Annotated in this window: 121 protein-coding genes, 2 tRNA genes, 2 pseudogenes and 1 riboswitch (2 of these 126 only partly in view); of the genes and pseudogenes, 58 read left to right on the top strand and 67 right to left on the bottom strand. The window is 64.1% G+C overall.

What is annotated here, in order from left to right:
* From MJ8_RS12100 to MJ8_RS12090, 3 genes are all read left to right on the top strand, one after another.
* Positions 1-328, top strand: the 3' portion of a protein-coding gene (locus MJ8_RS12100) for a hypothetical protein (protein ID WP_201414578.1). 107 nt of this gene lie to the left of the window's left edge; 328 of the gene's 435 nt are visible here — the last part of the coding sequence; the start codon falls outside the window, past its left edge; its stop codon occupies positions 326-328.
* Positions 329-854: 526 nt separating this feature from the next.
* Positions 855-2,780 (top strand): hypothetical protein, encoded by a 1,926-nt coding sequence (locus MJ8_RS12095; protein ID WP_201414577.1) that lies wholly within the window; start codon positions 855-857, stop codon positions 2,778-2,780.
* Between the two features lie 115 nt (positions 2,781-2,895).
* Positions 2,896-4,266 carry an FAD-binding oxidoreductase gene (locus MJ8_RS12090; protein ID WP_201414576.1) on the top strand — a complete coding sequence of 457 codons (1,371 nt, stop codon included), beginning with the start codon at positions 2,896-2,898 and terminating at the stop codon, positions 4,264-4,266.
* A 48-nt stretch (positions 4,267-4,314) separates the two neighbouring features.
* Here the strand turns inward: MJ8_RS12090 and MJ8_RS12085 are convergent, their stop codons facing one another.
* Positions 4,315-4,740, bottom strand: a complete 426-nt coding sequence (locus tag MJ8_RS12085) for a globin family protein (RefSeq protein WP_201414575.1) — start codon at positions 4,738-4,740, stop codon at positions 4,315-4,317.
* 166 nt (positions 4,741-4,906) lie between these two features.
* Positions 4,907-5,494: a TetR/AcrR family transcriptional regulator gene (locus tag MJ8_RS32670; protein ID WP_201414574.1), complete on the bottom strand. Its 588-nt coding sequence runs from the start codon at positions 5,492-5,494 to the stop codon at positions 4,907-4,909.
* A 193-nt stretch (positions 5,495-5,687) separates the two neighbouring features.
* Between MJ8_RS32670 and MJ8_RS12075 the strand changes: the two genes are divergently transcribed.
* Positions 5,688-6,821 carry an alpha-hydroxy acid oxidase gene (locus tag MJ8_RS12075; protein ID WP_201415401.1) on the top strand — a complete coding sequence of 378 codons (1,134 nt, stop codon included), beginning with the start codon at positions 5,688-5,690 and terminating at the stop codon, positions 6,819-6,821.
* Between the two features lie 119 nt (positions 6,822-6,940).
* On the opposite strand, the gene MJ8_RS12070 is transcribed toward MJ8_RS12075, so the two are convergent.
* The 3 genes from MJ8_RS12070 to MJ8_RS12060 all read right to left on the bottom strand — a co-directional run bounded on the left by MJ8_RS12070 (position 6,941) and on the right by MJ8_RS12060 (position 9,799).
* Positions 6,941-7,774 carry a BA14K family protein gene (locus MJ8_RS12070; RefSeq protein ID WP_225248229.1) on the bottom strand — a complete coding sequence of 278 codons (834 nt, stop codon included), beginning with the start codon at positions 7,772-7,774 and terminating at the stop codon, positions 6,941-6,943.
* Between the two features lie 411 nt (positions 7,775-8,185).
* Positions 8,186-9,280, bottom strand: coding sequence for a KamA family radical SAM protein (locus MJ8_RS12065; protein WP_201414572.1), 1,095 nt, complete (start codon positions 9,278-9,280; stop codon positions 8,186-8,188).
* A gap of 114 nt (positions 9,281-9,394) precedes the next feature.
* Complete coding sequence (locus MJ8_RS12060) at positions 9,395-9,799, bottom strand: VOC family protein (RefSeq protein ID WP_201414571.1); 405 nt, start codon at positions 9,797-9,799, stop codon at positions 9,395-9,397.
* A 118-nt stretch (positions 9,800-9,917) separates the two neighbouring features.
* Here MJ8_RS12060 and MJ8_RS12055 point away from each other — a divergent pair, with 118 nt between their 5' ends.
* The gene (locus MJ8_RS12055) at positions 9,918-10,622 is read left to right on the top strand and encodes a helix-turn-helix transcriptional regulator (protein ID WP_201414570.1); all 705 of its coding nucleotides are present in this window, start codon (positions 9,918-9,920) and stop codon (positions 10,620-10,622) included.
* Here MJ8_RS12055 and MJ8_RS12050 read toward each other — a convergent pair.
* On the bottom strand, positions 10,619-11,008 hold the full coding sequence (locus MJ8_RS12050; RefSeq protein ID WP_201414569.1) for a VOC family protein: 390 nt from the start codon (positions 11,006-11,008) through the stop codon (positions 10,619-10,621). The two genes, MJ8_RS12055 and MJ8_RS12050, sit on opposite strands and share 4 nt — an antisense overlap.
* A gap of 142 nt (positions 11,009-11,150) precedes the next feature.
* On the opposite strand from MJ8_RS12050, the gene MJ8_RS12045 reads away from it, so the two are divergent.
* From MJ8_RS12045 to MJ8_RS12035, 3 genes are all read left to right on the top strand, one after another.
* Complete coding sequence (locus MJ8_RS12045; RefSeq protein ID WP_201414568.1) at positions 11,151-11,957, top strand: helix-turn-helix transcriptional regulator; 807 nt, start codon at positions 11,151-11,153, stop codon at positions 11,955-11,957.
* A 201-nt stretch (positions 11,958-12,158) separates the two neighbouring features.
* Positions 12,159-13,820 (top strand): acyl-CoA synthetase, encoded by a 1,662-nt coding sequence (locus tag MJ8_RS12040; RefSeq protein ID WP_201414567.1) that lies wholly within the window; start codon positions 12,159-12,161, stop codon positions 13,818-13,820.
* A gap of 92 nt (positions 13,821-13,912) precedes the next feature.
* Entirely contained in the window at positions 13,913-14,806 is an 894-nt protein-coding gene (locus MJ8_RS12035) for a hypothetical protein (RefSeq protein ID WP_201414566.1), read from the top strand.
* Between the two features lie 32 nt (positions 14,807-14,838).
* On the opposite strand, the gene MJ8_RS12030 is transcribed toward MJ8_RS12035, so the two are convergent.
* From MJ8_RS12030 to MJ8_RS12010, 5 genes are all read right to left on the bottom strand, one after another.
* Positions 14,839-16,260 (bottom strand): hypothetical protein, encoded by a 1,422-nt coding sequence (locus tag MJ8_RS12030; RefSeq protein ID WP_201414565.1) that lies wholly within the window; start codon positions 16,258-16,260, stop codon positions 14,839-14,841.
* A 421-nt stretch (positions 16,261-16,681) separates the two neighbouring features.
* Positions 16,682-17,191, bottom strand: a complete 510-nt coding sequence (locus MJ8_RS12025; RefSeq protein WP_201414564.1) for an Hsp20/alpha crystallin family protein — start codon at positions 17,189-17,191, stop codon at positions 16,682-16,684.
* A 92-nt stretch (positions 17,192-17,283) separates the two neighbouring features.
* A complete protein-coding gene (locus MJ8_RS12020) occupies positions 17,284-17,760 on the bottom strand; it encodes an Hsp20 family protein (protein ID WP_201414563.1) in 477 nt (158 codons plus the stop codon).
* 238 nt (positions 17,761-17,998) lie between these two features.
* A complete protein-coding gene (locus MJ8_RS12015) occupies positions 17,999-18,277 on the bottom strand; it encodes an usg protein (protein ID WP_201414562.1) in 279 nt (92 codons plus the stop codon).
* 13 nt (positions 18,278-18,290) lie between these two features.
* Complete coding sequence (locus MJ8_RS12010; protein WP_201414561.1) at positions 18,291-18,638, bottom strand: hypothetical protein; 348 nt, start codon at positions 18,636-18,638, stop codon at positions 18,291-18,293.
* A 328-nt stretch (positions 18,639-18,966) separates the two neighbouring features.
* Here MJ8_RS12010 and groES point away from each other — a divergent pair, with 328 nt between their 5' ends.
* The 7 genes from groES to MJ8_RS11975 all read left to right on the top strand — a co-directional run bounded on the left by groES (position 18,967) and on the right by MJ8_RS11975 (position 24,765).
* The gene (groES, locus tag MJ8_RS12005) at positions 18,967-19,281 is read left to right on the top strand and encodes a co-chaperone GroES (RefSeq protein WP_040988406.1); all 315 of its coding nucleotides are present in this window, start codon (positions 18,967-18,969) and stop codon (positions 19,279-19,281) included.
* Positions 19,282-19,340: 59 nt separating this feature from the next.
* On the top strand, positions 19,341-20,969 hold the full coding sequence (gene groL, locus MJ8_RS12000; RefSeq protein WP_201414560.1) for a chaperonin GroEL: 1,629 nt from the start codon (positions 19,341-19,343) through the stop codon (positions 20,967-20,969).
* Between the two features lie 66 nt (positions 20,970-21,035).
* Positions 21,036-21,257 carry a hypothetical protein gene (locus MJ8_RS11995; RefSeq protein WP_201414559.1) on the top strand — a complete coding sequence of 74 codons (222 nt, stop codon included), beginning with the start codon at positions 21,036-21,038 and terminating at the stop codon, positions 21,255-21,257.
* Between the two features lie 84 nt (positions 21,258-21,341).
* Positions 21,342-21,734 (top strand): helix-turn-helix domain-containing protein, encoded by a 393-nt coding sequence (locus tag MJ8_RS11990; protein ID WP_201414558.1) that lies wholly within the window; start codon positions 21,342-21,344, stop codon positions 21,732-21,734.
* Entirely contained in the window at positions 21,715-22,017 is a 303-nt protein-coding gene (locus MJ8_RS11985; protein WP_201414557.1) for a DUF982 domain-containing protein, read from the top strand. The genes MJ8_RS11990 and MJ8_RS11985 overlap by 20 nt, the downstream gene beginning before the upstream one ends.
* 52 nt (positions 22,018-22,069) lie before the next feature.
* Positions 22,070-23,962 carry a molecular chaperone HtpG gene (gene htpG / locus MJ8_RS11980; RefSeq protein WP_201414556.1) on the top strand — a complete coding sequence of 631 codons (1,893 nt, stop codon included), beginning with the start codon at positions 22,070-22,072 and terminating at the stop codon, positions 23,960-23,962.
* Between the two features lie 122 nt (positions 23,963-24,084).
* On the top strand, positions 24,085-24,765 hold the full coding sequence (locus tag MJ8_RS11975) for a type 1 glutamine amidotransferase (protein ID WP_201414555.1): 681 nt from the start codon (positions 24,085-24,087) through the stop codon (positions 24,763-24,765).
* 10 nt (positions 24,766-24,775) lie between these two features.
* On the opposite strand, the gene MJ8_RS11970 is transcribed toward MJ8_RS11975, so the two are convergent.
* The 5 genes from MJ8_RS11970 to MJ8_RS11950 form a co-directional block, all read right to left on the bottom strand.
* On the bottom strand, positions 24,776-26,398 hold the full coding sequence (locus MJ8_RS11970) for an ABC-F family ATP-binding cassette domain-containing protein (protein ID WP_201414554.1): 1,623 nt from the start codon (positions 26,396-26,398) through the stop codon (positions 24,776-24,778).
* A 124-nt stretch (positions 26,399-26,522) separates the two neighbouring features.
* Complete coding sequence (locus MJ8_RS11965) at positions 26,523-27,266, bottom strand: 2OG-Fe(II) oxygenase (protein WP_201414553.1); 744 nt, start codon at positions 27,264-27,266, stop codon at positions 26,523-26,525.
* 273 nt (positions 27,267-27,539) lie between these two features.
* Positions 27,540-28,067, bottom strand: a complete 528-nt coding sequence (locus MJ8_RS11960; RefSeq protein WP_201414552.1) for a hypothetical protein — start codon at positions 28,065-28,067, stop codon at positions 27,540-27,542.
* 5 nt (positions 28,068-28,072) lie between these two features.
* Positions 28,073-28,495, bottom strand: a complete 423-nt coding sequence (locus MJ8_RS11955; RefSeq protein ID WP_201414551.1) for an OsmC family protein — start codon at positions 28,493-28,495, stop codon at positions 28,073-28,075.
* A 225-nt stretch (positions 28,496-28,720) separates the two neighbouring features.
* On the bottom strand, positions 28,721-30,253 hold the full coding sequence (locus MJ8_RS11950) for an acid phosphatase (protein WP_201414550.1): 1,533 nt from the start codon (positions 30,251-30,253) through the stop codon (positions 28,721-28,723).
* A gap of 226 nt (positions 30,254-30,479) precedes the next feature.
* Here MJ8_RS11950 and MJ8_RS11945 point away from each other — a divergent pair, with 226 nt between their 5' ends.
* The gene (locus tag MJ8_RS11945) at positions 30,480-31,745 is read left to right on the top strand and encodes a cytochrome-c peroxidase (RefSeq protein WP_201414549.1); all 1,266 of its coding nucleotides are present in this window, start codon (positions 30,480-30,482) and stop codon (positions 31,743-31,745) included.
* 440 nt (positions 31,746-32,185) lie between these two features.
* On the opposite strand, the gene MJ8_RS11940 is transcribed toward MJ8_RS11945, so the two are convergent.
* Both MJ8_RS11940 and MJ8_RS11935 read right to left on the bottom strand, forming a co-directional pair.
* Positions 32,186-32,773 (bottom strand): dihydrofolate reductase family protein, encoded by a 588-nt coding sequence (locus tag MJ8_RS11940; protein WP_201414548.1) that lies wholly within the window; start codon positions 32,771-32,773, stop codon positions 32,186-32,188.
* Positions 32,774-32,813: 40 nt separating this feature from the next.
* Positions 32,814-33,677: an NmrA family NAD(P)-binding protein gene (locus MJ8_RS11935; RefSeq protein ID WP_201414547.1), complete on the bottom strand. Its 864-nt coding sequence runs from the start codon at positions 33,675-33,677 to the stop codon at positions 32,814-32,816.
* A 95-nt stretch (positions 33,678-33,772) separates the two neighbouring features.
* Here MJ8_RS11935 and MJ8_RS11930 point away from each other — a divergent pair, with 95 nt between their 5' ends.
* A complete protein-coding gene (locus tag MJ8_RS11930; RefSeq protein ID WP_201414546.1) occupies positions 33,773-34,189 on the top strand; it encodes a winged helix-turn-helix transcriptional regulator in 417 nt (138 codons plus the stop codon).
* Between the two features lie 36 nt (positions 34,190-34,225).
* Here MJ8_RS11930 and MJ8_RS11925 read toward each other — a convergent pair whose 3' ends face one another.
* The 3 genes from MJ8_RS11925 to MJ8_RS11915 all read right to left on the bottom strand — a co-directional run bounded on the left by MJ8_RS11925 (position 34,226) and on the right by MJ8_RS11915 (position 35,510).
* Positions 34,226-34,441 carry a hypothetical protein gene (locus MJ8_RS11925; RefSeq protein WP_201414545.1) on the bottom strand — a complete coding sequence of 72 codons (216 nt, stop codon included), beginning with the start codon at positions 34,439-34,441 and terminating at the stop codon, positions 34,226-34,228.
* Between the two features lie 512 nt (positions 34,442-34,953).
* On the bottom strand, positions 34,954-35,100 hold the full coding sequence (locus MJ8_RS11920) for a hypothetical protein (protein ID WP_201414544.1): 147 nt from the start codon (positions 35,098-35,100) through the stop codon (positions 34,954-34,956).
* 98 nt (positions 35,101-35,198) lie between these two features.
* Complete coding sequence (locus MJ8_RS11915) at positions 35,199-35,510, bottom strand: hypothetical protein (RefSeq protein ID WP_318528210.1); 312 nt, start codon at positions 35,508-35,510, stop codon at positions 35,199-35,201.
* 293 nt (positions 35,511-35,803) lie between these two features.
* Here MJ8_RS11915 and MJ8_RS11910 point away from each other — a divergent pair, with 293 nt between their 5' ends.
* The 8 genes from MJ8_RS11910 (at position 35,804) to MJ8_RS11875 (ending at position 45,062) form a co-directional block, all read left to right on the top strand.
* Entirely contained in the window at positions 35,804-35,962 is a 159-nt protein-coding gene (locus tag MJ8_RS11910; protein WP_201414543.1) for a hypothetical protein, read from the top strand.
* A 217-nt stretch (positions 35,963-36,179) separates the two neighbouring features.
* On the top strand, positions 36,180-37,247 hold the full coding sequence (locus tag MJ8_RS11905) for a type III polyketide synthase (protein WP_201414542.1): 1,068 nt from the start codon (positions 36,180-36,182) through the stop codon (positions 37,245-37,247).
* Positions 37,244-37,981, top strand: coding sequence for a methyltransferase domain-containing protein (locus MJ8_RS11900; protein WP_201414541.1), 738 nt, complete (start codon positions 37,244-37,246; stop codon positions 37,979-37,981). The genes MJ8_RS11905 and MJ8_RS11900 overlap by 4 nt, the downstream gene beginning before the upstream one ends.
* Entirely contained in the window at positions 37,879-39,237 is a 1,359-nt protein-coding gene (locus tag MJ8_RS11895) for an NAD(P)/FAD-dependent oxidoreductase (RefSeq protein ID WP_225248228.1), read from the top strand. Before MJ8_RS11900 ends, MJ8_RS11895 begins: the two co-directional genes overlap by 103 nt.
* Positions 39,238-39,948: 711 nt before the next feature.
* Complete coding sequence (locus MJ8_RS11890; RefSeq protein WP_225248227.1) at positions 39,949-41,469, top strand: tlde1 domain-containing protein; 1,521 nt, start codon at positions 39,949-39,951, stop codon at positions 41,467-41,469.
* Between the two features lie 250 nt (positions 41,470-41,719).
* Positions 41,720-42,964, top strand: a complete 1,245-nt coding sequence (locus MJ8_RS11885; protein WP_201414539.1) for a glycosyltransferase — start codon at positions 41,720-41,722, stop codon at positions 42,962-42,964.
* A 150-nt stretch (positions 42,965-43,114) separates the two neighbouring features.
* Positions 43,115-43,900 carry a ThuA domain-containing protein gene (locus MJ8_RS11880; protein ID WP_201414538.1) on the top strand — a complete coding sequence of 262 codons (786 nt, stop codon included), beginning with the start codon at positions 43,115-43,117 and terminating at the stop codon, positions 43,898-43,900.
* A 103-nt stretch (positions 43,901-44,003) separates the two neighbouring features.
* Positions 44,004-45,062, top strand: a complete 1,059-nt coding sequence (locus tag MJ8_RS11875) for a Gfo/Idh/MocA family protein (RefSeq protein ID WP_201414537.1) — start codon at positions 44,004-44,006, stop codon at positions 45,060-45,062.
* 46 nt (positions 45,063-45,108) lie between these two features.
* On the opposite strand, the gene MJ8_RS11870 is transcribed toward MJ8_RS11875, so the two are convergent.
* The 3 genes from MJ8_RS11870 to MJ8_RS11860 all read right to left on the bottom strand — a co-directional run bounded on the left by MJ8_RS11870 (position 45,109) and on the right by MJ8_RS11860 (position 48,564).
* On the bottom strand, positions 45,109-45,831 hold the full coding sequence (locus tag MJ8_RS11870; protein WP_201414536.1) for a 3-keto-5-aminohexanoate cleavage protein: 723 nt from the start codon (positions 45,829-45,831) through the stop codon (positions 45,109-45,111).
* Positions 45,832-46,003: 172 nt separating this feature from the next.
* Positions 46,004-46,936 (bottom strand): dimethylarginine dimethylaminohydrolase family protein, encoded by a 933-nt coding sequence (locus MJ8_RS11865; RefSeq protein ID WP_126061695.1) that lies wholly within the window; start codon positions 46,934-46,936, stop codon positions 46,004-46,006.
* A 32-nt stretch (positions 46,937-46,968) separates the two neighbouring features.
* Positions 46,969-48,564, bottom strand: a complete 1,596-nt coding sequence (locus MJ8_RS11860) for an amidohydrolase (protein WP_201414535.1) — start codon at positions 48,562-48,564, stop codon at positions 46,969-46,971.
* A gap of 82 nt (positions 48,565-48,646) precedes the next feature.
* Here MJ8_RS11860 and MJ8_RS11855 point away from each other — a divergent pair, with 82 nt between their 5' ends.
* The 5 genes from MJ8_RS11855 (at position 48,647) to MJ8_RS11835 (ending at position 53,625) form a co-directional block, all read left to right on the top strand.
* Entirely contained in the window at positions 48,647-49,543 is an 897-nt protein-coding gene (locus MJ8_RS11855) for a LysR substrate-binding domain-containing protein (protein WP_095767109.1), read from the top strand.
* 130 nt (positions 49,544-49,673) lie between these two features.
* The gene (locus MJ8_RS11850; protein WP_201414534.1) at positions 49,674-50,768 is read left to right on the top strand and encodes an ABC transporter ATP-binding protein; all 1,095 of its coding nucleotides are present in this window, start codon (positions 49,674-49,676) and stop codon (positions 50,766-50,768) included.
* Between the two features lie 71 nt (positions 50,769-50,839).
* Entirely contained in the window at positions 50,840-51,955 is a 1,116-nt protein-coding gene (locus MJ8_RS11845; protein ID WP_201414533.1) for an ABC transporter substrate-binding protein, read from the top strand.
* Positions 51,956-51,977: 22 nt separating this feature from the next.
* Entirely contained in the window at positions 51,978-52,811 is an 834-nt protein-coding gene (locus tag MJ8_RS11840; RefSeq protein WP_201414532.1) for an ABC transporter permease, read from the top strand.
* Between the two features lie 4 nt (positions 52,812-52,815).
* Positions 52,816-53,625 carry an ABC transporter permease gene (locus MJ8_RS11835; protein ID WP_201414531.1) on the top strand — a complete coding sequence of 270 codons (810 nt, stop codon included), beginning with the start codon at positions 52,816-52,818 and terminating at the stop codon, positions 53,623-53,625.
* Here MJ8_RS11835 and MJ8_RS11830 read toward each other — a convergent pair whose 3' ends face one another.
* Entirely contained in the window at positions 53,626-54,414 is a 789-nt protein-coding gene (locus MJ8_RS11830; RefSeq protein ID WP_201414530.1) for a 2-keto-4-pentenoate hydratase, read from the bottom strand.
* A 577-nt stretch (positions 54,415-54,991) separates the two neighbouring features.
* On the bottom strand, positions 54,992-55,351 hold the full coding sequence (locus MJ8_RS11825) for an ArsR/SmtB family transcription factor (protein WP_201414529.1): 360 nt from the start codon (positions 55,349-55,351) through the stop codon (positions 54,992-54,994).
* A gap of 429 nt (positions 55,352-55,780) precedes the next feature.
* Here MJ8_RS11825 and MJ8_RS11820 point away from each other — a divergent pair, with 429 nt between their 5' ends.
* Both MJ8_RS11820 and MJ8_RS11815 read left to right on the top strand, forming a co-directional pair.
* The gene (locus MJ8_RS11820; RefSeq protein WP_040988333.1) at positions 55,781-55,975 is read left to right on the top strand and encodes a hypothetical protein; all 195 of its coding nucleotides are present in this window, start codon (positions 55,781-55,783) and stop codon (positions 55,973-55,975) included.
* Positions 55,976-56,083: 108 nt separating this feature from the next.
* The gene (locus MJ8_RS11815; RefSeq protein ID WP_201414528.1) at positions 56,084-56,329 is read left to right on the top strand and encodes a DUF982 domain-containing protein; all 246 of its coding nucleotides are present in this window, start codon (positions 56,084-56,086) and stop codon (positions 56,327-56,329) included.
* Between the two features lie 252 nt (positions 56,330-56,581).
* Here the strand turns inward: MJ8_RS11815 and MJ8_RS11810 are convergent, their stop codons facing one another.
* Positions 56,582-56,746 (bottom strand): hypothetical protein, encoded by a 165-nt coding sequence (locus MJ8_RS11810; RefSeq protein WP_201414527.1) that lies wholly within the window; start codon positions 56,744-56,746, stop codon positions 56,582-56,584.
* Positions 56,747-57,111: 365 nt separating this feature from the next.
* On the opposite strand from MJ8_RS11810, the gene MJ8_RS11805 reads away from it, so the two are divergent.
* A complete protein-coding gene (locus MJ8_RS11805; RefSeq protein ID WP_201414526.1) occupies positions 57,112-57,381 on the top strand; it encodes a DUF982 domain-containing protein in 270 nt (89 codons plus the stop codon).
* A gap of 263 nt (positions 57,382-57,644) precedes the next feature.
* Here the strand turns inward: MJ8_RS11805 and MJ8_RS11800 are convergent, their stop codons facing one another.
* Both MJ8_RS11800 and MJ8_RS32790 read right to left on the bottom strand, forming a co-directional pair.
* Positions 57,645-58,628, bottom strand: coding sequence for a glycosyltransferase family 8 protein (locus MJ8_RS11800; protein ID WP_201414525.1), 984 nt, complete (start codon positions 58,626-58,628; stop codon positions 57,645-57,647).
* A gap of 73 nt (positions 58,629-58,701) precedes the next feature.
* A pseudogene (locus MJ8_RS32790) lies at positions 58,702-58,923 on the bottom strand (DapH/DapD/GlmU-related protein); the annotation flags it as partial.
* Positions 58,924-59,389: 466 nt separating this feature from the next.
* Here MJ8_RS32790 and MJ8_RS11790 point away from each other — a divergent pair.
* The gene (locus MJ8_RS11790) at positions 59,390-60,175 is read left to right on the top strand and encodes a hypothetical protein (protein ID WP_201414523.1); all 786 of its coding nucleotides are present in this window, start codon (positions 59,390-59,392) and stop codon (positions 60,173-60,175) included.
* Between the two features lie 289 nt (positions 60,176-60,464).
* On the opposite strand, the gene MJ8_RS11785 is transcribed toward MJ8_RS11790, so the two are convergent.
* Both MJ8_RS11785 and MJ8_RS11780 read right to left on the bottom strand, forming a co-directional pair.
* Positions 60,465-60,541: transfer RNA gene (locus tag MJ8_RS11785), tRNA-Arg, on the bottom strand.
* A 53-nt stretch (positions 60,542-60,594) separates the two neighbouring features.
* Positions 60,595-60,900: an ETC complex I subunit gene (locus tag MJ8_RS11780; protein ID WP_041001802.1), complete on the bottom strand. Its 306-nt coding sequence runs from the start codon at positions 60,898-60,900 to the stop codon at positions 60,595-60,597.
* Positions 60,901-61,144: 244 nt separating this feature from the next.
* On the opposite strand from MJ8_RS11780, the pseudogene MJ8_RS32785 reads away from it, so the two are divergent.
* From MJ8_RS32785 to MJ8_RS11760, 5 genes and pseudogenes are all read left to right on the top strand, one after another.
* A pseudogene (locus MJ8_RS32785) lies at positions 61,145-61,705 on the top strand (NADPH-dependent FMN reductase); the annotation flags it as partial.
* Entirely contained in the window at positions 61,679-62,113 is a 435-nt protein-coding gene (locus MJ8_RS32780; protein WP_412177115.1) for a YybH family protein, read from the top strand. The pseudogene MJ8_RS32785 and the gene MJ8_RS32780, both read left to right, overlap by 27 nt.
* 135 nt (positions 62,114-62,248) lie before the next feature.
* Positions 62,249-63,424 carry a flavin-containing monooxygenase gene (locus MJ8_RS11770; protein WP_201415398.1) on the top strand — a complete coding sequence of 392 codons (1,176 nt, stop codon included), beginning with the start codon at positions 62,249-62,251 and terminating at the stop codon, positions 63,422-63,424.
* A gap of 72 nt (positions 63,425-63,496) precedes the next feature.
* A tRNA-Pro gene (locus MJ8_RS11765) sits at positions 63,497-63,573 on the top strand.
* Positions 63,574-63,639: 66 nt separating this feature from the next.
* The gene (locus MJ8_RS11760; RefSeq protein WP_201414521.1) at positions 63,640-64,362 is read left to right on the top strand and encodes a hypothetical protein; all 723 of its coding nucleotides are present in this window, start codon (positions 63,640-63,642) and stop codon (positions 64,360-64,362) included.
* A 162-nt stretch (positions 64,363-64,524) separates the two neighbouring features.
* On the opposite strand, the gene MJ8_RS11755 is transcribed toward MJ8_RS11760, so the two are convergent.
* Positions 64,525-64,947: a type II toxin-antitoxin system VapC family toxin gene (locus MJ8_RS11755; protein ID WP_201414520.1), complete on the bottom strand. Its 423-nt coding sequence runs from the start codon at positions 64,945-64,947 to the stop codon at positions 64,525-64,527.
* The gene (locus MJ8_RS11750) at positions 64,944-65,198 is read right to left on the bottom strand and encodes a FitA-like ribbon-helix-helix domain-containing protein (protein ID WP_201415397.1); all 255 of its coding nucleotides are present in this window, start codon (positions 65,196-65,198) and stop codon (positions 64,944-64,946) included. Before MJ8_RS11750 ends, MJ8_RS11755 begins: the two co-directional genes overlap by 4 nt.
* A 188-nt stretch (positions 65,199-65,386) precedes the next feature.
* On the opposite strand from MJ8_RS11750, the gene MJ8_RS11745 reads away from it, so the two are divergent.
* Positions 65,387-65,650 carry a hypothetical protein gene (locus MJ8_RS11745; RefSeq protein WP_201414519.1) on the top strand — a complete coding sequence of 88 codons (264 nt, stop codon included), beginning with the start codon at positions 65,387-65,389 and terminating at the stop codon, positions 65,648-65,650.
* A 103-nt stretch (positions 65,651-65,753) separates the two neighbouring features.
* Here MJ8_RS11745 and hdaA read toward each other — a convergent pair whose 3' ends face one another.
* From hdaA to MJ8_RS11730, 3 genes are read right to left on the bottom strand one after another with little or no spacing between them, the layout of a single operon-like run.
* Complete coding sequence (gene hdaA / locus MJ8_RS11740; protein WP_201414518.1) at positions 65,754-66,458, bottom strand: DnaA regulatory inactivator HdaA; 705 nt, start codon at positions 66,456-66,458, stop codon at positions 65,754-65,756.
* Position 66,459: 1 nt separating this feature from the next.
* Complete coding sequence (locus MJ8_RS11735; RefSeq protein WP_412177099.1) at positions 66,460-67,722, bottom strand: AI-2E family transporter; 1,263 nt, start codon at positions 67,720-67,722, stop codon at positions 66,460-66,462.
* The gene (locus tag MJ8_RS11730) at positions 67,619-68,251 is read right to left on the bottom strand and encodes a CDP-alcohol phosphatidyltransferase family protein (protein WP_201414516.1); all 633 of its coding nucleotides are present in this window, start codon (positions 68,249-68,251) and stop codon (positions 67,619-67,621) included. Before MJ8_RS11730 ends, MJ8_RS11735 begins: the two co-directional genes overlap by 104 nt.
* Before the next feature lie 184 nt (positions 68,252-68,435).
* Between MJ8_RS11730 and purM the strand changes: the two genes are divergently transcribed.
* Genes purM through MJ8_RS11710 form a run of 4 tightly spaced genes read left to right on the top strand, consistent with a single transcriptional unit; the run spans position 68,436 to position 71,097 of the window.
* Positions 68,436-69,515 (top strand): phosphoribosylformylglycinamidine cyclo-ligase, encoded by a 1,080-nt coding sequence (gene purM, locus MJ8_RS11725; RefSeq protein WP_201415396.1) that lies wholly within the window; start codon positions 68,436-68,438, stop codon positions 69,513-69,515.
* Positions 69,512-70,219 (top strand): phosphoribosylglycinamide formyltransferase, encoded by a 708-nt coding sequence (gene purN / locus MJ8_RS11720; protein ID WP_201414515.1) that lies wholly within the window; start codon positions 69,512-69,514, stop codon positions 70,217-70,219. Before purM ends, purN begins: the two co-directional genes overlap by 4 nt.
* A gap of 26 nt (positions 70,220-70,245) precedes the next feature.
* Positions 70,246-70,578 carry a hypothetical protein gene (locus MJ8_RS11715; RefSeq protein WP_201414514.1) on the top strand — a complete coding sequence of 111 codons (333 nt, stop codon included), beginning with the start codon at positions 70,246-70,248 and terminating at the stop codon, positions 70,576-70,578.
* A 3-nt stretch (positions 70,579-70,581) separates the two neighbouring features.
* Positions 70,582-71,097, top strand: coding sequence for a SixA phosphatase family protein (locus MJ8_RS11710; protein WP_201414513.1), 516 nt, complete (start codon positions 70,582-70,584; stop codon positions 71,095-71,097).
* A gap of 111 nt (positions 71,098-71,208) precedes the next feature.
* Here the strand turns inward: MJ8_RS11710 and MJ8_RS11705 are convergent, their stop codons facing one another.
* The 4 genes from MJ8_RS11705 to MJ8_RS11690 form a co-directional block, all read right to left on the bottom strand.
* Positions 71,209-71,451 carry a DUF680 domain-containing protein gene (locus MJ8_RS11705; protein ID WP_201414512.1) on the bottom strand — a complete coding sequence of 81 codons (243 nt, stop codon included), beginning with the start codon at positions 71,449-71,451 and terminating at the stop codon, positions 71,209-71,211.
* A 291-nt stretch (positions 71,452-71,742) separates the two neighbouring features.
* On the bottom strand, positions 71,743-71,949 hold the full coding sequence (locus MJ8_RS11700) for a DUF680 domain-containing protein (RefSeq protein WP_201414511.1): 207 nt from the start codon (positions 71,947-71,949) through the stop codon (positions 71,743-71,745).
* A 322-nt stretch (positions 71,950-72,271) separates the two neighbouring features.
* Positions 72,272-72,478 (bottom strand): DUF680 domain-containing protein, encoded by a 207-nt coding sequence (locus MJ8_RS11695; protein WP_041010800.1) that lies wholly within the window; start codon positions 72,476-72,478, stop codon positions 72,272-72,274.
* Positions 72,479-72,541: 63 nt separating this feature from the next.
* A complete protein-coding gene (locus tag MJ8_RS11690) occupies positions 72,542-72,775 on the bottom strand; it encodes a DUF680 domain-containing protein (RefSeq protein WP_201414510.1) in 234 nt (77 codons plus the stop codon).
* Between the two features lie 482 nt (positions 72,776-73,257).
* On the opposite strand from MJ8_RS11690, the gene MJ8_RS11685 reads away from it, so the two are divergent.
* Positions 73,258-73,935, top strand: a complete 678-nt coding sequence (locus tag MJ8_RS11685) for a response regulator (RefSeq protein ID WP_201414509.1) — start codon at positions 73,258-73,260, stop codon at positions 73,933-73,935.
* Positions 73,932-75,320 carry a sensor histidine kinase gene (locus MJ8_RS11680; RefSeq protein WP_201414508.1) on the top strand — a complete coding sequence of 463 codons (1,389 nt, stop codon included), beginning with the start codon at positions 73,932-73,934 and terminating at the stop codon, positions 75,318-75,320. The genes MJ8_RS11685 and MJ8_RS11680 overlap by 4 nt, the downstream gene beginning before the upstream one ends.
* On the opposite strand, the gene MJ8_RS11675 is transcribed toward MJ8_RS11680, so the two are convergent.
* The 4 genes from MJ8_RS11675 to dapB all read right to left on the bottom strand — a co-directional run bounded on the left by MJ8_RS11675 (position 75,321) and on the right by dapB (position 79,181).
* Positions 75,321-76,193, bottom strand: coding sequence for an ABC transporter permease (locus tag MJ8_RS11675; RefSeq protein ID WP_201414507.1), 873 nt, complete (start codon positions 76,191-76,193; stop codon positions 75,321-75,323).
* Positions 76,194-76,206: 13 nt separating this feature from the next.
* The gene (locus MJ8_RS11670) at positions 76,207-77,061 is read right to left on the bottom strand and encodes an ABC transporter ATP-binding protein (RefSeq protein WP_140753649.1); all 855 of its coding nucleotides are present in this window, start codon (positions 77,059-77,061) and stop codon (positions 76,207-76,209) included.
* Positions 77,062-77,225: 164 nt separating this feature from the next.
* Positions 77,226-78,185, bottom strand: a complete 960-nt coding sequence (locus tag MJ8_RS11665) for an ABC transporter substrate-binding protein (protein WP_225248304.1) — start codon at positions 78,183-78,185, stop codon at positions 77,226-77,228.
* 219 nt (positions 78,186-78,404) lie between these two features.
* Positions 78,405-79,181, bottom strand: a complete 777-nt coding sequence (gene dapB, locus MJ8_RS11660; RefSeq protein ID WP_201414505.1) for a 4-hydroxy-tetrahydrodipicolinate reductase — start codon at positions 79,179-79,181, stop codon at positions 78,405-78,407.
* A gap of 213 nt (positions 79,182-79,394) precedes the next feature.
* Between dapB and MJ8_RS11655 the strand changes: the two genes are divergently transcribed.
* Positions 79,395-82,178 carry a tetratricopeptide repeat protein gene (locus MJ8_RS11655; RefSeq protein WP_201414504.1) on the top strand — a complete coding sequence of 928 codons (2,784 nt, stop codon included), beginning with the start codon at positions 79,395-79,397 and terminating at the stop codon, positions 82,176-82,178.
* Between the two features lie 9 nt (positions 82,179-82,187).
* Here MJ8_RS11655 and MJ8_RS11650 read toward each other — a convergent pair whose 3' ends face one another.
* Both MJ8_RS11650 and MJ8_RS11645 read right to left on the bottom strand, forming a co-directional pair.
* Positions 82,188-84,293: a molybdopterin oxidoreductase family protein gene (locus MJ8_RS11650; RefSeq protein ID WP_201414503.1), complete on the bottom strand. Its 2,106-nt coding sequence runs from the start codon at positions 84,291-84,293 to the stop codon at positions 82,188-82,190.
* A gap of 85 nt (positions 84,294-84,378) precedes the next feature.
* Positions 84,379-86,256 (bottom strand): ABC-F family ATP-binding cassette domain-containing protein, encoded by a 1,878-nt coding sequence (locus MJ8_RS11645; protein WP_201414502.1) that lies wholly within the window; start codon positions 86,254-86,256, stop codon positions 84,379-84,381.
* A 135-nt stretch (positions 86,257-86,391) separates the two neighbouring features.
* Between MJ8_RS11645 and MJ8_RS11640 the strand changes: the two genes are divergently transcribed.
* From MJ8_RS11640 to MJ8_RS11630, 3 genes are all read left to right on the top strand, one after another.
* Positions 86,392-86,616 carry a hypothetical protein gene (locus MJ8_RS11640; RefSeq protein ID WP_201414501.1) on the top strand — a complete coding sequence of 75 codons (225 nt, stop codon included), beginning with the start codon at positions 86,392-86,394 and terminating at the stop codon, positions 86,614-86,616.
* A 195-nt stretch (positions 86,617-86,811) separates the two neighbouring features.
* Complete coding sequence (locus tag MJ8_RS11635) at positions 86,812-87,558, top strand: lysozyme inhibitor LprI family protein (RefSeq protein WP_201414500.1); 747 nt, start codon at positions 86,812-86,814, stop codon at positions 87,556-87,558.
* A 301-nt stretch (positions 87,559-87,859) separates the two neighbouring features.
* Positions 87,860-88,060: a hypothetical protein gene (locus MJ8_RS11630; RefSeq protein WP_201414499.1), complete on the top strand. Its 201-nt coding sequence runs from the start codon at positions 87,860-87,862 to the stop codon at positions 88,058-88,060.
* Positions 88,061-88,142: 82 nt separating this feature from the next.
* Here the strand turns inward: MJ8_RS11630 and MJ8_RS11625 are convergent, their stop codons facing one another.
* The 5 genes from MJ8_RS11625 to MJ8_RS11600 all read right to left on the bottom strand — a co-directional run bounded on the left by MJ8_RS11625 (position 88,143) and on the right by MJ8_RS11600 (position 91,426).
* Positions 88,143-88,451: a hypothetical protein gene (locus MJ8_RS11625; protein ID WP_201414498.1), complete on the bottom strand. Its 309-nt coding sequence runs from the start codon at positions 88,449-88,451 to the stop codon at positions 88,143-88,145.
* A gap of 3 nt (positions 88,452-88,454) precedes the next feature.
* Positions 88,455-88,898, bottom strand: coding sequence for a MucR family transcriptional regulator (locus tag MJ8_RS11620; protein WP_201414497.1), 444 nt, complete (start codon positions 88,896-88,898; stop codon positions 88,455-88,457).
* A 353-nt stretch (positions 88,899-89,251) separates the two neighbouring features.
* Positions 89,252-89,464, bottom strand: a complete 213-nt coding sequence (locus MJ8_RS11615; RefSeq protein WP_201414496.1) for a hypothetical protein — start codon at positions 89,462-89,464, stop codon at positions 89,252-89,254.
* On the bottom strand, positions 89,454-90,551 hold the full coding sequence (locus MJ8_RS32280; protein WP_225248303.1) for a DMT family transporter: 1,098 nt from the start codon (positions 90,549-90,551) through the stop codon (positions 89,454-89,456). Before MJ8_RS32280 ends, MJ8_RS11615 begins: the two co-directional genes overlap by 11 nt.
* Before the next feature lie 41 nt (positions 90,552-90,592).
* The gene (locus MJ8_RS11600; RefSeq protein WP_201414495.1) at positions 90,593-91,426 is read right to left on the bottom strand and encodes a hypothetical protein; all 834 of its coding nucleotides are present in this window, start codon (positions 91,424-91,426) and stop codon (positions 90,593-90,595) included.
* A gap of 112 nt (positions 91,427-91,538) precedes the next feature.
* On the opposite strand from MJ8_RS11600, the gene MJ8_RS11595 reads away from it, so the two are divergent.
* Positions 91,539-92,507, top strand: a complete 969-nt coding sequence (locus MJ8_RS11595) for a LysR substrate-binding domain-containing protein (RefSeq protein ID WP_201414494.1) — start codon at positions 91,539-91,541, stop codon at positions 92,505-92,507.
* A 414-nt stretch (positions 92,508-92,921) separates the two neighbouring features.
* Here MJ8_RS11595 and MJ8_RS11590 read toward each other — a convergent pair whose 3' ends face one another.
* Positions 92,922-93,104, bottom strand: coding sequence for a hypothetical protein (locus tag MJ8_RS11590; protein WP_140753661.1), 183 nt, complete (start codon positions 93,102-93,104; stop codon positions 92,922-92,924).
* Between the two features lie 133 nt (positions 93,105-93,237).
* Here MJ8_RS11590 and MJ8_RS11585 point away from each other — a divergent pair, with 133 nt between their 5' ends.
* From MJ8_RS11585 to MJ8_RS11575, 3 genes are all read left to right on the top strand, one after another.
* Positions 93,238-93,405, top strand: coding sequence for a hypothetical protein (locus MJ8_RS11585; protein ID WP_095767064.1), 168 nt, complete (start codon positions 93,238-93,240; stop codon positions 93,403-93,405).
* A gap of 90 nt (positions 93,406-93,495) precedes the next feature.
* Positions 93,496-95,577, top strand: a complete 2,082-nt coding sequence (locus MJ8_RS11580) for an ATP-dependent helicase (RefSeq protein WP_201414493.1) — start codon at positions 93,496-93,498, stop codon at positions 95,575-95,577.
* A gap of 570 nt (positions 95,578-96,147) precedes the next feature.
* Positions 96,148-96,450 carry a DUF982 domain-containing protein gene (locus tag MJ8_RS11575; protein ID WP_201414492.1) on the top strand — a complete coding sequence of 101 codons (303 nt, stop codon included), beginning with the start codon at positions 96,148-96,150 and terminating at the stop codon, positions 96,448-96,450.
* Positions 96,451-96,497: 47 nt separating this feature from the next.
* Here the strand turns inward: MJ8_RS11575 and MJ8_RS32540 are convergent, their stop codons facing one another.
* The 5 genes from MJ8_RS32540 to MJ8_RS11555 form a co-directional block, all read right to left on the bottom strand.
* Entirely contained in the window at positions 96,498-96,830 is a 333-nt protein-coding gene (locus MJ8_RS32540; protein WP_263649662.1) for a sterol desaturase family protein, read from the bottom strand.
* Entirely contained in the window at positions 96,824-97,309 is a 486-nt protein-coding gene (locus MJ8_RS32535) for a sterol desaturase family protein (protein WP_263649661.1), read from the bottom strand. Before MJ8_RS32535 ends, MJ8_RS32540 begins: the two co-directional genes overlap by 7 nt.
* A 99-nt stretch (positions 97,310-97,408) precedes the next feature.
* Entirely contained in the window at positions 97,409-98,194 is a 786-nt protein-coding gene (locus MJ8_RS11565; protein ID WP_201414491.1) for a GGDEF domain-containing protein, read from the bottom strand.
* A gap of 142 nt (positions 98,195-98,336) precedes the next feature.
* Entirely contained in the window at positions 98,337-99,188 is an 852-nt protein-coding gene (locus MJ8_RS11560) for a hypothetical protein (protein ID WP_201414490.1), read from the bottom strand.
* Between the two features lie 221 nt (positions 99,189-99,409).
* On the bottom strand, positions 99,410-99,919 hold the full coding sequence (locus MJ8_RS11555; protein ID WP_201414489.1) for a DinB family protein: 510 nt from the start codon (positions 99,917-99,919) through the stop codon (positions 99,410-99,412).
* 54 nt (positions 99,920-99,973) lie between these two features.
* On the opposite strand from MJ8_RS11555, the gene MJ8_RS11550 reads away from it, so the two are divergent.
* Together MJ8_RS11550 and MJ8_RS11545 are read left to right on the top strand one after the other, a co-directional pair.
* Complete coding sequence (locus MJ8_RS11550) at positions 99,974-100,666, top strand: glutathione S-transferase family protein (RefSeq protein WP_201414488.1); 693 nt, start codon at positions 99,974-99,976, stop codon at positions 100,664-100,666.
* A gap of 20 nt (positions 100,667-100,686) precedes the next feature.
* Positions 100,687-100,983, top strand: coding sequence for a DUF1905 domain-containing protein (locus MJ8_RS11545; RefSeq protein WP_201414487.1), 297 nt, complete (start codon positions 100,687-100,689; stop codon positions 100,981-100,983).
* Positions 100,984-100,986: 3 nt separating this feature from the next.
* Here MJ8_RS11545 and MJ8_RS11540 read toward each other — a convergent pair whose 3' ends face one another.
* Entirely contained in the window at positions 100,987-101,205 is a 219-nt protein-coding gene (locus tag MJ8_RS11540; protein WP_201414486.1) for a hypothetical protein, read from the bottom strand.
* Positions 101,206-101,381: 176 nt separating this feature from the next.
* Between MJ8_RS11540 and ndk the strand changes: the two genes are divergently transcribed.
* Positions 101,382-101,804, top strand: a complete 423-nt coding sequence (ndk, locus tag MJ8_RS11535; protein ID WP_140753671.1) for a nucleoside-diphosphate kinase — start codon at positions 101,382-101,384, stop codon at positions 101,802-101,804.
* Positions 101,805-101,978: 174 nt separating this feature from the next.
* Positions 101,979-102,185: a hypothetical protein gene (locus MJ8_RS11530; protein ID WP_201414485.1), complete on the top strand. Its 207-nt coding sequence runs from the start codon at positions 101,979-101,981 to the stop codon at positions 102,183-102,185.
* Positions 102,186-102,200: 15 nt separating this feature from the next.
* Here MJ8_RS11530 and MJ8_RS11525 read toward each other — a convergent pair whose 3' ends face one another.
* The 9 genes from MJ8_RS11525 to MJ8_RS11485 all read right to left on the bottom strand — a co-directional run.
* Entirely contained in the window at positions 102,201-102,545 is a 345-nt protein-coding gene (locus MJ8_RS11525; protein ID WP_201414484.1) for a DUF190 domain-containing protein, read from the bottom strand.
* Between the two features lie 23 nt (positions 102,546-102,568).
* On the bottom strand, positions 102,569-103,000 hold the full coding sequence (gene crcB / locus MJ8_RS11520) for a fluoride efflux transporter CrcB (protein WP_201414483.1): 432 nt from the start codon (positions 102,998-103,000) through the stop codon (positions 102,569-102,571).
* Between the two features lie 3 nt (positions 103,001-103,003).
* Positions 103,004-103,459, bottom strand: a complete 456-nt coding sequence (crcB, locus tag MJ8_RS11515; protein WP_201414482.1) for a fluoride efflux transporter CrcB — start codon at positions 103,457-103,459, stop codon at positions 103,004-103,006.
* A gap of 97 nt (positions 103,460-103,556) precedes the next feature.
* A riboswitch (Fluoride riboswitch) is annotated at positions 103,557-103,619 on the bottom strand.
* Between the two features lie 27 nt (positions 103,620-103,646).
* Positions 103,647-104,060 carry a YbaY family lipoprotein gene (locus MJ8_RS11510; protein ID WP_201414481.1) on the bottom strand — a complete coding sequence of 138 codons (414 nt, stop codon included), beginning with the start codon at positions 104,058-104,060 and terminating at the stop codon, positions 103,647-103,649.
* Between the two features lie 133 nt (positions 104,061-104,193).
* The gene (locus MJ8_RS11505; protein WP_201414480.1) at positions 104,194-104,673 is read right to left on the bottom strand and encodes a molybdenum cofactor biosynthesis protein MoaE; all 480 of its coding nucleotides are present in this window, start codon (positions 104,671-104,673) and stop codon (positions 104,194-104,196) included.
* A gap of 1 nt (position 104,674) precedes the next feature.
* On the bottom strand, positions 104,675-104,932 hold the full coding sequence (moaD, locus tag MJ8_RS11500) for a molybdopterin converting factor subunit 1 (protein WP_041001878.1): 258 nt from the start codon (positions 104,930-104,932) through the stop codon (positions 104,675-104,677).
* A gap of 5 nt (positions 104,933-104,937) precedes the next feature.
* Positions 104,938-105,534, bottom strand: coding sequence for a CDP-diacylglycerol--glycerol-3-phosphate 3-phosphatidyltransferase (gene pgsA / locus MJ8_RS11495; RefSeq protein WP_201414479.1), 597 nt, complete (start codon positions 105,532-105,534; stop codon positions 104,938-104,940).
* 146 nt (positions 105,535-105,680) lie between these two features.
* Entirely contained in the window at positions 105,681-107,777 is a 2,097-nt protein-coding gene (uvrC, locus tag MJ8_RS11490) for an excinuclease ABC subunit UvrC (RefSeq protein WP_201414478.1), read from the bottom strand.
* Positions 107,774-107,989, bottom strand: the 3' end of a protein-coding gene (locus MJ8_RS11485; RefSeq protein WP_201414477.1) for an SDR family oxidoreductase. The gene runs 549 nt beyond the window's last position; 216 of the gene's 765 nt are visible here — the last part of the coding sequence; its start codon lies off the right edge, out of view; the stop codon is at positions 107,774-107,776. The genes uvrC and MJ8_RS11485 overlap by 4 nt, the downstream gene beginning before the upstream one ends.

The raw sequence follows: 107,989 nt of genomic DNA, 5'->3' as shown, positions 1-107,989 counted from the left end.
CGCATACCGGACGAGCAGCATCGACCAATGGCTGACGACGGCCGACGCCGACAAGGTGGTCAGCGCCATGAGCGCGAAGGGCATGATGCCGGCGACAATCGACTGCCGCTTTGCCGACACTACACCGGGCCAAGTGGCCTACCTATCAAAATTCACCTGGAAGCGGGCGCCTGCCAACACACGCTACCACTGGGAAGTGGGCGACCCGGCCTATCTCGCGAGTAGGGAGGTGAGGGCCAACCAGGTTGGGTTGAAGCGGGTGGATGCGAAACTGGTGCGGGATGCGGCGACCGGGCAGAAGGTTGGGTGCTCGGTTTGGGCGGGTTGAGGGATGCGAGGGGCGGAACAGATGGTCTGTGACGGCCAAAGGCGCAGCCCGTGAAATGTGTCGGGCTAGTTGCCGACTCAATTATCAATTCCCTCCAGATACAGATACAGTCGCCTTATCAAAATAATCAAGCATACAGCCGATTTCTGCCCTCGACTCGAACCTGTGGCTGTGAATGAATATTCCATTCATTTTTTGGGGGGACCGGCAATGGCTTGGTACAAATATGAACAGTTCCTAAGCAAGAATACGCATGACAATTTCGACAAAGAATGGAAACCGGGCGAAACACCACCCGATGCGGGTATCTATCGCTGCAAGGGGTGTGGCGATGAGATTGCTTCAAACAAAGGCGTTCAACTCCCATCACAGAACCATAGCCAACATACCCCCGCTCAGGGGTCGATACGGTGGCAGATGATTGTCTGCACGGCATACAAATAGAAGAACTCAATGAGCCGCCCTAGCAGCTGGCAAATTGGGTATCCTTCCTGTTGCAGACTAGCTGAGCGAGATGCGGTAAGAGATGGTAAGACCATTTGATCTCGGGAATCTAATTAAGGTCATTTTTGGGTTGGATTCAGAGCACACCAAAGCTGCGCCGGCCACGAACGAGGCGTTGCCGAAGGCGGCTGAGCAGCCAACGAAGCATCCATCACATTTGGCGGATTATCTTAACTACTACCGCTCCCTGAGTGAGCCGCACTATGCGGTCCTCGTCACAGGCGACTGGGGAACTGGGAAGACATTTCAAGTTCGAGAGTCGATTCCGAACGACCAAGCATTCTATGTCAGCCTCTTTGGCCTGAATAGCACTGAAGATGTCGTTGCTGCGGTATATGCTGCAATGTTCCCAGGAAAGGCTTTCGTTAAGCGAATTGCAAGCAGTATCGGAGAGACAACCGCCGAAATATCCGGAATTGGTTCGCTTGCTCTTAATGGTATAACATCTGGCTTAGTAGGAGCTTTATTGCGCCAGCAAGTCAGCAAAGAGAAACCGATTATATTTGATGACCTTGAACGCTGCGGCTTAGATGTGAAGCAGGCGCTCGGCGTTATCAACCTGTATGTTGAGCATCATGGCTGCAGAGTTATCGTGATAGCGCATGATAATAAATTGACGGATGAATTCTCAGAAGCAAAGGAAAAGATATTCGGCCAGACAATTCGTGTCGACCCACGAGTTGAGGACGCCTTCGATAAGTTTCATTCTTCGCTGTTGGCCGGCCCTGAGAAAAACTTCATCGCTGTCCAGCGGGGAAATATTATCGGCGTATTCTCCGAATCAGGTATTCAATCACTTCGAATTTTGCGACATGTCGTTGAAGACCTTGCTCGCCTAGGCAAGACGCTAAGCGAGCAGCATCTTGCGAATGATCCCGCAATGGTTGAACTCGTTCGACTCTTTTGCGCTCTTAATATCGAATTGAGAGCTGGCCACCTCAAAGCCGCCGACCTCTACAAACGCAAGGAGAAGGAATTTAGCTACGAGTTAGGGCGCAATAGCGAGAATGAAAGAGCTAACGAGCAACCTCGCATCGTGTCAGCCAACAATAAGTATACCTCCGTAGATATTACTAGCACACTACTCCAAGATCACGCTCTAAACGAAATGTTAGTTGAAGGCAGATTTGATAAAGAAACAATTCAGGCATCTTTAAACGCTAGCTCTTACTTTATCAAATCCCAGAGCGCCCCGTGGCAGATCGTAGGCAGCTTTGATAAGCTTGATGATGAAATTGTTGCGTCCGGCTTGGCCAAAATGGAGCAACAATTCGACAAACGAGAGGTTTCAGATTCCGGAGAAATACTCCATATTTTCTCTCTGCGCATGATGATGGCCAACAAAGGCATTTCAAGCAAGGACATCGAAACAGTTACGCAAGAATGCATAGAATACATTGATGACCTTCTAAGTTCTGGTCGACTGCCTCCGAGAGGACCGGATTGGGACTGGTACGATGATTTCGGTGATTCAGCCTACGGCGTAAGCTATTGGGTTACCGATGACTATCGGGATAAATTCCAAAGTGTTTTTGATCATCTTCTGCGCGCGCGGGGAAAAGCGCTTGAGGCAGAGTTTCCGAAACGGATACCGGAACTGCTGAAAATTTTGGAGACGGATGGCCAACTTTTCCTCGAAAAGATTTGTTATACTCACAAGGGTAACCCTGAATACGGCTCCATTCCAATTCTTGCTGCCGTTGATCCAAAGACCTTCGTTGCGGCGTGGATGCGCTCGCCAAAGCAAAACTGGTATTGGGTATCAAGAGCATTGCAGGAGCGTTACAAAGGCTCTCGCGTCGAGGACGTATTGAAACCGGAAGCAGCATGGATCAATGCTGTGGTGAAACTCCTCGATGAAGAAGCCGCTAAAGCAACAGGGTTAGCAAAATTGCGGATTCACCGCACCATTCCGAAAATCCGTCAACGACAAGCAGAATCAGCATAGGAAATCGATACTGAACTTGCCAGTGTCCCGATATCCGTAGGTGCGAAACGCGAAGGAGGCTGACGAGAGGGTCGATGTTTGTCGAGTTCGTATCGGGGAGTATAGAGTCATCCCCATGCCCCTCCTCCCCGCCCTCCTCCCCACCGCGACCATCTGGGATGCCGCCGAACTCGCCTCCCGCGATCCCGGTTTCGATGCGCGCAATTTCGGCGCTTCGGCGCTGGTGCGGCCGCGTGATGTCGAGGGCGTCGCGACGCTGGTGAAGTTCTGCGCGGAGCATGGCATCAGCCTTATCCCTCAGGGCGGGCGCACGGGGCTGGCAGGCGGGGCGGCGACGTCCGCCGGTCAGGTGATCTGCGATCTCGGCGGGCTCAACCAGATCGAGGAGATCGATCCGTTCGCGCGGGTGGCGATCGTGCAGGCAGGCGTGACGCTGGGCGCGCTGCAGGAGGCTGCGGCGGTGCATGGGCTCGACCCCGGCATCGACCTTGCCGCGCGCGGCAGCGCCACCATCGGCGGCATGGTTTCCACCAATGCCGGCGGCATCATGGCCTTCCGCAACGGCACGATGCGCCACCGCGTGCTGGGCCTGGAGGCCGTGCTGCCGGACGGGCGGGTGTTTTCCGATCTTACCCGGGTGCTGAAGACCAGCGCCGGCTACGACCTGAAACATCTCTTCATCGGCGCGGAGGGCACGCTCGGCATCGTCACCCGCGTGGCTGTGCGGCTCGACCCGGTGGCAGGCGCCAGCGCCACGGCGCTGGTCGGCGTGCCGGATGCGGCAAGCGCGCAGCGCATCGTGCGGCATTTCCTGGGCTCGACCAGCGCGCGGCTTTCCGCCGCCGAGATCCTGTGGCGCAATTTCGCGTCGCTCATGCAGCGGGCGCTGAACTATGCGCCGGGCAGCCTGCCGCTCGATGCGCCTTGCCTTCTGGTGCTGGGGCTCGGCGCCGACAGTGTCGAGGCGGCGAGAGGCGCGCTGGAGGATGGGCTGGCGGCGATCTGGGACGAGGTCGGCATCATCGACGGGCTGGTCGCGAGCTCCGAGGCGCAAGCCGCAGCGATGTGGCGGCTGCGCGAGGAGACCGCCGCAATCGAGAGCGCGCACCCGATGGTGCCCTCCTTCGACGTGTCGGTGCCGGGCGGCGCGCTGGACGCCTATGTGGCGCGCATCGAGGCGGGGCTGAAGGCGCTCGACGCTTCCTACGCCCCTTACGTCTACGGCCATCTCGCCGACGGCAATCCGCACATCTCGATCAATTGCGACGGGCCGGTCCCGCATGAGCGGCACGCGGCGATCGAGGATGTGCTTTATGACGGCCTGCGCGAAGCCGGCGGCTCGTTCTCGGCCGAGCATGGGGTGGGGCTGGAGAAGCGCGACGCCTATGAGCGGCATGCGGATTCGGTGAAGCGGGATTTGGCGAAGGCGATCAAGGCGTTGATCGATCCGGGTAACGTGATGAATCCGGGGAAGGTCGTGGGGTGAAGGCTCTTTTCCTCGCCCCGTGAAATGGGGGAGAGGAACTGCGCTCCTTCAAGCAGCCAGTTGCACGTCCCGCGCCGCGGCGATCATCACACTCGCCAGCAGGCCGTAGGCGGCGGTCCAGGCCTGGCGCACCTCCGACGTGAAAGCCTCGCCCAAGCCCGCATCGAGCGTCTCGATCAGCGCCTGGCCGACGGTCGCATAGTGATGCTCCTCGACGCCGTAGCCGACATGGCGCCGGGCGAGGTCCTGGACGGTAGGCAGGATGGTCTCGGCGCGCGACAGCCCATGCGTGACGAAGCCCAGCGCGGCCATCAGCTTGGCGCCCTGCTTCTTCATGTCGGTCTCGCGAAACAGCGTCTTGAGGCTGCCGTCGAGGGCGAACAGCTTCTCGTAGAACAAAGCCGCGGCGGCCTCCTTGATCGGGACGACTTCGCGAAAACTCTCCTGCACAAGCTTGATCTGATCGGGTGTCATCGCAGCATGCTCCTGAGTTCCGGGATGCAAGACCATCCAGCTCGAGCGTTTCGCGGGCATGCCGGTTGTAGGGAGGGTGTGTTTCAGCTTGGTCTCTGGAACGTATCGAACCTTATGAAGGAAATCAGCATGCGTCGGCGGGACAGCGCGCCTCATCATGCACCTCTCAAGGGCCAGAGGGCGGGGAACCAACTGCCATCAACCTCTTCGCCGCGTCCGCCGCCGCCGTACAGTAGCTCTGGTCGCCGTGGATCAGGATCATCACCATGGTTCCCTCGATCAGCACGAACAGCTCGCGCGCCCTCTCCTTCGGCGACGGTATCCTGGCTCCGGCAAGCAGCATTTCCAGCTGCTTTTCCATCAACGCCTTGTGCTGGCGCGCGATCGAGCGTGCAGGATGGCCGGAGAGGTCGGCGAGCTCGATCGCCAGCCGGGTGAAGCCGGAGCCGGCCCAGTGCGGCTTGGACGACCATTTAACCAATCCCTCGAACAGCTTGTCGATCAGCGCGTCGGCACCGCCCGACAGCTCGATGCCGTAGTTCTGGAAATCGGCGAAGGTGCGCTCGTGCTGCGAAGCGAGCACGGCAGTCAACAGCGCGTCCTTGCTGTCGAAATGGTAGTAGAGCGTGCGCTTGGTGACGCCGGCGGCCTCAGCGATCTCCTCCATGCCGACGCGGAAGAAGCCTCGGCGGCGAAACAGCCTGTACGCCGCCTGCAGGATCACGGGCCTGGTCGCGTCGGATGCTCTGGGCATGAGCGCTACCGTCGATAAGTATACTCACAAGTGAATTTACATCAGGGACGGCGCAGCCTTCAATGATCAGCATTTGCTAATATTCGAAGGGAGGATGGCGATGGAACGAGTGGTCCCGACAGTGCTCGATGTCCCGACAGGCATCGTGACCTTGCCCGACGAATTCAGGGCGGTGTCGGCCGCGCCGGAGCTGATGACCGGGATGGCCTGCATCGAAGACCTGCGCCAGGCGGCGCGGCGACGGGTGCCGCGCGTCTTCAGCGACTATCTCGAAGCCGGCTCCTACGCCGAGCAGACGCTGCGCGCCAACCGCGCCGACCTCGAGCGCATCATGCTGAAGCAGCGCGTGCTGGTCGATGTCGAGCAGCGCGACACGGCAACCACGATCCTCGGCGAGAAGGTCGCGCTGCCGGTGGCGCTGGCGCCGATCGGTCTCGGCGGCATGCAATGGGCCGATGGCGAAATCCTCGCCTGCCGCGCCGCCAAGGCCGCCGGCGTTCCCTACACGATGAGCACGATGTCGATCTGCTCCATCGAGGACGTGGCTGATGCCGTCGGCTACCCATTCTGGTTTCAGCTCTATGTGATGAAGGATCGCGGTTTCGTGCGCTCACTGGTCGAGCGGGCGATCGCCAGCCGCTGCGGCGCGCTGGTGCTCACCGTCGACCTGCAGGTGCTTGGCCAGCGCCATGCGGATATCCGGAACGGGCTTTCGGTGCCGCCTGCCCTGAAACTTCGCACCATCCTCGACATAGCGAGCCATCCGGCCTGGGCGGCCCGCATGCTCACCGCAAAGCGCTGGGGCTTCGGCAACCTCGCCGGCCACCTCAGGGGCGAGGACGACGTCCGGGCGGTGGCGGACTGGGTGGCGAACCAGTTCGACGCGACGCTGAACTGGAGCGACGTCGAATGGATCCGGAGCGTCTGGCCGGGCAAGCTCATCCTCAAGGGCATCCTCAACACCGACGATGCGCGCAGTGCCTGTGAGGCCGGCGCCGACGCCATCGTGGTTTCCAACCATGGCGGTCGGCAACTCGACGGCGCGCCCTCGACGATCTCGATGCTGCCCAGGATAGCAGAGGCCGTCGGCTCGCAGGTGGAAGTGCTGTTCGATGGCGGCGTGCGCTCGGGCCAGGATGTGATGCGGGCGCTGGCTCTGGGTGCCCGCGCCTGCCTCGTCGGCCGCGCCTATGTCTATGGCCTCGGCGCCGGCGGCGAGGCCGGTGTGGCGACAGCAATAGAGATCCTGCGCAAGGAACTGTCGGTCACCATGGCGCTGACCGGGACACGGAGTGTCGCCGAGATCGACGGCAGGGTGCTGAATTAGCAAAGCCTTCTCGTACAGCGGGGCGAAGGAGCCCGAAGGGCTGATGAGGGCAAAGCAGCCCTTGGCGGCCGGGCGCTGCCTCGCGGCCGCGAGAGTGTGGAGCGCCTCAAAGAGGCGCGCTACTCGCACTGGCGGCGGGGGCCGCCGTCGAAGGGCTGGTAGGTGTTGTCGCGCGGATCGTAGGAGCGGTAGCGACTGAAGCAGTAGTCGACGTGGTCGGCCGACACCGGGCGACCAGATGTCTGGGGCGAAATCTCTTCCGGCGGGCCGCCATAGGTGGTGGCGTAGCCACCGGAGGACGGAGCATAGCCCTCCATCTCGGCCTGGTCGTCACTCATCTGGTCGGCGATGGCGTCCGGCCGATCGTTCGCTGCCGCCTGTTCATTCTGGCCGGCTTCGGTCGAGGCGGTGCGGCCGCCACCGGGCTCGTAATAAGGTGAAATGCAGGGGCGCAGCTCGCCGCTGTAGGAGCGGTAGCTGTTTTCCGCCGGGCGGTAGCTGCGATAGCGAGCGGCGCACCATTGCAAATGGGCGACGGGCAGTTGCTGTTGCTGCGCGCCCTGATCGACCGCGGCCGGCTGCTGGGGCCCGCCGGTGGCGGGCGGCGCGGGCTGGCCCGGGCCAGAGACGCCGGGCAATGGCTGCAGTGGCGGCGCTGGCGTAGCGAGCGCCGTCGTCTGCGTTCCGCCATCCGCCTTGGTCGACTCGCTCAGGCCCGGTTCGCCGGCCTTGGCCGGCGTGGCCGCCGCCTGCTGGGCGGGAATGCGTTCAAGGTTCTGTTTCTGCGGATCGACCGGCTGCGCATCCTTCGTCCAGAGCTCGGAAACGCCGATCGCCGGCGTTGCCTGGCGCACCGGCTTGGCGGCGAGCAGCCACGTGGCGAAGGCGAGCCCGCTGGCGAACACGGCCAAGGTCAGCACGAAGCCGCCAGCAATTCCCAACAAAGCCTTCACGCAATGCTCCTTCAGTCCCCGCTCATAGAATGCGGAGTGCCGGCTCCAGTTCCCACGGGAAGAGGGCAATGTTGCGACCCGCGGCATAAAGGGGAGAGCCCCGCATGCCCCGGGGAGAGGCAGGCGAGGCTCAAGGATCGCTAGAAGGGACCTAGCTGGGGACTTCTCAGTTGCAGACTTTGATGATCCAACAGGATCAACTGCAGTGTCGCGCCGTTTCCATCCCGCCGCATCGTGCAAACGGAGGAATAAAAGCACGCGATCCTTCATTCACATGGTGCAGTTTTGACAGCCTCGGCCCACGCTGATCGCAGCCGGCGGGTGGCCACCCACCCGTCGGTTAGGCCCGGCGGTCGGCAAGTTTGCCCCCAACAGGCTGCCGGGCCGCCTTGAGCAGAGGGAACCCCACTCTCAGACCAGCACCTCGCGATATTCCCTCAGCTTGCCGTCCTGGCCAAGAATCAGCCAGGGGCCGCCCGCGCGGCCCTCGATATGGCTCGCCGCCAGCGGAACCTTGCCGCCGCCGTCCGGCAGGTCGATGACATAGGTCGGATTGCAGATGCCGGAGAGCCGACGGCGCAGTTCGGCGACCAACGCCTGGCCTTCGGCGATCGAGGTGCGGCGGTGCGCCATGCCGCGCGCGAGGTCGCCGTGGTGCAGGTAATAGGGCTTTACACCAAGCCTATACATCAGCTCGCGGCAGAGCTCCTCCAGCACCTCGACCTTGTCGTTGATGCCTTTCAGCAAAACGCTCTGGTTGAGCAGCACGAAACCCGCCTGCCGCATGACACGGCAAGCCGCCTCGGCCGCCTGCGTAAGCTCACGCGGATGGTTGAAGTGGGTGACGACCGTCACCATCAGCCGGCCCTGCAGCGCCTCTACCAGGCCGGACGTGATGCGCGACGGCAACGCCACGGGCACACGGGTGTGGATACGCAGCAGCCTGAGATGCGGGATCGCCTCCAGGCGGGCACGGATTTCTGCAAGCGCCTTGTCGGGCAGCGACAGCGGATCGCCGCCGGTCAGGATCACCTCGCGGATTTCCGGATGGCTTGCGATATAGGCCAGTGCCGGCTCCAGCGCCTCGCGCGTGTAGCCGCGACCGATGGAGGTCAGCGACTCTTTCCTGAAGCAGAAGCGGCAATAGACGGCACACTGATAGGTCGGGAACAGCAGCACGCGGTCGGCATGGCGGTGCGTCAGCCTGGGCACCGGGCTGAAGGCATGGTCGCCGATCGGATCGTCGAGCTCGCCCTCCGTGGCGACCAGCTCATCCGGCGACGGGATCACCTGGGCGCGGATCGGGTCCTCGGGATCGCTCCAGTCGATCAGGTCGAGATAGGGCTTTGGCACGCGCACCTTGTGGGCGGCCGCGGCCTCTTGGGCGGCGGCGCGCTCGGCCGGCGAGAGCGGCAGCGGGGCGAGGTCGCGGACATGGCGCACGCCGGCGCGGACGTCGTCCTGCCAGGCGGTGTCGGCGGCCGGTTGTTCAAGATCGGTGGTCATCGAGGTCCCGGGACAGATTTGCGCGCGATATCGGCTGTATGGGCGGCGAGGTCAACCACTGCCGCCGCCCGGATTGTCACACGCCGCCTTCTGTCGCGTCGGGTGCCGGCTAACTCACCGCTCGAATTTCCTGATCGCCTCCGCCGTCACCGGCGTGAAGAAATTCACCAGATTGCCGTCGGGATCGCGAAACAGCAGCGAGCGGTTGCCCCAGGGCATCGTCGTCGGCGCCTGCACCAGCGCGCCTTCAATGAGACCGCCCAGGCGGCGATATTCTGCATCCACATCGGCGACGCGGAACTCGATGATGGCGGTGCGATTTGCCGCCGGGCTTGCGACATCGTCGCCGCCGAAGAGCTGCAAGGTGCGGGTGCTGCCGATCGCCAGTGTGCCGGCCTCCGTGACGAGCTCGGCGAAATCCTCAGTGTAGCGCGTGAGCTTGATACCCGTCGCCGCCTCGTAGAAGGCGACGAGCCGCTTCACGTCGCCGGTGATGATGCGGGTCGAAACGAAATTCATTCTGGTCTTCTCCGTTGGCTGGCCGCGAAGACTTTCTTCCTCGGCCGCCCGTTCAGGCGCCCCTGCCCGGCTTGTGGACCAGGCCTGCTGCCAGCATAGTGGCAACAGGAGACATGCCTTGCGCCGCGCCGACAGACTGTTCCAGATCATCCAGATCCTGCGGCGCTCGAGCCGGCCGATCACCGCCAGCCGGATCGCCGAAGAGCTCGAAACCTCGCGCCGCTCGGTCTATCGCGACATCGCCGATCTCGTCGGACAGCGCGTGCCGATCCGGGGCGAGGCCGGCCTCGGCTATGTACTCGACCGTGACTACGACATGCCGCCGCTGATGCTGACCCCGGACGAGCTGGAGGCGGCGGTGCTCGGCGCGCAATGGGTGGCCGACAAGGGCGATGCCGTGCTGGCCGGCGCGGCGCGCGACCTGATCGCCAAGATCGCCACCGTCGTGCCCGAACGGCTGCGCCCCTTCATCAGCAATCCAACCGTCGGCGCGCCGCTCGGCCGCGCGAGCCTGCCAGACGGGCTCGACATCGCGAAGGTACGGGCCTCGACCCGCAAGGGCCACAAGATCCGGATCCGCTACCGCAACGAACAGGGCGACGAGAGCGAGCGCGTGATTTGGCCGACCATGATCGGCTATGCCGAGACTGTGCGGTTGCTCGCGGCCTGGTGCGAGCTGCGCCAGGATTTCCGCCATTTCCGCACCGACCGGATCTCGGCCGCGACCTTTCTCGACGAGCGCATCGGCTGCCGGCCGGGAGAGCTGCGCAACCGCTGGAAGCGGCATATGGCGGCGCAGGGGATTCAACTGCCGCCAGGCTAGATGTCCGCATAGATCTCCAGCACATTGCCATCGGGATCGCGAAAGAACAGCGTTCGGTGGCCCCAAGGGTGGTCAGTCGGTTCGCTTACGATCGCCACCCCCTTATCGCGCAACGTGTCGGCGCATTGGTCAACCTGGCCCGGCGTCACACGGAAGGCGAGCTGCACCGAGAGAGCACCCGCCGGCGTCGGCGCGTCATTGAACATCAGTCCGCGCTCGGTGAGCGCCAGCATGCACGAGCCGACCTGGTAGGCAGTCCAGCCCTCGCCCAGGCTGGAATGAACCGCGAAGCCCATCACGTCCTCGTAGAAGCGGCGCATCTTGTTCATGTCGCGGGCGAAGAGGACGGTGTAGTCGATGTTCCTGATGTTCTTCAGTGCATTCATCTGCGGAATCCTCCGTCTGGCGCCGCGTTCCGGCGCGGCGCGGCGCGGTTGTGGGATGCGCCACCTCATCTATACTGGTAGCAAGGTGGTACAAGATGAGCGGCACTGCTGGTAGCGGTGCTACCCCTTTCGAGGCACGACCATGCTGGAACGGACCGCCGAGATGGACAGGCGCAAGGAACTTGGCCGCTTCCTGCGCGCCATGCGCGAGCGCGTCGAGCCGTCCCTGCACGGCATCCGCACCGGCACGCGGCGACGCGCAAGCGGACTGCTGCGCGAGGAAGTCGCGCTGCTCGCCGGGATCAGCGCCACCTGGTACACATGGCTGGAACAGGGCCGCGAGGCCAACCCTTCCGCTCCAGTGCTCAATGCGCTGGCCGACGTGCTGGACCTCTTGCCGGTGGAGCGTCAGCATCTGTTCAAGCTCGCAAAGCCGGAATGGCTGCCCGCGGCGATTGCGCCCGAAGGCCCCTCGCCCGATCCGCGCATTGCCGCATTGCTCGCCACGCTCTCGCCCAATCCGGCCTATGCGCTCAACCGCGCCTGGGACTTCATTGCCTGGAACGACGAGGCGGCAGATCTGTTCGGCGGCTTCGATCCCGACGAGCCAACGAAGAGCAATCTGCTCAAGCGGCTCTTCCTCGACCCGGCCTGGCGTGCGCTGTTTGCCGACTGGGAGGTTGTGGCTCGCTCAGCTATCGGTCAGTTCCGCGCCGCGACCGTCGGCTATGCGTCGGCGGCCGACATCCGCGCCGTGCTAGACCCGCTCAAGGCGCTAAGCCCGGACTTCGCGCGCCAATGGGCGGAGATGCGGGTGGAGGAAGCCTCGATCTGGTCGAAGGGGCTGGTCGGGCCAAGCGGCAAGGTGGCGACCTATGACTACTTCATGCTGGCGCCCGCGGGCGTCGGCAAGGACATAACGCTCAGCCTTTATCGGAAGCGCGGTTAGGCGGTTCAGGTCCTGATTCCGATATCGGGTCCAGCTTGTTGATCGGAAACGTTTAACGCCGCGGAAGCCAGCCGTCTGTCGTGGAGCCCGGCCTTGCTTGACTGCCACGACTTTCGCCGCAATCGACCAGCGCCATCTTTTCGGGCAATCTCCCTCGGCGGCGATCATGGGGAGATGACCGCCGCCAAAGGGAGGATTGCCATGACCGATACGCCGGCGGCGTTGCCGCGCTATGAGGATGCCGTAGAGCGCTTCCGCATAGAGGACGAGATCGCGCGCCTCCACGGCGATCCGGCCACCGGCATCAACGCCTATGTCGAGTGTTGCGGCCGCTATACCGGCCAAAACCGGCTGGCGCTGCGCGCGATCTCGGCGGCCGGCGATTTGCGCGAATATTCCTTCGACGATCTTGCCGATATGTCGGGCCGAGTCGGCAGCCTGCTCAAAAGTCTCGGCGTCGGCCCCGGCGATGTCGTGGCCGGCATGCTGCCGCGCATTCCCGAGCTTGTGGCGCTGATCCTCGGTACGTGGCGGATCGGCGCAATCTACCAGCCGCTGTTCACCGCGTTCGGACCGAAGGCGGTCGAGCATCGCCTGAGCTACAGCAAGGCGAAGCTGGTGGTGACCAATCCCGCCAACCGCGGCAAGCTGGACGAGGTGGACAACCATCCGCGCATCGCCACCATTCTCGCCCCCGGCGAGACGCTGCCCGAAGGCGACATCGATTTCCGCGCGGCGCTCGCCGCCGCCTCCCCCGACTGCGAGCCGATGATGCGCCAGGGCTCAGACCTGTTCATGATGATGTCCACCTCGGGCACGACAGGACATCCGAAAGGCGTGCCGGTGCCGCTCAGCGCGTTGCTTGCCTTCGGCACCTATATGCGCGACGCGATCGGGCTTCGTCCCGACGACATCTTCTGGAACATCGCCGATCCCGGCTGGGCCTATGGGCTCTATTACGCCATCACAGGACCCTTGCTGCTCGGCATCGCCACCACCTTCTACGAGGGCGCGTTCAACGCCAAATCGACCTATGACATCATCGAGCGCCTCGGCGTCACCAGCCTTGCCGGCTCGCCAACGGCCTACCGCCTGCTGATGGCGGAGGGACCGGAAGCGGCCGCGCGCGTCAAAGGGAAGCTGCGCGTGGTGAGCAGCGCCGGCGAACCGCTCAACCCGGAAGTGATCCGCTGGTTCGACGCGCATCTTGCCGCGCCGATCCACGATCATTACGGCCAGACTGAGAACGGCATGATGGTCAACAACCATCACGGGCTTAAGCACCTTGTCCGAGCGGGCTCCGCCGGCTTCGCCATGCCAGGCTACCGCATGGTGGTGCTGGATGACGAAGGCAACGAGCTCGGCCCCAACCAGCCGGGCGTGCTTGCCGTCGATATCGCCAACTCACCGCTGCGCTGGTTCGGCGGCTACCATGAGGCGGAGACGCCGGCGATCGAGGGCGGCTACTACCGCACCGGCGACACGGTGGAATATGAGCCGGACGGCTCGGTCTCCTTCATCGGCCGCGCAGATGACGTCATCACCTCGTCCGGCTATCGCATCGGGCCGTTCGACGTGGAGAGCGCGCTGATCGAGCATCCGGCGGTCAACGAGGCGGCTGTCGTCGGCGTGCCCGACGCCCAGCGCACCGAGATCGTCAAGGCCTTTGTGGTGCTGGCGTCCGCCTTCCAGGGCAGCGAAGCGCTGGCCGAGGAACTCGCCCAGCATGTGAAGAGGCGGCTGTCCGCGCATTCCTATCCGCGCGAGGTCGAGTTCGTCAGCGAGCTGCCGAAGACGCCGAGCGGCAAGATCCAGCGGTTTCTGCTGCGCAAGGCCGAGGTGGAGAAGCGCAAGGCGGAATAAAGATTTGCCCCGCCTTGATTTCCGCCACGCAAAAGCCGCCAAGTCGGGCGATGGCTGCCAAGGGCATTTGATCGCTAATTTGGGGTTGCAGCATGCGGTTGGTCTTAACGCTTCTCTTTGCACTGGCGGGCAGCGCGGCATATGCCGCCTCGCCGGAGGACGATTATGTCGCGGCCCGCGACAAGGCGATTGCCGACATCGCGGCGCAGGCAAACGCCAACGCTGACATCGAAACCATCGATGCCCAGAACGAGAAGGCGCTGGCCGACCTGAAGCAGCGTCTCGACGCCATTCTCGGGCCGCTTACGGTCAAGGATTTTCCGACGACCGGCACCATGAACATTCAAAGCCTCAACGCTTCCGATATCGGCTACGGCATGCTCGACGGGTTGCGCTATGCCCAGAGCGATGAGGGCCCGAGCATCGTCGTCTCGACGCGCGGGCTGACCGAGCGCTGGCTCAAATCCAAATCGGCCGAGACGGAAGCGGATTTCAAGCTCCCTGCCGACATCGGCGCGGCGCTGAAGCTCGACGGCTTCTACACCCAGGCCATCGGCAGCGATGCGGCGTTCTCCGGCACGCTCGACTTTCCGCTGAAGAAGCCCGACGGCGCCGACATGGCGATCGCCCGGCTCGGCGGCTGGACACAGGATGTCGGACCGATCTACGACCAGCATGTCGTGGTGGCGATCGTCAAAGGCGACCGCGTGATGATCGCCGAGGCGCCAGCCTCGCCGGCCGTGCCGAAGATCGCGGCCTGCGATTCGATCTGGGCGGCCGCCGACGCCACCGCGCAGAAAGCCCAGCAGGCCGATCAGGGCTCGGATCAGGATGATCCGCAGGCTTCCGATCCTGCCAATGCCGCCTGGGAAAAGGGCGACGCAGACTACCGTGCCTGCATGGCTCAGCACCTGCCCAGCGATCCATCCTTCCCGGCGCTGCTCAAGCAGGCGCAGGACCTTGCCGACGGCATGGCAGGCAAATAGCCCGTCGAAGCATTCCGGGCTGCGGGGGTTCCTCAGCCCGCGTTGGCCCGCATGTTGCGCCGTGGGACACGCCGCGGCGCGGGGCGCACCGTTTCCGCGATGATCCCGTTGGCCTGAGGCGCGGCATCCTTGCGCGACCTTGCATCGGTCACCCGATGCAGGCGCTCGTAAGGCAGCAACTCCCGGATACGGGCATTGAGCGCTTCGACCTCGGCGCGCAGATCCTCGCATTCCTGCTTCTGGATATCGAGCTGGATCTGCTCGGACGCCTGCTGCAGCGAAAGCTGTGAGAGGTTGGTGGTGACCACCGACAGGTTCTTCTTGTCGGCGTCGCTCTCCTCCTTGAGAACGGCGAGCCTTTCCTCCGCGATCTGGCGTTCGGTCACGGCATCGTTCAGCTGCGTCCTCAGCCTGGTGATCTCGGCCGTGGCCTCGCCATTGTCCGTCGAGACCTTGTCGAGACGCGACTGCAACTCCTGGATTTCGGCACGCAGACCGCGCATTTCCGCCTGGCTGCGCGCCAATTCGGCGGCGCTGTCGCTTTCGGCGATCCGCGCCGCCTCGGCTGTTTCAGCAAGCTTGGCCTGCGTTGCCTCCAGCGCCTTCTGCAGCCGGGTTTCTTCCTTTTCGTGGTTGCCGAGTTGCGCCATCAGCTCGGCGATATGGGCGGTTTCGCTGGCGTGAGTCGCCGCGAACTCATCGAATTTGTGGCGGGCCTCCGCCTCGCGCTTTTGCGCCTGCTCCAGGTCAACCGAGAGGCCGACCTGCTTTTCGCGCAGCAACTTGTTCTCGGCGCCGCGCCTGTCGACTTCGACAGTCTTGGCCGTCAAGGCCTTGACGATCTCGCCGAACTCCGTCTCGCGCCTGGCGTTCTCATTGCTCATCTCCACCAGTTCCAGGCGCACGGCCGCCAGCGCCGAGCGCAGGTGCTCGCGGTCCTGGACGAGGCTCGCCTCGCGCTGCTGCCAGGCCTCGGCCGCGCCGTCACGCTCGCGCTGCTTGCGGGCGGCGTCCAGCAACTGTTCCGAGAGCGCCTTGTGCTCGGCGGTGAGAGCGAGGTTTGCAAGCTCCAACTCGTTGGAGCGCAACACGTCTCGATGGAAGACGTTGAGGACCTCACGCGTCATATGATGCGTGGTGGCGATCTCCGCCAGCTTCGCCTCTATCTCCTGCAGATGCCCCTGCCCGTCGCGGAAAAGCCCGGCGACCGCCTCCAGCGCGGCGAGCCGCGTCTGGGTATGGGGCGTCAACCGCGATGAAGCCGGCTGGGGCTGCTCTTCGGGCGGATTCTCGTCGCTTGCCACCAGTTCCTGGCCGGCAACGGCGTCGTCTTCCGACGGCGGCCGTTCGTCGTCTTTCAGAACGTCCTCAAACGCTTCCGCCAGATCCGACTGGAGGTCCTGAAATTCCTTATCGACGTCCTCGGCCCGCTTGATCAGAGACTTGAAATTCATCACGGCACATCCCTTACTCACGCCCCACGCGTACTTAATAAATTGCTAATCTATCTCTTTACCTTCCGTTCGGGAAGCCTGTGCCAAGGAAACCAAAATTAAGGTTATCGCCGGGCCCAATCTTATGCGGATCCGCTGCCAGGTGATTGCTGTTCCGCTCCTAACCTATGTTAATCTTCTCCCTCTGGCCTGACGCTGAATGCGCGCACCGCAACAGGGAAAGACAGCGCACTGCTTGTCATCATTCACATGACCGATGCGAAGACTTTCGGACGGAAGATTGAAGCTCCCGTCGCATGAATTTCTATATCCCCGGCCGCCCCGAGCGACCGCGAAGAGTTGCGCCGCGCGGGCAGTCAATAGCCGTGGCTTTCATGGATTGCGACGCGGGAGGCGCTCGGCCGCCCCCCGCGTCGGTGCATCAACTCTTGATGTCGATGCGCCTGACCTGCGACTGCGCCTTCTCGCTCTTCGGCAAGGTGACGGTCAGCACACCATTCCTGAAGCGGGCATCCACCTCGTCTTCTTTGATCTCATAGCCGACCGGGATGCGGCGCTCGAAGCGGCCGTAATAGCGCTCGGAGAACTGCCTATCCTTGTCCTCAGTTTCGGAGCGTTTCTCGCCCCGCAGCGTCAGCACGCCGTCGTCGAGCAGGACCTCGATGTCTTTCTGCTCGAGGCCCGGCACCTCGGCCGTCACCTTGACCTCCTTCTCGCCATTGGAGATCTCGACGCTCGGCCAACCGGCGCCGAGAGCGGAGGCACCGCCAAAAGTCGGCAACCGGCTGTCGAAGCCGCGGAAGACATCGTCGAAAAGGCGATTGACCTCGCGATGCAGCGACAGGAACGGATCGCGTTCGCTATCGCGGAACAGGCTCGGAAGCTGGTTGCTGTTGCTCCGGCCCCAGGGAATCAGATCACGGACACTCATGGCTCTGCTCCTTTCTGTTCATCGACTCGAAAAGCTCCCGGGCGCTGGGCAAGTGCCCAGCGCCTAGCGCGGATGCGCTCACAGGAAGGCCCTCAGGCGGCCTGCTTCTCGGCTTCGATCTTCTTTGTGGTGCCTTTGAGCGTTGCCTTGTCGGCTGCGATCTCGATCCGGCGCGGTTTCATCTCTTCCGGAATTTCACGCTTCAGATCGATCGTCAGCAAGCCATTGACGAGGCTGGCGCCGACGACCTTGACATGGTCGGCCAGTTCGAAGCGGCGCTGGAATGCGCGGCCGGCGATGCCGCGATGCAGGTACTCGCCCTTGTCCTCGCCGGCTTTTTGGCCCGAGACCACGAGCATGTTGTGCTCTTGGGTAATGGCCAGCTCTTCCTGCGAGAATCCGGCCACCGCCATGCTGATGCGATAGTCGTCTTCCGAGGTCTTGGCGATGTCATAAGGTGGCCAGTTGTCGACCGTCTCGAGCCGACTTGCCGTTTCGAGCGCATTCAGCATTCGATCGAAGCCGATGCTCGACCGGAACAGGGGACTGAAGTCAAAGGTGGTTCTCATAGCTACATCCTCCATTGAGCAACATAGATACGAGGAGCGCCAAGGAAGCAGCGCTCCTTGACCTCGCCGGTCTCTCAAGCACCGGCAAAATCGATCTGGGAATTCAAAGCCGGGACGTCAAGGGCCAGCCCCCAAGCCGCCCTGAAGGTCGTGAAAAGTCACCCCTTCGACTGCATGCAGGCAGGCAAGTGATGAATGAAGACGGCCGTGTAACACGGCCGCCTTGGGGAGCTGATCTTCAGTGGATCGCGATGATCCCGTCAACGGCCCGCCATTCCGACGGCCTGATGAGCCGATGGTGAGCGACGCGAACAGAATGCAAAGCGCCCGCCAGCTCGCGTTCCCAAAAGCCCAGAAAGCCCCTCAGCGCGGGGAAATCCGGGGCCAGATCATAGTCCTGCCAGACATAGAGCTGGAGCAGGCTGGGATGGTCAGGCAGATGATAATGGATCTCGGCGGTGGTTAAGCCGTAGCCATTCATCTGCAGGCGGAATTCCCTGCTGACCGCATTCGCCATCGTCTTCTGCGCCTCACGCGCTCAGCCGGTCGATCAACTGCCGGTGGTCGTCATCGGCAGCGTAGCTGGGCGACGGGGCGAGCGCATCGAGCCGGCGCAGCGCATCCATGATGTCGTCGAAGGAGACCGGCCGCTCGGTGCCCGGTGGCTGGCGCAGCGCCGGCATAGATTCCACGGCGCAGGCGTCGGATGCCCAGGACGAAAGGATCGCCCGCTTTTCCCAAATGTCGAGCGAGCCGTCCTCCAGCACTTCCTGCGGGTGCTGAAAATGGCTGGCCGGCGACAGCAGCCGGTCGAGCGAAAGGTCTGATATTTCGGGAGCTAGGGAAGGAATGATCGGCGAAAGCGTCTGTCGGTCCATTTCTGTCCTCCGTCTCCAAAAAACTCCTTGTTTCGGTTTCGAATTCCCAGCGGTCCGGGCACCGCCAGGCGCCGATAATTTTGTTCAGCTCACGCGCGAATTCAAGCCTCTCCTTTGTCTACGCGATCCAATTTACCGCATGTTTTCAGTACGCTAGCACTCAGCGATCGAGAGTGCTAAAAATTTTTCGGCACCCCCTTGAAAGTAGAAGAAGGCAAAATTAGCTCGTCATGCGCGCGACGCCGAAAGGGTCGCGTGCCCCGCTCCGGTCCTGCCGGTCCGGAGCGGAGGAACCTCTCGCAATCTGTTTGTCCTGAAGGAGAACGATATGACGTTCCGTCCACTGCATGACCGCGTGCTCGTCCGCCGCATCGAGGCCGAAGAGAAGACGGCCGGCGGTATCATCATCCCCGACACCGCCAAGGAGAAGCCGCAGGAAGGCGAGGTCATCGCCGTCGGCCCGGGCGCCCGCGACGAGAGCGGCAAGCTCGTACCCCTCGACGTGAAGGTTGGCGACCGCATCCTGTTCGGCAAGTGGTCCGGCACAGAGATCAAGCTCAACGGCGAGGACCTGCTCATCATGAAGGAAAGCGATGTGATGGGCGTGATCGAGCAGGCCGCGACGCTGAAGAAAGCTGCCTGACCGGGGCTTCCACCGAACCACAACCCAGTCAATGAAAACTGCCTAAAAGGAGTGATCCAATGGCTGCCAAGGAAGTCAAATTCCATTCCGACGCCCGCGAGCGCATGCTGCGCGGCGTCAACATCCTCGCCGACGCGGTGAAGGTGACCCTCGGCCCCAAGGGCCGCAACGTCGTCATCGACAAGTCTTTCGGCGCCCCGCGCATCACCAAGGATGGCGTCACCGTCGCCAAGGAGATCGAGCTCGAGGACAAGTTTGAGAACATGGGCGCCCAGATGGTCCGCGAAGTCGCTTCGAAGACCAACGATCTCGCGGGCGACGGCACCACGACGGCCACCGTGCTTGCCCAGGCGATCGTTCGCGAAGGCGCCAAGGCCGTCGCCTCCGGCATGAACCCGATGGATCTGAAGCGCGGCATCGACAAGGCGGTGGATGCGGTCGTGGCCGAACTCAAGACCAACGCCCGCAAGATCACCAGAAACGACGAGATCGCGCAGGTCGGCACCATCTCGGCCAATGGCGATGCCGAGATCGGCCGTTTCCTGGCCGAGGCCATGGAAAAGGTCGGCAACGAAGGCGTCATCACCGTCGAGGAAGCCAAGACCGCCGAGACCGAGCTGGAAGTCGTCGAAGGCATGCAGTTCGACCGCGGCTATCTCTCACCCTACTTCATCACCAACCAGGACAAGATGCGCGTCGAGCTCGACGAGCCCTATGTGCTGATCCATGAGAAGAAGCTCGGCAACCTGCAGGCGCTGCTTCCCGTGCTCGAGGCCGTGGTCCAGTCGGGCAAGCCGCTGCTGATCATCGCCGAGGATGTCGAGGGCGAGGCGCTGGCCACGCTGGTGGTCAACAAGCTGCGCGGCGGCCTGAAGGTCGCCGCCGTCAAGGCTCCGGGCTTCGGCGACCGTCGCAAGGCCATGCTGGAGGATATCGCCATCCTCACCGGCGGCACGGCCATCAGCGAGGATCTCGGCATCAAGCTGGAGAACGTCACGCTGGAGATGCTCGGCCGCGCCAAGAAGGTCGCGATCGAGAAGGAGAACACCACCATCGTCGACGGCGCCGGCAAGAAGGCCGAGATCCAGGGCCGCGTCGCGCAGATCAAGGCGCAGATCGAGGAGACCACCTCCGACTATGATCGCGAGAAGCTGCAGGAGCGGCTGGCCAAGCTCGCCGGCGGCGTCGCGGTGATCCGGGTCGGCGGCGCGACGGAGGTCGAGGTCAAGGAGAAGAAGGACCGCGTCGACGATGCGCTGCACGCCACGCGCGCCGCGGTCGAGGAAGGCATCCTGCCGGGCGGCGGCGTTGCCCTGCTCAGGGCGGCCAAGGCGCTCGACGCGGTTGCAGTCGACAATCCCGATCAGAGATACGGCGTCGATATCGTGCGGCGCGCGATCGAGGCGCCGGCGCGCCAGATCGCCGAGAATGCCGGATCGGAAGGCTCGATCATCGTCGGCAAGCTCCGCGAGAAGACCGACTTCGCCTTTGGCTGGAACGCCCAGACCGGCGAGTTCGGCGATCTCTACAAGCAGGGCGTCATCGACCCCGCCAAGGTGGTGCGCACCGCGCTGCAGGATGCGGCTTCGGTCGCAGGACTGCTTGTCACCACCGAGGCCATGGTGGCCGAAAAGCCGAAGAAGGAAGCCGCCCCGGCCATGCCGGCCGGCGCCGGGATGGACTTCTGAGGCGCTGACGGAAAGCCCGCTCCCAAATGGGAGCGGGCACCTCACCAGGAACAATGGGAGGCCCTCATGAACATGATGAGCGGCAATGGTTCGATTCCGGCGCCGACGCATCCGGCAAGCGAATTCCTTGCCTATGAAGCCGAATGCCGAAGCGCGCTGAAGCCGCTGTTAGCCGGCCTGCTCGACGCGGCCGAAGCCGCCGGATGGAGCCGGCGGACCGTCGCCTCGACGCTGATGTTCCTTGCCGCACAGCAGGTGTCGGCCACCGAAACATCCGCGCGAAGCTGAGCGAGATCGGCCCCGCCTTCGCGGGCGGGGTCCACCAATTGCACAGAGACGGGATGAGACGCTTGCACGGGGAACACGATCGCCATGATTGCGGGACGCTTGCGGGAATGCCTGAGAACCTTGCGATGGGAAGCTGCCGACCTTGCGCAGGAGCTTGGCTGTTCCAGGACCGATGCGACGCGCTGGATCGAGGGGCGCGCGCCGGTGCCGCTGGCGGTCGCCGCCTGGATTGAGGCCCTCGCCAAGGCGCATAGCGTGCTGCCGCCGCCGCGCCTGAACCAGCAAAGTTCAGTGGCGCACTTCGCGCCGGCGGGCGTGGTTGGGCACGCTCTCCCCGGCACAAGCCAGCCGCGGCCGAATGGCGTCGTCCTGCAACCGCCCTACCCGCGCCGGCATGCGCTGTCCGGGGCGCTTCGCCCTGGCGCCATGGTCATACATGCGAAAGAGGGTTCGGACGATGAACCACGACCGTTTTGAAGAGCCTGTCACGGTGCTCGTCGGCATCGGCTTGCCGGTGCGGCTGGAGACCGTGGCGGAGGCCTATGCCTTGCTGCAGGATTGGCCGGCCACGAGCCGGAGCAGCGCGCATGCGATCGCGCTCAACGCCTGCAAAGCCGGCATTGCCGGCGAAATCGACGCGGAGACGGTGCGGGCCACCCTTGTTGCCTTCGCCCGCCGCAACGATATTCTGGCGCCGGATATGATCTCGCTGGCGCCCGCAGCGCTGGGACGGCGCGCATCCACAAGCAACAATGGCTGAAATTGAAGCCGCCCGTTCAGGCAGCGCACAACCGAACAACGCAGGAATTTGAATGACGACTGACACGAAGACGACGGAAACCAGGACATTCGAGGCGGATGTCTCGCGGCTGCTGCACATGATGGTGCATTCGGTCTATTCGGACCGCGATGTGTTCCTGCGCGAGCTGATCTCCAACGCGGCAGACGCCTGCGAGAAGCTGCGCTTCGAGGCCGTGAGCCGGCCCGAGCTCCTGGGCGACGATCCGAAGCCGCGCATCACGATCGCCGCCGACCCTGACAATAAGCAGCTTTCCGTCGAGGACAACGGCATCGGCATGAGCCGCGACGAGATGGCGGAGGCGCTGGGCACGATCGCGCGCTCCGGCACGCGCGCCTTCATGGAACGCGTCGAGGCCGGCAAGGCGGCGGAAGACACGCAGCTTATCGGGCAGTTCGGCGTCGGCTTCTACTCTGCCTTCATGGTCGCCGACCGGGTCGACGTCATCAGCCGCCAGGCCGGGTCCGACGAGGCCTTCCGCTGGTCGTCCGACGGCAAGGGCACCTATGAGATCGCGCCGGCGCCGCTCGAGGCCGCGCCCAAGCGCGGCACGCGCGTCGTGCTGCACCTGATGGAGGACGCCTCCTCCTACACGGCGCCCTACAGGCTCGAAGGGCTGGCGAAGTCGCAGTCGGGCCATGTGCCCGTGCCGATCACGCTGGTCGAAAAACCCGGCGCCGAGCCGCGGGACATTGCCGACGGCACGGCGCTCTGGGTCCGGCCGAAGAGCGAGATCAAGCCGGAGGAATATACCGACTTCTACCGCAGCGTCGCCGGCCAGTATGACGAGCCGGCCTCGACCATCCACTTCCGCGCGGAGGGCCGGCAGGAATACAGCGTGCTCGCCTTCGTGCCCGGGTCGCGGCCGTTCGACCTGTTCGACCCGGACCGCCAGGGCCGCATGAAGCTCTATGTGCGGCGCGTCTTCATCACCGACGATGCCGATCTCCTGCCGCGCTATCTCCGCTTCGTGCGCGGCCTGGTCGATTCCGCCGACCTGCCGCTCAACGTCTCGCGCGAGATGATCCAGGAAAGCCCCCTGCTCGCCGCGATACGCAAGGGCGTGACCAACCGCGTGCTCAGCGACCTTGCCAAAACCGCCGAGAACGATGCCGAAGCCTACGCGAAGATCTGGGAGAATTTCGGCGTGGTGCTCAAGGAAGGACTTTACGAGGATTACGAGCGGCGCGAGCAGTTGCTGAAGCTTGCCCGCTTCCGCTCGACCGCTTCGGGCGAAGGCTGGCGTAGCCTGGCCGACTATGTGGCGGCGATGAAGGAAGGTCAGAAAGCGATCTTCTTCATGGCCGGCGACGACCGCGCCCGGCTGGAGGCTTCGCCGCAGCTCGAAGGGTTTCGCGCGCGCGGCATCGAGGTGCTGCTGCTCACCGACCCGGTCGACAGTTTCTGGGTGACGATGACGCCGGAATTCGACGGCAAGCCGTTCAAATCGGTGACACAGGGCGCGGCCGAGCTTGCCGACATCCCGCTGCTCGACGATGCGAGGAAGCCGGACACCGAGACCTCATCGGACATTGCCGCCTTCCTGGCTTTCGTGAAGACGACGCTCGGCGAGGAGGTGTCGGACGTGAAGGCCTCCGACCGGCTGACCGAAAGCGCCGTCTGTCTCGTCGCGCCGGAGCATGGCCCGGACCGCCAGTTCGAGCGGCTGCTCAACGCTGCCGGCCGGCTCGACAAGGCGGCCAGGCCGATCCTCGAGATCAACCCGCGCCACGAGCGCGTGGCGGCGCTGGCAAAGCTCGGTGACGACGACAAGGCGTTCAAGGAAGACGCCGCGCATCTGCTTTACGACGAAGCGCGGGTGCTGGACGGCGACAAGCCGGCCGACGCCAAGGCCTTCTCGGCGCGTCTTGCGCGACTGATCGATCGCGGCTTGGCGAAGGGTTAAGCGCGCCAGCGGCGCGCTTGTGCAGCCTACCAGCGTCCAGTCGGAACTGGACGCTGGTACATTTCCAGCACCCCGCTAAGCTTTATCGTGGTTCCCGCTTAAATGAGCGGCAGGAGCCTCCGATGAAACGCATCGTTCTGATCCGGCACTCGGAAGAACCGGGCGACGATCATGTCCAGACGACTCTGGAGGCGAACGGCCACGCGGTCACGACGGCGTTGCCGTTCAAGGGCGAGGCGATCGATCTCGAAAATGTCGACGGAGCCGTGATCTATGGCGGCCCGTTCAACGTCTTCGACACCGACAAGCATCCGTTCCTCGATCACGAAGCCGCGCTGATCGAGCATTGCCTGGACAACGACCTGCCGCTGCTCGGCATCTGCCAGGGTGCGCAGCAGATCGCCTGGCATCTCGGCGCCGATGTCGGGCCGGTGGCAAGCGGCATCAGGGAGTTCGGCTATTTCGAGATCACGCCGACGGCCGAGGCCGGCGACTTTCTCGATCGGCCGCTCTTCTTGCCGCAGAACCATTTCCATACTTTCGCCCTGCCGGCTGGCGCGGTGCACCTCGCCTCAAGCGAGACCTTCCCCAACCAGGCATTCCGGATCGGTGACAAGACCTACGCGCTGCAGTTCCATGCCGAGCAAGGTCCGGCCGGCTTCCGGCGCTGGCAGGAACGGCATGGCGCGCCCTATGGAACGCTCGGCGCGCAGGACCGGGACGAGCAGGACCGGCTGATGGAAGCCCACCATGCAGCGCAGCACGCCTGGTTCAGTGGCTTTGTGACGAAACTTTTCGGCTGAGAAGCGGTCGTTACCCTCTCAGCCCCGGCGCTTCCTGGCCGGTGCGTGCGACATATTCGGTGTAGCCGCCGCCATAGGTGTGGATGCCATCCGGCGTGAGCTCCAGAACACGGTTCGACAGCGCCGCCAGGAAATGGCGGTCGTGCGAGACGAAGAGCATCGTGCCTTCGTATTGAGACAGCGCCTCGATCAGCATCTGCTTGGTGGTGATGTCGAGGTGGTTGGTCGGCTCGTCGAGCACCAGAAGGTTGGGCGGATCGAACAGCATCAGCGCCATCACCAGCCGCGCCTTCTCGCCGCCCGAAAGCACGCGGCACTTCTTCTCGATCTCGTCGCCGGAAAAGCCGAAGCAGCCGGCCAACGCCCTTAGCGGCGCCTGGCCGGCCTGCGGGAAATTGTCCTCCAGGGTCTGGAAGACGGTGCGCTCGCCGTCGAGCAGTTCCATGGCGTGCTGGGCGAAATAACCCATCTTGACGCTCGGACCCCGCGCGACGGAGCCCTCATCGGGTTCGGAGGCGCCGGCGACCAACTTCAAAAGCGTCGACTTGCCGGCGCCGTTGACGCCCATCACGCACCAGCGCTCGCGCCGGCGGATCTGGAAGTCGAGGCCCGAATAGATGGTGCGGCTGCCATAGGCCTTGTGGATGCCTTTCAGCGTCGCCACGTCCTCGCCGCAGCGCGGCGCAGGCTGGAACTCGAAGGCCACCGTCTGGCGGCGTTTAGGCGGCTCGACGCGGTCGATCTTGTCGAGCTTCTTCACCCGGCTCTGCACCTGCGCTGCATGCGAAGCGCGCGCCTTGAAGCGCTCGATGAAGGCGATCTCCTTGGCCAGCATCGCCTGCTGGCGCTCGAACTGCGCCTGCAACTGCTTGTCGGCCAGCGCGCGCTGCTCCTGGTAGAATTCGTAATTGCCGGAATAGGAGGTGAGCGCGCCGGCGTCGATCTCGATGATTTTCGAGACGATGCGGTTCATGAACTCGCGGTCGTGCGAGGTCATCAGCAGCGCGCCGTCATAGTCTTTCAGGAATTTCTCCAGCCAGATCAGGCTTTCCAGGTCGAGATGGTTCGACGGCTCGTCGAGGAGCATGACGTCGGGCCGCATCAACAGGATGCGGGCGAGCGCGACGCGCATCTTCCAGCCACCGGACAGTTTTGCGACGTCGCCGTCCATCATCTCCTGCGAAAAGCCGAGGCCGTCCAGCACCTCGCGCGCGCGGCCGTCCAGCGCATAGCCGTCGAGTTCCTCGAAACGATGCTGCAACTCGCCGTAGCGCTCGATGATGGCGTCCATCTCGTCGGCGCGCTCGGGATCGCCCATCGCGTGCTCGAGCTCACGCATCTCGGCGGCGACCGCGCTAACCGGCCCGGCCCCTTCCATGACTTCGGCGACGGCGCTCAAGCCGCCCATATCGCCGACATCCTGGCTGAAATAGCCGATGGTAACGCCGCGATCGACCGAGACCTGGCCTTCGTCGGGTTGCTCCTGACCAATGATCATGCGGAATAAGGTCGTCTTGCCGGCGCCGTTCGGGCCAACCAGCCCGACCTTCTCGCCCTTCTGCAAGGCGGCCGAAGCTTCGATGAAGACGATCTGTCGGCCGTTCTGCTTGCCGATATTTTCGAGACGGATCATGTTTTTAGGGGAGTAAGTCAGTAAGGGAGTAGGGCAATAGGGGAATACGGAGGATAAGGGAACCCCTGATCGCACCGTAGCCGCAAATCCTATTGCCTTACTGCCCTACTCCCCTACTGCCTACTCACTGCGCATCATGGAAGATGATGCCCACCGTATGCCGCCGCCCCGACCGCAGCCGGCTAACGCCATGGCGTAGGTTGACGCGATAGTACCCCTTGCTGCCTTGCACCGGCCGGTTATGCACGGCAAAAATCACCGCGTCGCCGCGCTTGAGCGGCACCACTTCGGCGCGGCTTTGCATGCGCGGGCGCTGCTCGGTGAGCACGAACTCGCCGCCGGTGAAATCCTCGCCGGGCTCGGACAGCAGGATCGCCACCTGCAGCGGAAAGGCGAGCGCGCCGTAGAGGTCCTGGTGCAGGCAGTTGAAGTCGCCGGGAGCGTATTGGAGAAGCAACGGCGTCGGCCTCGTCTGGCCTTCGTCATGACAGCGCTTCAGGAAGGCGGCGTGATCGGCGGGATAGCGAAGCGCCACGCCCATCTTCTCGTTCCAATCATTGGCGACGGTGGCAAGGCGCGGATAGAGGGCTGAGCGCAGACCCTCGATCAGGTCAGGCAACGGGTATTTGAAATAGCGATATTCGCCTTTGCCGAAGCCATGGCGGGCCATCACCACATGGCTGCGGAAATGCTCCTCATGCGGATAGAGGCCGGCGATGTCGGCGCATTCTCCCGCTGACAGCAGGCCGGGCATGACGGCTGAGCCATGGGCGTTGAGGTCAGAGACGAGGTTGCGCCAGTCTTGCGCGGCGACGCGGGCTTCAGCGGAGCGGCTGGCGCGTTTGGTGTCGAGGGAATGGATGGTCATGGGTGCGCCTCCTTGCTTGCCATCAAAGTGGGGCGAAGGATGTGCATCTGCCACCCGATTCCTGCGGAGGTGAGTGAGATCCATTGGAGAAGCTGGAGGGACAGCGCCCCCCTCTGTCCTGCCGGACATCTCCCCCACTTGGGGGGAGATTGGCAGCTTGGGCGGCGGCGCTCTTTCTTGCGACGCTGGCGATTGGCGAAAGCGGCAACGACAGCCAATCTCCCCCCTTGTGGATGTCCGGCAGGACAGAGGGGGGCGCGAAGGATTTCGGCCTCAACCCTTTCTGCGATACCTCTCCAGCTCCGGATCAAGGTCCACCTTCACCGCATTGGTGAACACGCAGGTCGCCGCCATGATGCCGGCGAAGGCGGTGAGGTTGACCAGCAGCGTCTCGTCATAGCGCGCCTTGAGCGCGGCCCAGGTCTCGTCGGGGACGGCGTTGGCGTTCGCCGCGACGACCTTCCCGAACTTGATCAACAGCGCTTCGTCGACCGTCGGCTCGATCGCATCGGGATCGAGCCCGCTCTGGATCAATGCGCGACGAAAGAAGGTCACGGGGATCTCGGCGCGCATCGTCTCGGCGATCGCCTTCGAGAACAGCCAGATGGCGCGGTCGTCGAGCGTGGGCTTGAGAAGGTCACGCAGCGTGAACCATTCGGCGTAGATGCGATGCGCGGCCGGCGAGTGGAGCAGGATGCGCTTCATGTTGGTCATGCGGCCGCGGAGCGCCAGCTCGCGGTCGTGCTCCGCGCGGATGTCGTCCGAGGCGGTCGCGTAGTCGATCGGCGAAAGATGCGCCATCGCCCTCACCCCAACGTCGCGTGAAGCGCGGGCGCGCCGCGCAGCGTGTTGGAGACGGTGCAGATGTCCTCGGCGTCGGCGATTATCCGCTGCTTCGTTGCTGTATCGAGGTCGCCGGTGATTTCCAGTTTGACGTGGAAGGTTTCGACCCGCGAGGGCTCGTCCTTCGCCTTGTCGCCGGTGACCCCCGCCTTCACCTCGCCGAGCCGGTCGGCGAGACCCAGGCGGGTGGCGGCGATGCGGGCGCTGAGCACCATGCAGGCGGCCGAGGAGGCATAGAGCAGGTCGAGTGGGCTGAAGCCCGGAGCACTCACCTGGGTGACGACATCGACCATGCCGCCGGTGGGCGTCGTCACCGTGGGCAGGCCGCCCGGCGGCAAGACGGCAAGCGCGCCGGCGTTGCGGGTTCTGACCTTCAGTTCCGCCATCGTATAATCTCCGTCCGATCGGGATGAGCATCAATAGCGGACGTGAATTCACTGAGGCAATCGCCGACGCAGGCCGTAGGCGAATGGCGTTTCCTCGCCCCATGCAATGGGGAAAGGTGGTTCGACGAAGCCGAGACGGGGAGCGCCTCTACGAAGGCGCCCTCTCCGCCCGCTTCGCGGACCCCTCTCCCCATTTCATGAGCGAGGAGTCCAAGTCCTGAAACGCTACTTCGTCAGATCCAGCGCCGCCGTCAGATCGCCCATCGGCGGCTGGTCGTTGTTGCGCAGCGCCTTGTCGCGGGCGACGATGCCGGGCAGCACCGGCAGGTCATAACGGTTGGTGATGAAGCGCAGGATCGAGGTGGTGTCGTACTGCGTGTGGTCGACCATGCCCATCTTCGCATAGGGCGAGATGATGAAGGCCGGGATCCGGTTGCCTGGGCCCCAGCGGTCGGCCTTGGGCGGCGCGACATGGTCCCAGAAGCCGCCATTCTCGTCATAGGTGATGACCACCAGCATATGCGCCCATTGCGGGCTCTTCTCCAGATGCGCGACGAGGTCGGCCAGGTGCTGGTCGCCCGAGGTCACATCGGCATAGCCGGCATGTTCGTTGAGGTTGCCCTGTGGCTTGTAGAAGGTGACGGCCGGCAGCTTGCCGTCGTCGATCGCCTTGATGAACTCGACGCCGTCGAGGCCGCCATCCTTGAGATGCTCGGCCCGCGCGGCGGTGCCCGGCGCATAGGCGGCGAAATAGTTGAAGGGCTGGTGGTGGAACTGGAAGTTCGGCACCGGCGTCGCGTTCTTGCCGTCGAGCGCCGCCTGCCAGGCGCCCGCATACCAGGCCCAGGAAATGCCCTTCAGCGACAATAGATCGCCGATGGTGATCTCGTGCTGCGGCGGCAGCGTGGTGGGTGCAGCCGGGTCGGCCAGCGCCTTGTCGCCGCCCTCGGCCGGTTTGTTGGCGCTCGGCTGGTAAGGCGGCTGCATGGTGTTGACAGCATAGAAGTCGGGCGTGATGGCGCCGTCACTGGCGAATTTCGGCACGCCGCTCAGCGCAGAGGCCGGCGAATTGTCGGCCGGCTTCAGCGTCACGCCATCCGCTTCGACGGCGGCGATCTGGCCCTTTACCGGGCTGGTATCGGCATTCGGATAATAAGGTGCGCAGGCGCAAGCCAGCATGAAGTGGTTGAGGAAGGAGCCGCCGAAGGCGCCTTGGAAGAAATTGTCGGCCAGCACATATTTCTTGGCGACGTTCCACATCGGCAGGTTGGAGCCGTCGTAATGGCCCATGACCAGCGCGCCGGAATCGGCCCAGGCGACGAACTTGTCGTTCCGGCCACCGTCGATCTGCATCTGTTCCTGGTAGAAGCGGTGCCAGAGATCGTGCGTGACGACGCTGGTACCCTCGTTGAATCCCTTGGGATCGTCGATGGCGAAGGTCGCGTTGGCGAGATGCGCGCTCTGCGCTTCCGTCACCGCCGGCGTCACACCCTTTCCGGTCAAGCCGCCCCAGACCGGCGGCAGCTCGGAAAGCGGCTTGCCGTCGCGGTCGAGCTGGCGCGCCTGCTCGGGCGAAACGTTAGCCAGGCCATTGGCGCCGGGGAAGCCTCCATAGAGGTTATCGAAGCTGCGGTTCTCGGCGTAGATGACGACGACGGTGTCGATCTTGTCATAGCCGGGAGGAGCCGCCTGGGCAGCAGCGGAGAACGATGCCAGCGCCGTGGAGGCGAGGCAAAGTGAGAGAAAGGTTCGGGTCATCGGGAAATGCCTCGTGGCTTGGGAATGGCTGGAGGACGGCAATGCAGGAATGCAGCTGCATTGATGCCCAGCTACTTCGGCGCCTTGTCACCTATGTGACAGTTCTGTCGCGTCCGAACACGGTTTCGTGAGCGAGACGGCCAGTCATCAATCCGTTGCACTTGATCCCTACGTCGCGAAAATCGGGCCTTACGTCGTGAACGAAACCGGGCGAGGGAAATCAACGATGTCGCCGCAGACGTTGGGACGGAAAAAAAACCGCGCGATCGCCCTTCTGGCAGCTTCGATCGTCGGCCTGACCGCACCTGCCAACACCGCGGAACCTTCCGGCGTCCATCCCGGCCCGATGTCGCGCCAGGAAGCCTATGCCCGCGCCGACGCGCTGACGGCGCTGGGGCGGCAGATGTTCTTCGATCCGTCTCTCTCGGCCTCGGGCAAGCAGGCCTGCTCGTCCTGCCATGATCCCAACCACGCCTTCGGGCCGGCCTCGGCTTCGCCGGTCGAGATGGGCGGAGCCAATCTCGACCGACCCGGCGTTCGCGCCGTGCCGTCGCTGCGCTACCTGCAGGCGCCAGCCTTCACCGAACATTTCTACGACTCCGAGGACGAAGGCGACGAGAGCGTCGACAACGGCCCGACCGGAGGCCTGACCTGGGACGGCCGCGCCGACCACGGCAAGGACCAGGCGAGGATTCCACTGCTGTCGCCCTTCGAGATGGGCAACAAGGATGAGGGCGCCGTGGTCGCCAGCCTGCGCAAGGCGCCCTATGCCGACGCTTTCAAGGCAGCGTTCGGCGCCGATGTCTTCGATCATCCGCAGGACGCCTTCGACGCCGCGTTGGAAGCGCTCGGCACCTTCGAGCAAAGCAGCGCCGATTTCTATCCCTATTCCAGCCGCTACGACGCCTTCCTCGCCGGCAAGGCACAGCTTTCCGCGCAGGAATTGCGCGGCCGCATGCTGTTCGAGGATGAGGCGAAGGGCAATTGCGCGAGCTGCCATTTGAGCGAACCGGCCAATGACGGCGAGCCGCCGCAATTCACCGACTACGGCCTGATCGCGATCGCCGTGCCGCGCAATCCGGCAATCCCCGCCAATGCCGATCCGAATTATGTCGACCTCGGCTTGTGCGGTCCGCTGCGCACCGACTTCAAGGGCCGCGCCGACTATTGCGGCCTGTTCAAGACGTCCACTCTGCGCAACGTGGCGCTGCGCAAGAGCTTCTTCCACAATGGTTATTTCCACACGCTGCGGGAGGCGGTCGCCTTCTACGCCAGCCGCGACAGCGATCCCGCGCGCTGGTATCCGAAAAAGGCCGACGGCACGGTCGACAAATTCGACGACCTGCCAAAAGCCTACTGGCCGAATCTCAACACCGATCCGCCGTTCAACGGCAGAAAACCCGGCGACAAGCCGGCGCTGACCGACGCCGAGATCGACGACATCGTCGCCTTCCTCGGCACGCTGACCGACGCCGATCAGGCGGGGCAGTGAACGACCGCCAAGGCGGCATAAAAGTCTGCTCCCGCCCGGAACTCTGCTATCCACCGCAAATGTGTGCCAATGTGAGCCACGTCATAGGGACGCCAAGCCGCGCCTGCTATCTTGCCCGTCTCTTCACGGATGGAGTCTCCGATGAGGTTCGTCGCGGTGCAGGAGCCTCCCGGGAGCAGCTGGGCGATGTTCGATGCGGGCAATGGGGCGCCGGCGGAATATGCCGGCCGGGTGCTTATCGGCCTGACATCGCGTGAGGCCCGCTGGTTCGTCGCCGCGGGCAACGATCATGCAGCCTGGCCGCGGTCGGCCAGCCGGCCACCTGCGGCTGGTCACCGGAAGAGGCTCCCAGCCGATCCGAGAAAGCCCGGGCCAAACAGGCAGTTAGCAGGGCGCGCTGCCGGATTGAATCAGCGTAGCACGGTCTCGATTGCCGCCTCTCATCGCTCCGGCGCGTAGCGGCTCACCACCATGCCGCAAGCATAGGGCTTCGAGCCGAGGAGCTTCAACCTGCCAAAGCCGCCCTTGCCGAAGACGCGGCGGCCGCTGCCCAGCACCGCCGGATTGATGAAGAGCTGGAACTCGTCGACGAGGCCGGCGGCGATCAGCGCAGAGGCAAAGCCGGCCCCGCCGAACACGGCGATGTCGCCGCCCTCGCCCTGTTTCAGCCTTTGCACCTCGCGCGGCAGGTCGCCGCTCACGACCCGCGTGCGCTCCCAGCGCGAAGCCTCGAGCTTGTCGCTCGCCACCACCTTCTCGACCTCGACGATGCGTCGTGCGAAGGCATAGAAGGGATCCTGCGGATATTTCTTCGCCGCATTGCCCCAATGGGTCAGATAGCCCTCCTCAGCCATCTTGCGGCTCAAGAGGATAGTGTCGACGGTCGTGAAGACGGCGTTGAAGTCCTGCTTAAGCCCCTCGTCCCAGGCGCTGTCGTCGCCCCACTCCCAGAGCTGCCAGCGATGGCCCTCGTCGGAGCCGACAAAACCGTCGACCGACATCTGCATCTGCAGGATGAGCTTTTTCATGTCCGGTCTCCCTCGTTAGGAATTGGCTGCCTGTGAAGGCTCAGGCCGCGGCGCGCGAACGGGCGAAAGCCTGCGCCCAGGCTTCGAAGCTTGTCGGCGTGGCATTTTCGGCAGAGGGGGCTTCCAGCGCCCAGCGCTCGCCTCGATTGAAGCTTGCCGCTGTTTCGCCCAGCGCATCGGCAAAACTCGCCGATATGCCATTGGCGACCATGCCGGCCCGCGCATCGGCGAACGGCGCTTGATGATAGGTGACAACCTTGCCGATCGCCCGGCCCAGGATCGTGGTGGCCCGTTCGAGCGTGTAGCGGCCGCCGCCGTGCAATTCGACAACGCGCCGGACCGGGAAATGCTCGGCGATCAATAGCTCGGCGGCGCGCTCGCCAACGTCCTTGGCGGCGATCAGCGGCATCGGCAGGTCGCCACGGAAGGGCGAGGCGAAGACGCCGGACGCCGCCTGCTCGACGAAGCCCATGCCCTTGACGAAATTCTCCATGAAGAAGGAGGCGCGCAGATAGACGAGTTCCTCCAGGTCCAGCGCTGCGAGCCGCTCTTCCATCAGCGCAGCGCCAAGCGAGGTGCCCATCTTGAGATGCGCGTTGAGGCCGCTGAGGAGCACGACCCGGCGCAGGCCTGCCTTGGCGATGGAGGTGGCCAGCCGTGCGCCGACATCGTCCTCAAAGCGATGCAGATCGGGCGCGGTGACATCGAAGGGGATCATCACGTAAGCGCTGTCGGCGCCCGAGAAGGCGGCATCGAGCGCCGCCTGATCGTCGAGGGCAAAGCCCAGGCTGCGGGCGACACCGCGCACCGTGTGCCCTGCCCCGGTTAGCCTGACCGAGACCTCGACGCCGACTTCGCTGGTTGCGCCGACGACCACGATCGTGCGGATGGCATGCCGATTCATACCGGTCCCCTCGCTAGTGATTTACTTTTGAAATCATTTGACGCAAGACAAGAACGGTGTCAATGGTAAAGTGATTTAAAAATGGAACCGTACCAATGTCGACCAAGGGAAGGTCCGGCTGCCCGATCAACCTCTCGCTCGAATTGCTCGGCGACCGCTGGACGCTGCTCATCATCCGCGACCTTGCTTTCGCCGGGAAACGGCATTTTCGCGAGTTCCTGCAATCCGATGAAGGCATCTCGTCGCGCACGCTCGCCGAACGGCTGCAGACACTGCAGGACGAAGGCATCCTCACGCGCAGCAGCGACCCGACGCACGCACTGAAGGCGATCTACCGGCTGACCGAAGCCGGCATCGACCTTCTACCGGTGCTGGCGACGCTGGGCGCCTGGGGCAGCAAACATCGCAGAGCCGACGACAAGCTCGCGCGGATCGCGGATGAACTCGCGGCCGGCGGCGAGCCGGCGCTTGAGCGGATGAGAGAGCGGCTCAGGGCGGAGCATCTGGGGTAACGGGCGCCGCAGCTAGCAATCCCGCGTGGGCAGGTGTCAGCCAGTCCGCCCGCTTGGCAATGGCTCGGTCGGCTCCTCGGCTGGCGGCTCCCCAGGCAATCCCAATCGCAGCCGTTCCTCCTCGGCAAAAATCTCGGCCTGCGCGTGAATATCGAACACTTGCTGCGTCAGCCTACCGCCATCGACGACGCGCACGATCCATTGGCCATTGACGGCTTTTACGCGGACACTGTCTGGTTCGCTGGTTACCATATACAGCTCCTGATCTTCGCTCGAAGAAATTGCCTAATTCCTTCCCAATATGATCTAGCGCGCCTGGTGTTGCCGAAAAGTACGGCTTATCGGCGTTTAGTACAAAGCAGCTCGCCTTTATTCAGCACAATTGAAAGGCCCGCGAATAAAGCGAGCATAGCGGAGCAGACATTCCGTGGCATCTTTGAGCAGCGGAATTCCACTTCGCTGTGACGTTCGGTCTGATTTCGAAAGCGTCCGGATGAACTGCGGATGGCGCGATCCGGCAGTTGGGCCTGATGAGTGCGGACGAATTCGGAAAGTTGGCGGCCCGGCAGCCTTGGGGGGTGATACTGGGTTCGGCGGCCGGGCCTGACCGGAGTTTGCGAGGCCGCCGGCTGTGATAAGCATGCGCTCGGGCCCAGCCAAGGACAAGAACGACCTAGGCCCTAGGACCAAAGCTGCAAGGGCATGGCCCACACGACCAGTGTGCTTCGACCTACCGGCAAGGAACACGCCGAACGCCGGCCGCGTCAAAAGCCGAAGAAATGCCGGCCGACGAGATAGCCGAGCGCCGCGACAACCAGCGGAAACAGCGCCGGCGCGGCCTTGCTGAACAGCGAGGGGTTTATCTCCTTGGCGGGAGCGCTGGGTTTGGCATTGCCGAGGTTTTTGGTCATGGGCTCATTACCGGTTGGGGCTAGCTGCCGGCTGAGCCATTAAATTAGAAATCGCTTATTAACGTTCTGGCAAGCCCGACACTACAATTCGCGACAATTTATTCGGATTGCTGGGTACGCTCGGCAAGCGCGAAGGCCTGGAGGTTGCGCGACTTGCCGAGATCCTGGTCGGCGTTGGCGATGATGGCGTGGAAGGCCGCCCGGGCGATATCCTTCTTCTTGGCATCCGGATGCAGCTTTCGCACCGCCTTGAGCAGGTCTTTCGGTTTCATATCGGGGGTGACGACGCGCATCAGCGTATCACCTATGGCCTGCAATTCCCTGGCATCCATAACGATGAACCCTGTTTTGGCGGTATCTAGCCTAGCATATAGCGGGTCGAGCGCGTCACTTTTGTGATGCGCGCCCATCGAGCCGGAGGCGGTGTCCTACAGGACCTTCGTGTCGAAAGCTCGCTGGTCGCGCTCGGCGCCTTCATGGCCTACCAGATCTATCGCTACTCCTACGCGCATTCCCGGCCTGCTCGTCCTGACCGTCTTCGACGCCATCGTCATGCGGCTGATCTGGCATGAGTGGAAACAGTGCGCCGCCACATCAGACTGCGATGGCGTCTCGCTGAATCGCCAACACGCGTGTCCGACGACCCGCTCGGAGTCCGGAACCCTCGCCGCTCTCGCGGGGTTAATATGCGAGGCGAACCGCCATGGAAGAGAAACCGCCTGCCGAAAACCCTGGAAGGATCCTCGCCACGGTGCTGGCGATCTGCCTCGTCATTGTCGCCTTGTTCTTTATCGGCTTCAGATATTCGGAGCGCGACCAGGGTGCCTTGATCGTGCCCGGAGCGGTACAGGGCAGCAAATGATCGGCCCGCAGTCCATGGGTTTGGAAAAGGCTGTAACACTTCGATTTGCCTGCCATCCCTTGCAAACCTTTGAGTTCGGGATCGCCTCTGTGGAAGAAGCAGGTCTTCCGAAACGTTTATCGAACAGGCAACGCTCAGAGCCTGGCGCCCGGGCGCTTATGAGCAAGGAACCCCTCCGGCAACAGCGCGAGCGCGCCCGAAGCCCAGGGAGCAGTACATGTCCGCCAACGCTTACATCAACCGGATCGCGACAGCGGTTCCGGAGCACGAGGTCCACCAGTTCTATCTAGCCTACGCGGCCTCGATGCTGACCGCCGATCGCAGGAGGATATTCGAACGCATGGCCGGTCTCGCCGGTATCGAGCATCGCTTTTCATGCTTTGCGCCTGCTCTCGACCCCGAAGGACCGTCGGCCGACCTTGCCCGAGCCTTCAAGCGGGGCGCGTTTCCCGGAACGGCCGCGAGAATGGCGATGTTCGGCAAAGCTGCGCCCGTCCTGGCGCAAAACGGTGTCGATGGTCTCCATCTCGGCGACGAGGCATCGCGTGTCACCCATCTCATCGTCACCTCCTGCACCGGTTTTTCCGCGCCTGGCATCGACCTCGACCTGGTTCGGCGCTGCGGCCTGCCGGACGGCGTCGAGCGCACGATGATCGGCTTCATGGGCTGCTACGCAGCGGTCAACGGCCTCAAGCTTGCCCGCCACATCGTCCGTTCCGCCCCCCAGGCCAGGGTCCTTCTGGTCAATATCGAGCTCTGCACGCTGCACCTGAGGGAAACCACCGAGTTGGAGAAGCTCTTGTCCTTCTGCTTGTGGGGCGACGGCTGCGCGGCGACGCTCGTCACCGCCGAGCCGCCCGGCATCGAGCTCGACTCCTTCTGCTGCGCCGTAGCGGACGAGCAGCGCGACCTGATGACCTGGGATATCCGCGACCACGGCTTCGACATGGTGCTTTCCGGCCAGGTGCCGGCGGCAGTCCAGCAGGCGTTGCGGAACCGGCAGGACGACATCCTCGGCGGCCGGTCGCCGGAGGCGATCGACCTCTGGGCCATTCATCCCGGCGGCCGTACCATCCTCGACGCTGTCGAAAGGGCGCTCGATCTCGAGCCCGCCGCGCTCAAGCCGTCGCGCGAGGTGCTGCGCCGATACGGCAACATGTCGTCGCCGACCGTCATGTTCGTGATGGAAGAGATGCTGAAGAAGCCGGGCGGCCTGCTTGGCTGCGGCATGTCGTTCGGACCGGGGCTGACGGCCGAGACCATGCTGTTCAGGACCGTCTCATGAGTGCGCTCGCCCAGCGCAGCCTCGTTCCGGAAATCCTGGACGGGCTCTCGGCCGACGATGCGCGGGCGCGCCGCTCGCGCCGTGATCTCGCCCGCATCAACGCGCTGATGTTCCAGGCGCCCATCATGGCCGCGCTTATGCGGAAGTTTTTACCTGAGCCGCCCTGCCGCATCCTGGAGATCGGCGCCGGCGACGGCACCTTCATGCTGAAGGTGGCGCGGCGCGTGGCGAAGGACTGGCGCGATGTTGAACTGACGATGCTCGACCGCGTCGGTCTCGCCACGCCGAGGCTCGCGGCGGAATTCGCCGCGCTGGGATGGAGACTCGAAACCGTCACCGCCGATGTCTTCGACTGGGCGGAGAAGGAGGCGGCGAGGAACACGGGCGGCTGGCCCTTCGACGCGATCACCGTCAACCTGTTCCTGCATCATTTCGACGACGACGAACTGCTGCGCCTGTTTTCGCTGCTGCAACGCAAGGCGCCGCTCATCCTGGCCACCGAGCCGCTGAGGACAGGTTTCGCGCTGACCGCCGCCCGGCTTCTGCCGGCAATCGGCGTCAACGACGTGACCAGGCATGATGCCGTCCAAAGCGTGCGCGCCGGCTTTCGCGACGGCGAGATTTCCGACCTTTGGAGCGCCGCCGGCGGCAGTCCGATCGAGGAGCGGCACGCTGGGCCTTTCTCGCACGTCTTCGTTGGCGAAGCGCGAATGCCCGCCGGGGATGCGGCATGAGGCGGCCGCCCACCCACGATGCGATCGTCATCGGCGGCGGTCCGGCGGGCGCGTCTGCGGCGCTGGCGCTCACCCGGCGCGGATGGGCCGTCGCGATCGTGGAAAAGCGTGCCTTTCCGCGCCGCAAGGTTTGCGGCGAATACATCTCTGCAAGCAACCTCGAGTTGCTCGACAGACTGGGGATCGGCGATGCCTGGCGCGCTGAGGCCGGTCCTGAAATACGCCGGGTCGGCCTTTTTGCCGGCGACACCTGTGTCGAGGCGCCGATGCCGGGCGCGCGATCCGGACCGGCAGCAAGGGACGCCTTCGGCCGCGCGCTCGGCCGCGACATACTGGACACGCTGCTGCTCGACGCGGCCCGGTCGGCCGGGGTTGAAATGTTCCAGCCTTGCAGCGCCGTCGCCATCGAACGCGACGGCGCGCGGCAGGCAGTGCGGATTCAGGCTCAAGGCGGCGTTTCCAGCGACGAGGCGACGACGCTGCGCGCACCGGTGGTCGTCGCCGCACATGGCTCGTGGGAACCGGGGCCGTTACCGAGCCAGCTTGGAAAGGTCAATCGCCCGGCGGACCTGCTCGGCTTCAAGGCGCATTTCGCCGGATCGTCTCTGCCACCCGACCTGATGCCGCTGCTGACATTCCCCGGCGGCTATGGCGGCATGGTGCTCGCAGACGATGGCCGTATGTCTCTCTCCTGCTGCATTAGGCGTGATGTGCTCGCCCGGTTGCGCAGCGATTGCGCCGGTAAACGAGGCGGCCATGTCTCCGCTGCCGAGGCCGTCGAGCATCATATCGCAGCGACATGCCGGGGCGCGCGGGAAGCCTTGGCGCAAGCGCGTCTCGATGGTCCATGGCTTGCCGCCGGCCCTATTCGTCCAGGCATCCGGCGTGGCTACGCAAAGGACATCTTCCGTGTTGGCAATGCGGCCGGCGAGTCACATCCGATCATCGCCGAAGGCATATCGATGGCGCTTCAGTCCGGCTGGCTCCTGGCCATGGAATTGAGCGAGGCGGCAAACGGGCAGAGAGGACGCGAGGCGGCCGGCAGACGCTATGAGGCGGCCTGGAGAAGCCTGTTCTCGACGCGCATTCATGCCGCTGACGCCCTCGCCCGGTTGGCCCTTGGGCCCGGCGGCGCAGCATTGATGGAGGCGGTCGCCCGCAATTTTCCGCGGGCGCTCACCTTGGGAGCGCGGCTGAGCGGCAAGACGAAAACCGTCCCTCGCTTGGCCGATGCACACCTGGCGCGGAGCAACTGAGCCTGCGCCACCAACTCGCGATGGATCAGTTCCGTGTCGTGGTAGCATGCGGCGTGCGCGCCGGTGTCGCCGATGGACCGGACAAAACGCGCTGAAGGCACCAGCGCGGTCGCGGCCGCCTGCCAGAAGCAATTTCACACCTCGGCGACAAAGCTCCGCAATGCATGAATTCCCCTCGTTCCGTCGCTTCTGCCCTCCGGTGCAGATGACTTTTTTTGGGGTGATCGCTGAGGCGCAAGGCCCACTGCCGGGTCTGCCGGCTGGCCCACTGCATTGTTGGTTGGCTTGTTCCACTGCCTGGCGTCCGGTCGCATTTTGACCCAAATCCGCCTCTAGGCGGCTGAAGATGTTGCGGTTCCGGTGTTCACGGTTTCTTGACAGATGCCGGAAAAACGGGCAGCAAAGCGGGTGAGGGAGAGCATTTTTACCGTGGCGAAGACCATGGAGGGCTCTTTTTTCGTATGGACCGTCGCCAAATCGGCGATTGGTGGAGGGATTGGTTAACCATCTTTGTCCATCTTTTGAATCAATCGGCAACAGACGCGTGAAGGTGCAGGGGGCACCGGCGAACTGTGATCGTGACGGGTGCCAGGTCCGCAAACCGGCATGCCGATTGAGAGTGGTCGTATGGCGTTTTTGCGTTTGAAAAACCGGGGTGACACTCCTCGTGGGGGGGTAACTTCGAAAAAGTCTGGTCATCGTTGGGTCGTGGTGCCTGCTGTCGGCGCCGCCCTCGCCCTGTGGTCCTTCGCCACGCTGGCCGGGCTCTATTCGGTGAGCACCTCGCTGACCGCCGCTTCCAATGGGTTGCCGCAAGGCCTGCTTTCGCCGCGCAACATCGCGCTTGGCGACCAGCGCCGGCAGATTGCCAATGCCTGGGCGCCGCGCCTTGTCGGCAAGGGCGGCTACAAGGCAGGCTCGCTCATCGGCGGCTGCGACACCGGCTGCTTCAGCCTCGCGACAAGCTTCAGGCATAACGGCCAAGCTCTTGAAAAGCTGAAGAATGAAGGCCGCGACGGCAAAATGGCGCGCCTCAAGCTGCCGGCGCCCGACAGCGTCGCGCAGGAAAAGGTCGTGCTGGCTTCGGCCGCCGGAGCCGCCGATCGTTTCGACGGCGTGGTGAAGCGCGCGGCGCTTTCGCCGCAAAAGCTTGCCGAGGCCTTTGCACGTGCCGAGAAGGCGCCGTTCATGCTCGCCAGCCTGCCTTCCGCGAGCCGCTTCGGCGGCGCGTTGCCGGGCGCCCCCGCGGAAGAGCGGTTCGGTTCGCAGCCAGCCCAAATCGCCGGCGCTTCCGAGCTGGCGCTCGCACTCGCCAACATATCGCCGGCGGAGACGGCTGACGTTCCGACCGCCGTCGCGCTGCAAAACAGCGACGCCCCGGCGGGCAAGCCGGACAACGGCCAGGACGGCACGTATCAGGTTGCCTCGCTGCCGCCGCAAGACGATCTGCCCGACACGATCGCCGTGCCCGGCCTTCGCCCGCGCACCACGCTCCAGCGCGCCACCGAGGCGCCCGAACAGAGCGCGGCCAAGCCGCAGAAACCCGAGACCGCCAAGCCGCAGGCCGCCAAGGCCAAGCCGCAGCCAACGGCCGCCGACACCGCTCAAGGCTGGCCGACGGCGACCTCCCCGAGAAGCGGCGACCAGGCTCTGCCAGGTGTGGCGGGCTCGAAGCCTATGGTTGCCGAGTCCAAGCCGGGCAGGCGCAAGGCGCAGGCATCCGAGATGCTCGCCTATGCCAAGCCCGATACGCCGGAGAGCGGCGGCCTGGGCAGCGCCTTCCGCAATCTTTTCAACGGTCCCTCCACGGGGAATGGCGTCGCCGTATACGATATCTCGGCGAGAACCGTCTACATGCCCGACGGCTCGAGGCTGGAGGCCCATTCGGGCCTGGGTTCGATGGTTGACCAGCCGCGTTTCGTCGACCGCAAGAATGTCGGCCCGACGCCGCCCGACACCTACAATCTGTCGATCCGAGAATCGCGCTTTCACGGCGTCGAGGCGATACGCCTGACGCCGACCAGCGGCCGGAACAAATATGGCCGCAACGGCCTGCTTGCGCACACCTATATGCTGCGCGGCGGTCGGGCCGAGTCGAATGGCTGCGTCGTCTTCAAGGACTATCACCGCTTCCTTGCCGCCTACAAAAAGGGCAAGATCAAGCGCCTTGTCGTCGTCCCGCGGCTTACAAGGTCCCCCACCCAGGTCGCCCAGGAAGGCCGCCAAGGTTAAACCCTCACCGGCCGGCGAACGGGTCGCCGGCTTTTATCGATCCCCACTTGCTGATCGGAAGGCCTGGTAGCCAAGAGGCGCTCGGGCGTTTGCCGTCGCCGTTTCAAACCATGGCAACCGTCGCGACCTCTCACCCGAGGAAGCGATAACGACCTTTCCCAGGATGTAGATATGGCGCAGCCCGGGCTTGCGGCAAGCCCCAGGCCGTGGCGTATCAACGCCGCTCCGAAAAACGACGACGGAGCATGGAATGCGGATCTTGTTATCGACTTACGGCTCGCGCGGCGACGTGGAGCCGCTGGCGGCGCTTGGCGCGGCTTTGCAGGCGCATGGCGTCGAGGCCAGAGTGAGCGCGCCGGCCGACGGGGAATTTGCCGCCCTTCTGGCCCGCGCCGGCTTGCCGCTGACGCCGGCCTTCGCGCCGGTGCGCGAATGGGCGAAGGAAATGATCAACCGGTCGCGGTCGGCCTCGCCCGAGGACCGAGCCAGGCTCATTTCCGGCCAGGCCGCCGCGATCGTCGCCAGCCAATATGAGGCGCTGAGCGCGGCTGCCGAAGGCTGCGACGCGGTGGTGGCGTTCGGCCTATTCCCGTCCTGCGCCGCCGCGCGACTCGTCGCGGAGCAGCGCGGCATATGTTACATGCTCGGCACGTTCTGCCCGATCTGGCTGCCCTCGCCGCACAACCGGCCGCATGAATATCCAAGCCACCCGCTGCCGGCAGGCGTGACCGACAACCGGCTATTGTGGGACATCGACATCCGGACCAAGAACGCCCTTTTCGGCGAGGCGATCAACGGCCACCGCGTGTCGCTCGGGCTGCCCCCGGTACAGAATGTCCGGGACTATGTCTACGGCAACCCCGTCCTGCTCGCCTGCGATCCGACGCTGGGGCCATGGCTGCCCTCGGACCTGATCGACGCCGTGCAGACCGGCGCCTTCATCCTGCCGGATGAACGGCCCCTCCCCGACGGGCTGGAAGCTTTCCTCAATGCAGGCCCGCCGCCGGTCTATGTCGGCTTCGGCTCGATATCGGTCGCGAGCGAAGCCGGCCGCGCGGCCGTCAACGCGATCCGCGCCAAGGGCCTCCGCACAGTGCTCGCGCAGGGCTGGGCCGAGTTGGCCCCCGTCGACGACGGCGACGATTGCTTCGCCGTCGGCGAGGTCAACCAGCAGGCACTGTTCGGCCGCGTCGCCGCAGTCATCCATCATGGCGGCGCCGGCACCACGGCCGCCGCCGCGCGGACGGGAACGCCGCAGGTAATCGTGCCGCAAATCGGCGACCAGCCTTACTGGGCCCGACGGGTGGCAGAGCTCGGTATCGGCGCGGCGCTTGACGGCCCGGTGCCGACGGCGGAGTCGTTGTCGGCGGCGCTGGAGGTGGCGCTGGCGCCAAAGGTCGGGCTTCGTGCCCGAGAAGTGGCCGGCGATATCCGCGCCGATGGCGCCGAAGCCGCAGCGAGATGGCTGATGGAGAGGATGGGTGAAGAGAACTGAGGGTTGGGCGGGTATGGTGTTGCGCCGCTCTCTTCAGTCCCTTTCTTCACACCGCGCTAAAGAAACCAAGCTCTCCAAAAACGCTTTCAATACCGGGCGAAGGCGCTATCTATGACGCGGGGCGGCTCCCAATCACTCACGAGGCAATTCATGACAATTCGCGCTGTCGTCTGGGGCGAGAACATCCATGAGCGGACCAATGAGGTGGTGGCCGGCATCTATCCGGAAGGCATGCACGCGACCATCGCCAAGGCGCTGAATGCGGACAAGGCGATCTCCGCCTCAACGGCCACGCTGGAGCAGCCGGAGCACGGCCTGCCGGAAGCCCGCCTCGCCGAGACCGACGTGCTCGTCTGGTGGGGCCACAAGGACCATGGCGCGGTCGCCGACGAGGTGGTCGAGCGTGTTGCAAGGCGCGTCTGGGAAGGCATGGGGCTGATCGTGCTCCATTCCGGGCACTTCTCGAAGGTCTTCAAGCGGCTGATGGGCACGCCCTGCACGCTGAAATGGCGCGAGGCCGGCGAGCGCGAGCGGCTGTGGGTGACGAGCACCAGCCATCCGATCGCCGAAGGCGTCGGCGAGTTCTTCGAACTCGAAAACGAGGAGATGTATGGCGAGCAGTTCGCCGTGCCGGAGCCGCTCGAAACCGTCTTCATCTCATGGTTTCAGGGTGGCGAGGTGTTCCGCTCGGGCCTGACCTACCGGCGCGGGGCCGGCAATGTCTTCTACTTCCGCCCCGGACACGAGACCTATCCGACCTATCACGATGCGACAGTCCAGAAAGTACTGCGCAACGCGGTGAAGTGGGCGCACAACCCGCAAGGCTCGAAGCCCGCCATTCTCGATGCGCCGAACGTGCCGGTCGAGAAGGCGCTGGAGCCGATCGAGGAGCGCGGGCCCAAGCTGCATGCGCATGGCGAGGCCGGCTTCCGTTAAAAAGGCGCCTCCCCGCTTCGCCCGGGATTGCGCGGACACAGCGCCTGGGTCACAGTCGCATCTCATGATTGAATCGAACCAAACCGCTCGGAGGGAGCAAAAGATGCGGCTTTTGATACTGGGCACCGGGTGGATGGCGCAGGAACATGCCCGCCGCTTCGGCGCCATCGAGGGCGTTGACATCGTCGGTGCGGTCGATGTCGATCCGGCCCGCGTCGGCGAATATGCCGACGCCTACAAGATCCCGAAGCGCTTCACCTCGCTGGAGGCGGCGCTCGACTGGGGCGATTTCGACGCGGTCGCCAATGTCACGCCGGACCGCATCCACCATCCGACCACCATGGCGCTGGTCGCCGCCGGCAAGCCGGTGCTGTGCGAGAAGCCGCTAGCTGAAAATTTCGGCAAAGCCAGCGAGATGGCCGATGCGGCTGAAGCCGCCGGCGTCGTCAACATGGTCAACCTCACCTATCGCAATGTCGCCGCGCTGCAGAAGGCGCGCCAGATGGTGCAGGCCGGCGAGATCGGCACGGTGCGTCATGTCGAGGCGTCCTACCTGCAGAGCTGGCTGGTGTCGAAATTCTGGGGCGACTGGCGCACGGATCCGAAATGGCTGTGGCGGCTGTCGCGCGGCCATGGCTCCAACGGCGTGCTCGGCGATGTCGGCATCCACATCCTCGATTTCGCCAGCTATGGCGCGGCGCTCGACGTTGACCATGTGTTCTGCCGGCTGCGCGCCTTCGACAAGGCGCCGGGCAACCGCATCGGCGAATACCAGCTCGATGCCAATGACAGTTTCGCCATGACGCTCGACTTCGCCAACGGCGCCTTCGGCGTGGTGCATGCCAGCCGCTGGGCCACCGGCCATATCAACGAACTGCGCTTGCGCATCCATGGCGACAAGGGCGCCGTCGAAGTGGTGCACAATCTCGACGGCTCGATGCTAAAGGCTTGTATCGGCGGCAATGTCGAGAACGCCAAATGGGAGGAACTCGACGCAGGCTCCGTGCCGACCAATTACCAGCGCTTCGTCGAGGCGGTGAAGAGCGGCGCGCAAACCGAGCCGACCTTCCGCCACGCGGCGGGGTTGCAGAAGGTTCTGGACCTTGCGGTGGTGTCGGACGAGAAACGCGCCGAGTTGAGGGCCAACGCGGATACGCAGTGAAGCTGGAACTGCTGATCTCCCTCGTTGCGGGGGAGATTGGCTGTTGCTACGCGCCGCGATAAATCCCGACAGCTGCAGCAACCAGCGCCGGGTTGCCGTCCGCCACGCTACCGTCCGGCAATTCCTTGCCATCCTCCAGCCCGACTCGCGTCGACAACTTCCTTGCCGCCGCGCGCTCGACAAATGGCCAGACAGTGGCGTTCTCGCCATGCAGTAGGGTCGAGCGCCTGATACCGGCGCGCCCCAGCACCTTTTCGATGCCGTCCGCCACCGCAAAGGCCTCGTCCAGCGCCTGCTCGGAAATCTCGATCAGTACGCGCAGCACCCGGCCGCCGTGATCGAGGCTAACCAGCCGCTCGGCGTCGGCGATGGATGCCAGGCCGGCCTCGATGCCGATGCCGCGCTGGCGCAGGCTTTCCATGACGACGGGGGCCGCCGTCTCGCTGAGATTGACCGAGGCATAGTCGGGCAGTTCGCGCCATCCGGAGATGGAGACCAGGGTGCGCAGATCGTCCTTCTCGATCCAGGCGCCGGTGGAGATGCCGATCAGCGTGCCCGGACAGGCGAGGCGCAGCGCCGCGACCGTCCTGTCCATCGCTTCGGGCGCCAGGCTCTCTCTACCATCGGCGCCGCGCGCATGCACATGAAGCTCGGCCGCGCCCGCCGCGATCGAGGCCGCGGCATCGCGCGCCATGGCCTCAGGATCGAGCGGCAATGCGGGATGGAAATCGGCGGGGCGGGCGCCGTTGATGCAGGCCTGGACGATCATCTTTGCGGCAATCCTGTTTCGGCTGACGGAAGCCTAGCGCAGGGCCAGGATGATCGGAACGGATATAACGAAGTCTCCTGACATGCCGCGCCTGCAAAAAGAAATGTCCTCCTAGCCTGACGGCCAGGAGGACAGGTGTTCCCCTTCGGTGGTTTCGGACTTTGAAAGCCCGTTACGCCGGCACGCGCTTCAGCGCCTGCGCCATGCAATGGATGCCGCCGCCAGTCTTGGAGATTTCGCTCATGTCGACGGCCGCGACCTCGAAGCCGCGCGCCTTCAGCTGACCGATCAGCGTCTTGCTGGAGGTCGGCGCGATCACCCTGTCCTTGCCGAGCGACATGAAGTTGCAGCCGAGCGCCATCGTGTCCTGGAAGGGCACGTCGATGATCTCGTGGCCCTTGCCCTTCAGCCAGTCGACGATGCCGGGCTCGGTGCAAGCGAGGCAGACGGCGGTGAGCTTTTCGGCGATCGGCACCACCATCAGATCGATATGGACATAGTACTCGTCGATGAAGGCGAGCCGCGTCTCCCAGCCTTCCTTGTCGAACCATTCCTTCACCTGGCGGGCGCCCTCTTCCTGGGTGCGGGCGCCGCCGCAGCCGATCAGCACGACGCCGTCCTCGATGACGTTGAAGTCGCCGCCCTCGAAGGTACCGGCCGTCACCATGTCGTAGATCGGGATGCCGAGCTTCTCATAGGTGCGGATGGCGGCGTAGTTCTCGCCGCGCCGCCACCAGTTGGCCATGGCGGTGATGAAGGCGCCGTAAGGCGTCATGACGCTGGAATCGCGCGAATAGACCTGCATCGGCAGTTCCGGCGTCGGCTCGTGCCAGTGGATGTTGACGCCGAAATGCTCGTAGGCCGCCACGAGGTCCTTGTGCTGCGCCTGGGCGATCTGGATGTTGCAGGGCGCCTCGCGCAGATGTTTTCTGGACAGCGAGCTGGTCGACAGATGCCGCAGGAAGTTCGGCGAACCGAGCAGCACGTCGGTCAGCACATCGGTCTCGTTGGCGAAGCCCCAGGCGGTCAGCGGCTTGGTGCCGCCGTTGGGGTTGCGGCGCTGCAGCGAGAACGGCTCGGCGACGATGCGGTCATGGACGGTCATGGTGTTCTCCTCTGGACTGTTCTGTTGATCGGTCATGCTGTGGAAGCGGCCGGGATCCACCAATCGCGCCCGCGCGGCGTGGTGACATATTCCGGCCAGCGGAAGTTGATCGGCGGCTCGTAGTCGCAAAGCGGCGCGATCCAGTTCGAGCCGCCGACCCCTCCGCCGGTTCGCCTGACGAACTCGTCCATGGCGGCGTCACGCGCGGCCTTATCTTCCAGCAGGCGCAGCGCCGTCAGCGCCACCGTCTTGGCGGCGCAGGTGACCATCGGATCGATGGTGGCGGGGATGCCGCCCAGCGCATTCATCGCCCAGGCCGGATAGGTGTGGCCGCCGGCCGCGCGCAGCGCCGGACGGGCGATGTAGAAACGCGATGTCGGCGCATGCCAGCTCATGTCGGTGTAGTCGTCGGAAGTGGAATTCACTTGCGACGGCGGCAGATCGCGGCGCAAGATCGCTTCGGCCTCTTGCGGCGAAATCAGCTGTTCCAGCTCATCGATAAACGGATTTTCGGTCGCCTCGCCGCCGGCATTGACCTGGACCTCGCGGGCGATCGCCCTCGCCTCTTCGTTCCATTGCGGCGCGCCAACAGTGGATAGTGCCTGATAGGTAATATCGGCCATGGCGTGATTGGCGAGCCCGGGCCGCGACTTCGACACCCAGTGGCGCTCGTAGCGGCAGCCGCTCATCCTGGCCGCGGCTTCGGCGTTGCGGTCGAGCACTGCTGTCACCTGTTCGGCCATTGCAATGGTCGGCACGCGGATCATGTACTGGATCTCGGCCAGACCGGCCGGCAAATTGTCGGCGGTCGCCTGGCCTGCCGTGAGGATCGCTTCGCTGATCGACCAGCCGCCCTGATGCGTCAGCATGGAATCGCGCAACGCCTTGGAGGCCATGTACATCATCATCAGCGCGTCATTGGCGCCGGGCGCCCTGACCGCGGAGTGCGCCTGCGGGATCGGCGCGCCGTCGCTTGCCGCGCGGGTCCAGTTCTCGGGCTCGTCGCACACGAAGCGATAGATCATCGAATAGGCGGCGCCGCAATGCGTGTCCCAGCGCGCGGTGTTGCAGAGCGGCAGCATGTAGAAGGGATGGAAGGAGATCATGCCGGCAAGGCCGTCATAATAGCCCTTGGCGGCATGAATCGGCTTCGAGCCCCTCACCTTCTCCGCCGGCTCGCCGGTGAAGCGCAGCGTGCCCTTGATGCCGTGCTCCTGCATTGCCGCCTTGGTAGCGAGCAACCCGCCGAGGCTGCCGATGCCGAGGCCCGAATGCGGATCGGTGTGGCCGCCGGCCTCGAAGCCTAGACCGGGACGCGGCTGTTTCACCGTCGCGGCATCCTGGCAGTTGCCGGGCACGGCGTCATACTCGCCATACATGCCGATCACCGGGCCGTCGCCATTCGTCCAATGGGCGCAGAAGGCGGTCGGCATGCCGCCCGAGCCTTCCTCGACCGAGAAGCCCTCGCGCTTCAGCCGCTCGACATACCACGCGGCCGATTGGTACTCGCGCCACGCGGTCTCGCCGAAATCGAAGATGGTGCGCGTCCAGGCCGAGAGCAGCGGCTGGATGCTGTCGATCGTGGCAAGCGCGGTTTCCTGCGCCGAGGTCGTCACCGGTTTGTCCATGCCTCAAAGAAAGCAGTGAAGCGGCTCAGCAAAAAGTGATATGTTTTCCCGGCTCGTGCAAATTCGGTTCACCTGAGGCCTCTTGAGAATACCGTCCACGCAGGCGCTGCGCGCCCTCGACAGTTTTGCCCGTCATGGCAGCGTGTGGCGCGCCGCCGACGAGCTTCACCTCACCAGGAGCGCCGTTTCGCATCAGCTACGGCTGCTCGAACGCGACCTCGGCTTCGATCTGTTGCAGCGCATCGGCAAGGGCGTCGCGCTGACGCCGCGCGGCCAGCGCTACGCGGCCGATGTCAGGAAGGCGCTGACCGTGCTCGGCGACGCGAGGACGCAGAACAGCGGCGCCGGGGTCGGCGGCTCTTTCGCCATATCCTGCCCGCCGGGCTTCGCCTCGATGTTCCTGTGCACCCATATCGGCGAGTTCCAGCAGATGTATCCGGACGTGACGCTGTCCGTGCTCACGCCGCGGCGGCTCGACGATGTCAGCAATCCGGACGCCGACGCCTTCATCGCCTTCGGCGTCGGCAACTGGCCGAACCGGGCCGTGGAGTTGCTGTGCGAAGTCTCCTTCACGCCGCTCTGCAGCCCCAGACTGCTCAACAAGGTCGGCGGCTTTTCCAAACCCGCTGACGTGCTGCGCGCCAACCTGCTTCATCTTTCCGACACCGAGGACTGGGCGCGCTGGCTGGCGCTGTCCAAGGTGGAAAATCCCGACACCGAAGGCGGCATCTTCTTTTCCGACATGAATCTCGTCTTCTCGGCGGCGATCGCCGGCCAGGGGATTGCGCTGGGCGACGAGCTGACCGGCCGCCAGGCGCTGAGCGAAGGCCGGCTGGTCAAGCCGTTCGAGGCGACCGTCCCGTCGCCGCGATCCTATTTCCTCGTCTTCGAGCACGCCAAGGCGGGGCACCCGGTGCTCAATGCCTTCGGCGACTGGTTGAGGGCGAAGCTGTCGGAGAGCAGCCTGGCTAAATATTGAGATCGGCGTTTCCCGGTCGCCGTTCCTCGGCACCCGTGAATCAAATTTGCCGATCAGGCGAAAACTATTCGGTTGCGGTGAGCCGCAGCCATGCCTACGATTTCATCCGGGAACTGAGGAAAGAGCCAGGATGCAGCAACCCGGCCGGGCCGCAGAAATCAAAGCGAACGGGATCGGCAAGAGCTTCGGCTCGTTCCGGGCGCTCGACAATCTGTCGCTCGATATCAGCCGCGGCGAGTTCCTGACGCTGCTTGGACCTTCCGGCTCCGGCAAGACCACCTTCCTGATGATACTGGCCGGCTTCGTCCAGCCGAGCGAAGGCAAGCTTTTCAGCGACGGCGTCGACATCACCAACCGGCCGGCCGAGCAGCGCGCCGCCGGCATGGTGTTCCAGGGCTACGCGCTGTTTCCGCATATGAGCGTGGAACAGAACATCGCATTCCCGCTCAAGGTGCGCAAGAAATCCGCCGCCGAGATCAAGCAACGCGTTGGCGAGATGATCGAGCGCGTCGGCCTCAAGGGGCATGAGAAGAAGCTGCCGGCACAGCTTTCCGGCGGCCAGCAGCAGCGCGTGGCGCTGGCCCGCGCGCTGGTGTTCGAGCCGGGCGTGCTTCTTCTCGACGAGCCGTTCTCGGCGCTGGACAAGAGCCTGCGCGGCCAGATGCAGGCCGAGATGAAGCGGCTGCACCAGGAGACCGGCACGACCTTCGTCTTCGTCACCCACGACCAGAGCGAGGCGTTGGCACTGTCGTCGCGCGTCGCGATCTTCAATCACGGCAAGCTCCTGCAGGTCGGCAGGCCGGACGAGGTCTACGACCGGCCGGCCAACCGCTTCGTCGCGGAGTTCCTGGGCGAGATCAACATGCTGCCGGTGAAGGGGGTGCGCCCCGCCGACAATGGCGCCACCGGGCTCTGCGAGGACCGCGCGGTCAACATGCGCTGCAAGGCGGAAGCGATCAAAGGCGACGCGATCCTCGCCATCCGCCCCGAGGACATGTCGATCGCGCCGGAAGCCTCGGACAATCAGAACGGCGTCGCCGCGACCGCTGTCGCCTCGACCTATCTGGGTGCCGCGACCAAGCTCGACCTCACCACGCGCCACGGCGCCAAGGTCACCGTCTCGGTGCCGAACGAGGTCGCGGCCGCGGCCTTGAGCAAAGGCAATTCCGTCTGGCTGACATGGCCGGCCGAAAAAGGTTTCCTCCTTCCGGACGGAGGACAGTAGAGAGCGCCGTCGCGGCCTGACATCGCCGCACCGGCTTCCGGTTCAGATCAACGACAACAAGGGGAACTGACATGACGAACAACACGACGAAACAGACCATCGAATCACTGGCCGAGCGGACCAAGCGCGGCGAGATTTCACGCCGCCAGTTCGCGCAGCTCGCGGGCCTCGTGCTCGCCGGCACGCCGATGCTGTTGCGCTCGACCGGCGCTCAGGCCGAGACCAAAGGCCTGGTGCTGGTGAACTGGGGCGGCGATGCTATCACGGCCTATGACGCGGCCTACGGCCAGGCCTTCACCAAGGACACCGGCATCCCGGTCAAGATGGACGGTTCGGGCCCGACCGAAGGCGCGATCGCCGCGCAGTTCAAGAGCGGGGCGCCGACCTGGGATCTCGTCGACGTCGATCCGTTCTCGGCCATCACGCTCGGCGGCCAGGGCATGCTCGAGCCGATCGATTACAAGATCGTCGACAAGAGCAAGATGCGGCCGGGCTTCGGCTGGGAATATGCCGCGTCCACCTATTTCTTCTCCTATGTCATCGCCTACGACTCGCAGAAATTCGGCTCCAATGCGCCGACCGGCATGGCCGACTTCTTCGACGTCAAGAAATTCCCCGGCAAGCGCTCGCTCTACAAATGGGGCGTGTCGAGCTGGGAAGCCGCACTGCTCGCCGACGGCGTCGCGCCGGCCTCGCTCTATCCGCTGGATTTGAAGCGCGCGCATGACAAGATCGCCGCCTTCAAGGAAAACGTCGTCTCCTATTGGGGCGGTGGCGCCGAGAGCCAGAGCGTGCTGCTCAACGGCGAGGCTTCGATGGCGATCGTGTGGTCAACCCGCGCCTCGCTGATCGAGCAGGACTCCGGCGGGCAGATCAAGTTCATCTGGGACCAGGGCCTGATCTCGCCCGGCGCGCTGGCGGTGCTGAAGAACAATCCCGGCGGCAAGGAAGCGGCGATGAAATTCATCGCCAGCACTCAGGATCCGCAGAAGGAACTGGTGATGTTCGACAAGCTCGGCCAGGGCCCCGCCAATCCGGCGGCCGACGCGCTGATCCCGGCCGACAAGAAGCGCATCAACCCGGTCGATCCGGCGAACATGTCGAAACAGATCCCGCTCGACATGGAATGGTACGCCAAGAACTACGGCGCCGCGCTCGACGAATACACCAAGATCATCTCGGCCTGATCGGGCCGAGACTTTCAAACCGATGAGAGGGACCCTCTCCGACAGGATGGGCGCGGCGCTGTTGATGGCGCCGCTGCTCCTGTTCCTCATCCTTGCCTATGCCTGGCCCTTCCTCGGCGTGGTGAAGTGGAGCTTTACGCTCCCCACGCCCGGGCTCGGCCAGTACCACGCCTTGCTTACCGACGATCTGGTGCAGTCGGTGTTCATCCGCACGCTGCGCATCGCGGCGATCGTCACCATCGTTTCGGTCACCGCCGCCTATGCGATCACGGTTGTCTGGGTGCGCGGCAGCCCGGTGCAGCGCGTGCTTGCCGAATTCTGCATCCTTGTGCCGTTCTGGATCTCGGTGCTGACGCGCGCCTTCGGCTGGGTGGCGCTGCTCTCCAATCGCGGCCTGATCAACACATGGCTGCAATCGATCGGCTTCATCTCCGAGCCGCTGACCCTGGTGCGCAACGAGTTCGGCGTCATCGTCGGCATGTCGCACTTCCTCATTCCCTTCGCGGTGTTCCCGCTGGCGTCCGCCATGCGCAGCCTGGACGAGCGCGTGCTGCTCGCGGCGCGCGGGCTTGGCTCCAGCCGCATGCGCACCTTCTGGACGGTGTTCGTGCCGATGACGCGCTCCGGCATCATCGGTTCGGCGCTGATCACCTTCGTCTTCTCGCTGGGCTTCTTCGTCACGCCGGCGATCCTCGGCGGCGGCCGCTCCGTAATGATCGCGGAGCTGATCTACCTGCGCATCTTCCAGAGCCCGGACTGGGGGCTTGGCGCGGCAATCAGCGTCGTGCTGGTGGTGTTCGTCGGCGCGCTGATGGCGCTTCTGTTCCGCTACGTCAAACCGAAACAATTGGTGTAGCGCGATGCCGACCTACCGTCCCGGACCCGTTTCGCTGATCCTCGCCGTGCTGGTGGCGCTGTTCCTTTTGATGCCGCTGCTTGCGGTCATCCCGGTGTCACTGACGCCGAGCCGCATGCTGACCATGCCGACCGGGGAACTGTCGCTCCGCCACTACCGCTCGCTAATCGAGGATCCGCGCTGGCTAGATTCGATCCTGCTGTCGCTCAGGATCGGTGTCGTCAGCAGCATCCTTTCCACCGCGCTTGCGCTGACCTTCAGCCTCGGTGTGTGGATGTTCCAGCCGCGCTTCACCGCCGCCCTTGTCGGCTTCGTGCTGCTGCCGATGGTGGTGCCGCCGGTGGTCTCGGCGGTGACGCTCTATTTCCTGCTCACCTCGGTATCGGGCCTAACCTCGTTCTTCGGCTACGACACCTGGCTGGGTGTCGCCATGGCGCATTCGGTGATGACGGTGCCGTTCGCCACTGTTCTGATCCTGGTGTCACTCAGCCAGCTCGACCGGCGCATCGACCTTGCCGCGCGCGGCCTCGGCGCCACCGTGTGGGAACGCGCGACGCGCGTCATCATGCCCAACATCAAGTTCGGCATCGTCACCGCGGCGCTGCTCTCTTTCGTGCTCTCCTGGGAAGAGATCGGCGTGACCTTGTTCATCACTTCGGTCAACGCCATTACGCTCCCCCGCCTGATGTGGATGGGCCTGCGCGACAACATCGATCCGGCGATCGCGGCGCTTTCGGTGATCCTGATCATTATCACCGTGCTGGTGCTCGCCGTGCGCAGCGTCGTCACAAGGCAGCGCGCTGCAAAGGTCTGATCAGACAAACCGGACCGAGACGCGGCCGAACCTGCCCAGGTCACCGATGACTTCATCGCCGGGCTCGACTTCTATCGGCTTGACGCAGGTGCCGGTTATCACCACCTGCCCCGGCTCGAGCGCGATGCCCAGGCCCGACAATTCGTTGACGATCCATTGAAGGGCAATCCGGGGATCGCCCAGCACGGCCGCTCCCGATCCGTCGTGGCGCGACTTCCCGGTGACGAACCCAACCACCGGGTGCTTCGCCAGATCCACATCGCGCCATTCGCCTTCCACGGCCTCGCCGATGACGAACAGATTGGCGCAGGCATTGTCCGCGATGAGCTGGGCGGCGCCGACCGCGCAGAAATCGTCGTATCGCGAGTCCGGTATCTCGATCGCCGGGTGCAGGGTTGCCACGGTATCCATCACCTCGGCGACCTCATAGGGCTCCGCGCGCGGCCTCAGCTCGCGGCCGAAGCGAAAAGCGAATTCGATCTCGGCCACGCGCATCCTGCTCGTCGCCAGCGAGACGGCTCCGCCGACCTCGACCGCCTTCTCCGCCAGCAGTCGCCCCGCCATCGGACCGTCGACGTTGATGTGTCTCTGCCCAGCCAGGCTGGTGGCGGCGATTTTCCATCCGAAAAGCGGAGCCGCCGAGCGATCCATCACATGCGATTGGACGGCATAGCCTTCCGAGCGCGTTTGCGGTCGCACCGTCTCGGGTATCGCATCGAGACGGGTGCCATTGTCCCAATGGGTCACCAACAGGCGCGAAGCGGCCCTGGCTTTCTGCGTATCGAACATCGTCAGCCCCGAAGATCAAGAATGCCACGCTGCCCGCCGCTTCGCGGATCGGGAGCCCGGCGTGCACATTGCGCAATGCAAACCAAACGAAACGATAGGTGACAGGGAATCGGGTGTCCAGATTGTCGGACAGGAACCAACGACATCAAGCCGGTAATCGCCCCTGGTGAGCGCGGCAAGGCACGGGAATGTCAAAACGAAAAAGGCCCGCCGGGAGCGGCGAGCCTCTTACGGGCCGAAGTGGAAGTTCGGCGCCGTGATGATCCGGGGGTGTGGATCGACCGAAATTTAGCCAACAGTGGCCGGCCGGGCGACTTACAAATCCGTAAGCTTCGGCTGGGCCGGGCATCCATCAGCACAAGAAAATCATTTATCATCGGCTAGTTACAGGAAATATCCGGCTTCGAAGCATCGCCTCTCAAACAAACGTGATGAACCGCTCCGCGAGCGGCATGGCAGGAGCGATGCAAGAAAACGCGGGCGGCGTCGCGATGCGGCCCGCTTCTACGCAGTCTGCGCCGTCGAGGCGCCGCGCCGGACGAAGGCCCCCCGGCCTCGTCCGCGCGTTGCAGTCCGTTCAGGCAGCCTGCGGCCGCCGCATCCTCTCGACCAAAGCCTGCCTTGCCGGTCCGGCAAGCGGCTTGTCCATGGCCAGCAGGCCGTCGAGCAGCGCCAGAAGCTCGCGCGCTGCCGAAGACTTGCAGGAATAATAGACCATCTGACGATCGCGGCGGGTTTCGACAAGGCCAAACCTGCGCAGTTTGGCCAGGTGTTGCGACAGCGCTGACTGGCTGAGTTCGACCTTGTCGGCGAGCACGCCGACCGAGAGTTCGCCCTCGGCGAGGTAGTTCATGATGAGCAAACGCTTCTCGTTGCCCATCACCGCAAGAAAGGCTGCCGCGCTTTCTGCGTTGGCGGTAAGTTTCTTCGTAACCATCGATTTCCCCGTGGTTCATGCTCTTCCGAAGGCCATGGGGGCAATGGCTTCAGAGTTCCAGAGCGTTGTTGAGCCTGCCCCGGTTTGGACACGGGACCTGCCCTGCTTCTTTTTCGACCAGAACCCCTTCGTAACCCGGTTGCCACCACGTCGGGGTTGCTGGTCTCGGACAAAATGCGCGGCGCTTTTCTGGGCTCAAGTCAATGGAGACTCGGAAAAATTCCGCACTGCTAATGCGTATCAGCGCAGCGCTCATTCGGCAAGAATATAACGAGGCCGGCAAAACAGTGGCCGCCGCAGCCAAGGAAGCACAGCAACCGGCGTGCCCGGTTGAAGAGACCTCGGCCACGATGTTGCCGCGACTCACTCCCAATCTCGAAGCGTGCTAATATTGGCCGGGCAAGAGGGGCCGGGCTGGAGGAGGAAGCCATGTCCGTCGTACGCAACACGTTCAACCCCGACGAGACGGCCATGCTTGGCCGTGTCTATGAAAACGGCAATTTCGAAGGCGAGACTGCCGAGCAGAAGGAAGCGCGCGCATCGCGCATCATCGCCAACTATATGGCGGGCATTACCGACGAGGCGGAATTGATCGAGCTTTCACGGAAGCCGCTTGGACGATGAGCAAGCTGAGCCGCCTTCGTGAAACGGCTTCACGTTAAGTTGACGCTTCGAGGCGCAGCTCTACGATAAAATATATCGTGGTCCGACATAGTTCGGGAGGTTTCAACGATGATCCAGGGATGGTTTTCCAGGCCGGTCGAAGTGGCCGTCGGGGTTTCCGGCTCGATCCGCCACATATCCAACGCCGAACAGGCCGTCGAACTGCTGACCGGCCAATGGCGCGATGCCGGCAGCGCACTGCATGGCGCGGCCTTGCGCGCCTGCCGCCGGGCGATCCGCGGCGACGTTGCGGCTGACAACGCCAGGGAGGCCTTCATCGTCGCCGCGCGCGAGGCGCATGTGCTGGTGGAATAGGGTATGGCGGGCCTTGGCGCTCCATAGGCCAGCCTAGAGCAATTCCAGGAAAGTGTGAGCGGTTTTCCGCCGGAATTGCGTAAAAGAGGAGATAGAGCGGATCGCCGTTTCTGTGAAACGGTGAAACGCTCTAGCGGTAGTAAAGCCATAAAAGGACCAGCACCGCCAGCATCGCCGGAGACAACAGGATTCCGGCCCGAAAGATGCACATGGCCAGTAGAAGCGGCGTGAACATGCCTGGCGGTGACGGGCCTACCGATCGCGCCATTTGACCGGAAACCGGCGCTCCGTTCGAAACGCGCGCGCATGATCCGCCTCAGCGTGCGAGCGGTTCAGTCGCGCTTCCTCGTAGAGCCCGAAAGCGGTCGCCATTAAGGTGGCGACGGTCATAGTGGATGCGAGCACGGCGATAAGCATGAGAGGTCTTCCCGCGTTTCATCAGCCTGCCGGGTTCATTAGCGCCGCCCGTGAGGGTGTGGCAGTGACTTTGGTCACGCGATTTTTTCAACGTCCGCAATCGCGGATTGGCCGACGCCTGAGTTCGTCCGGACGCTGCCCGATCACTCTACCTCCTTGTTTTTGTGATCCCGGGCGGAAGGCTAGGCTCAAGGCGCCGAGCCTAGCCGCTCACATTTTCCCGCAACTGCCCCAACTCTTGAAATTCTTCGGAACCTAAGGCCCGGTGATTGGTTAACGCGCGGGTCCGCAATCGCGGAGCCGCATAGGGCGCCATCCAGCGCCGATTGCTTGCTCAAAAGACGATCATAAGAACGGAGGAAGTGATGAACGATGTCTGGTTTTCCGAGCCGGTCGTGATCGATTTCCAGCCAAACGGCCAGCGCAAGGTTTCGAGCTGCTTCGAGGCGATGGAATGCCTGGACCAGCGCTGGCCCAGACAGGCGCGCGATGGCGCCTGGCGCTCGGCGAGCCGCGTCTGCCGCGACGCGCTCGACGGCCTACGCAGCCCGGTCGAAGCCCGCAAGACCCTGCGCAAGGCGGCCAAGGTCGCCGGCCTGCTGGCGAAGCCTCGATTTTCCCATGGCGCCCTGTGAGGGGCGTCACCAAGCCGTCGCGGTTTCCCATTGCCGCGGCGGGCATGCCTTTTCAATGGAGGCGCGGTGACGGCCGACGCATACTTGGAACGCGTTCAAGCACGCGTCCCGTGGGTATATGAAAACGCCGGCCGCCGGGCTTCGGGGTTGCCTGACGGGTTCAGGCAGCTCCATTTCGGCGAGTCTGGCGGCAGGCCGCAACACGAGCACCGGGACGTGGTAAACGCGCGGTTACTATCCACAGCGGCGCGGCGGCGGATGGTTCAGCCAAAGCCGCCGAGCACTTCCGGGAACTGGACCGCCAGTGCGCCTTCTTCAGCCTGCCGGGCGTAGATCCGATGCATCTTCGAGCCGTCATATCTGGCGCGGCGGCGCTGGATATCCTTGCCGAAAAGGCCGGCAACGACGTCGAAACGGCGGAAGAAGCGCTTCATCACGCCGCGCTCGAAGGGTATGCGCTGCTCGAACGGCTTGCGCCAGGGCGTACCCTTTGCCAGGTCGCGCCAGATGCTCAGCGCCTCCAGTTCGACTCCGACCTGGCTGCCCCACGGCTTGCCGCCGGCGAAATGCCTGGCCCAGGCTTGGGAAAAGCGAAACTCCCTCGTCCCCAGCGATTGCAGATTCCAGTTCGGGTGCATCGTCTGCCATTTGCCCTCGAAGACGACGTTCAACGCATTTTGGTCGTTCATCTTGCCTTGAATGGCGGTCTTTCGGGTTTGCTCCAGCAGGGCATTCTCGCGGACCGCGTTCATGTCGAAGACGACGACACCCGAATTGAAGTATGGCGCACCGGGCGCCAGCTTGAGCTTTTGCCGGTAGGAAGGCCTGAAATACATATAGTCGTCATGCGCGGCGAGCAGCGGGGCGCGCAGCGGCTGTCCAGCCAGGTCATTGATGTCTCGGTTGAAGAGAACGTCGCAGTCCGTGTATGCGATGCGATCATACGGCTCGAAAAACGGAAACCGGTCGGCGAAAAGCCGAACGTAAGCGGCAATGCTGTAGGTCCCGAAACGAAACCCGAAATTCGTCATGAAGTCCGTGACATCCACCAGTTTGACTCTGCCTTTCAACAAGCGGCGGGCGACTTCAAGATCGGGTTCGCTCGCACCGGTGTAGAGCAGAAAGCCGTCGATCGGCGTGGAGACGTCCAGTATCCGGCGCGCTGTGAGGCAGGCATAGGGAAAGTAGTTGGCATCCGTCGCCAGGAAGAAACACGACTTCATCGTTCCGCTAACCGCTGCCGTCATTTCGTCGCGTGCCTGCCACAGAATGCCTCTCGACGAAAGCCTCTATGGGACCGGTTAGGATGGCCGCCTCGGCCTTGATCTTCTCGTCGTCCCAACGCCACCATTGAATGGCAAGCAGTTTCGAGATGATGTCCTTCGAAAAGCGGTATCTGATCAACCTTGCCGGGGAGCCGCCGACGATCGCGTAAGGAGGCACGTTCTTCGTGACCACCGCCCCTGCCCCGACGACAGCGCCGTCGCCGATCTCGACGCCCGGCAAAATCATGGCGCCGTTGCCGATCCAGACATCATTGCCGACGGTAACGCCACCCGGCCTGCCGCCATTTGCAATCGGCTCGGGCTGCTTCAGCAACCGACTGTAGATCGGAAACGAAGTTGCGCTCCCGGTCGGATGCTGGCCGGAGCATATGAAGAGCACTTGGCCGGCAACCGAGCAAAAGGCGCCGATTTCCAGCGGGGCGTCCTTCGAGGGAAACAGGACCTTTCGCCATGTCACGCCGTAGGTATGGCGGCCGACCCTCACGTGTTCCGGCAATTTGGAACGTGCGTCTCTCAGCCATTTGGACAGCGCAGACATTTGGATATCTCCCCAACGCTCCCGCGACGTAGTCTTGGATCGGTCGAGCCATCAACCAAGAAACTTTGGACAGGCGCAAGGGACCAATCCATCAGTCCCTCGCCCCACATTGGGAACTTTTGGGTGGATTGCAGTTGCGCGTGTTGGTAGTGGGAGCATCTCAGGCACTCTCCCGTTTGATCGAATGAACGACGTTTTTGGTTATATCGTCTATGGCGATAACGAGGTTTATCATTTTGGCGCACTGCTTAGTGCACTTAAGCTTTTGTACAATTGCCCAAGCGCCAAAATAATCATCGCAACAGACAGGCCCGATCTTGTTCGCCGATATCCCATCGAGACGATGATCATAACCGCCGACCAGAAAGAGCTGATGTCTTTCGGCTGGCGCTATCATTTCGGCATCAAAGCTGCTTTCCTGATCGAAATCCTGAAGCGGGCGGACCGCCTCATCTTCATGGACTCCGACCACTATCCCTATGTCGATCCCTCCAGAGGGTTCCAACATATTTCGCCGACTCGCTCCTTCATGCGTAAATGCGAGGGCGAGCATCGGCTTTACCCCGTTCTCACAGGCAAGGGCATCAAGATCGGAGACTACACCCTGACAGGCCACGAACCAATGTGGCAAAGCGGAATCCTGGGCATTCATCGTGCCAATATCGGATCGTTAACCGACGCTTATTCCGCGATGCTGGCCGTACGCGAATTGACCAAAACCGATGCCCCAGAGCAGTTCTGCATCGGCGTCGCACTCTCGCGAAATGAGCTGATTGTCAGTCGGCACCGCCTTCCGGTCAGCGACTACAACACACGTGGGAAAAAGGCTTTCGCCAGCCCGCGCGTGCTGCAATTCTTCAAGATGTACGGGGAGGCTCCGATAACCGAGCAAATAAGGAGAGCCGGTTGGTATCGCTTGTGGCGAACTCCTATGGATCTATGGCGCCAGCGGGATAGGTGGTCATTTTAAGTCGGCAGCTGTCAGGCACGGCAGGCCTCCCGGCGATTTTGCCAATTGCCTCTTCGATGCCAATCCTTCCTTGGCGTCTTAGGGCATGGGGATCGCGGAAACAGATCCAGCCGTCGTTGAAGCCGCCGAGAATTATCATGCGCATTTCGGGCGGCGCATGCCCTGCTGCCAGCGCTCGCGCGGAATGATACGCGCCTCGCTCCGCCAAAGTGCGGGCGTTCGTGGAGTTTGATCTCTTGGCGAAGGTTTAGATTCAGAGTCAGCCGGATCCGATAGCCATTGAGTAGATTGGCGATCCCGGCAGGATTCGAACCTGCGACCATCGGCTTAGAAGGCCGGTGCTCTATCCAGCTGAGCTACGGGACCGTCGGCCGGCCGAGCCGGCTGGTCATTCATGCCGCGTGGGGCAGGACTCGAAGTCAGTGCGTCCAGGGCGTCCTGCGGTCATAGCGGAAATTGTCCGAATAGGAAATCTGCCGGCGCTTGGCTTCCTTCGGCTCTTCGACGCGGTAGGCGATCTTTTCCTTCTCGGCGTAGGCAATCGCCTCTTCCTTCGTGTCGAAGGTGAGCTTCACCTGGCTCAGCATGTCGCCCGAGCTGGTGTAGCCCATCAGCGGGTCGATCTTCTTGCGTTGGGCGGGATCGAATTCCAGCACCCAATATCCGGTCTTGGCCTTGCCGGACTGCATCGCGGTTTTGGCTGGACTGAAAATGCGCGCGGACATGACCACCTCTTTGCCGCCCGAAGACCGGGTACCGTTGTTCAGCGCCGTTTCCAGGGTCATCGGGAGCCTGAAACTCGCGCCAACCCGTCATTACTGTGCAATCACCGCGGCGGCAAGGCCGCAAGCGCCTCGGGCGCACGCCGGCGCAAGGGAACCTCGCTCCGCTGCCGACATTATCGAAACGTCGGGCGGCCGAGCCGTGCCGGCCTTCCCTGTGAGCCACCAGCAAAACGGACGTTTCGCCATGACCGATGCAACCGAACATGCCGTCCTGCAGCTCGCCGTGCTCGTCGGCAGCCTGCGCGCCCAATCCTTCAGCCGCAAGATCGCCAAGGCGCTGGCCGCCCGTGCGCCGGATTCGGTGCGCTGCCGCTTCGTCGAGATCGGCGAGCTGCCGCTCTACAACGAGGATCTGGACGGCGACAGCCCGCCAGCGGCGTGGTCGGCCTTCCGCGCGGCGATACGCGAATGCGACGCGGCGCTGTTCGTCACCCCGGAATACAACCGCTCGATCCCGGGCTGTCTGAAGAATGCGCTCGATGTCGGCTCGCGGCCGTCGGGCAAGAGCGTGTTCAAGGGCCTGCCCGCCGGGGTCGTCAGCGTCAGCCCTAGCAAGATCGGCGCTTTCGGCTCCAACCAGGCCCTCCGGCAGACCTTCGTCTTCCTGGACATGCCGGTGATGCAGCAGCCGGAGGCTTACATCGGCAATGTCGCGGAACTGCTCGACGACAAGGGCGCCGTCACCAATGCCGATACCGCCGCCTTCCTCGAGAATTTCATGGCCGGCCTGGAAAGCTGGATCAGGAAGGTGCATCCCGGCGGCTCGTCCTTCGATGCCTTCATGAAGCAGCGCGAGAAGATCGCCGAGGATTATGTCAACGGCGATGCAACTTCGCTGAAGGCGATCGTCACCCATGCTGGGCCGGCGACGTTCTTTTCGCCGCGCGGCGACCATCTCGAAGGCGCCGAGGCGGTTGCGGGCCGCTACGAGCGCGACGCCGCGAGCTTCCACAAGGGCGGCAGCACCGACCTGGAGGTGCTGCAGGCTTCAGCGAGCGGCGATCTGGCCTTCTGGACCGGCCTGCAGCATGCCAAGACGCGCATGGGCAGGAACGGCGAGGCGACCGAGATGACCTTGCGGGTGACGGAAGTGTTCCGGCTGGAGGACGGCGCCTTCAAGCTGGTGCATCGCCATGCCGACCCGGCTCATTAGCCGGCGCTTGTAAAATCCGCGACACAATGCCGGAGGTTTTTGCAACAGCCGCCTATTCCTTTTGGCCGGTGGGCGGCATATGTCAGATACATGATCGTGCCACTTGAAGGCATGATGACGACGATAAAGACACGAATGGGCGCGGAAGCGAAAGTCTTGCCGTCGGGGGTCGGCGAGCCAGCGATATTGGACGGCACGATTGTCATCGGCGCGGGCGCCGCAGGGCTTGCCGCCGCGCACGCACTGGCCGGGGCCGGCGTGACGGTGCAAGTCCTGGAGCGCGAGGGGCGGCTGGCCGAACCCTGGCATCGCCGCCACGACAATCTGCATCTCAACACGCATCGCGACCTCTCCGCATTGCCCGGCGTTTCTTATCCGGCAGGGACCCCGGCTTTCCCGCATCGCAGCGCTGTCATCCGTCACCTCAACGATTTCGCCCAAACGCACCGGCTGCCGATCGCCTTCGGTGTCGTGGTCGACGAGATCGAATTTCGCGACGATCACTGGCTGCTGCGGACAAATACCGGCGTGATGGCGGCGCGGCATGTGGTGATAGCCACCGGGCGCGACCGGCAACCCTTCATTCCCGCCTGGAAGGGCATGGAGGATTTTTCGGGATCGATCATCCACTCGGCCGATTTCGGCAAGGCAAGCGACTATGCCGGCAAGAAGGTGCTGGTGGTCGGCGCCGGCAATTCCGGCTTCGACGCGCTCAACCATCTTTCCGGCGTCGAGACGGGCCAGATGTGGCTTTCGGCACGCAATGGACCTTCGCTGCTGCCCAAACGCATCCGCAAGATCGCCGTGCACCGCATATCGCCGCTCATGGCCAGCCTGCCGACAAGGCTCGCTGACGCGGCCATGGCGGCAACCCAGCGCCTGGTGTTCGGCGATCTGACGAAATACGGCCTGCCGCCTGCCCCGGCGGGCGGCGCCAGCCGGCTCGGTTCCGACTATACGGCGATCGCCGCGGACGATGGCGCGGTCGCAGCCATCAAGGCCGGGCGCATCATCGTGGTGCCGCAGTTGCGCGAATTCAGGCCCGGTGGCGTCGTGCTCGACAATGGCCAGACGATCGCGCCCGACATTGTCATCGCGGCCACCGGCTATCGCACCGGGCTGGAGACGATGCTGGGTGGGCTTGGCGTGCTCGACGCCAAGGGCGTACCGCTGTTCAACGGCGCCGCGAACGATCCGCAGCTCCCCGGGCTCTGGTTCACCGGCATGCGGCCGAGCATTCGCGGCTGCTTTGCCAATGCAAGAATCCAAGGCGCCGCGATCGCCAGGAAGATCGCCGGCCAGAAGCGCTGAATCGAACGGTCGCTTTTGATCTCCGTTTTTGTGTTGCCTTCCAGGCGTGCGACCCCTATACGCGCGGGGCGTCGGAGTGTAGCGCAGCCTGGTAGCGCACCTGATTTGGGATCAGGGGGTCGCGTGTTCGAATCACGCCACTCCGACCATCGCTTCCTTCTCGACAGAACCAAGCCGGTCTTGGCGTCCTGCATTCCGGCCAGAGGAGGTCTCGCTTGGCAGCCGTGGTCGTAGCAATCCTCGACAGGGACAATTGGGACGCCAACGCCGACATCATCGTCGTCGTGGATGTCGCCAGACGTAGGCTGACATGGGTGCCGCGCGACTTGTGGTCTCCCCTCCTGAGCGACCGCATCAACGCAGCTTTCGCTATGGGTGGCGGAAGCTTGCTGCTCGATGCGCTTGCGGGACTGGGGTTCACGGCGGAAAGCGCGATCTGCCTCCGGCGCGGCGCGACCGAGGCCGCGCTCGCCAGCGCCAGCGTCAGGGTTCCGATCCGCGCGCCGCTCGATTTCTGGTATCCGCTGACACCGACAAGCCGCATCGAGGACGGGCGCCAACAGGTTTCCTTCCGGCCGCCCGCCGAAACATTAAGGGGCGCCCGTCTCCATCAGTGGATCGGCGCCCGCACGATGGTCAATGGACAGGGAACCGACTTCCACCGCATGCGACGCCAGATCGTGTTCCTGCGCGCGCTCCTTGCCCAGGGTTTCGATTTCCGTCTCGCGCTGAAGGATCCGGCCCTGGTGCGCATCGCGGGCGAGGATCCGTTGCCCCTGCTTGCCCGCGTCACCGCCGGTTGGCGCATGCGGGTGCATGACTGGGTGGACGACGCCGTCATCGACGGCAAGATGGTCCTGGTCCCGCGCAAGCCGAAGCCATGGTGGCGGCGGCAACTGCGCCGGCTGCGGGACAGGCTGAAGGGAAAGCGGACCTAGCCCGTTTGGCCGCTGGAACGGTAAACCCGCCGGGCGAGAACCCCAACACCTCGAGCCCGGCGAGCCTACAACCCGATCTGGAACGCGACCGGGACCGGGATCAACCGGCATTGTCTGCCTTGCAAGAGCGATGCCGGAAAGGCTGTTCCGGAATGGGACAAGCTAGGCTGCGGGCTCCCACGGGTTGATCACGGACACACTGGCCGCATAAAACGGCGCCGTGTCGCGCGACGCGACCTGAAAGCCTTTCGCGGCGGCGATGGCTGCGATGTATCCATCAGGCACGGGAAACCCCTTTCCGGCGGCTCTCGCCTTTACGGCGAGACCGGCATAGTGGCGCGCCGCCTCGGCGTCGAAGGCCAGGATGCGCTGATCGAAGACTGCACAAATCCCGCCAAAGGCTTCGGCCAGCGCATTTTTGCGCCGGCTGGCAGGCATGGCCTCGATGCCGAACAGCACTTCCGCCACGGTGACGCTGGACAGATAGAGCGTCTCGGCTACCCGCTCGTCCAGCCAAGCCAGGACCGCAGCGTTAGGTTGTGGTCTCATCACCTCCGAAACGACATTGGTGTCCAACAGGATCATTCGAACTTCAGCGGCTCAGCCGGGCTTTTTTGACGGGCTTGTTCAAGTGCTTCGACGTCCTTGTTCGTCACGCCCGATCGGCGAGCGATGGCAGACAATAGGGTGCCTACCCTGACGCGGCTTTCCGGCCGAACCGCGGCTTCAAGAATGGCGCGGATTTCCGCCTCCGTGCTGCGGCCATTGATGGCCGCGCGCACCCGTAAGGCACGATGCGTTTCCTCCGGAAGGTTTCTGACCGTAACAGCAGCCATTGATATCATACCGATTTCATTGATACCAATGTAGCACATCATCATTTCGATGTCACGTGCCCGCCGATGAGCCTTGCTTATCGTCGTGCCCGGCCATGCGAGCCGGTTTCTGCCGGGGCGCGGCGCGAACAATCTCCTCGCTTCCAGCTTTGTCGCCGGTCTAAACTTTGAACAAAAGGGGGAATTCCATGCCTGTTGTCGAGGCGGTGCTGTCGCTGATCGGCCCAGCCTATTTGGCCTATTACGGCTTCGCGGTTCCGGTCATGGTGGTCTGGGCAATCCTGTGCGCTGCGCTCTGGGTCTGGAACAACCGGCCGAGCAAGAGAGCGGGCGGCGTCGCGCGATCGCGGTCCGCCGGCCTGATGGTTTTCGTCCTTGTTGCCGCCTGTTACATCGCGGCGCATACGGGCGTGTATCTTTTGGCCCGGCATCTGGCCGGGCTATGGGCGTGACAGCCCTAAAGCGCGTCGCGATCTTTCAGACTCGCTCCAAGCGAGTTTTTGATTTTACGCATGTTTTTATCCCGAAACCGGCTCCCACTTTCGGGATACATGCTTAGATATCGAACTCGCCCTGCCCCTCGTCCATGGCGCTGACGGTCTCGGCCGCAAGCGCGCGGGTGATCGGCGTCTTGCGTTCGAGGGCTGCGCGGTCGAGGCGCTCGACGACGCGCATGGCGGTGCCAAGCGAGCGCTCGATGCGGCGCACCAGATATTGCACCACATGCGGCTCGACCTCGACCTGACGGTCCGCGAAGAGTTTTGTGATGACGCCGGCGAGCAGCAGGTCGTCGGGCTCGTGGATCTCGACCGTCGCCGCCGCCTTCAATCGCGAGACGAGATCGGGCAGCGCGACACGCCAGGCCGAGGGGAACCGCCGCGCGGTGAGCAGCAGCGTCGAGCCCGCGCCGCGCACGGCGTTGATCAGGTGGAACAGGCCAGGCTCGTCGATCGCCGCCTTGTCGATGTCGTCGATGAGCGCCGGCCTGTCGCCGAGTGCGGCTATGTGCTCGCCGATTCGGCCGGGATCGATGGCGACGGCATGCGCTCGATCCTGCCAGATCCGGGCGAGGTGCGTCTTGCCGGAGCCCGGCGGCCCGGCCAGCACGACGACCGGTGACGGCCAGTCCGGCCAGCGGTCGATCAGCGATGCCGCTTGCGCATTGGTGCCCGAGACGACGAGCTCGTCGCGCGAATAGCCGGTGCCATGGCCGAGATCGAGCGGCAGCTGGCGCGGCGTATCTGCTGGCTGAGCAGCCATTTCAGCCCCGATTCGAGCGGTGGCCGCCGCCGCGATCGGCCGGCAATGGCGGCGCGGGTTGGGTGGCGTGGCCCTTGTAAAGCGGCGATTCGAGATAGCGGCCGATAGCGAAGCGCACCAGCACGGCAATCGCCGCCGAGGCCGGCACGGCAATCAAGAGGCCGACGAAGCCGAACAGCGCGCCGAAGGCAAACAGCGCGAACATCAGCCACACCGGATGCAGGCCGACGCTCTTTCCGACCAGCCTCGGCTGCAGGATGTTGCCCTCGATGAACTGGCCGACGAAGAACACGCAGGCGACGGCGACCACCATGGTCCAGTCCGGCCAGAACTGGACGAAGGCGACGCCGACGGCGAGCACCAGCCCGGTCAAGGAGCCGACATAGGGGATAAAGGAGATCAGCCCGGCGAAGAAGCCGATGAGGATGGCGAAGTTCAAGCCGGTCAACGTCAGGCCCGTGGCATACATGGCACCGAGCACAAGGCAGAGCGTGCCCTGCCCGCGCACGAAGCCCGCGGTGGCGGTGTTGATGTCGCGGGCGAGCGCGCGCACCGTCTCGACATGGTCGCGCGGCACCCAGCCGTCGACCTCGGCCACCATCCGGTCCCAGTCGAGCAGCATGTAGAAGGCGACAACCGGGGTGACGACGAACAGGCTGACCACCGAGACCAGCGCCACGCCCGAGCTCCAGATCGAGGTGAAGACGGTGGTGAGCAGACTGAAGCCGGAGGTCAAGAGCGAGTTCAGCCCGTCGCGCAGGCCGGCGGCGTTGACGCCGAAACGCTGTTCCAGCCATTTCGGGTCGAAGCTGGTGATCAGCGACTGCAGGCGGGTGAGATATTCCGGCAGCTTGCGGGCGAAATCGGCCATCTGCGTGGCCAGCACCGGCACCAGGATGACGAAGGCCAGCACCACGACGACGATGAAAGCGATCAGGATCACCACCGTCGCCATGAGGCGCGAGAGGCCAAGCCGCTGCAGCCAGTCGGCGACCGGGTCGAGGAAATAGGCGAGCACCATGCCGGCCACGAACGGCAGAAGGATACCCGAGAAGACATAGAGGAACAGCGCAAGCAGGACGGCCGTCGCCAACCAGAAGAAGACCTGGCGACGAAGCCCACCGGAGCTGTCGGCGGCGGCGATCACCGCGCCATCGCTCTCAGGCGTCCGTGCTGGGGCCGCCCGACTTGCCGATGCCCGACTTGATGTCGCCGGACTTGGTGCTGTCGTTCTGGGAGTTGCTCGTCCGGGAGCCTTCGCCATAGCCGCTCATATGCCTTAGCCAAGCCACGAGATAGGCCGCGGCCGAAGCCACGGTCAAGACCCCGGTCAGCAATATGAGCGCCGTCCGCAGCGGGCCGAGATGCACGGAAAAGGCAAGTTCGCCCAACACAAGCGCCGCCAGCACGATCTGCGCGGCGGTGTTGGCCTTCGACACAAAGAGCGGTTTCACCTCGACCGGATGGCTCATCACGCTGGACAGGAGCACCGCACAGACGATCAGCCCGTCACGCGAGACCATGGTCACCACCAGCCACAGCGGCAGTTCGCCGGCAAAGCCCATGACGACGAAGACGGAGACCAGCAGGAGCTTGTCGGCGACCGGGTCGAGGTAGGCGCCGAGGCGGGACGACTGGTTCCAGCGGCGCGCGATGAAGCCGTCGACGCCATCGGAAATGCCGGCGACGAGGAATCCGGCGAAGGCCCAACCCCAAAGCGACTGCAGCATGGCCAGCACCACGGCGGGCACAAGCAGCAGCCGCATGATCGTGATCATGTTGGGAAGGGTCACGTGAGGTCCCGTCGTGTCTTTTGTTGAGAAAAGATGAGGGAGATGGAAGATTGGCGCAAGTAGCGGGGCAGCTCCGGCGCCTCGCCCACTTTCCAAGGTTTTGTCGGCTGGGATAGCCGTCATCCTTGCTCCCCGAAACCATTCATGCGAAGAGCCCGCAATGACAAACAGGGACGAGCCGACGATGAGCAAAGGCGACAAGGCCAAGCGCAGGAACGGGCTCACCTATGCCGAGGCGGGCGTCGATATCGACGCCGGCAATCTGATGGTCGAGAAGATCAAACCGCTGGTGCGCGCGACGCGCCGGCCGGGCGCCGACGGCGAGATCGGCGGCTTCGGCGGGCTGTTCGACCTGAAGGCGGCCGGCTTCACCGATCCGGTGCTGGTCGCCGCCAATGATGGCGTCGGCACCAAACTCAAGATCGCCATCGATTCCGGCAAGCACGACACGATCGGCATCGACCTCGTCGCCATGTGCGTCAACGACATCGTCGTGCAGGGGGCGGAGCCGCTCTTCTTCCTCGACTATTTCGCCACCGGCAAGCTCGATCCCGAGCAGGGCGCTGCGATCGTCGGCGGCATCGCGCAAGGCTGCCGGCAGGCGGGCTGCGCGCTGATCGGCGGCGAGACGGCCGAGATGCCCGGCATGTATCACGACAAGGACTACGACCTTGCCGGTTTCGCGGTCGGCGCGGCCGAGCGCGGCCAGCTGCTGCCGACCGACGACATCGTCGAGGGCGACGTGCTGCTCGGCCTTGCTTCGTCCGGCCTGCATTCCAACGGCTTTTCGCTGGTGCGCCGGATCGTTGCCGCGAGCGGCCTTGGCTGGAGCGATCCGGCGCCGTTCAACGAGGAGTTCAGCCTCGCCGAGGCGCTGCTCGAGCCGACGCGCATCTATGTGAAGTCGATCCTGAAAGCGATCCGCAACACGCATGGCATCAAGGCGCTCGCCCACATCACCGGCGGCGGTTTCCCGGAAAACATCCCGCGCGTGCTGCCGAAGGATTTTTCGGCCGAGCTCGACCTCGAGGCGATCGACGCGCCGCCGGTGTTCTCGTGGCTGGCCAGGACCGGCGGCGTCGCGCCGGAAGAAATGATGCGCACCTTCAACTGCGGCATCGGCATGATCCTCGCGGTCGCCTCCGGCCAGGCTGCGCAGGTCGCGGCGGTGCTGCAGGAAGCCGGCGAGACAGTGACGCCGATCGGCCGCATCGTGCCGCGCCGCGACGCCGGCGTCATCTACAGGGGCTCGATCGGCCTATGAGCAGGAAACGCACGGTCGTCCTGATCTCGGGACGCGGCTCCAACATGACGGCGCTGATCGCGGCGGCCAGCGACCCAACCTATCCGGCCGAGATCGTCGGCATCATCTCCGACCGCGCCAACGCCGCCGGCCTCGGCATAGCCCAGTCGCGCGGCATCGCCACCAAGGTCATCCAGCGCGCCGACCATCCAAGCAAGGACGCTCATGACGCCGCGATCGACGCCGCGCTTGCCGGCTTCGGCGCCGACATCGTCGCGCTCGCCGGCTATATGCGCATCCTCGGCCGCGGCCTCGTCGAGAAATGGCAGGGGCGCATGGTCAACATCCACCCTGCCCTGCTGCCGGCCTTCAAGGGTCTGGACACGCATGCGCGCGCGATCCGCGCCGGCGTTCGCATCCATGGCTGCTCGGTGCATTTCGTCACGCCCGAGATGGATGACGGGCCGATCATCGCGCAGGCCGCCGTGCCGGTGATGGTCGGCGACAATGAGGACACGCTTGCCGCGCGCGTGCTGAAGGTGGAGCACCGGCTCTATCCGCTGGCGCTGGGTCTGGTCGCCGAAGGCAAGGCGCGCATGGAAAAGGGCCACACCGTGCTCGCCCACTTCGCCGACGACGCCGACAACGCCACTTCGGTGGTGATGGCACCCGACCCGCTGCGCGAGGAGACGGACCTCGAACAGTTGGCGCGGATCACGCCTTAGTTTGAACCTGTCAGGATCTGTCGCCCTTGGAGATCTTCGACAGCGCGGTCCGTAGCAAAGGCGATTTCGCCGGCGTCTTCGAGTATGACGAGACCGACGGCCCGCAGAGCGCTACAGCTTATTTTTACCTATGCGAGGCCAAGGGCGAAACAGCCGGGCCGATCGTCGGCATGATCCATATTCGTTCAGGAGCCTGGTCGATCACCGCGGCCGACATCGCCGTCAAATGGGATAGAGGCGAGCATCGCGTAGGCCTCTTCGTCTTCGGTGCGCTGGCCGCAGCCTTCGATGTCGAGACGGGGGCGAGGTACGGTGGTAGGCATGGCGAGAATTTCAACGCCGAGATTCCCTGGTCCTGATCGATGCCCGTGAAACAACTCCTAATCCTGCGCCACGCCAAGTCGAGCTGGGACGATCCGGCACTTGCCGATTTCGACCGTCCTCTCGCCCCACGCGGCTTGAAGACGGCGCCGCTGATGGGGCGGGAGCTCGCCCGGCGCGGCTGGCTGCCGGATCTGGCCTTGGTCTCGCCGGCGCTGCGCACCCGCGACACCTGGCGGCTGGTCGCCCAGGAACTGCCGAAGCATGTGTCGGCGGAATTCGCTGAAGAGCTCTATGAGGCGGCCGCCGGCGCCATCCTGGCGCGCGTGCGGCAGGTCAGGGCAACCAGTGTGCTGGTGATCGGCCACAATCCCGGCCTGCAGCACTTTGCGCTGCGGCTGGCTGGCGCCGGATCGGATGAGAGCGTCTTCAAGAAGATCGAAGCGAAGTTTCCGACGGCGGCACTCGCCCGCTTCACGCTGGACGAGGATTGGGCGGACCTCGACTTTCGCGGCGCCCGGCTCACCCATTGCATCAGGCCGAAAGACTTAGCGTAGGCGGCGCTGCCAACTCCCTGCAAGGAAGGCGCTTCTTTGCCGCCCAATACAAAGGACAAAGGGCGGCGGAACAAGTCCGCCGTCCTTTGTGACATATCCGAGGCGTGAAAATCAGTTGCCCCAGATACCCTGGCCCGGGTCCGGCCAAGCCTTGGAGCCGGCAGGGCCGGTCGTCATGGAGGCGTCGACACTGGCCGGCTTGGCAGCCTCCTGCTTGCGGATCGAAGCGGTGGGGCTGCTGTCTACAGCGGCGGTCGGCCGGTTGGCGTCATTGGGGTCGTAGTGGTCGCTCGCGGCGAAGGCAGAGCCCATGGCGAGAAGCATTGCAGCAGTGGTGAGAGCGATCCTGGTCATTTCGGTTTTCCTTGTTCATCTGGTTCGTCGGGGCGGTGGCCTTGGGAGGATGGCCCCGCTGCCGACAAGACCCGCGACGGCCGGGATTTATTCCCGGCGCGTCCGTCTTTCAGCCACCACAGCACGCTCGGCCTGGATTTCGCCCGAAAAAAGAGGAACGATTACAAATGCTTGTGATGATAAATCCTTGTGATCAATTCAAACCGGCCATAGCCGGCTGTAGAAAAGCAGAGCGGCGGGACAAGCGCGCCGCTCAAGGTCTTGGAACAGCGTCTTGGAAGACCAGGCCGCTCAGCGATTGCCGAACAGATCCTGGGGCTCGGCCTGGCCGGCCGGCTTTTGGACATTCGCGTCCGACTTCTTGATCGACGCGGTGAGCGAGGTGTCGACCGAAGCAACCGGCCGGTTCGCCTCGTTGGGGTTGTAGTGGTCCGACCCGGCAAAGGCGGCGCCAGTGGCGACAAGCAGGGCGGCGGCGGTAAGAGCTATCTTGGTCATTTCAAAAACTCCTGGTTTCGGGTTGGGCTGTTTGGTCGGGCGTGATTGGCGATCCGATGACCTGGTGGATCGGCATGGGACAGCCTCGGACAATCGCCCGGGTGCCGCCCGCTCGCTCCACTCGCTTGAATTTTCTGGCATCGGCCCCGTCTATCGGCCCTTGCTCCCACTTCGACGGCACAGAGGGCGCCGTTACAAGCATCACCGCTTCGTGATCCATGCTTGATCAACCCGGCAAAGGCGGCCTCAAGGGCGGGCGGCTGTAGAAAAACAGAGCGGCGGGACAAACCCGCCGCTTTGAAGTGTTGGGAGATCAGGCCGTTCAGCGGTTGCCGAACAGATCCTGGGCAGGAGCCTGAGCCGCCGGCTTCTGGACATTGGCGTCCGACTTCTTGATCGAAGCGGTGACCGAGGTGTCGACCGAAGCGGCCGGCCGGTTGGCTTCATTTGGATTGTAGTGGTCCGACCCGGCGAAAGCGGCGCCAGTGGCGACAAGCAGGGCGGCAGCGGTAAGAGCGATCTTGGTCATTTGAGTTACTCCAAATTCAAAGTTGATGATTGGGTTGATGGTCTGGTCGGGACTGGAACCAGCTTAGTGGTTGCCCCAGAGGCCCTGGCCGGATTCCTGCTGGTTCGAGCTGGGCGCATTCTTGATGAAGCGCTGTTCGAACTTGCTGATCGAACCGGTGACGGTGCGATCGACGTTGCCCGCCGGGGCCGTCACGGCCGACTGGTTGGCATCGTTGGGGTTGAAGTGGTCGCTGCCGGCGAAAGCGCTGCCCGTGGCAATGAGGAAAGCAGCGGCGGCAAAAGCAATCTTGTTCATTTTAGGTACTCCAGATTTCAAAAGTCGTGTCCGTCTAGTGGCGTGCCTTGATGGAAATTCGCGTCGCTCGGACCACCCCCAAATGGGTCGGCCCTGTTGCCATTTCCAATCACGAAAAGTTGTGAACCGAACCGTTCGGTTCGATCTTGAAATTACATGAGCGAGGCAGCGGTCGCATTTTTATCTTTCCTTATCAAATACTTATAGCGATCGCCATCAAGCGCAGCCCCCTGACATAGGCTCCCGGTGTTCACCTAGGCTACACGAACCGTCAACATTAATTGAACCGAACGGTTCGGTTTCATCGATTGCACGGGTTAACAAGCAGCTCGGCAAACGCCATGACCGGGGTGGCGACCGCCGGGAAACCACGTTTGCCTTGCGGACCGATCGATACTATCGGTTGCCTCAGGGACCAATTTGGACGCCGCCCGCTGCTCTTGGCGAAGGCCGGTGCCGTTGGGAGGAAACAGCGACAAACGATGCGGCTCCTGCTTGTCGAGGACAATCGCGAACTGGCCGATTGGCTGGGTAAGACGCTGCGCCAGGCAAGCTATGTCGTCGACGTCGTGCATGACGGCCAGGATGTCGAGCATGCTTTGGCCGCCGGCGACCATGCCTTGATCATCCTCGACCTTGCCCTGCCCCGCATGGGCGGAATGGAGGTGCTGAAAAAGCTGCGGGCGCGCGGCAACCCGGTGCCGGTGATCGTGCTTACCGCCAACGCCAGCCTCGACGGCCGGGTCAAGGGCCTTAACGAAGGCGCCGACGACTATTTGGCGAAACCCTTCCAGATCGAGGAGCTGGAAGCCCGCATCCGCGTGCAACTGCGCCGCGCCAACGACCGCACCGCGCCCGTCGTTGCCTGCGGCGATCTTATCTTCGACACCAACACGCGCCTGTTTTCGCTCGCCGGCGCGACGCTGTCGCTGACGCCACGCGAGCACGCCGTGCTGGAACAACTCGTCGTGAAGGCCGGGCGCACCGTGAGCAAGGCAGCACTATCGACCGCGATCTACGACTTCGAGACCGACGCCGACCCCAGTGCCATCGAAATCTACGTGCACCGGCTGCGCAAGAAGCTCGAAGGATCGCGAGTCCAGATCGCAACCTTGCGCGGCCTCGGCTATCTCCTGCGCCACGACGATCCGGCTCCATGAGGATCGGCAGGCCTCGGATCGGCAGCCTTCGCCTGCAATTGCTGGCCTGGGTGGTGCTGCCGCTGGCCGGACTCGCCGCCATCAATCTATGGACCAGTCATCGCAACGCCATGGCGACGGCGGACCTCGTCACCGACCGCATGCTGATCGGCTCGGCGCGTGCCATCGCCGAGCAGGTGGCGATGGCCGATGGCGCGCTCGACGCCATCGTGCCACCGGCGGCGATCGAGATGTTCGATACCGGCGACCGTGACAGCGTCTATTATCGCGTCGAGACTGCCGGCGGACGCCTGCTGACCGGCTATCCCGACCTGCCTGTGGCGCCGGAGCGCGGCAGCATTGAAGCCTCCTATCGCGATCACCCGCTGCGCCTGGCAACGCTCAGCCACGCGGTGATCGGCGCCGGCACGGATTCACCGATCAAGGTCACGGTCGGCGTCACGCTCGCAGGCCATGACGCGATGGTGAAGCGCCTGTGGCTCAGCGCCTTCGCCCAGCAGCTTGCGCTCGTGGCCATTGCGGGCGTGTTCGTGCTGCTCGGCCTGCGTCGTGGGCTGACGCCGCTCATCCGGTTGCGCGACGCGGTGCGCTCGCGCAGCCGCAGCGACCTCGAACCGGTCGAGATTTCAGGCGCGCAGAGCGAGATCCGGCCGCTGATCGAGGCGCTCAACGCCTATATGGAGCGCGTGCGGGCCCAGATGGCGGCGCAGCGGCGCTTCATCGCCAATGCCGCCCACCAGTTACGCACCCCGCTGGCGCTCTTGTCGACGCAGGCGAGCTACGCCTTGCGGGAGACCAAGGCCGACCAGCGGCAGGAGGCACTTGTGGCGCTGCAGGCGAGTTCCGGCAAATTGGCGCGGTTGGCCGAACAGCTGCTTACCTTGTCCAGGGCTGAACCCGGCAGCCGGCGGCCGCGCGCCGACTTGATCGACCTCACCGAAGCCGCTCGCCAGGTGCTGGAAGCGCAGGCGCCGGCGGCGATCAGGCGCGACATCGACCTCGGTTTCGATGAGAATGGACCGGTGCCGGTGATCGGCGACGGCACAATGCTGCGCGAGATGATCGTCAACCTGGTCGACAACGCGCTGCGCTATTCCAAATCGGGCGGCAGCGTTACGGTGAGACTGGCCGCGGCTAATGGCGAGGCGGAACTCACGGTCAGCGATGCCGGACCGGGAATCCCGGTGGAAGAGCGGGAGCATGTCTTCGAGCGCTTCTACCGTATTGCCGGCGCGACCGAGGAAGGCAGCGGGCTCGGCCTGGCAATCGTGCGCGAGGTGGTCGAGAATGCCGGCGGCAGCGTCACGCTGGGCGACGCCGCCGCGGGTGGGCTCAAGGTCGAAGTGCGGCTGCCGCTGGCTGCGGCAAAAAACTCCGCCGCCTGATCACGTCCCCTGCTCGCTGAACGGCGCAGGGCGCCATTTCACCACATAGTTCTCGAAGCGAGTGATCAGGAATTCCACCACCAGCGCCATCACCGCCAGGATGATCATGGCCGCGAAGACGCCATTGGCGTTGAAGGCGCCTTGTGCCGTCGAGATCAGGAGGCCCATGCCCTGCTTGGCGCCGAGGAACTCGCCGACGACGGCGCCGACAAGGGCGAAGCCGAACGAGACATGCAGGCTGGCGAGGATCCAGCTCATCGCCGAGGGAATGATGACCGATGTGGTGATCTGCATCGGCGAGGCGCCGAGGATCCGGGCGTTGGCGATCATCGCCCTGTCGGCCTCGCGCACGCCCTGGAAGGCGTTGGCGAAGACGACGAAGAACACCATGACGACAGCCAGCGCCACCTTGGACGCCATGCCGAGCCCGAGCGCGATGATGAACACCGAGCCAAGCACCACGCGCGGCACCGAGTTCGCTATCTTGATGTAGATTGAAAAGACGTCCGCCAGCAGCTTGTTACGGCCGAGGATGATGCCCGCCACGATGCCGCCGACGGCGCCGATGGCGAAGCCGAGAAAGGTTTCCTCCAGCGTCACATAGATCTGCAGCCAGAGCGGCCCCTGCGAGGTGCCCTCGGTAACCCAGGACCAGATCTGCTCCCAGATGCCGGACGGGCTGGAGAAGAAGAACGGGTCGATGACGTTGTAATCGGCGCCGAGTTCCCAAAGGCCGAGGAAGACGATGAGGATCGTGAGGCGCAGGCCGATGACCAAGGCGTGGCGCTTGCGCAGCCGCGCCCTTGCCTGCGCTTCGGCGGCGACGATCGAGGTCGCGCGGGCGGCTTGATCGGTCGGAGAGATGGCGGTCATGCGGTTTCTCCTCTCAATGGCCGGTCTGAAGGCCACGGCTCTGGCCGAGCTGCACTTCCTCGCGCAGATCGTTCCAGATCACCTTGGCGATCTCGATGAATTTCGGGTCGTAGCGGATGTCGGCCATGACGCGCGGGCGCGGCAGGTCGATGCGGTAGACGCTCTTCACCGTGCCTGGGCCGGCGGTGAGCACATAAACCTTGTCGGCCAGGGCCACCGCTTCCTCGAGATCATGCGTGACGAAGACGACGGAGGACTTCAGTCCCGACCATAGACCCAGGAGCTCATCCTGCATGGCGGTGCGGGTCTGCATGTCGAGCGCGCTGAAGGGCTCATCCATCAGCAGGATCTTGGGCTGATTGATGAAGGTTTGTGCAAGCGCCACGCGCTTGCGCATGCCGCCCGAGAGCTGGTGCGGATAGTGCTTTTCGAAACGAGAAAGGCCGACGCGACCGATCCAGTCGCGCGCCTTGTCGTAGGCTTCCTGCTTCGGCGTGCCGCGGAAAAGCGGTCCGGCGGCGACATTGTCGATGACGCTGCGCCACGGAAACAGCGCGTCGGCCTGGAAGACGAAGCCGATATCGCGGCTGATGTCCGTGACCGGATTGCCCATGACGCGGACATTGCCGGTGGTGGGCCTGAGCAGGCCGGTGACGAGGTTGAGCGTCGTCGACTTGCCGCAGCCGGTCGGGCCGACGACGCAGGCGAATTCGCCGCGCGCCACCGTCATGGTGAAATCGCGGATCGCCGTCATCATGTGGCCGTCCGGCGTGACGAAGCGCAGCGTCACATCGTCGATGGCTATGGCGGCATCGGCCGGCGGCGCGGCGGGAGACAGTTTCTCGGCCGCCATGGTCTGCGATTGCATGACACACTCCTGTTGCGGTGGCGCGGGGATGCCGGCGGGTCAAGCTCAGGGGCCTGACTCGGCTCGGCATCCGGAAAGGCGCCGCTGCCGAATTGATTCAGACGGCCGGCGCAAGCTCTTGTTTTTCCAGGGCGGACCGATCGGCCCGCCCTTGCCTGCCGGCGCTACTTCGCCGCGTCGACGAACTCGGTCGTGTAGGTCTTCGACAGGTCGATCTGCTTGCCCTGCAGGCTCTTTGAGAACGTCGACAGAACCTTCAGCACCGTCTCCGGTCCGTCGGCCGGCATCCGGCCGTCCGGCGTGAACATCGCCTTGCCGCCGGCAAGGCCCTGCACATAGAGGTCCTTGCTGCCGGCGTAATAGTCCTTCGGCATCTTGTCGGCGATCTCCTCGGCCGAATGGCTAGCGATGAACTTCATCGTCTTGACGAAGGCATTGGCGAGCTTCTGCGCCTCGTCCTTGTGACCCTCGAGCCAGCTCGACTGGACGTAGAAAGAGGCCGCCGGATAGTCGCCGCCCAGCGCTTCCTTGGTTTTTTCAGGCGTGCGCATGTCGACCAACACCTTGGCCTCGCCGGTCTGGAGCAATTTGGCGATGGTCGGCTCGGTCGTCATGCCGGCCTGGATCTGGTCCTGCTTGACGGCGGCGATGAAGGTGTTGCCGGCGCCGACCGGAAGCAGCGTGTAATCGCCGGGTTTCAGGCCGTTGCGGACCGCGAGATACTGGGTGAGGAAATCGGTCGAGGAGCCGAGACCGGTGACGCCGAGCGTCGCACCCTTGAAGTCGGCCGGCGACTTGATTTCCGGATGCTTGGCCGAGACCAGCTCGACCTCGCCCGGCGCCTGGCTGAACTGCACGATCGACTGGATGTATTTGCCCTTCGACTGCAGGTCGACGGTGTGGTCGTAGAAGCCGACGACGCCCTGCACGGCGCCGGCCAGCAATTCATTCTCGGCCTCGACGCCCGCGCGAGAGTTCACCAGCTCCACGTCCAGGCCCTCATCCTTGAAATAGCCGAGCTGCTGGGTGAGCACGGCCGGGAGATAGATCTGCTTTTCCATGCCGCCGACGATTATGGTGATCTTGTCGGCAGCCGAGGCCGCCGATGCGCCAGCGCCAACCATGGCAAGCGTAAGCGCCACCGAGCGCAGGACGCGTTTAGAGATGAAACGGGTCACGTAACTTCCTCCACTGGGCGGCGCGGCGCGCCGCATTTCCTCCTTGCGGCCACTCCCAGCCGCTCATGTGGCGAACGCCACAAAACCGTCATGGCATGGCCAAGCTTTCAGCTGGCTTTCAGCCGTTTTAACGGCTGCGGAACAAAATCCGGCTCGGTTTTCCGGTCACGAGGCGGTGAAGCCCAGCACATCGTGCATGTCATACTCGCCCGGCGATCGGCCGGCGATCCAGAGCGCCGCCGCGATGGCGCCGCGCGCGAACATCGAGCGGTCGCCGACGGCATGCGAGAGCGTGAGCGTCTCGCCAAGAACTAGGAAGCTCACGCTGTGCTCGCCGACGATGCCGCCGCCGCGCGCAACGGCAAAGCCGATCTCGCCGGCATTGCGCGGACCGACGAGGCCGTCGCGGGCGCGCTTCGCCACATCGTCCAGCCTGACGCCGCGGCCTCGCGCCGCCGCCTCGCCCAACATCAGCGCCGTGCCCGATGGCGCGTCGACCTTGAAGCGGTGATGCGCTTCGAAGATCTCGATGTCGCAATCGTCGGCTCCAAGCGTCCTCGCGGCCTGCTCGACCAGCCCAGTCAGCATGTTCAGTCCCAGCGAATAGCTGCCTGAGCGAACGATGGCGATCTCCTTCGCCGCTTCCGCTATGCCTTCCAGCTCAGCGACGTCAAAACCGGTCGAGCCGATGACCAGCGCCGGACCGCCGCGTGCCGCGCACGCCTTGGCCAATTCGGCGGAAGCCGCCGGCGTGGTGAAGTCGACGACCACATCGGCAAGCGCCAGCGCTTCATCGCGCTCGACCAGCCCCTCGCCCGTGCTGCCCGGCCGATGGAAGCGGGCGACGAGTTCCAGCCGTGGGTCCGCCGCGATCGTCTCTGCCATCTGCCGACCCATGCGGCCTAGCGCGCCGGCGATGGCTATCCTGAGCGGGTACGGCATGGCGATCCTTGTCGAAAGCTCGAGTCGGAACAATCCTCTAGCACGCCGACTTGGCAAAGTGATTCAAACGACTGCCGGCCACGACATCGGGACGTGACAAGGGCGAACTATACGCGAATGTGAAGCGTCACACTCATCACCGCTGACGTGACATGCTAATTTAGCGCCTGTGTGTCCGGCTGCGCCCGGACCGAAATCCGAGGGGGAACGCTCATGCTGCGGCCAGTGCATGCCCTGGTTCTTTCCTGCCTCGCCTTGACGCCCCCTGCCGGAGTGGCCCTGGGGGCGCAGGCGCCTTCCGAAAAATCCGACGACGCGGCCAAGAAGGCTGCAGACGATGCGGCGAAGAAGGCCGCGCTCGCGGAAGCGATCAGTGTCTGCGATCGCGGCGCTTCCGTGCCGCTCGATCCTGAAGCCAAGGCACCGCCCATCCAGTATGGCGAACTTTTCCCGCAGGACTTCGACTTGAGCAAGCTCAAGACCCTGGCCGACAAATGCCAGGCGGCGATGCTCGGCGCGCCGCAGGAAAAGCGGCTGACGCTCGAATGGCTGCGGGTCCAGGTCGCGCTCAACCAGCCGGGGCTTACCTTTCTCCTGCCGCAGATCAAGCTCATCGCCGACGGCGGCAGTCCCGAGGCGAATTATCTGCTCTACGAGGTCTATTCGGTGCACCGGCACGACAGCGCCGATGCCGGTCCACTGCCGGTCACACGAGCGATGGCGCTCGATGCCTTGCAGAAGGCCGGCGCCGCCGGTCATCTAACGGCGCTCGAGACGCTGCTGCGTCAGTATATCGAAGGGCCGCTGCTGCGCCGCGACGCGCGCAAGGTGGTCGAGACAGCGCAACGCGTCATCGACGCGCCGGCCCAAGGCCAGTCGCCGGGCGAATGGGACAGCCAGTTCCGCGCCGCCATGCCGCTGCTGATTGCGCGGACGACGCTGGCGGAAGACGGCTTCACAAGCGACGAGCAGCAAAAGGCCTTTCATGCCGTCGAGACCGATTCCCAGGCCGGGACCAACGGCTCCGGACGATCGGCGCTGGCTTACATCAAGGCGCTGCGGCTGGGCCGTGGAACTTCGCAAGACGCGACGAAGGCCAGGCAGCTGCTGGAGGCGCGCGTCGGCAGCGATCAAGATGCCGTACCGATGCTGGCCGACATGCTGGCCAAGGGCGAAGGCGGCCCGGCCGACGGCAAGCGCGCCATCGCCATGCTGCGTGCAGCCACCAAGAACGTCGCCGAGGCAGGGCCGATGCTCGCCGGCCTGCTGCTCGACGGCAAATTCGTCGGCCGCCAGCCGCGTGAAGCGATCCAATTGCTCAACGCCTCCTGGGACCTCGACGCCGCCATCAGGCTGGCGAAGCTGCTTCCCGACTATGACGGCGTCCAGATCGACAATCCGGGCCTGTTCATCGAGCGCCTGAGCGATGCCGCCGAGGCCGGCGAACCGGGTGCTGCCCTTGCGCTGGCGCGGCTGCAGCTGTCGGACGATCAGCAGTTCAAGAACGAGGATGCGGCACGCGCCTTGCTGAAACCGCTGGCGGACGGTGGCGACCGCGAAGCGCTCTGGCTCTGCGCCTCGACGCAATATGCCAATCTCGATTCGACAAGCTACAGGCCGTCGCGCCGCGACGACGGGCTGAGCGACGATCAATTGAAAGCGCTGATCGAGGAAGGCGAAGCCAGGAAGGAACAGCAGGCCTATCTGCTGCAAGCGAAGCTGTTGCGCAAAGGCGCGGTCTATCCGCAGGACGACCAGAAGGCGACCGCGATGCTGATCAACGCCGCCAATCTGGGCAGCGTCGAGGCGATGGTGCTGCTGGGCGATGCCTATGCCGACGGTGTCGGCGTCGACAAGAACCCGCGCGAGCGGCTGCATGCCTGGCGCGAGGCGGCGCGGCTCGGCTCGCTCAAGGCAAAGAGCAAGCTCGCCAACGCCTTCACCTTCGACAGTTTCGACCATCTTGTGACGTTGCGCGAAGGCATCACCAACCGCATCGCGCTTTACAATGACGGCATCGGCAGGATGGGCGCCGGCGTGTTCGGCGCCGACGACGCCGACATGGAGCTGAGCGGCCTCTTTTCCGGACCGGCCTCCAGCGCTGGAAACGCGGCGATCGCAGCCGCGGTGATGGATGCTTTCCGCGAGGCGCCGGCCGGCCTCGACGACCAGAACCTTGTTGGCGTCGGCAAGGCTCTGCCTGACGAAATTCGCGTCGCTATCGAGATGGCGCTGAAGAGCGAAGGTTTCTACACCGGCGAGCCGAAGGGTTATTTCGGCCCTGACGCGCGCAAGGCGCTGGCCGCCTGGGTCGACGCGAAAGGCCCGCTTGGCGATGCTCCCAGCCCGCAAGCCGCAACCGCGACACCACAAGCCGCGCCGGCGCCGGGCGGACTCGACACGGATATCGTCAACCGCATCCGCGACAAGGTCTTCGCCCAGGCGCAGGCCGCCAAGACCGACAAGCAAAAGCTGGCAGCCATCAAGCAGCTCGGCATTCTCGCCCGCTATGGCGACCTGCCCTCGCGCTGGGTGCTGGTGCGCAACTACCATCAGGCGCGCGCCATCCGCTCGGTGGTGACGCCCGAGGAGATCACACGATACGCGCTGGATATACTGGTGTCGAAGCCCGAGGGCGTCGAGAAGCCGGAATTCGAGTTCATCTTCGACCTGACGCAGATCGCGCAGGACCGCAAATCCAAGATGGTGGGCAGCGCCACCATCCAGGCGATCCGCGACGATCCGCGCCTGCAGGACCCGCTGACGCTTGGCGCCATCATGGGCCAATTCGCTTTCGCGCCGGACGCCTGCGACTCCGTGCTCGCCGCCGCCAAGAAAGCCGGCATCGACAGCCTAGGCTCGGACGGGTGCGACGAGGACACGCGCGCGGCCCTCATTGCCTTCGCCAAGGACAAGGGCGCGTCCGGTGTCGATGCGGCGGCGCGCAAGGCCGCCGTGGATGAGATCAAGGCGCTGGACGCGCAGGCGGCGAAGTAGCCGGGTTGGTCAAAGCGCCCTCAGCCACACCTTGTTGTCGTGGACGGCGGCGCCGCCATAGGGTGCCGGGGCATCGGCGCCGGTCAGCACGTTGATGCCCTCGCCGCGTTCATGCGCGCTGTTCGGCCAGATGCCTTCGGCGATCACCACGCCATGCTTGACGCCGTCGAAGAACCTTGCGTGCAGCACCACGTCGCCGCGCCGGTTGCCGACTTCGACGCGGGCGCCATCCTCGATGCCGAGCGCGGCGGCATCTTCGCGGTGGATGAGCAGCTCGGGCCTGCCTTCCTTGGCCTTCGACACCGGCGTCTCGGCAAAGCTGGAATTGAGGAAGTTGCGCGCCGGCGAGGTCGCCAGCCGGAACGGATGCTCCTCGTCCGCGACTTCGATCAGTTCGACATGGTCGGGGAATTCGGGCAGCCGCTCGACCGGACCGAACAGGCCCATGCTTTTCGGCGGCCGGTTGGGCGCCGATTGCCCGGTCCAGTTGGGCCGGAAGTGGAATTTCTTGTCGGCATGGCCGAAGCCGTTGATGAAATGCGCGTCGTCGAAGTTGGGCTGAAGATCGACCCACTTCTCAGCCTTCAAACTGTCGAAGCTGCCGAGCCCGCGCTTGCCGAGGATGATGTCTATATGCTCGCGCTCGGTCAGGCCGAAGCCCGGACGGTCGCCGACACCCAGTCGCTTGGCGAGCTCTTCATTCACGTAGTGGTTGGTGCGCGGTCCTTCCGGCGGCTCGATCAGCTTGGGGCCGAGCGTGATGTGCTGGTTGCCTCCGCCCTTGTAGATGTCGTCATGCTCCAAAAACATCGTCGCCGGCAACACGACGTCGGCGAGCTTGGCCGTATCGGTCATGAACTGCTCATGGACGCAAGTGAACAGGTCCTCGCGCAGGAAACCCTTTTTCACCAGCCGCTGCTCGGGCGCGACATTGGCCGGATTGGTGTTCTGGATCAGCATCGCCGTCACCGGCGGGCCGCCATAGAGCGCGTCCTCGGCACCCGTCAGCACCGGGCCGATGCGCGAATGGTCGAGATAGCGGATGTTCGGGTCGCGCATCGCGGTGCCTTCGAGCACATCCTGGTTCAGCTTGAAGATGCCGGAATTGGAATGGAAGGCGCCGCCGCCCTCATATTGCCAGGCGCCGGTGACGGCGGCGATCGAGGCCGCGGCGTGCATGTTGGCCGAGCCGTTGCGCTGGCGCGAGAAACCGTAGCCGAGGCGGAAGTAAGTTTTTTTCGTCGTGCCCACCAGCCTTGCGAAAGCCTCGATCTCGGCGACGCTCAGGCCCGTGATAGCGGCCGCCCATTCCGGAGTGCGGCTGCGCAAATGCTCTTCCAGCCCGCGCGGATCGTCGGTGTATTTCTCGAGATAGGCGCGGTCGGCCATGCCGTCCCGGAACAGAACATGCATGACGGCGCAGGCGAGCGCGCCGTCGGTGCCGGGCTTCAGCACCAGGCCGAGATCGGCCTGCTTCATGGTGGCGTTGTCGTAGATGTCGATCACGACGATCTTGGCGCCACGCTCCTTGCGCGCCCTGATGGCATGGGTCATGACATTGACCTGTGTCACCACGGCATTGGTGCCCCAGATCACCACGCAATCGGACTTCGCCATCTCGCGCGGATCGGGACCGCGCAAGGCGCCCGCTCCCATCATCCAGCCGGTCCAGGCCAGATTGGTGCAGATCGAGCTGAAGAAGCCGGAATATTTCTTGGCGTGCCGCAGCCTTTCGATGCCGTCGCGCTGCACCAGCCCCATCGTGCCGGCGTAGAAATAAGGCCAGACCGTCTCCGAGCCGTATTTCTCTTCCGCCGCGATGAATTTTTCCGCGACAAGGTCGAGCGCGACTTCCCAAGAGGCTTCCTTCCAGATGCCCTCGCCCTTGCCGCCCGCGCGCACCAGCGGCTTCAGCAGGCGATCGGGATGATGGACGCGGTCGGCATAGCGCGCGACCTTGGCGCAGATGACGCCCGCCGTATAGCTGTTCGCCTTGGCGCCATGCACGCGGCCGATACGATTGTTGTCGAGCAGCTCGACTTCGAGCGCGCAGGTGGAAGGGCAGTCGTGCGGACAGGCCGAATGGCCGATCCGGAGCTTGGCGTGCTGGTTCATGCAGGGGTGTGTAGCGGGTTTTGGGGACGAGGTGTAGGGCCACGGGCTCCCTCCTTCTCCCCATGTTGGGAGAAGGAAAGACGCGCTACTCCGCGATCCCTTCCTCATATTCCGCCGACATCGCCAGCCACTTGTCCTCGTTCAGCGCCAGCGTATGCGCCAGTTGCGAGCGCTCCTTGGCAAGCCGCGTCGCGGTCGAGGGATCCTTTTCGTAGACGGCCGGATTGGCGAGCTCGTCCTCGATCAGGTCGATGCGCTTGCGGATGCGGTCCATCAGCGCCTCGGTGGCGCGGATCTCCTTGGCCAAGGGCTCCAGCGCAGCGCGGCGCTGGGCCGCCTCGCGGCGACGGTCGGCCTTGGAGGCCTTGTCGGCCTCCTTCTGCTCGCGGCGGTTGGAGGAGACCCCGGTGACCAGCGTCTTGTAGTCCTCCAGGTCTCCGTCATAGGGATTGACCGCGCCGTCCTTGACGAGCCACAGCCGGTCCGCCGTCGCCTCCAGGAGGTGGCGGTCGTGCGAGATCAGGATGACGGCGCCCGGGAAATCGTTGAGCGCATGGATCAGCGATTCACGGCTGTCGATGTCGAGATGGTTGGTCGGCTCGTCGAGGATGAAGAGGTTCGGGCCCTCGAAGGCTGACAGACCCATCAGCAGGCGCGCCTTCTCGCCGCCGGACAGGTCCTTGGCGGCGGTGTTCATCTTCTCGGTCGACAGGCCGAACTGGGCGACGCGAGCGCGCACCTTGGCTTCCGGCGCATCCGGCATCAGCCGGCGCACATGCTCGTAAGCGCTTTCCTCGGGGCGCAGATCGTCGAGCTGGTGCTGGGCGAAGATCGCCACCTTCAGGCCCGGCGCGATCGTCATCGAACCGGTCTCAGGCTTCAGCCGGCCGGCGAGCAATTTGGCGAAGGTCGACTTGCCGTTGCCGTTGGCGCCAAGCAGCGCGATGCGGTCGTCGGCATCGATGCGCAGCGTCATCTTCTTCAAGACCGGATTGCCTTCGGTGTAGCCGACATTCACGCCGTTCAGCGCCACGATCGGTGAGGCGACCGTCTTCACCGGTTCCGGAAAAGAGAATGGCCGCACCGTGTCGTTCACCACCGCGGCGATCGGCTTCAGCTTCTCCAGCGCCTTCAGGCGCGACTGCGCTTGCCTTGCCTTGGACGCCTTGGCGCGGAAACGCTCGACGAAGGATTCCATATGCTTGCGCTGCGCTTCCTGCTTGGCGCGACTCTTCTCCTGCAGCTCGCGCTGCTCGGTGAGCTGGCGCTCGAACTGGTCGTAGCCGCCGCGCCAGAAGGTGAGCTTCTTCTGGTCGAGATGGACGATCGAGTTGACGGCGCGGTTGAGAAGGTCGCGGTCGTGCGAGATCAGCAAGACCGTGTGCGGATATTTGGAGACATAATTCTCCAGCCAGAGCGTGCCTTCGAGATCGAGATAGTTGGTCGGCTCGTCGAGCAGCAAAAGGTCGGGCTCGGAGAACAGCACAGCGGCGAGGGCCACGCGCATGCGCCAGCCGCCGGAGAAGGAGGAGGCCGGCCGCTTCTGCGCGGCATCATCGAAGCCGAGACCGGCCAGAATGGTGGCGGCGCGGGATTCGGCCGAATGGGCGTCAATGTCGGCCAGCCGCGTATGGATCTCGGCGATGCGGTGCGGATCGGTCGCGGTCTTTTCCTCTTCGAGCAAGGCCTGGCGTTCGACATCGGCTTTCAGCACGATCTCGATCAGCGGCTCCTCGGTTCCGGGCGCCTCCTGCGCCACCTGGCCGATGCGCGTGTTCTTCGGTAGGCTGATAGAGCCGGTCTCCGAGGGGAAATCGCCGGTGATCGCCTTGAACAGCGTGGTCTTGCCGGTGCCGTTACGGCCAACGAGACCGGCCTTGGTGCCGGCCGGCAGGGTGAGCGAGGCATGATCGAGAAGCAGCCGCCCCGCCATGCGCAGCGTAAGGTCGTTGATGATAAGCATGAGCGGGCTTTTGCACGGGAGATCGGCGCTTCGCAAGAGCCAGCGCCTGGCGGCGCTCGACATGTGCGGCCGCGGACCCGACGGTAAAAGCCTTACGGCCCGGAACCAGTTGCCGGCCAAAGCGTTCGGAGGCCCGTGATCCGCTATCTCGCCCTCGCCTTCATCTTCTGCCAGGTTGCCACGACTACCGCGCTGGCGACACAGGTAGTTTTGTTCGAGGATCAGACCGCTCAAACTGCCGTCGCGGGTGTGCCGCAGGCCCAACCAACCTCTCCGCAAATGGGAAAGATTGCGATCAGGCCAGAGATGCGGGAGCCGGAACACCTGCTGATCCAGATCGATTCCGGGACGGCATTTTAGCAATCTCCCGCAGGACAGCCCTGCCCTTCCAGCCTCCGCGGCGGATCACCGTTCCGAGGCTGGGCGCTTCCCTGCCGTGGCCGATCCGCGCCGGTTACACTTTGCTTGCCACGTTACGGATTTGGCGTTGATCGCGGCTGTCGTCTCAACCTATGCTGGCAAAGGGCGGGGCGATTCAGACAAAGGGCAGATCAGATGTCGGGCAAGACCACGCTCCTCTCAAACTCGCTGGCGCTCGCTATTTTCGAAGTCGCCGCCGGGCTGGCCATGCTTCTCACCGCCCCCGCGGCCCGTGCGGCAGCGATCGACTGCGTGGCAGCGAAGACACAGGCCGACCTTGCCACCTGCACGGCCGCGAATGCCGCTTCGGCGGACGCGGGGCTCAACGCGGTCTACAAGGCGCTGGCTGGCCGTCTCGCTCCCGCCGACCTGAAGCGCCTGCGCGACGCGCAGCGCGCCTGGATCCCGTTCCGCGACAAGGAATGCGCCTTCCGCACCCGGCCCTATGCCGACGGCTCGGCATATTCGACCCTGGTCGAAACCTGCAAGACGGAGTTGACCAAGGTGCGGCTGGCGCAGTTGCAGCACCAATTGCAATGCCCGGAAGGCGACCTCTCCTGCGTGCCGCAAGGCGGCGGCAATGCCGCGCCCGCGAAGAACGCGCCTGCGACGCCCAAGGCCGCGCCTGCGACGGCTGGCGCCGCGCCTGCGAAAACCGCCCCTGCCCAGGCCAGTCAGAACGACACGAGGCCATGCGTGCAATCCGCCGGAAAGGCCAAGTCGGACCAGTATGTCTCGCAGTGCGTCCAGGTGTCGCCGGCGACCAATCCGCCCTGCAACGGGCAGAATGCCTGCAGCATGATGATTGACGAGATCAAGCGCGGCTGCGCCATGATCGGCAAAGACAACCCTCCGGGGTTCTGCTCTGCTTACAAAGGCTGAGCGGCGCGGCTCACGCGCCGCACGTGCTGCGGTGATCAACATGCCCCAACGGAAAATCAACCCGGCGCGGCAAGACAACCGCAAGTTTGGTTTTGGCTGAATATTAGCGGGGCAAGCGACGATGCCACCAAAAAAGGACGGCAAAATCTTGCAAGCCAAGCATGATGCTTATCAAAAATTGATTTCAGTTTTATCGCAAACCTGCAAATCTGTAGACGCGCCGTGAGTCGGGAGTGGGCGCCAACGATAACTTGGTCCCCGTAACTTGGCCCAAATAACTTGGCCGTGTCAGGAGCTCACGATGGATGGAGCGCCCAGCGATTTACGAACGTTGAGATATGTCGCGGAGATCACGCGCAAGCTGGCGAAAATGCTCTCGCGCACGCGCTATCAGATGCTTGTCTATCTTCTTGAAATGACAGCAGTCGAGGCGCAGAGCCTTGCCGGTGAGCAGGATCCCAAACGCACCCGGCCGGTCAAGCCCTCTCAGGCCAGCCGCTAGATCCCAGGAAAGCGTGAGCGCTTAGATCGGCGCCTGCGCGATAGCGTTCTAGCTGTAGTGTTTCACGCTCTCCTGGAACTGCCTAACAGCTCGCGCGCGGCTGACCGCTCGCCGCAAGGCGGTCCAGAATAGCCAGGCAGTTCAGCCTGCGCGCCTCGATGACCGACGGATCGTCGCATTCGACGATCGCGCGCTCGAACCGGTCGAGCGCGTCGAGCGCGTCAAGTAGGTCGGCGGGCGGCTCACCCAAGGCAAACAGGATGCGCCGCGCCCTGACGCCGTCGGCTGCGCCCACCGAGGACTGGATGGCCACCCGGCGGCGCAAATCGCCGAGGGCAGCCTGACGCTCGCGCCATGGCGTTGGCGCGACGTCCCCCGTTGCAGGCACCATGCCTCAGGCCTTGGTCTTGCGCTTGCCCTTGGCTGCATCGCCGCCGGCCGGCTTGCGGCCGAGACCGGACGATTTGGCCAACGCGGAGCGGGTCGCCGAATAGCTCGGCGCCACCATCGGATAGTCGGCGGGCAGGCCCCATTTCGCGCGGTATTCATCCGGCGTCAGGCCATGATCCGTCGCAAGGTGGCGCTTCAACGACTTGAACTTCTTTCCGTCCTCGAGGCACACGATGTGGTCGGGGAAAACCGAGCGCTTCGGATTGACGGCGGGTGTCAGCGCCACCGCTTCCTTGACAACGCTGCTGCTGGCGAGCTTGCGCACCGAGGCGCTGACGCTGGCGATCAGGTCAGGCAGGCCAGAGGCAGGGAGCGGATTGTTGCCGACATAGGCCGAGACAATGTCGGCGGTCAGTTCGATTGCAGTCTTGTCGTCGATGTTGGACAATTTTTTCACCTTCTGCCGGCCTCAAATCGCCAGCTCTTTTTAAGACTTTCGTCGGTGTATCGAATTGGACCTGTCCCCCAACGGACCGTCCAGAGTCAGTAAAGCTACGAGACTCAATACCGGTCGATGTTTCTACACGGACTGGAAACGTGCAAGTTAGGAATTCTAATAGCTATAGCCAACGCTTTATAGCACCGGCTGCCCGCCTTGATGCGTAAAAAGGGCTGTAGCACTTCGACTTGCGGTAGGAGTTGCTGAAAAATCGAAGTTCACGCCAAGTTCTGGCACGGCAACGATAATCCGCCGGTCGGACAGTCAACGATGTGCGATTCGGCGGTCTCGTGGCAAATCACTCATCTGCCGGCGACACCGCGCCTGAGCTCCGCGGCCGGCTTGTCCGCGAGGATCTCCAGCACGCGCTTCCAGCGGGCGCAGCGGCCGAAATCCTTCTGCTCGATGGCCTTTTCCGCCTTCATGGCCGCATAGAGCGGCGCCTCGGCGCCGAACTCCCTGACCAGCCAGTGCGCCTCCTGCCAGGCGCGGCGTTCGTCCTCGTCAACGGCCATTTTGGACATCGTGCCTGGTCTCCGTACCTTCGATGCCGACCGCGACGCAGCTGCCAATGACGAGGACGGCGCCGGCAATTGCCGTCATCGACAGGCTTTCGCCCGACAAGGTCAGCAGAAACGTGGAAGCGATTGGCGTCAGATAGGCGACGACCGCTATCCTGCCGCCGTGGTCGAGCTTTGCCGCGCGCGACCAGAAGTAGTAGCCGAGCCCCATCGGACCGGCGCCGAGATAGAGACCGAGCAGAAGGTGCGCGCCGCTCGGACGCACGGCGCCGTCATGCAGACACCAGGCGAAGGTGAGCGCGACGCCGGTTAGCGCCGAGGGCAAAAGCAGACGCTCCGGCGCCACGGCAAGGCGGCCGACCATGAGCGAGTAGAAGGCCATGCAGAGCGCCGAGCCGAAGGCGGCGAGATAGCCGACGAAGCTGCCTTCGAACCAGCTCTGCGCACCGCCGCCGGAAATCACAAGCGCCACGCCGACGAAGCCGAGCGCCGCCGCCAGCCCAAGCAGCAGCGGACGGCGCGGTCGGCCAAGCAGGATGACCGCCGCGGCGGTCATCAGCGGCCAGGTATAGGCGACGAGGTTCGCCTCGATGACCGGCATCGAGGCGAAGCCGATATATTGCAGCACCATCGTGCCGACCAGACCAAGGAAGCCGACGAGGTAGGCGAGCGCGGACGTCCCCTTCTCCCCTCGAGGGGTCCGAAGGACGGGGCGAGACCCGTGGCTCGCCCCCGGGTGGTGGCCTCGCGAAGCGAGGTCGGATGAGGGGTGCTCCAGGGATCGCCAGCGTCTCGCTTCGCTGGAACACCCCTCATCCGTCTCGGCGCTGCGCGCCGATCCACCCTCCCCCACAAAGGGGGAAGGAGAGGTGCTGGTCAGCCGGATCAGCGCAAACACCAGGGCCGCGCCGCAAAATTGCAGGAACTGCACTTGCGACACCGGATAAAGGGCAAGCAGCGTCTTGCCGACGAGGGCGTTGGTCGCCCACAGCGCCACGGCGCCGAGGGCGAAGGCGAGCGCCGCCCCCAGGGCCGCGCTGGAACGGCTTTGGCTTTCCGGCACGACCGAACCGAGGCTCAGCGACGCTGAAGGCGGCTGAAGCTCGACCGGATCCTTGGTCACTACCAAGACTCCCTCGCCCCGCCAGAAACCGCTTCCGCCGTCGGCTTCGGCACGGGATGCTCCTCAGCATGACGGCGATAGGCGGGCAGCTGGTTGGTCCAGACATCCTCTGCCAGCTCGTTCACCCAGGCACGGTCATGGTCGTTGTCGGCGGCGAGGTAGAACATGCGGTTGTCATCGACATAGGGTTTGGTCGCCGAGCGCTGGTTGAGCACCAGCGTGACGCGTTCGCCGAGCTGGATCGGCGCCGTGCGATGGAGCACGCCGAGGAACTGGCCGAGCGTGGCGTAATTCATCTTGTGGTCGATGCGCATGATCTTGTTGCGCGGCAGGTCGCGGCCGGATTCCAGGATCGAGCGGCCGGTCTCGGAATCGTCGCAATAAATTTCGAGGTGACCGCCGATGAGCGGATCGCTGATCGACAGCGGAATGAGCTCCGTCACCGGAACGCCGTCGCAATGCCATTCGACCGCGCCGTCCTTCGGATTCATGAAGGTGACGGTCGAGCCGACGATCGACAGCGGATAGGGCTCCAGCTTGGTTCCCATCATGTCGGACAGCCTTTCCAGACGCAGCTTGTCGTGCAAAAGTTCCTTGATCTCCGGAATATAGCGGTCGGCGCCGGTGATGAAGGTGAGGTCGAGATGCTTGTGCACAGCATGGCTGGCCTTCAATTTCAGGGCGGCTTCCTCGATGGCGGCAAGCAGAGCGGGGTCGTAACCGTGACGATACTGGGCGACACCGAACCCCGACACTTTCCAGGCCGTCTCATGACCAATGATGGCCTCGCGGCTCATTGCACAGCGTAGTTCGGGAATTGTATGGGCGTTCATTCTACTTTCTCCAAGGTGAGGGCAACACTTGGTTAACAGTCATTTAAACGCCTACCCCTGTAAATTTAGGAATGCTAGTGGTAGCTTAAGCCCAGCTTAAGGTCGAAACGCCGTGCGCCAGCTCAGTCAGGTCAACCTCAACTCGCTGAAAATCGTGGAGAGCGCCGCGCGGCATAGGAATTTCACGCGCGCCGGCGAGGAGCAGTTCATCACCGCTTCAGCCGTGAGCCAGCGCGTGAAAAGCCTGGAGGACCAGCTGCGCTTCAAGATCTTCGAGCGCGGCGGCAATGCGGTGTCGCTGACGCCGGAGGGCGAGACCTACGTGGCGCGCGTGCGCGAGGCGCTGGAGCGCATCGTGGCGGCCAGCATGGAGGCCACCGGGCAATCGCAGGCGCATGTGCTCAGGATCTGCGTGCTGCCGACCTTCGCGGCGCGCTGGCTGTTTCCACGGCTTTCGGCGTTCCAGCAGCAATATCCCGAGATCGAGATGCGGGTGTCGACCTCTTACGCCACGCACGAATTCTCGACCTCCGAATACGATCTCGAAATCCGTTACGGCGACGGCAATTTCCCCGGCCTCACCTCGGAGCTGCTGTTCAAGGAAGACCTGACGCCGGTGTGCAGCCGCAAGCTCTTCCATGAGGTGCTGGGCGACAAGCCGCTGTCGAAGGTGGTGCCGGAGGACCTGCGCCACTTCACGCTGCTGCACTCCGACACCTGCACGCAGAACTGGCAGTCGTGGCTGGGCTTCGCCGGCGCGAGCTTCGTGCTGGGCGAGACGAGAAGCGTCTATTTCGACAGCTGCATGATGTCCTACGAAGCGGCCAATGCCGGAATGGGCTTCGCCGTCGCCAACCGCGCCTATATGGCAAGCGACATCCGCGCCGAAAGGCTGGTGGCTCCCTTCGCGGTCCACCATCCCAACACCGCGGGCTGGTATTTCGTCAGCCCCATCAAGGCGCTCGGCGCCCGCAAGGTCGAGCTGTTCAAGCAGTGGATCATGGCCGAAGCGGCGCTGACGCAGCGCCAGCTCGACATCGAGATTGCCGGCGGACAGCAGGGCCGCGCGGCGCTGGCCTAGAGCATTTCACCGTTTCACGGAAACGGTGAAATGCTCTAGCTCCTTGTTTTTACGCAATTCCGGGCGGAAAACCGCTCACACTTTTCCTGGAATTGCTCTAGCAGCGCCACTCGCGCAGCTTGAGGAGTTCCGGGTGTTTCCGCTAACTGTAGCCGGCTAGCGCGATCACGCCATGACGCAAGGTCGAGACTCAGCTATGTTGGATGGTGCGGCGGGCCTGATTTTCCCGCTTGGCCGGCGCTACCCAGCTTCCTCCCAAGCAGCGCCGGCCTTCTTCATTTCGGCCCGGCGATAACTCGACCTATCCTGCCCTAAAGCGCGTCGCGATCTTTCAGATTCGCTCCACCGCGCTTTAGGTTTTGACCTTACGCATCTCTTTATCCCGAAACCGGTTCCCACTTTCGGGAGACATGCTTATTGCTTCGGCGGCGTGCCCGGCTGGTCTCCGCCGGTGGTCGATTTCGGCACCGGGTTCTTGTCGACCTGAGGGTTCTGGTTGACTTCATCGCCCGGCGCCTTGGTGGGCTGCACATTGTTGTCGCAGGCGGCGAGGACGAGCCCTGCCGCAAGAGCCAGCAGCACAGGAAGTTTCTTCATGACGACCTCCTCTCGTTCGCCCCTTTCATGAGGGCAAACGAGGCGGTGGCGGTTTGGTTGCGTGGACAGCCGGAACCAAGTGGCCCGCGTCCGGTTGAAATCCGAGCCAATCGAACGCAACGAGGAACTGATCATGGTCCGCCTTCTGCTTGCCGGCCTTTTTGCCTACACCGCCTATCGCGTCGCCGTTAGGATCATCGACGAGGTACCGGGAAACGTCGCGCCGCTGGATATGCCGGGTGACGAAAGGCGCAGGCTGCGGCGGCAGTCGGCCGCGATGGGGGTCGAGCCGAAGCGGTAATCCCTCTCTGGCCCCTTCGAGGCCACCTCTCGCCGCTCGCGCGGGCGAGGAAATTATTGCGAACAAAGCGGAAACGATGCTTGATGGGCGATGAACATCGCCGCTCGTGATTCGTCATTCGAGACACCTGCCTATCTTGCCCGGCTGAATGACGAGCAGCGGCTGGCGGTGGTGCATGGCGACGGCAAGGTGGCGGCACCGCTTCTGGTGATCGCCGGCGCCGGCTCCGGCAAGACCAACACGCTGGCGCATCGCGTCGCGCATCTCATCGTTAAGGGCGCCGATCCGCGCCGCATCCTGTTGATGACCTTCTCGCGCCGCGCGGCAGCGGAAATGGCCAAGCGGGTCGAGCGCATTGCCGGCGAGGTGCTGGGGCGCGACGCGGCGATCATCGCCGACGCGCTCGCCTGGGCCGGCACTTTCCACGGCATCGGCGCAAGACTCTTGCGCGACTATGCCGAGCAGATCGGCCTCGATCCCGCCTTCACCATCCATGATCGCGAGGATTCCGCCGACCTGATGAACCTTGCCCGGCACGAGCTGGGATTCTCCAAGACCGAAAGCCGCTTCCCGACCAAAGGCACCTGCCTGCAGATCTATTCGCGGGCGGTGAACGCGCAGGCGCCGCTCGGCGAGGTGCTGGGCTCGGCCTTTCCCTGGTGCGCGGCATGGGCGGACCAGCTCAAAGAGCTGTTCGCGGCCTATGTCGAGGCCAAGCAGGCGCAGAACGTGCTCGATTACGACGACCTCCTGCTCTATTGGGCGCAGATGGCGGCCGAGCCGGAGATCGCCGCGCATCTCGGCAGCCGCTTCGACCACGTGCTGGTCGACGAATACCAGGATACCAACCGGCTGCAGGCCTCGATCCTTCTGGCGCTGAAGCCCGACGGCGCCGGGCTGACCGTGGTGGGCGACGACGCGCAGTCGATCTATTCCTTCCGCGCCGCGGAAGTGCGCAACATCCTCGACTTCCCAAAGCAGTTCGCGCAAGGCGCCGAGATCGTCATGCTGGAGCGCAATTACCGCTCGACCGAGACGATCCTGGCCGCCGCCAACAAGGTGATCGGCGAGGCCAGCGAGCGCTTCACCAAGAATCTGTGGACCGAGCGCCGGTCCTCGCACAAGCCGCAACTGGTCAGCGTGCGCGATGAGGCTGAGCAGGCCAACTATGTCTGCCAGGCGATCCTGGCCGAACGCGAGGCCGGCACGGCGCTGAAGGCGCAAGCGGTGCTGTTTCGCACCTCAAGCCACAGCGGACCGCTGGAGGTGGAGCTGACGCGCCGCAACATCCCCTTCGTGAAGTTCGGCGGGCTGAAATTCCTGGACGCCGCGCATGTGAAGGACATGCTGGCGATGCTGCGCTTCGCCGAGAACCCGCGCGACCGCGTCGCCGGCTTCCGCGTGCTGCAGCTGATGCCGGGCATCGGCCCGTCCGCCGCCTCGCAGATCGTAGAGACGATGGCGACGTCGCTGGACGAGACGCTGGGCCTTGCCCGGTTCCGCCCGCCGCAGCGCGCCGCTCAGGACTGGCCGGCGTTCCTCGACATCTATAGCGGCCTGCGCGCCGGCGCCAGGTGGCCGGCGGATCTGGAACGGATCAGGCTCTGGTACGAGCCGCATATGGAGCGCATCCACGAGGACGCGGTCACGCGCCGCGCCGATCTCATCCAGCTTGAGCAGATCGCCTCGACCTACCCGTCGCGCGAGCGCTTCCTGACCGAGCTCACCCTCGATCCGCCCGACGCCACAAGCGACCAGGCCGGGCCGCCGCATCGCGACGAGGATTATCTCATCCTGTCGACCATCCACTCGGCCAAGGGCCAGGAATGGAAGAACGTCTTCGTACTCAACACGGTAGACGGCTGCATCCCCGCCGATCTCGGCGTCGGCACCAAGGAGGACATCGAGGAGGAGCGGCGGCTCCTTTACGTGGCGATGACTCGCGCCAAGGACAGTTTGCATCTGGTGGTGCCGCAGCGTTTTTATCCGCACAACCAGGCGGCGCGCGGCGACCGCCATGTCTATGCCTCGCGCACCCGCTTCATCCCGGCCTCGATGCTTTCGGCCTTCGAGCAATCGTCCTGGGCAAGTGCCGCGCTCAAGGACGACCCGCGCCAGCGGCCAGGCGTCAAGGTCGATCTCGGCGCTCGCATGCGCGGCATGTGGAAATAGCGGTCGGCACAAGCGCAACCAGGAGCCGGGATAGACGTTGTCGGAACGGCCCGGTTTCGCCTGGCCGCTTGAAGACATATCCGTGAGATCGCTTAAAACGGGTCGTGAGGATGGAACCGGCAACAGTGGCCATGATCCTGCTTTCCTGCAGCGCGCAGATGGAGGCCTGCCACATGGTGGACACGCGGCCCGCCATCTATGCCGGGATGGAGCAGTGTACGGCCGCCCTGCCCGCCCGCCTTCAAGGCACTATTTTGATCGGCAGATGCATGCCAGTGACAGGCGTCGCACCGGGCAATCGGGTCGCTATGGTTCGTGTGGTCAGAGGCGATGGATCCGGTGCGACATCGACAGATTATCTAGTAGATCGCTTCGACAATCTCCCCAACTAATCACAACAATCACGCCGGAAACCTGCTCGTCGGCAAGCCACGCATGTGTTGTTGCACGTTGACCAGCAGCCATCTGGCGACCGGCCTGGAACCAGTTGGCACGAGCCGCGTTGTCGAGCGTCTACCCAACCGGAGCGGTGGCGGCCCTGCCACGATCCTTCCATCTCGAGAGGTCCGAATGTACGACAGGACGTTCTTCACCCCGGTCGCTCTCAGCGTCGGCGCCGGCCACAAGCGCATGATCGCCTCGCTTTTCGACATGCATGATTTCCTGACCGAGTTTCCGCCGTCACGCCGGCGCCTCAGCTACGGCGCGGCCGTGAAGGCCTGCGAGGCCGCGCGCAGCGGAGAAATCTCGGTCGAGGCCGCGCGCGATGCGCTGATCACCTTCGCGGCGACAGCCGGCGTGCTCTGGCCTTCGGACCAGCCGGCCGTCTCGGTCAAGCCCGTGGCCCGTGGACATGGCGGCTTCGCCGCCTGACAAGCTGATCCGCAGGTCATTTCATCCAATGGCGGGCATTTCCATCGTCATCTCGGCTTGGAGGCCGCCGGCGAGGCTTCGGCGGTCGGCGCGGCCGACTCGGCCGCGTTGACGAAGGGATAGACGAGCTGCCGGTGATAGAGCTGGGGCACCGGCTCGTCGACACCGTATTTTTCCGGCATATGTGGCGGCATGAACAAGGTGCCGCCGATCAGGTCGAGGACGGGCAGCTGGGCGGCGAAATTCTTGTCATAGGCTTGGCGGTCATTGGCATGATGCCAGTGATGAAACTGCGGCGAGGCTATCAGCCATCTCAGCGGCCCGAATTTGATGCGGGTGTTGGAGTGGATGAACACCGACTGCCAGTGATAGATCAGCACGTAGATGAGAACCGCCTCGTCCGAAAAACCCAGCGCGAAGAGCGGCAGGAACGAAGCCGACTCAGGATCTGGTCGACCGGGTGCACGCGATGGGCGGCCAGCCAGTCCATCTCCTCGATCGAATGATGGATGGCGTGGAAGCGCCACAGGAACGGCACCGCGTGAAAGGCGCGATGGGCAAGGTAGAAGCCTATGTCGGCGACGAGCAAAGCCTCGACCGCCTGCAGCCACAAAGGCTGTGACTGCACGGCGGCAGGAAGCGCCTCGGGAAAGAAACGCCGGACCGCCAGCATCGCGGCGCCGACCACCAGCAGCATGCCGAATTTGATGACGATGCCGTTGAAGAGTAGATAGAAGACGTCGTTCAGCCAATGCCGGCGCGTCGCCGATTGCTCGGCATGCAGCGGCAGGAGCTGCTCGAGCGGAATGAAGATGAGGGCGATGACCAGCACCGCCTTGTAGTCTATGAGATCGAACACGGTCGCTCACGGATCGGCTGAAGCCAGCCTCCGACACTAACCGCCAAAGGATGAACGGACCGTTGCCGGCGCTGACCATGGTGCCGAAAGAACAGCCGTTCAGTGGATAGTGCCGACGACGTCGCCCGACGGCGCACCGCGCGGGCTTTCGAAGCTCACCTGGTCGCGCCCGTTCGATTTCGCCTTGTAGAGATGCCTGTCGGCGACCTGGAACATGTCGTGATAGGTGGTTGGACCGCTGAAGGCGATGCCGCCGATGCTGACCGAGAGCGGCCATGGCTGACCGCCGGGCGCGAACTCGGCCTCGCGGATGCGCAGCCGGATGGATTCCGCGACCAGGAAGGAGCGTGTCGCGTCGGCGCCCGGCAGGAAGACCGCGAATTCCTCGCCGCCGATGCGGCCGACAATGTCGGCGCCGCGCAGTTGCCCCTGGATCGTGCTGGCGATCAGTTTCAGCGCCTGGTCGCCGCAATCATGGCCGAGACGGTCGTTGATCGATTTGAAATGGTCGGCGTCGACGATCAGCAGCGCGCCGGAATCGGCGACGTCATGGCTGCGTGCCTGCTCCAGATAGGCTTCCACCAGCATCGAGAAGGCGCCGCGATTGAAGACGGCCGTCAGGCTGTCGGTCGCGGCTACGATGCTGAGTTCCTTCTGGGCGATCGCCAGCTGGCGCATCTTCCACATCAGGAAGAACAGGAAGGAGCCGCCGAGGACGAGCGGCAGGAAAAGGTCGGTGAGCTTGGCCCAGAGCAACGCCTGCCGCGACAGCGACGGAAAATTGAAGGAATCGACGAAGAAGGCGGCCGCAATGAAAAAGGCGGTGCCGGCGACGGTGACCGCCACGACCCTGCCCCAACTCGTGGGGGACAAATCGATGCGCATGTCATTGCTCCCACTGCAATTGGGCCCATTGTGCAGCGGGAGCGCAAACGAAGTCCTAATACATTGGCTTCAATGCAAGCCCTGCGCGATGAGACGACGGGCAAGCCGCCCACGGCGGCGGCCTGCCTCTTCCTGAACCGCTTTAATGGGCGGTCGTGCTGCCCGAGCCGCCCATAGTGCCCGCGCTTCCGATACCGCCCGTCGCGCCGAACGAGGTGCCGGTGGTGGTTGCGCCGGTGGTGCCGCTGAGCGACCCACTGGTGCCGGCGTTCAAGCCGCCAGCGCCGCTCACAGTGCCGGTGCCGCCGACACTACCCGTCGCACCGGGCGAGGTGCGGGTGGTGGTCGTGCCAGTGACGCCGCCGAGCAAGCCGCTGCTGCTGGCGTTCAAGCCGCCAGCGCCGCTCACAGTGCCGGTGCCGCCGACACTACCCGTCGCACCCGGCGAGGTGCCGGTGGTGGTCGTGCCAGTGACGCCGCCGAGCAAGCCGCTGCTGCTGGCGTTCAAGCCGCCGGCGCCGCCCACGCTGCCGGTGCCGCCGATGCCGCCCGTCGCGCCGAACGAAGTACCGGTGGTGGTCGCGCCGTTGGCGCCGCCGAGCGAGCCGCTGGTGCCGGCGTTGAAGCCGCCGGTGCCGCCCACGGTCCCTGTGCCGCCGATGCCGCCCGTCGCGCCGAACGAAGTGCCGGTGGTTGTGCCGGTGGCGCCCCCGAGCGACCCGCTGGTGCCGGCGTTGAAACCGCCGGTGCCGCTCACGCTGCCGGTGCCGCCGACACCGACGCCGCCGATATTGCTGCCAAAGCCCGTGCCGAGACCGGTGGAACCGCCGATCGAGGAGCCCGCTCCGCTCCCCGCGCCGCTCAAACTGCCCGCGGCGACGCCGGTGTTGTCGATGCCGAAGCCGATGTCGAGACCGGCTGCATTGGCCGGCACGGCGAGAAGGGTCAAGCCGCCGACCAACGTGCCGGCGATTTTTTCTACGATACCATTCATGGCGTTCTCCTTCGTTGCCATATTTTCCGCAACCGCATCGCCGGAGTGCCGTGTCCGTGCGAATGCCTGTGCGAGAGGGAACAAGGGGAATACGAACGGGCCCGGTCAGGGTTCCATTTTTCGGGGAAAAATTCGTTGTTTAAAAAGGATATACAAGCTTTCCTTGATGTTTGAGCCTGATCGACGATCGGCGATCGGAAAGCCGTGGGCGATGGCTTCGCTCAAGCGTAGGCGCGGCCTTCCTCCGAGCGCTGGAACAGCATCAGGTCGAGCGGCACCGAGGGCCTGCCGAGCACGGTAAGGCACATATGCGCCTGGCCGCGGTGATGGGTCTGGTGGTTGAAAAGATGGCTGAGCGCCGGCGCCAACCGCTGCGAGACGGTGCGCATGTCGGTCGTCATATAGGCAAAACGTCCGGTGAACGCCTTGTCGGTCATGCCGCCCACCCAGTCGACGATCCTCCTATCCTCGGCCTCGCGTGCCAGGCGCAAGCCAGGGAAGGCGCGATAGAGGATTGTCGCAAGATTCGAGGGTGCATCACCCTCGCCCGTAAAGCGCTTCATCCAGATGCGGTCGGTGACGAGCAGATGGTTGAGCGTACCAAGCATCGAGCCGAAGAAGGCGCCGACGTCGCGGCCGAGTTCCTCTTCGTCGAGATCGGCGGCGGCATCATAGATGCGTGTGTTGGCCCATTGATTGTAGGCCGCAAACATCATGAAATGCTGTTTCATTCTTCCATCCGGGTCACAACGAATCCCGGCTCTTCGTAACCCGCAGGAACCGTAATGACCATTCTGTTCTATGACCTCGTCGGCCACGACACCGAACGCCCGTTCAGCCCGCATTGCTGGAAGACGAAGATGGCGCTGGCCCATAAGGGGCTCGCCGCGACCAAGGTGCCGACGCGCTTCCTCGAAGTGCCCAAGGTGGAAGGCGGCGTATCGAAGACGGTGCCGGTGATCCGCGACGGGAACCGCGTTGTGGCCGATTCCTTCGCCATAGCGCTCTATCTCGACGAAGCCTATCCGGATCGGCCGACGCTGTTCGGCGGCGAAGGCGGCAAGGCGATGGCGCGCTTCATCGAACGCTGGTCGCAACTCACCATTCATCCTTACATCGCAACGGTGGCCCTTACCGACCTGCATGGGATGCAGGACGAGGCGAATGGCCGCTACTTCCGCGAGGATCGTGAACGGCGCTATGGCAAGCGGCTGGAAGAGGTGGTTGCCGGACGCGATGCCGGGCTCGTCGGCTTCCGCGCCTCGCTGCAGCCGCTGCGCTCGATGCTCACCTACCAGCCCTTCATCGGCGGAGCCTCGCCGCTGTTTGCCGACTACATCGTCTTCGGCGCGCTGCAATGGGGCCGCATCGCCTCGCCTTTCCAGCTGCTTGACGACAGCGACAGCATCGTCAGCTGGTTCGAGCGCTGCCTCGACCTGCATGGCGGGATCGGCCGGCAGGTCGCGGCCGCGGCGTGAACGCGGCGAGCCGGAATGCTATGTTGCGCTATGAGATGCGGGCCAAGATCTGGGTTTACCCCGGCAAGGGCGGCTGGCATTTCGTGACGCTGCCGACGGACGTCGCGGCGCGGATCAAGGAGGCCATGGCGGGACTGGCGCGCCCTTGGGGCTCGCTCGGCGTCACGGCCAGCATCGGCAAGACGAGGTGGCAGACCTCGCTCTTCCCCGACAGGGCCTCCGGCAGCCTGCTGTTGCCGCTCAAGGCCCCGGTGCGCCTGCGCGAAGGTCTCAAGGCCGGTGATACGCCGACATTGACCATAGAGGTTGAGCTTTAGCACCTACTTCCGGCGCTCGTTGGCCGGCCCGTCCTTCTCTACCAGCTTGACGCAGATCGGGTCGCCCTTTTCCATCCGGACACATTGCCACTCCGGACCGAAGCCGAAACTCTGCTGCCCCAGCCGTGGAAAGAGCAGCTCGCCGACGACGATCGCGGCAAGAACCGCGGCCACGATGATGATACCGCGGATATCCCCCCGCCTGAGACAAGGCCGGTTCATCGCCTTCGCTCCGCTGCCGCAACGCCCCGGATTTCCGCGCGAAGCATTTTCGCAGCCGCCTAATTATCCCGCAAAGGGTTCTCCTTGACCAGAACCAGCCTCCCCTTGGCAAGCCGCCGGGCGGCTTGTATAGAGCCCGCCACCCTAATTTCCATTCCCAGAACAAGGACGACCCTATGGCGATCGAACGCACCTTCTCCATGATCAAGCCCGACGCGACCAGGCGCAACCTGACGGGCGCCATCACCAAGATGCTGGAGGACGCCGGCCTGCGCGTCATCGCATCGCGCCGTGTATGGATGAGCCGCCGCGAGGCCGAAGGTTTCTACGCTGTCCACAAGGATCGCCCGTTCTTCGGCGAGCTGGTGGAATTCATGTCGTCGGCGCCCACCATCGTGCAGGTGCTGGAAGGCGAGAACGCCATCGCCAGGAACCGCGAAGTGATGGGCGCCACCAACCCGGCCAATGCCGCCGAGGGCACCATCCGCAAGGTGCACGCGCTGTCGATCGGCGAGAACTCGGTGCATGGCTCGGACGCGCCGGAAACCGCCGCGCAGGAGATCAAGTACTGGTTCTCGGATACCGAGATCGTCGGCTGAGGCGCAAAAACCGAGCTTCACAGAACGGCCCGCCCGAGCGGGCCGTTTTTGTTCGAAACGGGTGGTCGCATCCGCCGTCTGCCCTAGGTTCATCGACATCGGCGACAAAATAGCACTGGGCGTCGCCGACTGTGAGCGACCACCGCGCTTCCGCCCGAACTGAGGGAGGGAAGCATGATCAAGCCTCATGTTTCTAAAAGTGGCGTTGCCTATCCGGACGACCTCGCCCTGTTGAAGCGTATCTATGACGAGGTCTGCGAGGAGCGCGGCATCGTCATAGGCAGTTCCGAGGCGTCGGACCTGGCGATAGAGGCCATGAAACTCTTTTCGGCCGGTATCTTCGACGAAAGGACGATCGGCCGCAGGCTTCGTGGCGGGTGATGGGCGACGGCGGGCTCAATCCCCGTCGCCGTAGCGGATGACCTCGACCTTCTCCCTGGTGATCAGGCAGCTCTTCTTGCTGGTCAGCGCCTTGATCGCCGGGATCAGCACATCGATCTTCTCCGGCGCGTCGATGATCTCGACAACGATCGGCAGGTCCTGCGACAGGCGCAGGATCTTGGCGGTGTGAAGCACGCTGGAACGGCCGAAGCCAAGCGGACCTCTGAGCACCGTGGCGCCGGCCATGCCCGCCTCGCGCGCCTTGATGACTATCGCCTCGTGCAGCGGCTTGCCGTCAGCGGCTCTGTCGTCCTCGCCGAAGAAGATCCTGAGCAGCGCGCATTGCGCGGGAAGTTCCATGTTCTCTTCTCCCTGATCACGTTTTAGCCTGGTCGCCTGCCGACCGGCAAACGGTTGAGCCTGGACGCCACGAGATAACCCAGCCATGCGGCGGCCAGCGACAGAGCGACCACACTGATGAGATAGGCGGCGGCCAGCGGCCAGTCGCCCTCGAACAGCAGGAGGAAGGTGTCGAGGCTCATCGCCGAAAACGTGGTAAGCCCGCCGCAGAAGCCGGCCATGACGAAATTGCGTCCGGACTGGCCGATCATCAGGCGGCCGTCCGGCCCGGTCAGCGTGGCGAAGGCCATGATGACCCAGGAGCCGACGACATTGACGAAAGCGGTCGACCACAGCGCGTTCAGGCCGAGCAGCGAGACGATAACGTAGCCCGACAGGAAGCGGGCCAGTGAGCCGATCGCCGCGCCGCAGCCGACCGCCAGATAAAGCCGCATCGCCGTCTGCCTGTCCGCCATCGCTCAGCCTGCGGCCACGGCGGTTGAATGAACCACCCAATTGGCTGAACCAGCCACCCAGGTGGTTGAACCAACCACCCAGACGACCGCCCAAAAGCCGAGGGCGACGAACAGCACGCACAGCGCTGCCGAAGCGACGACGTTGAAGGCGGCGAGCCGTTCCTCGCCGTCGAGCGCAAGGTTCAGCGTCTGCAGGCAGAAGGACGACACCGTGGTGTAGCCGCCGAACAGGCCGACGACGACCAGGTCGCGCACGGGATCGCTGGCGAAGACGCCGCCGACCGAACGCGCCGCGCCGGCGAAGGCACCGATGGCAAGGGCGCCAGAGACGTTGACCGCCAGCGTGCCCCAGGGAAAGGTCTCGCCGACGCCGCGGCCAACCACGCCGGACAGGAAAAAGCGGGAGATGCCGCCGAGGAAACCGCCGATCAGGACCAGGGCGCACGCCGCAAGGGTCATCGCTTCAATGCCTTTCCAAACGCGATTCCGCACCGGAATCACCTCACGAAATCAGGCATGATACGAGCGGGAAAACAAACCCTGCCGCGCAACAGCACGCCTGGCAGGAGTCATCAGCCATAAGGGCGGTTTTCGGGGGAACCCCATCCCCATTTTCGGGGGAGGCTAGGCGGTTGCAGCGGCGCGGTCAACCAGCCCGTTTCAACACGATGCCTTGACGACCGCCGGCCAGCGGATCGAGCTGGTGGCTTGTGCCGGTGATGAACATCAGCCGTTCGCCGACCATGATACGCGCCTGCAGAGCGTAGGTCCGGCCCTTCTGGATCGCCTTGGGGTCGAAACCGATGTCGAATTTGATCGGCACCTGACCGGTGGGCGCTATCCTGCGCTTGGCGATCACGGTCGCCGGCGCGTCGGCCAGCGAGACGTCGGCGAGTTCGACCACGAGCACGGCATCGGGCGGCAGAGCGATGCGCTCGCGATAGGTCACCTCGCCGGCAACGGTCTTCTCGCCGGCCTTGGTCACTTCCGGCACGGCAAACACCCCGACAACCAGCGGCACCAGCCCGAAGATGAAGAACTCCGCGATGCGGTCCAGCATGACCCTGCTCCGCCAAGCAAATCAAACCATCCGGCAGGCTTGGGAAGGATTGCGGTCGTTCGATGGCCGAACGGGAGTTTTTCTGATGCATGTCGTTGCCCCAGAACCGCTGCGCAGTTCTGGGCGACATGCATTATTCGCCCTGTTTCTTCCAGCGGTCCGCGGCGCGGTCGTCAGCTTCCTTAGCCTCGACCCAGCCGCCCTCGGAGCCGTCGGCGCGGTGCTCCTTCTTCCAGAAGGGTGCGCGCGACTTCAGATAATCCATCAGGAAATTCGCCGCCTCGAAGGCCGCCTGGCGGTGCGACGAGGCCGCGACCACCAGCACGATGTTCTCGCCTGGCGCGATCTTTCCATGGCGATGGATAACGGTGAGCCCCTGCAGCGGCCAGCGCTCAGCCGCCTCGGCGGCGATGCGGCCGATCTCGGCCTCCGCCATGCCGGGATAGTGCTCGAGCTCGAGCGCCGACAACGCGCCCTGCTCGTCGCGGCAAAGGCCGGAAAATGTGACCACGGCGCCGATATCGGCACGGCCCCTGGTCAGGCCGGCGATCTCGGCGGCGACGTCGAAGTCCTCGCGCTGGATGCGGATGGCGGGCACGATCGCGCCGGCCATCTCAGCCCCCGGTCATCGGCGGAAACAGCGCGATTTCGCGCGCGCCGGCGATCTTCTCGCGGTGGCCGACATGTTCCTGGTTAATCGCGACGCGGATGACGTCGGGATATTGCAGCGCGTTCTCATACTCCTCGCCGCGCGACTTCAGCCAGCGCAGCAGGTCGGCTACCGTCTCGATGCCGGAAGGCAATTCGACGTCCTCTTCCGGCTTGCCAATCCGCTCGCGTACCCAGGCGAAATAGATGAGCTTCGTGGACATTGTCTTCACTCGTCCATGATGTGCTTGAGCCCGGCGCGGAAATAGTCATAGCCGGTGTAGAGCGTGACGAGGGCCGCGACCCACAAAAGCACGAGGCCGAGCTGGGTGGTCAGCGGAAAGATCTTGTCGCCGGCCGGACCGACCAGCAGGAAGGCGATGGCAACCATCTGGATGGTGGTCTTCCATTTGGCGAGCTGGGTCACCGGCACCGAGACTTTCAAGGCGGCCAGATATTCACGCAAGCCTGACACCAGGATCTCGCGGCACAGGATGATGATCGCCGCCCAGAGCGACCAGCCGGCGATGCCGCCATGGCGGTCGGTGTCGGCGGCAAGCAGAAGCAGGCAGGTGGCGACCAGCAATTTGTCGGCGATCGGGTCGAGCATCTTGCCGATGTTGGAGGTCTGCTGCCAGGCGCGCGCGAAATAGCCGTCGAAATAATCTGTAATGGAGGCGAGCAGGAAAATGACCAGCGCCGACCAGCGGGCGAAGTCGGACGACTTCAGATGTCCTTCAAGAAAAAAGCACAGCACGACCAACGGCACCGCGACGATGCGGGCATAGGTGAGGATGTTCGGCAGGTTGAACGCGCGTTGTACCATGTCGTCTCGGGAAATCTCCTCCGCCAGACGTACTCAAATCAGAAGCCAATGTAGGGGGTCAACTGTCGAGATTCGATTGGACAGGGAAAAATGGCGTGAGGGCCGGCGTGAGGCCCCCCTTCGGGACGTCCCTTCGCGCGAGCGCGTCAGCTCTCATGAAAATGATTGTAGACCAGCTTCGCCACGTGTTCGGAAATACCGTCGACCTTGACCAGATCCTCGACCGCGGCGCGGCTAACCGCCTTGGCGGTTCCGAAGGCGTGAAGCAGGGCGCGCTTGCGGCCAGGGCCGATGCCGGCGATCTCGTCGAGCGGGCTTTTCACCATCTCCTTCTTGCGCCGTGCGCGGTGCGAGCCGATGGCGAAGCGATGCACCTCGTCGCGCAGGCGCTGGACGAAATAGAGCACGGGGTCGCGCACCGGCAGCATGAAGGAGTCCCTGCCCTTGACGAAGAAGCGCTCGCGGCCGGCATCGCGATCCGGGCCCTTGGCGATGCCGATAGCGACGACCCTGTCCTCGATGCCGAGATCGGCCAGGATCTGGCGCACCGCCGTCATCTGGCCCTGGCCGCCGTCGATCAGGATGACATCGGGCCAGGCTGGGAAGCTTCCATTGCCGGTGACCAGATCCTCCTCACCGGCATCCTGGGCTTCCGCGTCTTCCGAGGCCGGTGATTTCTGCTCGTCGCCATGTTCGCGCAGAAGTCGCGAGAAGCGCCGCTGCATCACCTCGCGCATCATGCCGAAATCGTCGCCGGGCGTGATCTCGGTCGAGCGGATGTTGAACTTCCGGTACTGGTTCTTCACGAAACCTTCCGGGCCGGCGACGACCATGGCACCGACCGCGTTGGTGCCCATGATGTGCGAGTTGTCGTAGACCTCGATGCGCACCGGCGGCTTTTCCAGGCCGAAGGTGTCAGCAAAACCCTTGAGCAGCCGGGCCTGGGTCGAGGTCTCGGCCAGCCTGCGGCCGAGCGCCTCGCGCGCGTTCTGCAGCGCGTGATCGGTCAGGTCCTTCTTCTCGCCGCGCTGCGGCACCGAGATCGTGATCTTGCGGCCGGCATGGGTGGAGAGCGCCTCGGCGAGCAGTTCCTGCTCCTGCGCGGCCTGCGAGAGCAGCAGCGTGCGCGCCGGCAGCTTGTCGTCATAGAATTGCGCCAGGAACGAGCCCAGCACCTCAGCCGGTTCCAGCGCCGGATCGGCCTTGGGGAAATAGGCGCGGTTGCCCCAGTTCTGGCCGGTGCGGAAGAAGAAGACCTGAATGCAGGTCTGGCCGCCTTCCTGGTGGATGGCGAAGACGTCCGCCTCCTCCACCGTCTGCGGATTGATGCCCTGATGCGCCTGCACATGGGAGAGCGCGGCAAGCCTGTCTCGATAAATGGCGGCGCGCTCGAAATCGAGCTCTTCCGCGGCCTGCTGCATGGCGGCGGAAATCTCGGTCTTCACCTTCTGGCTGCGGCCGGAAAGGAAATCCTTGGCCTCGGCGACGAGTTCGGCATAGCCCTGATGCGATATCTCGCCGGTGCAGGGACCGGCGCAGCGCTTGATCTGGTAGAGCAGGCAGGGCCGCGTGCGGTTTTCGTAGAAAGAATCCGTACAGCTCCGCAGCAGGAAAGCTCGCTGCAGCGAATTGATGGTGCGGCCGACCGCGCCGGCCGAGGCGAAGGGACCGAAATAGTCCCCTTTTCGCGAGCGCGCGCCGCGATGCTTGTAGATGCCGGGCGAGACATGGTCGCCGGTGAGCAAGATGTAGGGGAACGATTTGTCGTCCCGCATCAAGACGTTGAAGCGCGGCCTCAGCCGCTTGATGAGGTTGGCCTCGAGCAGCAGCGCCTCGATCTCGGTGCGGGTGACGACGAATTCCATCGTCGCCGTCTCGCGCACCATGCGGCCGATGCGGGCGGTGTGGAAACGCCCCTGCGCGTAGTTGGTGACGCGCTTTTTCAGGCTGCGCGCCTTGCCGACATAGAGCACGTCGCCGGCCGCGTTCATCATGCGATAGACGCCAGGCTGGTTGGGGAGCCGCTTGACGAAGGTCTGGATCACCTCGGCGCCGACCATGCCGTCGGCGTCGCCGGCGTGCGGCGTCCAGTCGATGGCCGTGAAGGCGACATCGGGGCCGGTCGGGATCGGCTCCGGCTCGACGATCTCCTCCGCCGCCTCCTCCTCGATGTCGAGATCGACATCGGGCGGCAGGTCGTCGGCGGTTCCGTTGCTTTTGTGTCTTTGGGCTGCGGGACTCATTCCACCATGCCTGTCACATCGGGCGTCTGCCACGCAAGATGCTGGCCGCCGTCCAGCGCGATCATCTGGCCTGTCACCGAGCGCGCCCGCCAGAGATAGCGGATCGTGGCGCCGAATTCGGGCAATTGCGGGCCACGCTTCAGGATCAGGCCCTCGACTTGACTTTCGAAATCGTCGTCGCCCTGACGCTTGTTCTTCAAGGTCGGGCCTGG

Source organism: Mesorhizobium sp. J8, from assembly GCF_016591715.1.
Classification (GTDB): domain Bacteria; phylum Pseudomonadota; class Alphaproteobacteria; order Rhizobiales; family Rhizobiaceae; genus Mesorhizobium.
This window is presented reverse-complemented; position numbering and strand designations above follow the sequence as displayed.

What these genes read in the sequence shown, in the direction of transcription:
- MJ8_RS12095 (WP_201414577.1), top strand. Translation starts at nt 855, where the DNA reads ATGGTAAGACCATTTGATCTCGGGAATCTAATTAAGGTCATTTTTGGG.
- MJ8_RS12090 (WP_201414576.1), top strand. Translation starts at nt 2,896, where the DNA reads ATGCCCCTCCTCCCCGCCCTCCTCCCCACCGCGACCATCTGGGATGCC.
- MJ8_RS12085 (WP_201414575.1), bottom strand. Translation starts at nt 4,740, where the DNA reads ATGACACCCGATCAGATCAAGCTTGTGCAGGAGAGTTTTCGCGAAGTC.
- MJ8_RS32670 (WP_201414574.1), bottom strand. Translation starts at nt 5,494, where the DNA reads ATGCCCAGAGCATCCGACGCGACCAGGCCCGTGATCCTGCAGGCGGCG.
- MJ8_RS12075 (WP_201415401.1), top strand. Translation starts at nt 5,688, where the DNA reads ATGACCGGGATGGCCTGCATCGAAGACCTGCGCCAGGCGGCGCGGCGA.
- MJ8_RS12065 (WP_201414572.1), bottom strand. Translation starts at nt 9,280, where the DNA reads ATGACCACCGATCTTGAACAACCGGCCGCCGACACCGCCTGGCAGGAC.
- MJ8_RS12060 (WP_201414571.1), bottom strand. Translation starts at nt 9,799, where the DNA reads ATGAATTTCGTTTCGACCCGCATCATCACCGGCGACGTGAAGCGGCTC.
- MJ8_RS12050 (WP_201414569.1), bottom strand. Translation starts at nt 11,008, where the DNA reads ATGAATGCACTGAAGAACATCAGGAACATCGACTACACCGTCCTCTTC.
- MJ8_RS12045 (WP_201414568.1), top strand. Translation starts at nt 11,151, where the DNA reads ATGCTGGAACGGACCGCCGAGATGGACAGGCGCAAGGAACTTGGCCGC.
- MJ8_RS12040 (WP_201414567.1), top strand. Translation starts at nt 12,159, where the DNA reads ATGACCGATACGCCGGCGGCGTTGCCGCGCTATGAGGATGCCGTAGAG.
- MJ8_RS12035 (WP_201414566.1), top strand. Translation starts at nt 13,913, where the DNA reads ATGCGGTTGGTCTTAACGCTTCTCTTTGCACTGGCGGGCAGCGCGGCA.
- MJ8_RS12030 (WP_201414565.1), bottom strand. Translation starts at nt 16,260, where the DNA reads ATGAATTTCAAGTCTCTGATCAAGCGGGCCGAGGACGTCGATAAGGAA.
- MJ8_RS12025 (WP_201414564.1), bottom strand. Translation starts at nt 17,191, where the DNA reads ATGAGTGTCCGTGATCTGATTCCCTGGGGCCGGAGCAACAGCAACCAG.
- MJ8_RS12020 (WP_201414563.1), bottom strand. Translation starts at nt 17,760, where the DNA reads ATGAGAACCACCTTTGACTTCAGTCCCCTGTTCCGGTCGAGCATCGGC.
- MJ8_RS12015 (WP_201414562.1), bottom strand. Translation starts at nt 18,277, where the DNA reads ATGGCGAATGCGGTCAGCAGGGAATTCCGCCTGCAGATGAATGGCTAC.
- MJ8_RS12010 (WP_201414561.1), bottom strand. Translation starts at nt 18,638, where the DNA reads ATGGACCGACAGACGCTTTCGCCGATCATTCCTTCCCTAGCTCCCGAA.
- groES (WP_040988406.1), top strand. Translation starts at nt 18,967, where the DNA reads ATGACGTTCCGTCCACTGCATGACCGCGTGCTCGTCCGCCGCATCGAG.
- groL (WP_201414560.1), top strand. Translation starts at nt 19,341, where the DNA reads ATGGCTGCCAAGGAAGTCAAATTCCATTCCGACGCCCGCGAGCGCATG.
- MJ8_RS11995 (WP_201414559.1), top strand. Translation starts at nt 21,036, where the DNA reads ATGAACATGATGAGCGGCAATGGTTCGATTCCGGCGCCGACGCATCCG.
- MJ8_RS11990 (WP_201414558.1), top strand. Translation starts at nt 21,342, where the DNA reads ATGATTGCGGGACGCTTGCGGGAATGCCTGAGAACCTTGCGATGGGAA.
- MJ8_RS11985 (WP_201414557.1), top strand. Translation starts at nt 21,715, where the DNA reads ATGAACCACGACCGTTTTGAAGAGCCTGTCACGGTGCTCGTCGGCATC.
- htpG (WP_201414556.1), top strand. Translation starts at nt 22,070, where the DNA reads ATGACGACTGACACGAAGACGACGGAAACCAGGACATTCGAGGCGGAT.
- MJ8_RS11975 (WP_201414555.1), top strand. Translation starts at nt 24,085, where the DNA reads ATGAAACGCATCGTTCTGATCCGGCACTCGGAAGAACCGGGCGACGAT.
- MJ8_RS11970 (WP_201414554.1), bottom strand. Translation starts at nt 26,398, where the DNA reads ATGATCCGTCTCGAAAATATCGGCAAGCAGAACGGCCGACAGATCGTC.
- MJ8_RS11965 (WP_201414553.1), bottom strand. Translation starts at nt 27,266, where the DNA reads ATGACCATCCATTCCCTCGACACCAAACGCGCCAGCCGCTCCGCTGAA.
- MJ8_RS11960 (WP_201414552.1), bottom strand. Translation starts at nt 28,067, where the DNA reads ATGGCGCATCTTTCGCCGATCGACTACGCGACCGCCTCGGACGACATC.
- MJ8_RS11955 (WP_201414551.1), bottom strand. Translation starts at nt 28,495, where the DNA reads ATGGCGGAACTGAAGGTCAGAACCCGCAACGCCGGCGCGCTTGCCGTC.
- MJ8_RS11950 (WP_201414550.1), bottom strand. Translation starts at nt 30,253, where the DNA reads ATGACCCGAACCTTTCTCTCACTTTGCCTCGCCTCCACGGCGCTGGCA.
- MJ8_RS11945 (WP_201414549.1), top strand. Translation starts at nt 30,480, where the DNA reads ATGTCGCCGCAGACGTTGGGACGGAAAAAAAACCGCGCGATCGCCCTT.
- MJ8_RS11940 (WP_201414548.1), bottom strand. Translation starts at nt 32,773, where the DNA reads ATGAAAAAGCTCATCCTGCAGATGCAGATGTCGGTCGACGGTTTTGTC.
- MJ8_RS11935 (WP_201414547.1), bottom strand. Translation starts at nt 33,677, where the DNA reads ATGAATCGGCATGCCATCCGCACGATCGTGGTCGTCGGCGCAACCAGC.
- MJ8_RS11930 (WP_201414546.1), top strand. Translation starts at nt 33,773, where the DNA reads ATGTCGACCAAGGGAAGGTCCGGCTGCCCGATCAACCTCTCGCTCGAA.
- MJ8_RS11925 (WP_201414545.1), bottom strand. Translation starts at nt 34,441, where the DNA reads ATGGTAACCAGCGAACCAGACAGTGTCCGCGTAAAAGCCGTCAATGGC.
- MJ8_RS11920 (WP_201414544.1), bottom strand. Translation starts at nt 35,100, where the DNA reads ATGACCAAAAACCTCGGCAATGCCAAACCCAGCGCTCCCGCCAAGGAG.
- MJ8_RS11915 (WP_318528210.1), bottom strand. Translation starts at nt 35,510, where the DNA reads ATGGGCGCGCATCACAAAAGTGACGCGCTCGACCCGCTATATGCTAGG.
- MJ8_RS11910 (WP_201414543.1), top strand. Translation starts at nt 35,804, where the DNA reads ATGGAAGAGAAACCGCCTGCCGAAAACCCTGGAAGGATCCTCGCCACG.
- MJ8_RS11905 (WP_201414542.1), top strand. Translation starts at nt 36,180, where the DNA reads ATGTCCGCCAACGCTTACATCAACCGGATCGCGACAGCGGTTCCGGAG.
- MJ8_RS11900 (WP_201414541.1), top strand. Translation starts at nt 37,244, where the DNA reads ATGAGTGCGCTCGCCCAGCGCAGCCTCGTTCCGGAAATCCTGGACGGG.
- MJ8_RS11885 (WP_201414539.1), top strand. Translation starts at nt 41,720, where the DNA reads ATGCGGATCTTGTTATCGACTTACGGCTCGCGCGGCGACGTGGAGCCG.
- MJ8_RS11880 (WP_201414538.1), top strand. Translation starts at nt 43,115, where the DNA reads ATGACAATTCGCGCTGTCGTCTGGGGCGAGAACATCCATGAGCGGACC.
- MJ8_RS11875 (WP_201414537.1), top strand. Translation starts at nt 44,004, where the DNA reads ATGCGGCTTTTGATACTGGGCACCGGGTGGATGGCGCAGGAACATGCC.
- MJ8_RS11870 (WP_201414536.1), bottom strand. Translation starts at nt 45,831, where the DNA reads ATGATCGTCCAGGCCTGCATCAACGGCGCCCGCCCCGCCGATTTCCAT.
- MJ8_RS11865 (WP_126061695.1), bottom strand. Translation starts at nt 46,936, where the DNA reads ATGACCGTCCATGACCGCATCGTCGCCGAGCCGTTCTCGCTGCAGCGC.
- MJ8_RS11860 (WP_201414535.1), bottom strand. Translation starts at nt 48,564, where the DNA reads ATGGACAAACCGGTGACGACCTCGGCGCAGGAAACCGCGCTTGCCACG.
- MJ8_RS11850 (WP_201414534.1), top strand. Translation starts at nt 49,674, where the DNA reads ATGCAGCAACCCGGCCGGGCCGCAGAAATCAAAGCGAACGGGATCGGC.
- MJ8_RS11845 (WP_201414533.1), top strand. Translation starts at nt 50,840, where the DNA reads ATGACGAACAACACGACGAAACAGACCATCGAATCACTGGCCGAGCGG.
- MJ8_RS11840 (WP_201414532.1), top strand. Translation starts at nt 51,978, where the DNA reads ATGAGAGGGACCCTCTCCGACAGGATGGGCGCGGCGCTGTTGATGGCG.
- MJ8_RS11835 (WP_201414531.1), top strand. Translation starts at nt 52,816, where the DNA reads ATGCCGACCTACCGTCCCGGACCCGTTTCGCTGATCCTCGCCGTGCTG.
- MJ8_RS11830 (WP_201414530.1), bottom strand. Translation starts at nt 54,414, where the DNA reads ATGTTCGATACGCAGAAAGCCAGGGCCGCTTCGCGCCTGTTGGTGACC.
- MJ8_RS11825 (WP_201414529.1), bottom strand. Translation starts at nt 55,351, where the DNA reads ATGGTTACGAAGAAACTTACCGCCAACGCAGAAAGCGCGGCAGCCTTT.
- MJ8_RS11820 (WP_040988333.1), top strand. Translation starts at nt 55,781, where the DNA reads ATGTCCGTCGTACGCAACACGTTCAACCCCGACGAGACGGCCATGCTT.
- MJ8_RS11815 (WP_201414528.1), top strand. Translation starts at nt 56,084, where the DNA reads ATGATCCAGGGATGGTTTTCCAGGCCGGTCGAAGTGGCCGTCGGGGTT.
- MJ8_RS11810 (WP_201414527.1), bottom strand. Translation starts at nt 56,746, where the DNA reads ATGCTTATCGCCGTGCTCGCATCCACTATGACCGTCGCCACCTTAATG.
- MJ8_RS11805 (WP_201414526.1), top strand. Translation starts at nt 57,112, where the DNA reads ATGAACGATGTCTGGTTTTCCGAGCCGGTCGTGATCGATTTCCAGCCA.
- MJ8_RS11800 (WP_201414525.1), bottom strand. Translation starts at nt 58,628, where the DNA reads ATGACGGCAGCGGTTAGCGGAACGATGAAGTCGTGTTTCTTCCTGGCG.
- MJ8_RS11790 (WP_201414523.1), top strand. Translation starts at nt 59,390, where the DNA reads ATGAACGACGTTTTTGGTTATATCGTCTATGGCGATAACGAGGTTTAT.
- MJ8_RS11780 (WP_041001802.1), bottom strand. Translation starts at nt 60,900, where the DNA reads ATGTCCGCGCGCATTTTCAGTCCAGCCAAAACCGCGATGCAGTCCGGC.
- MJ8_RS32780 (WP_412177115.1), top strand. Translation starts at nt 61,679, where the DNA reads ATGGCCGGCCTGGAAAGCTGGATCAGGAAGGTGCATCCCGGCGGCTCG.
- MJ8_RS11770 (WP_201415398.1), top strand. Translation starts at nt 62,249, where the DNA reads ATGGGCGCGGAAGCGAAAGTCTTGCCGTCGGGGGTCGGCGAGCCAGCG.
- MJ8_RS11755 (WP_201414520.1), bottom strand. Translation starts at nt 64,947, where the DNA reads ATGATCCTGTTGGACACCAATGTCGTTTCGGAGGTGATGAGACCACAA.
- MJ8_RS11750 (WP_201415397.1), bottom strand. Translation starts at nt 65,198, where the DNA reads ATGGCTGCTGTTACGGTCAGAAACCTTCCGGAGGAAACGCATCGTGCC.
- MJ8_RS11745 (WP_201414519.1), top strand. Translation starts at nt 65,387, where the DNA reads ATGCCTGTTGTCGAGGCGGTGCTGTCGCTGATCGGCCCAGCCTATTTG.
- hdaA (WP_201414518.1), bottom strand. Translation starts at nt 66,458, where the DNA reads ATGGCTGCTCAGCCAGCAGATACGCCGCGCCAGCTGCCGCTCGATCTC.
- MJ8_RS11735 (WP_412177099.1), bottom strand. Translation starts at nt 67,722, where the DNA reads ATGGCGAAGGCTCCCGGACGAGCAACTCCCAGAACGACAGCACCAAGT.
- purM (WP_201415396.1), top strand. Translation starts at nt 68,436, where the DNA reads ATGAGCAAAGGCGACAAGGCCAAGCGCAGGAACGGGCTCACCTATGCC.
- purN (WP_201414515.1), top strand. Translation starts at nt 69,512, where the DNA reads ATGAGCAGGAAACGCACGGTCGTCCTGATCTCGGGACGCGGCTCCAAC.
- MJ8_RS11710 (WP_201414513.1), top strand. Translation starts at nt 70,582, where the DNA reads ATGCCCGTGAAACAACTCCTAATCCTGCGCCACGCCAAGTCGAGCTGG.
- MJ8_RS11705 (WP_201414512.1), bottom strand. Translation starts at nt 71,451, where the DNA reads ATGACCAGGATCGCTCTCACCACTGCTGCAATGCTTCTCGCCATGGGC.
- MJ8_RS11700 (WP_201414511.1), bottom strand. Translation starts at nt 71,949, where the DNA reads ATGACCAAGATAGCTCTTACCGCCGCCGCCCTGCTTGTCGCCACTGGC.
- MJ8_RS11695 (WP_041010800.1), bottom strand. Translation starts at nt 72,478, where the DNA reads ATGACCAAGATCGCTCTTACCGCTGCCGCCCTGCTTGTCGCCACTGGC.
- MJ8_RS11690 (WP_201414510.1), bottom strand. Translation starts at nt 72,775, where the DNA reads ATGAACAAGATTGCTTTTGCCGCCGCTGCTTTCCTCATTGCCACGGGC.
- MJ8_RS11685 (WP_201414509.1), top strand. Translation starts at nt 73,258, where the DNA reads ATGCGGCTCCTGCTTGTCGAGGACAATCGCGAACTGGCCGATTGGCTG.
- MJ8_RS11680 (WP_201414508.1), top strand. Translation starts at nt 73,932, where the DNA reads ATGAGGATCGGCAGGCCTCGGATCGGCAGCCTTCGCCTGCAATTGCTG.
- MJ8_RS11675 (WP_201414507.1), bottom strand. Translation starts at nt 76,193, where the DNA reads ATGACCGCCATCTCTCCGACCGATCAAGCCGCCCGCGCGACCTCGATC.
- MJ8_RS11670 (WP_140753649.1), bottom strand. Translation starts at nt 77,061, where the DNA reads ATGCAATCGCAGACCATGGCGGCCGAGAAACTGTCTCCCGCCGCGCCG.
- MJ8_RS11665 (WP_225248304.1), bottom strand. Translation starts at nt 78,185, where the DNA reads ATGGTTGGCGCTGGCGCATCGGCGGCCTCGGCTGCCGACAAGATCACC.
- dapB (WP_201414505.1), bottom strand. Translation starts at nt 79,181, where the DNA reads ATGCCGTACCCGCTCAGGATAGCCATCGCCGGCGCGCTAGGCCGCATG.
- MJ8_RS11655 (WP_201414504.1), top strand. Translation starts at nt 79,395, where the DNA reads ATGCTGCGGCCAGTGCATGCCCTGGTTCTTTCCTGCCTCGCCTTGACG.
- MJ8_RS11650 (WP_201414503.1), bottom strand. Translation starts at nt 84,293, where the DNA reads ATGAACCAGCACGCCAAGCTCCGGATCGGCCATTCGGCCTGTCCGCAC.
- MJ8_RS11645 (WP_201414502.1), bottom strand. Translation starts at nt 86,256, where the DNA reads ATGCTTATCATCAACGACCTTACGCTGCGCATGGCGGGGCGGCTGCTT.
- MJ8_RS11635 (WP_201414500.1), top strand. Translation starts at nt 86,812, where the DNA reads ATGTCGGGCAAGACCACGCTCCTCTCAAACTCGCTGGCGCTCGCTATT.
- MJ8_RS11630 (WP_201414499.1), top strand. Translation starts at nt 87,860, where the DNA reads ATGGATGGAGCGCCCAGCGATTTACGAACGTTGAGATATGTCGCGGAG.
- MJ8_RS11625 (WP_201414498.1), bottom strand. Translation starts at nt 88,451, where the DNA reads ATGGTGCCTGCAACGGGGGACGTCGCGCCAACGCCATGGCGCGAGCGT.
- MJ8_RS11615 (WP_201414496.1), bottom strand. Translation starts at nt 89,464, where the DNA reads ATGGCCGTTGACGAGGACGAACGCCGCGCCTGGCAGGAGGCGCACTGG.
- MJ8_RS11600 (WP_201414495.1), bottom strand. Translation starts at nt 91,426, where the DNA reads ATGAACGCCCATACAATTCCCGAACTACGCTGTGCAATGAGCCGCGAG.
- MJ8_RS11590 (WP_140753661.1), bottom strand. Translation starts at nt 93,104, where the DNA reads ATGAAGAAACTTCCTGTGCTGCTGGCTCTTGCGGCAGGGCTCGTCCTC.
- MJ8_RS11585 (WP_095767064.1), top strand. Translation starts at nt 93,238, where the DNA reads ATGGTCCGCCTTCTGCTTGCCGGCCTTTTTGCCTACACCGCCTATCGC.
- MJ8_RS11580 (WP_201414493.1), top strand. Translation starts at nt 93,496, where the DNA reads ATGAACATCGCCGCTCGTGATTCGTCATTCGAGACACCTGCCTATCTT.
- MJ8_RS11575 (WP_201414492.1), top strand. Translation starts at nt 96,148, where the DNA reads ATGTACGACAGGACGTTCTTCACCCCGGTCGCTCTCAGCGTCGGCGCC.
- MJ8_RS11565 (WP_201414491.1), bottom strand. Translation starts at nt 98,194, where the DNA reads ATGCGCATCGATTTGTCCCCCACGAGTTGGGGCAGGGTCGTGGCGGTC.
- MJ8_RS11560 (WP_201414490.1), bottom strand. Translation starts at nt 99,188, where the DNA reads ATGAATGGTATCGTAGAAAAAATCGCCGGCACGTTGGTCGGCGGCTTG.
- MJ8_RS11555 (WP_201414489.1), bottom strand. Translation starts at nt 99,919, where the DNA reads ATGAAACAGCATTTCATGATGTTTGCGGCCTACAATCAATGGGCCAAC.
- MJ8_RS11550 (WP_201414488.1), top strand. Translation starts at nt 99,974, where the DNA reads ATGACCATTCTGTTCTATGACCTCGTCGGCCACGACACCGAACGCCCG.
- MJ8_RS11545 (WP_201414487.1), top strand. Translation starts at nt 100,687, where the DNA reads ATGTTGCGCTATGAGATGCGGGCCAAGATCTGGGTTTACCCCGGCAAG.
- MJ8_RS11540 (WP_201414486.1), bottom strand. Translation starts at nt 101,205, where the DNA reads ATGAACCGGCCTTGTCTCAGGCGGGGGGATATCCGCGGTATCATCATC.
- ndk (WP_140753671.1), top strand. Translation starts at nt 101,382, where the DNA reads ATGGCGATCGAACGCACCTTCTCCATGATCAAGCCCGACGCGACCAGG.
- MJ8_RS11530 (WP_201414485.1), top strand. Translation starts at nt 101,979, where the DNA reads ATGATCAAGCCTCATGTTTCTAAAAGTGGCGTTGCCTATCCGGACGAC.
- MJ8_RS11525 (WP_201414484.1), bottom strand. Translation starts at nt 102,545, where the DNA reads ATGGAACTTCCCGCGCAATGCGCGCTGCTCAGGATCTTCTTCGGCGAG.
- crcB (WP_201414483.1), bottom strand. Translation starts at nt 103,000, where the DNA reads ATGGCGGACAGGCAGACGGCGATGCGGCTTTATCTGGCGGTCGGCTGC.
- crcB (WP_201414482.1), bottom strand. Translation starts at nt 103,459, where the DNA reads ATGACCCTTGCGGCGTGCGCCCTGGTCCTGATCGGCGGTTTCCTCGGC.
- MJ8_RS11510 (WP_201414481.1), bottom strand. Translation starts at nt 104,060, where the DNA reads ATGCTGGACCGCATCGCGGAGTTCTTCATCTTCGGGCTGGTGCCGCTG.
- MJ8_RS11505 (WP_201414480.1), bottom strand. Translation starts at nt 104,673, where the DNA reads ATGGCCGGCGCGATCGTGCCCGCCATCCGCATCCAGCGCGAGGACTTC.
- moaD (WP_041001878.1), bottom strand. Translation starts at nt 104,932, where the DNA reads ATGTCCACGAAGCTCATCTATTTCGCCTGGGTACGCGAGCGGATTGGC.
- pgsA (WP_201414479.1), bottom strand. Translation starts at nt 105,534, where the DNA reads ATGGTACAACGCGCGTTCAACCTGCCGAACATCCTCACCTATGCCCGC.
- uvrC (WP_201414478.1), bottom strand. Translation starts at nt 107,777, where the DNA reads ATGAGTCCCGCAGCCCAAAGACACAAAAGCAACGGAACCGCCGACGAC.